106 protein-coding genes, 1 tRNA gene and 1 riboswitch (1 of these 108 cut by a window edge) are annotated in these 115,343 nt (G+C 37.2%); of the genes, 98 read left to right on the top strand and 9 right to left on the bottom strand.

Features of this window, described 5'->3' with window-relative positions:
- The 7 genes from rsmD to holA all read left to right on the top strand — a co-directional run.
- Positions 1 to 501, top strand: the 3' portion of a protein-coding gene (gene rsmD, locus ACSYTE_RS03755; RefSeq protein WP_491716132.1) for a 16S rRNA (guanine(966)-N(2))-methyltransferase RsmD. It extends 60 nt beyond the left edge of the window; only the last 501 of its 561 coding nucleotides appear in the window; its start codon lies off the left edge, out of view; the stop codon is at positions 499 to 501.
- Between the two features lie 2 nt (positions 502 to 503).
- Positions 504 to 992 (top strand): pantetheine-phosphate adenylyltransferase, encoded by a 489-nt coding sequence (gene coaD, locus ACSYTE_RS03760; protein WP_491716133.1) that lies wholly within the window; start codon positions 504 to 506, stop codon positions 990 to 992.
- On the top strand, positions 982 to 2,019 hold the full coding sequence (locus ACSYTE_RS03765; protein WP_491716134.1) for a SepM family pheromone-processing serine protease: 1,038 nt from the start codon (positions 982 to 984) through the stop codon (positions 2,017 to 2,019). Before coaD ends, ACSYTE_RS03765 begins: the two co-directional genes overlap by 11 nt.
- A 71-nt stretch (positions 2,020 to 2,090) precedes the next feature.
- Entirely contained in the window at positions 2,091 to 2,795 is a 705-nt protein-coding gene (locus tag ACSYTE_RS03770) for a helix-hairpin-helix domain-containing protein (RefSeq protein ID WP_491716135.1), read from the top strand.
- Positions 2,796 to 2,822: 27 nt separating this feature from the next.
- Positions 2,823 to 3,305 (top strand): ComE operon protein 2, encoded by a 483-nt coding sequence (locus tag ACSYTE_RS03775; RefSeq protein WP_491716136.1) that lies wholly within the window; start codon positions 2,823 to 2,825, stop codon positions 3,303 to 3,305.
- 381 nt (positions 3,306 to 3,686) lie between these two features.
- Positions 3,687 to 5,537 (top strand): DNA internalization-related competence protein ComEC/Rec2, encoded by a 1,851-nt coding sequence (locus tag ACSYTE_RS03780; protein WP_491716137.1) that lies wholly within the window; start codon positions 3,687 to 3,689, stop codon positions 5,535 to 5,537.
- A 4-nt stretch (positions 5,538 to 5,541) separates the two neighbouring features.
- The gene (gene holA / locus ACSYTE_RS03785; RefSeq protein ID WP_491716138.1) at positions 5,542 to 6,555 is read left to right on the top strand and encodes a DNA polymerase III subunit delta; all 1,014 of its coding nucleotides are present in this window, start codon (positions 5,542 to 5,544) and stop codon (positions 6,553 to 6,555) included.
- A 77-nt stretch (positions 6,556 to 6,632) separates the two neighbouring features.
- On the opposite strand, the gene rpsT is transcribed toward holA, so the two are convergent.
- The gene (rpsT, locus tag ACSYTE_RS03790) at positions 6,633 to 6,887 is read right to left on the bottom strand and encodes a 30S ribosomal protein S20 (protein WP_491716139.1); all 255 of its coding nucleotides are present in this window, start codon (positions 6,885 to 6,887) and stop codon (positions 6,633 to 6,635) included.
- A 255-nt stretch (positions 6,888 to 7,142) separates the two neighbouring features.
- Between rpsT and rpsO the strand changes: the two genes are divergently transcribed.
- The 7 genes from rpsO to yihA all read left to right on the top strand — a co-directional run bounded on the left by rpsO (position 7,143) and on the right by yihA (position 15,187).
- A complete protein-coding gene (gene rpsO / locus ACSYTE_RS03795) occupies positions 7,143 to 7,412 on the top strand; it encodes a 30S ribosomal protein S15 (RefSeq protein ID WP_491716140.1) in 270 nt (89 codons plus the stop codon).
- A 139-nt stretch (positions 7,413 to 7,551) separates the two neighbouring features.
- Entirely contained in the window at positions 7,552 to 9,282 is a 1,731-nt protein-coding gene (locus tag ACSYTE_RS03800; RefSeq protein WP_491716141.1) for a ribonuclease J, read from the top strand.
- 15 nt (positions 9,283 to 9,297) lie between these two features.
- Complete coding sequence (locus ACSYTE_RS03805; protein WP_491716142.1) at positions 9,298 to 10,212, top strand: hypothetical protein; 915 nt, start codon at positions 9,298 to 9,300, stop codon at positions 10,210 to 10,212.
- 217 nt (positions 10,213 to 10,429) lie between these two features.
- On the top strand, positions 10,430 to 11,617 hold the full coding sequence (tuf, locus tag ACSYTE_RS03810) for an elongation factor Tu (RefSeq protein ID WP_491716143.1): 1,188 nt from the start codon (positions 10,430 to 10,432) through the stop codon (positions 11,615 to 11,617).
- Between the two features lie 246 nt (positions 11,618 to 11,863).
- Positions 11,864 to 13,180 (top strand): trigger factor, encoded by a 1,317-nt coding sequence (tig, locus tag ACSYTE_RS03815; RefSeq protein ID WP_491716144.1) that lies wholly within the window; start codon positions 11,864 to 11,866, stop codon positions 13,178 to 13,180.
- A gap of 136 nt (positions 13,181 to 13,316) precedes the next feature.
- Positions 13,317 to 14,561: an ATP-dependent Clp protease ATP-binding subunit ClpX gene (gene clpX / locus ACSYTE_RS03820; RefSeq protein ID WP_491716145.1), complete on the top strand. Its 1,245-nt coding sequence runs from the start codon at positions 13,317 to 13,319 to the stop codon at positions 14,559 to 14,561.
- A 44-nt stretch (positions 14,562 to 14,605) separates the two neighbouring features.
- Positions 14,606 to 15,187, top strand: coding sequence for a ribosome biogenesis GTP-binding protein YihA/YsxC (gene yihA / locus ACSYTE_RS03825; protein ID WP_491716146.1), 582 nt, complete (start codon positions 14,606 to 14,608; stop codon positions 15,185 to 15,187).
- Positions 15,188 to 15,222: 35 nt separating this feature from the next.
- Here yihA and ACSYTE_RS03830 read toward each other — a convergent pair whose 3' ends face one another.
- The gene (locus ACSYTE_RS03830) at positions 15,223 to 15,396 is read right to left on the bottom strand and encodes an SPJ_0845 family protein (RefSeq protein WP_491716147.1); all 174 of its coding nucleotides are present in this window, start codon (positions 15,394 to 15,396) and stop codon (positions 15,223 to 15,225) included.
- A gap of 74 nt (positions 15,397 to 15,470) precedes the next feature.
- Between ACSYTE_RS03830 and uvrC the strand changes: the two genes are divergently transcribed.
- The 10 genes from uvrC (at position 15,471) to ACSYTE_RS03880 (ending at position 26,662) form a co-directional block, all read left to right on the top strand.
- Entirely contained in the window at positions 15,471 to 17,273 is a 1,803-nt protein-coding gene (gene uvrC, locus ACSYTE_RS03835) for an excinuclease ABC subunit UvrC (protein ID WP_491716148.1), read from the top strand.
- Between the two features lie 61 nt (positions 17,274 to 17,334).
- Positions 17,335 to 18,618, top strand: coding sequence for a GTPase ObgE (obgE, locus tag ACSYTE_RS03840; protein ID WP_491716149.1), 1,284 nt, complete (start codon positions 17,335 to 17,337; stop codon positions 18,616 to 18,618).
- Between the two features lie 12 nt (positions 18,619 to 18,630).
- On the top strand, positions 18,631 to 20,526 hold the full coding sequence (locus ACSYTE_RS03845; RefSeq protein WP_491716150.1) for an acyltransferase family protein: 1,896 nt from the start codon (positions 18,631 to 18,633) through the stop codon (positions 20,524 to 20,526).
- Between the two features lie 109 nt (positions 20,527 to 20,635).
- A complete protein-coding gene (gene rnz / locus ACSYTE_RS03850; RefSeq protein WP_491716151.1) occupies positions 20,636 to 21,577 on the top strand; it encodes a ribonuclease Z in 942 nt (313 codons plus the stop codon).
- Between the two features lie 14 nt (positions 21,578 to 21,591).
- Positions 21,592 to 21,927, top strand: a complete 336-nt coding sequence (locus ACSYTE_RS03855; RefSeq protein WP_491716152.1) for a LapA family protein — start codon at positions 21,592 to 21,594, stop codon at positions 21,925 to 21,927.
- Positions 21,928 to 21,945: 18 nt separating this feature from the next.
- Positions 21,946 to 24,267, top strand: coding sequence for a single-stranded-DNA-specific exonuclease RecJ (recJ, locus tag ACSYTE_RS03860; protein WP_491716153.1), 2,322 nt, complete (start codon positions 21,946 to 21,948; stop codon positions 24,265 to 24,267).
- Positions 24,268 to 24,291: 24 nt separating this feature from the next.
- On the top strand, positions 24,292 to 24,810 hold the full coding sequence (locus ACSYTE_RS03865) for an adenine phosphoribosyltransferase (protein WP_491716154.1): 519 nt from the start codon (positions 24,292 to 24,294) through the stop codon (positions 24,808 to 24,810).
- 64 nt (positions 24,811 to 24,874) lie between these two features.
- Positions 24,875 to 24,962, top strand: a tRNA-Ser gene (locus ACSYTE_RS03870).
- A gap of 79 nt (positions 24,963 to 25,041) precedes the next feature.
- Positions 25,042 to 26,211: a hydroxymethylglutaryl-CoA synthase gene (locus tag ACSYTE_RS03875; RefSeq protein WP_491716155.1), complete on the top strand. Its 1,170-nt coding sequence runs from the start codon at positions 25,042 to 25,044 to the stop codon at positions 26,209 to 26,211.
- Positions 26,212 to 26,221: 10 nt separating this feature from the next.
- Positions 26,222 to 26,662, top strand: a complete 441-nt coding sequence (locus tag ACSYTE_RS03880) for a nucleoside 2-deoxyribosyltransferase (protein ID WP_491716156.1) — start codon at positions 26,222 to 26,224, stop codon at positions 26,660 to 26,662.
- Here ACSYTE_RS03880 and lexA read toward each other — a convergent pair.
- On the bottom strand, positions 26,659 to 27,285 hold the full coding sequence (gene lexA, locus ACSYTE_RS03885; protein ID WP_491717291.1) for a transcriptional repressor LexA: 627 nt from the start codon (positions 27,283 to 27,285) through the stop codon (positions 26,659 to 26,661). The two genes, ACSYTE_RS03880 and lexA, sit on opposite strands and share 4 nt — an antisense overlap.
- A gap of 146 nt (positions 27,286 to 27,431) precedes the next feature.
- On the opposite strand from lexA, the gene ACSYTE_RS03890 reads away from it, so the two are divergent.
- Positions 27,432 to 27,683: a DUF896 domain-containing protein gene (locus tag ACSYTE_RS03890; RefSeq protein WP_491716157.1), complete on the top strand. Its 252-nt coding sequence runs from the start codon at positions 27,432 to 27,434 to the stop codon at positions 27,681 to 27,683.
- Between the two features lie 75 nt (positions 27,684 to 27,758).
- Positions 27,759 to 27,974 carry a YneF family protein gene (locus ACSYTE_RS03895; RefSeq protein ID WP_491716158.1) on the top strand — a complete coding sequence of 72 codons (216 nt, stop codon included), beginning with the start codon at positions 27,759 to 27,761 and terminating at the stop codon, positions 27,972 to 27,974.
- 42 nt (positions 27,975 to 28,016) lie between these two features.
- Here the strand turns inward: ACSYTE_RS03895 and ACSYTE_RS03900 are convergent, their stop codons facing one another.
- Positions 28,017 to 28,637, bottom strand: coding sequence for a lysophospholipid acyltransferase family protein (locus tag ACSYTE_RS03900; protein ID WP_491716159.1), 621 nt, complete (start codon positions 28,635 to 28,637; stop codon positions 28,017 to 28,019).
- Between the two features lie 91 nt (positions 28,638 to 28,728).
- On the opposite strand from ACSYTE_RS03900, the gene ACSYTE_RS03905 reads away from it, so the two are divergent.
- From ACSYTE_RS03905 to ACSYTE_RS04050, 30 genes are all read left to right on the top strand, one after another.
- Positions 28,729 to 29,481 carry a tRNA1(Val) (adenine(37)-N6)-methyltransferase gene (locus ACSYTE_RS03905; RefSeq protein ID WP_491716160.1) on the top strand — a complete coding sequence of 251 codons (753 nt, stop codon included), beginning with the start codon at positions 28,729 to 28,731 and terminating at the stop codon, positions 29,479 to 29,481.
- Positions 29,471 to 29,746, top strand: coding sequence for a GIY-YIG nuclease family protein (locus ACSYTE_RS03910; protein ID WP_491716161.1), 276 nt, complete (start codon positions 29,471 to 29,473; stop codon positions 29,744 to 29,746). Before ACSYTE_RS03905 ends, ACSYTE_RS03910 begins: the two co-directional genes overlap by 11 nt.
- 64 nt (positions 29,747 to 29,810) lie before the next feature.
- Positions 29,811 to 30,809, top strand: a complete 999-nt coding sequence (locus ACSYTE_RS03915) for a D-2-hydroxyacid dehydrogenase (protein ID WP_491716162.1) — start codon at positions 29,811 to 29,813, stop codon at positions 30,807 to 30,809.
- A gap of 156 nt (positions 30,810 to 30,965) precedes the next feature.
- The gene (rpsB, locus tag ACSYTE_RS03920; protein WP_491716163.1) at positions 30,966 to 31,724 is read left to right on the top strand and encodes a 30S ribosomal protein S2; all 759 of its coding nucleotides are present in this window, start codon (positions 30,966 to 30,968) and stop codon (positions 31,722 to 31,724) included.
- 88 nt (positions 31,725 to 31,812) lie between these two features.
- A complete protein-coding gene (gene tsf, locus ACSYTE_RS03925) occupies positions 31,813 to 32,691 on the top strand; it encodes a translation elongation factor Ts (RefSeq protein WP_491716164.1) in 879 nt (292 codons plus the stop codon).
- Positions 32,692 to 32,849: 158 nt separating this feature from the next.
- Positions 32,850 to 33,572: a UMP kinase gene (pyrH, locus tag ACSYTE_RS03930; protein ID WP_491716165.1), complete on the top strand. Its 723-nt coding sequence runs from the start codon at positions 32,850 to 32,852 to the stop codon at positions 33,570 to 33,572.
- Positions 33,573 to 33,575: 3 nt separating this feature from the next.
- Entirely contained in the window at positions 33,576 to 34,139 is a 564-nt protein-coding gene (gene frr / locus ACSYTE_RS03935) for a ribosome recycling factor (RefSeq protein WP_491716166.1), read from the top strand.
- A 32-nt stretch (positions 34,140 to 34,171) separates the two neighbouring features.
- The gene (locus ACSYTE_RS03940) at positions 34,172 to 34,591 is read left to right on the top strand and encodes a hypothetical protein (RefSeq protein WP_491716167.1); all 420 of its coding nucleotides are present in this window, start codon (positions 34,172 to 34,174) and stop codon (positions 34,589 to 34,591) included.
- 108 nt (positions 34,592 to 34,699) lie between these two features.
- Entirely contained in the window at positions 34,700 to 35,461 is a 762-nt protein-coding gene (uppS, locus tag ACSYTE_RS03945) for an undecaprenyl pyrophosphate synthase (RefSeq protein WP_491716168.1), read from the top strand.
- A 10-nt stretch (positions 35,462 to 35,471) separates the two neighbouring features.
- Complete coding sequence (locus ACSYTE_RS03950; protein ID WP_491716169.1) at positions 35,472 to 36,260, top strand: phosphatidate cytidylyltransferase; 789 nt, start codon at positions 35,472 to 35,474, stop codon at positions 36,258 to 36,260.
- Positions 36,261 to 36,278: 18 nt separating this feature from the next.
- Positions 36,279 to 37,553 carry an RIP metalloprotease RseP gene (gene rseP / locus ACSYTE_RS03955; RefSeq protein WP_491716170.1) on the top strand — a complete coding sequence of 425 codons (1,275 nt, stop codon included), beginning with the start codon at positions 36,279 to 36,281 and terminating at the stop codon, positions 37,551 to 37,553.
- A 22-nt stretch (positions 37,554 to 37,575) separates the two neighbouring features.
- Entirely contained in the window at positions 37,576 to 39,285 is a 1,710-nt protein-coding gene (locus ACSYTE_RS03960; protein ID WP_491716171.1) for a proline--tRNA ligase, read from the top strand.
- Between the two features lie 62 nt (positions 39,286 to 39,347).
- Complete coding sequence (locus ACSYTE_RS03965; RefSeq protein WP_491716172.1) at positions 39,348 to 43,673, top strand: PolC-type DNA polymerase III; 4,326 nt, start codon at positions 39,348 to 39,350, stop codon at positions 43,671 to 43,673.
- A gap of 115 nt (positions 43,674 to 43,788) precedes the next feature.
- Complete coding sequence (gene rimP, locus ACSYTE_RS03970; protein ID WP_491716173.1) at positions 43,789 to 44,265, top strand: ribosome maturation factor RimP; 477 nt, start codon at positions 43,789 to 43,791, stop codon at positions 44,263 to 44,265.
- A gap of 17 nt (positions 44,266 to 44,282) precedes the next feature.
- On the top strand, positions 44,283 to 45,380 hold the full coding sequence (nusA, locus tag ACSYTE_RS03975) for a transcription termination factor NusA (RefSeq protein ID WP_491716174.1): 1,098 nt from the start codon (positions 44,283 to 44,285) through the stop codon (positions 45,378 to 45,380).
- A 20-nt stretch (positions 45,381 to 45,400) separates the two neighbouring features.
- Positions 45,401 to 45,697, top strand: a complete 297-nt coding sequence (gene rnpM / locus ACSYTE_RS03980) for an RNase P modulator RnpM (RefSeq protein WP_491716175.1) — start codon at positions 45,401 to 45,403, stop codon at positions 45,695 to 45,697.
- Complete coding sequence (locus ACSYTE_RS03985) at positions 45,690 to 45,992, top strand: L7Ae/L30e/S12e/Gadd45 family ribosomal protein (RefSeq protein WP_491716176.1); 303 nt, start codon at positions 45,690 to 45,692, stop codon at positions 45,990 to 45,992. The genes rnpM and ACSYTE_RS03985 overlap by 8 nt, the downstream gene beginning before the upstream one ends.
- Positions 45,993 to 46,006: 14 nt before the next feature.
- Positions 46,007 to 48,313, top strand: coding sequence for a translation initiation factor IF-2 (gene infB, locus ACSYTE_RS03990; RefSeq protein ID WP_491716177.1), 2,307 nt, complete (start codon positions 46,007 to 46,009; stop codon positions 48,311 to 48,313).
- A gap of 19 nt (positions 48,314 to 48,332) precedes the next feature.
- Complete coding sequence (gene rbfA, locus ACSYTE_RS03995; protein WP_491716178.1) at positions 48,333 to 48,689, top strand: 30S ribosome-binding factor RbfA; 357 nt, start codon at positions 48,333 to 48,335, stop codon at positions 48,687 to 48,689.
- Between the two features lie 90 nt (positions 48,690 to 48,779).
- On the top strand, positions 48,780 to 49,691 hold the full coding sequence (gene truB, locus ACSYTE_RS04000; RefSeq protein WP_491716179.1) for a tRNA pseudouridine(55) synthase TruB: 912 nt from the start codon (positions 48,780 to 48,782) through the stop codon (positions 49,689 to 49,691).
- 9 nt (positions 49,692 to 49,700) lie between these two features.
- Entirely contained in the window at positions 49,701 to 50,636 is a 936-nt protein-coding gene (ribF, locus tag ACSYTE_RS04005) for a riboflavin biosynthesis protein RibF (RefSeq protein WP_491716180.1), read from the top strand.
- Between the two features lie 93 nt (positions 50,637 to 50,729).
- Complete coding sequence (gene hrcA, locus ACSYTE_RS04010) at positions 50,730 to 51,767, top strand: heat-inducible transcriptional repressor HrcA (protein WP_491716181.1); 1,038 nt, start codon at positions 50,730 to 50,732, stop codon at positions 51,765 to 51,767.
- Positions 51,768 to 51,786: 19 nt separating this feature from the next.
- Positions 51,787 to 52,350 carry a nucleotide exchange factor GrpE gene (gene grpE / locus ACSYTE_RS04015; RefSeq protein ID WP_491716182.1) on the top strand — a complete coding sequence of 188 codons (564 nt, stop codon included), beginning with the start codon at positions 51,787 to 51,789 and terminating at the stop codon, positions 52,348 to 52,350.
- 46 nt (positions 52,351 to 52,396) lie between these two features.
- Positions 52,397 to 54,262 carry a molecular chaperone DnaK gene (dnaK, locus tag ACSYTE_RS04020; protein ID WP_491716183.1) on the top strand — a complete coding sequence of 622 codons (1,866 nt, stop codon included), beginning with the start codon at positions 52,397 to 52,399 and terminating at the stop codon, positions 54,260 to 54,262.
- A 121-nt stretch (positions 54,263 to 54,383) separates the two neighbouring features.
- Positions 54,384 to 55,571 carry a molecular chaperone DnaJ gene (gene dnaJ, locus ACSYTE_RS04025; protein ID WP_491716184.1) on the top strand — a complete coding sequence of 396 codons (1,188 nt, stop codon included), beginning with the start codon at positions 54,384 to 54,386 and terminating at the stop codon, positions 55,569 to 55,571.
- Positions 55,572 to 55,689: 118 nt separating this feature from the next.
- Entirely contained in the window at positions 55,690 to 57,531 is a 1,842-nt protein-coding gene (gene lepA, locus ACSYTE_RS04030; protein ID WP_491716185.1) for a translation elongation factor 4, read from the top strand.
- 153 nt (positions 57,532 to 57,684) lie between these two features.
- Positions 57,685 to 58,947 carry a uracil-xanthine permease family protein gene (locus ACSYTE_RS04035; protein WP_491716186.1) on the top strand — a complete coding sequence of 421 codons (1,263 nt, stop codon included), beginning with the start codon at positions 57,685 to 57,687 and terminating at the stop codon, positions 58,945 to 58,947.
- A gap of 122 nt (positions 58,948 to 59,069) precedes the next feature.
- The gene (locus tag ACSYTE_RS04040) at positions 59,070 to 60,038 is read left to right on the top strand and encodes a hypothetical protein (protein ID WP_491716187.1); all 969 of its coding nucleotides are present in this window, start codon (positions 59,070 to 59,072) and stop codon (positions 60,036 to 60,038) included.
- Positions 60,039 to 60,053: 15 nt separating this feature from the next.
- Positions 60,054 to 62,342 (top strand): bifunctional glycosyltransferase/CDP-glycerol:glycerophosphate glycerophosphotransferase, encoded by a 2,289-nt coding sequence (locus tag ACSYTE_RS04045; RefSeq protein ID WP_491716188.1) that lies wholly within the window; start codon positions 60,054 to 60,056, stop codon positions 62,340 to 62,342.
- A gap of 192 nt (positions 62,343 to 62,534) precedes the next feature.
- A complete protein-coding gene (locus ACSYTE_RS04050) occupies positions 62,535 to 63,293 on the top strand; it encodes a DUF6198 family protein (protein WP_491716189.1) in 759 nt (252 codons plus the stop codon).
- Positions 63,294 to 63,349: 56 nt separating this feature from the next.
- On the opposite strand, the gene ACSYTE_RS04055 is transcribed toward ACSYTE_RS04050, so the two are convergent.
- Complete coding sequence (locus tag ACSYTE_RS04055) at positions 63,350 to 64,675, bottom strand: IS3 family transposase (protein WP_491716077.1); 1,326 nt, start codon at positions 64,673 to 64,675, stop codon at positions 63,350 to 63,352.
- Between the two features lie 78 nt (positions 64,676 to 64,753).
- Positions 64,754 to 65,737, bottom strand: a complete 984-nt coding sequence (locus tag ACSYTE_RS04060) for a LacI family DNA-binding transcriptional regulator (RefSeq protein ID WP_491716190.1) — start codon at positions 65,735 to 65,737, stop codon at positions 64,754 to 64,756.
- Positions 65,738 to 65,949: 212 nt separating this feature from the next.
- On the opposite strand from ACSYTE_RS04060, the gene prmA reads away from it, so the two are divergent.
- Genes prmA through ACSYTE_RS04085 form a run of 5 tightly spaced genes read left to right on the top strand, consistent with a single transcriptional unit; the run spans position 65,950 to position 70,940 of the window.
- Positions 65,950 to 66,831 carry a 50S ribosomal protein L11 methyltransferase gene (gene prmA, locus ACSYTE_RS04065; protein ID WP_491716191.1) on the top strand — a complete coding sequence of 294 codons (882 nt, stop codon included), beginning with the start codon at positions 65,950 to 65,952 and terminating at the stop codon, positions 66,829 to 66,831.
- Between the two features lie 4 nt (positions 66,832 to 66,835).
- A complete protein-coding gene (locus tag ACSYTE_RS04070) occupies positions 66,836 to 67,576 on the top strand; it encodes an RsmE family RNA methyltransferase (RefSeq protein WP_491716192.1) in 741 nt (246 codons plus the stop codon).
- 14 nt (positions 67,577 to 67,590) lie between these two features.
- Entirely contained in the window at positions 67,591 to 69,819 is a 2,229-nt protein-coding gene (locus ACSYTE_RS04075; protein WP_491716193.1) for a RelA/SpoT family protein, read from the top strand.
- A 23-nt stretch (positions 69,820 to 69,842) separates the two neighbouring features.
- Complete coding sequence (dtd, locus tag ACSYTE_RS04080; protein ID WP_491716194.1) at positions 69,843 to 70,289, top strand: D-aminoacyl-tRNA deacylase; 447 nt, start codon at positions 69,843 to 69,845, stop codon at positions 70,287 to 70,289.
- A gap of 12 nt (positions 70,290 to 70,301) precedes the next feature.
- Entirely contained in the window at positions 70,302 to 70,940 is a 639-nt protein-coding gene (locus ACSYTE_RS04085; RefSeq protein WP_491716195.1) for an HAD-IA family hydrolase, read from the top strand.
- On the opposite strand, the gene ACSYTE_RS04090 is transcribed toward ACSYTE_RS04085, so the two are convergent.
- Complete coding sequence (locus tag ACSYTE_RS04090) at positions 70,926 to 71,768, bottom strand: fructosamine kinase family protein (RefSeq protein ID WP_491716196.1); 843 nt, start codon at positions 71,766 to 71,768, stop codon at positions 70,926 to 70,928. The two genes, ACSYTE_RS04085 and ACSYTE_RS04090, sit on opposite strands and share 15 nt — an antisense overlap.
- Before the next feature lie 347 nt (positions 71,769 to 72,115).
- Between ACSYTE_RS04090 and hisS the strand changes: the two genes are divergently transcribed.
- From hisS to ACSYTE_RS04125, 7 genes are all read left to right on the top strand, one after another.
- Positions 72,116 to 73,417 carry a histidine--tRNA ligase gene (hisS, locus tag ACSYTE_RS04095; protein WP_491716197.1) on the top strand — a complete coding sequence of 434 codons (1,302 nt, stop codon included), beginning with the start codon at positions 72,116 to 72,118 and terminating at the stop codon, positions 73,415 to 73,417.
- 13 nt (positions 73,418 to 73,430) lie between these two features.
- On the top strand, positions 73,431 to 75,227 hold the full coding sequence (gene aspS / locus ACSYTE_RS04100; RefSeq protein ID WP_491716198.1) for an aspartate--tRNA ligase: 1,797 nt from the start codon (positions 73,431 to 73,433) through the stop codon (positions 75,225 to 75,227).
- A gap of 110 nt (positions 75,228 to 75,337) precedes the next feature.
- The gene (locus ACSYTE_RS04105; protein ID WP_491716199.1) at positions 75,338 to 76,225 is read left to right on the top strand and encodes a YitT family protein; all 888 of its coding nucleotides are present in this window, start codon (positions 75,338 to 75,340) and stop codon (positions 76,223 to 76,225) included.
- Between the two features lie 127 nt (positions 76,226 to 76,352).
- Positions 76,353 to 77,507 (top strand): CDP-glycerol glycerophosphotransferase family protein, encoded by a 1,155-nt coding sequence (locus tag ACSYTE_RS04110; RefSeq protein WP_491716200.1) that lies wholly within the window; start codon positions 76,353 to 76,355, stop codon positions 77,505 to 77,507.
- Between the two features lie 15 nt (positions 77,508 to 77,522).
- Complete coding sequence (locus ACSYTE_RS04115) at positions 77,523 to 78,332, top strand: ABC transporter permease (RefSeq protein ID WP_491716201.1); 810 nt, start codon at positions 77,523 to 77,525, stop codon at positions 78,330 to 78,332.
- A gap of 16 nt (positions 78,333 to 78,348) precedes the next feature.
- A complete protein-coding gene (locus tag ACSYTE_RS04120; RefSeq protein WP_491716202.1) occupies positions 78,349 to 79,572 on the top strand; it encodes a CDP-glycerol glycerophosphotransferase family protein in 1,224 nt (407 codons plus the stop codon).
- Positions 79,565 to 80,479 carry a deoxyribonuclease IV gene (locus ACSYTE_RS04125; protein WP_491716203.1) on the top strand — a complete coding sequence of 305 codons (915 nt, stop codon included), beginning with the start codon at positions 79,565 to 79,567 and terminating at the stop codon, positions 80,477 to 80,479. Before ACSYTE_RS04120 ends, ACSYTE_RS04125 begins: the two co-directional genes overlap by 8 nt.
- 55 nt (positions 80,480 to 80,534) lie before the next feature.
- On the opposite strand, the gene ACSYTE_RS04130 is transcribed toward ACSYTE_RS04125, so the two are convergent.
- Positions 80,535 to 81,353, bottom strand: coding sequence for a pyruvate, water dikinase regulatory protein (locus ACSYTE_RS04130; protein WP_491716204.1), 819 nt, complete (start codon positions 81,351 to 81,353; stop codon positions 80,535 to 80,537).
- Positions 81,354 to 81,520: 167 nt separating this feature from the next.
- Here ACSYTE_RS04130 and rpsU point away from each other — a divergent pair, with 167 nt between their 5' ends.
- The 15 genes from rpsU to clpB all read left to right on the top strand — a co-directional run bounded on the left by rpsU (position 81,521) and on the right by clpB (position 97,861).
- The gene (rpsU, locus tag ACSYTE_RS04135) at positions 81,521 to 81,712 is read left to right on the top strand and encodes a 30S ribosomal protein S21 (protein WP_219054387.1); all 192 of its coding nucleotides are present in this window, start codon (positions 81,521 to 81,523) and stop codon (positions 81,710 to 81,712) included.
- A gap of 73 nt (positions 81,713 to 81,785) precedes the next feature.
- Entirely contained in the window at positions 81,786 to 82,229 is a 444-nt protein-coding gene (locus tag ACSYTE_RS04140; RefSeq protein WP_491716205.1) for a GatB/YqeY domain-containing protein, read from the top strand.
- A gap of 126 nt (positions 82,230 to 82,355) precedes the next feature.
- Positions 82,356 to 83,333 (top strand): PhoH family protein, encoded by a 978-nt coding sequence (locus ACSYTE_RS04145; RefSeq protein ID WP_491716206.1) that lies wholly within the window; start codon positions 82,356 to 82,358, stop codon positions 83,331 to 83,333.
- Between the two features lie 12 nt (positions 83,334 to 83,345).
- Complete coding sequence (ybeY, locus tag ACSYTE_RS04150) at positions 83,346 to 83,819, top strand: rRNA maturation RNase YbeY (RefSeq protein ID WP_491716207.1); 474 nt, start codon at positions 83,346 to 83,348, stop codon at positions 83,817 to 83,819.
- Entirely contained in the window at positions 83,803 to 84,204 is a 402-nt protein-coding gene (locus ACSYTE_RS04155; RefSeq protein WP_491716208.1) for a diacylglycerol kinase family protein, read from the top strand. Before ybeY ends, ACSYTE_RS04155 begins: the two co-directional genes overlap by 17 nt.
- A 6-nt stretch (positions 84,205 to 84,210) precedes the next feature.
- On the top strand, positions 84,211 to 85,116 hold the full coding sequence (gene era / locus ACSYTE_RS04160; protein ID WP_491716209.1) for a GTPase Era: 906 nt from the start codon (positions 84,211 to 84,213) through the stop codon (positions 85,114 to 85,116).
- Positions 85,117 to 85,134: 18 nt separating this feature from the next.
- Positions 85,135 to 85,896 carry a DNA repair protein RecO gene (gene recO, locus ACSYTE_RS04165; RefSeq protein ID WP_491716210.1) on the top strand — a complete coding sequence of 254 codons (762 nt, stop codon included), beginning with the start codon at positions 85,135 to 85,137 and terminating at the stop codon, positions 85,894 to 85,896.
- A gap of 288 nt (positions 85,897 to 86,184) precedes the next feature.
- On the top strand, positions 86,185 to 87,111 hold the full coding sequence (glyQ, locus tag ACSYTE_RS04170) for a glycine--tRNA ligase subunit alpha (RefSeq protein ID WP_491716211.1): 927 nt from the start codon (positions 86,185 to 86,187) through the stop codon (positions 87,109 to 87,111).
- Between the two features lies 1 nt (position 87,112).
- Positions 87,113 to 89,191, top strand: coding sequence for a glycine--tRNA ligase subunit beta (gene glyS, locus ACSYTE_RS04175; RefSeq protein ID WP_491716212.1), 2,079 nt, complete (start codon positions 87,113 to 87,115; stop codon positions 89,189 to 89,191).
- 139 nt (positions 89,192 to 89,330) lie between these two features.
- Entirely contained in the window at positions 89,331 to 91,184 is a 1,854-nt protein-coding gene (dnaG, locus tag ACSYTE_RS04180) for a DNA primase (RefSeq protein ID WP_491716213.1), read from the top strand.
- A 17-nt stretch (positions 91,185 to 91,201) separates the two neighbouring features.
- Complete coding sequence (gene rpoD, locus ACSYTE_RS04185; protein ID WP_491716214.1) at positions 91,202 to 92,308, top strand: RNA polymerase sigma factor RpoD; 1,107 nt, start codon at positions 91,202 to 91,204, stop codon at positions 92,306 to 92,308.
- A gap of 99 nt (positions 92,309 to 92,407) precedes the next feature.
- Positions 92,408 to 93,115, top strand: coding sequence for a tRNA (adenine(22)-N(1))-methyltransferase (locus ACSYTE_RS04190; RefSeq protein ID WP_491716215.1), 708 nt, complete (start codon positions 92,408 to 92,410; stop codon positions 93,113 to 93,115).
- A complete protein-coding gene (locus ACSYTE_RS04195; protein ID WP_491716216.1) occupies positions 93,102 to 93,902 on the top strand; it encodes a Nif3-like dinuclear metal center hexameric protein in 801 nt (266 codons plus the stop codon). The genes ACSYTE_RS04190 and ACSYTE_RS04195 overlap by 14 nt, the downstream gene beginning before the upstream one ends.
- 15 nt (positions 93,903 to 93,917) lie before the next feature.
- Positions 93,918 to 95,162, top strand: a complete 1,245-nt coding sequence (gene pepT / locus ACSYTE_RS04200) for a peptidase T (protein WP_491716217.1) — start codon at positions 93,918 to 93,920, stop codon at positions 95,160 to 95,162.
- 107 nt (positions 95,163 to 95,269) lie between these two features.
- Positions 95,270 to 97,861 carry an ATP-dependent chaperone ClpB gene (gene clpB, locus ACSYTE_RS04205; RefSeq protein WP_491717292.1) on the top strand — a complete coding sequence of 864 codons (2,592 nt, stop codon included), beginning with the start codon at positions 95,270 to 95,272 and terminating at the stop codon, positions 97,859 to 97,861.
- Between the two features lie 41 nt (positions 97,862 to 97,902).
- Here the strand turns inward: clpB and ACSYTE_RS04210 are convergent, their stop codons facing one another.
- Positions 97,903 to 98,088 carry a DUF2929 family protein gene (locus tag ACSYTE_RS04210; protein WP_491716218.1) on the bottom strand — a complete coding sequence of 62 codons (186 nt, stop codon included), beginning with the start codon at positions 98,086 to 98,088 and terminating at the stop codon, positions 97,903 to 97,905.
- Positions 98,089 to 98,213: 125 nt separating this feature from the next.
- Between ACSYTE_RS04210 and dnaE the strand changes: the two genes are divergently transcribed.
- The 15 genes from dnaE (at position 98,214) to der (ending at position 115,213) form a co-directional block, all read left to right on the top strand.
- Entirely contained in the window at positions 98,214 to 101,594 is a 3,381-nt protein-coding gene (gene dnaE / locus ACSYTE_RS04215) for a DNA polymerase III subunit alpha (protein ID WP_491716219.1), read from the top strand.
- A gap of 153 nt (positions 101,595 to 101,747) precedes the next feature.
- Entirely contained in the window at positions 101,748 to 103,505 is a 1,758-nt protein-coding gene (gene pyk, locus ACSYTE_RS04220) for a pyruvate kinase (RefSeq protein WP_491716220.1), read from the top strand.
- A gap of 163 nt (positions 103,506 to 103,668) precedes the next feature.
- Positions 103,669 to 104,553 (top strand): CvfB family protein, encoded by an 885-nt coding sequence (locus ACSYTE_RS04225; protein WP_491716221.1) that lies wholly within the window; start codon positions 103,669 to 103,671, stop codon positions 104,551 to 104,553.
- Positions 104,554 to 104,557: 4 nt separating this feature from the next.
- Positions 104,558 to 105,445 (top strand): site-specific tyrosine recombinase XerD, encoded by an 888-nt coding sequence (xerD, locus tag ACSYTE_RS04230; RefSeq protein ID WP_491716222.1) that lies wholly within the window; start codon positions 104,558 to 104,560, stop codon positions 105,443 to 105,445.
- Between the two features lie 24 nt (positions 105,446 to 105,469).
- Positions 105,470 to 105,832, top strand: coding sequence for a hypothetical protein (locus ACSYTE_RS04235; RefSeq protein ID WP_491716223.1), 363 nt, complete (start codon positions 105,470 to 105,472; stop codon positions 105,830 to 105,832).
- Complete coding sequence (locus tag ACSYTE_RS04240) at positions 105,822 to 106,538, top strand: segregation and condensation protein A (RefSeq protein WP_491716224.1); 717 nt, start codon at positions 105,822 to 105,824, stop codon at positions 106,536 to 106,538. The genes ACSYTE_RS04235 and ACSYTE_RS04240 overlap by 11 nt, the downstream gene beginning before the upstream one ends.
- Positions 106,539 to 106,548: 10 nt before the next feature.
- On the top strand, positions 106,549 to 107,079 hold the full coding sequence (gene scpB, locus ACSYTE_RS04245; protein WP_491716225.1) for an SMC-Scp complex subunit ScpB: 531 nt from the start codon (positions 106,549 to 106,551) through the stop codon (positions 107,077 to 107,079).
- A gap of 2 nt (positions 107,080 to 107,081) precedes the next feature.
- Positions 107,082 to 107,810 carry a pseudouridine synthase gene (locus ACSYTE_RS04250; protein WP_491716226.1) on the top strand — a complete coding sequence of 243 codons (729 nt, stop codon included), beginning with the start codon at positions 107,082 to 107,084 and terminating at the stop codon, positions 107,808 to 107,810.
- A gap of 56 nt (positions 107,811 to 107,866) precedes the next feature.
- Positions 107,867 to 107,986, top strand: a riboswitch (FMN riboswitch).
- A 77-nt stretch (positions 107,987 to 108,063) separates the two neighbouring features.
- The gene (locus tag ACSYTE_RS04255) at positions 108,064 to 108,639 is read left to right on the top strand and encodes an ECF transporter S component (protein WP_491716227.1); all 576 of its coding nucleotides are present in this window, start codon (positions 108,064 to 108,066) and stop codon (positions 108,637 to 108,639) included.
- Positions 108,640 to 108,660: 21 nt separating this feature from the next.
- The gene (locus ACSYTE_RS04260) at positions 108,661 to 109,704 is read left to right on the top strand and encodes a helix-turn-helix domain-containing protein (RefSeq protein WP_491716228.1); all 1,044 of its coding nucleotides are present in this window, start codon (positions 108,661 to 108,663) and stop codon (positions 109,702 to 109,704) included.
- Entirely contained in the window at positions 109,697 to 111,148 is a 1,452-nt protein-coding gene (locus ACSYTE_RS04265; protein WP_491716229.1) for a RecQ family ATP-dependent DNA helicase, read from the top strand. The genes ACSYTE_RS04260 and ACSYTE_RS04265 overlap by 8 nt, the downstream gene beginning before the upstream one ends.
- 52 nt (positions 111,149 to 111,200) lie before the next feature.
- Positions 111,201 to 111,779 carry a LysM peptidoglycan-binding domain-containing protein gene (locus tag ACSYTE_RS04270; RefSeq protein WP_491716230.1) on the top strand — a complete coding sequence of 193 codons (579 nt, stop codon included), beginning with the start codon at positions 111,201 to 111,203 and terminating at the stop codon, positions 111,777 to 111,779.
- A gap of 24 nt (positions 111,780 to 111,803) precedes the next feature.
- Entirely contained in the window at positions 111,804 to 112,487 is a 684-nt protein-coding gene (gene cmk, locus ACSYTE_RS04275; protein ID WP_491716231.1) for a (d)CMP kinase, read from the top strand.
- A gap of 68 nt (positions 112,488 to 112,555) precedes the next feature.
- Positions 112,556 to 113,797: a 30S ribosomal protein S1 gene (rpsA, locus tag ACSYTE_RS04280; RefSeq protein ID WP_491716232.1), complete on the top strand. Its 1,242-nt coding sequence runs from the start codon at positions 112,556 to 112,558 to the stop codon at positions 113,795 to 113,797.
- A 105-nt stretch (positions 113,798 to 113,902) separates the two neighbouring features.
- A complete protein-coding gene (gene der / locus ACSYTE_RS04285; RefSeq protein WP_491716233.1) occupies positions 113,903 to 115,213 on the top strand; it encodes a ribosome biogenesis GTPase Der in 1,311 nt (436 codons plus the stop codon).
- The last annotated feature ends 130 nt before the right edge of the window (positions 115,214 to 115,343 follow it).

Here is a 115,343-nt window from a genome sequence, read left to right on the forward strand (position 1 = left end):
ACTCGTCCAACAACTGATAAGGTCAAAGAATCGTTATTTAACATAATCGGTCCATATTTTAATGGTGGTAGTTTTTTAGACTTATTTGCTGGTTCTGGTGGTGTTGCAATTGAGGCGGTATCACGTGGTTTTGATAATGCGACATTAGTTGATAAACAATATGCTGCAATTAAAACGATTAATGAAAACATTAAGATGACTAAGGAACCCAATCGTTTTACGGTGATAAAAAGTAGCGCTGAAAATGCTTTGAACCGTCTGGCATCGAGTGGTCAACAGTTTGACATTGTCTTTTTAGATCCGCCTTACAAAGAAGAACAGATGTTAAGTGATTTATCAACGCTTAATGAGCTAAAAATATTAGCTAAGGATGCATTTGTAATTTGTGAAACTGATAATCACACAAATTTAGTTGATGATGTTCAAAATTATCGTTTAGTTCGACAAAAAGAATACGGCTTGACCGTTATTTCAATCTATAAATATGAAATGGGTGATTAAATTTGACTAAGGCAGTTTTTCCTGGAAGCTTTGATCCGCTTACCAATGGACATTTAGATATTATTAGAAGGGCCAGTGCGCTCTTTGACGAATTAGTAGTTGTGATTGGCATTAATAGTAAGAAGCAACCCTGGTTATCAAATAATGATCGTCTTCATTTGATAGAACTATCCACAGCGGATTTAAGTAATGTTTCAGTATTGATTACCGATGGGTTGATTGTCGATTTAATGGATGAGATCAACGCGAATGTGATTATTAGGGGAGTTCGGAATTCAATTGATTTTGACGCAGAGAAATCATTGGCTGACTTTAATCATCGCTTAAATAATAAGGTTCAGACATTATTAATTCCCACTAATCCTGAGTTTGAAGCGTTATCTTCTTCAAGGGTAAGGGAATTATGTCATTTTAAAAAATCAGTTAATCGTTATGTTCCAAAACCAGTTGCAGATTTAATTAATGAAAAGTGGGAATTAAATGAAAAATAAACATCGTTATTTGAAATTCGGCTTACCGATATTAGGATTAATTATAGTCGCAATTTTCTTTTTACTACCATTGCCAAAATATATTGAAGGGCCAGGTGGTGCTGATAATTTAAAATCAATCGTGAATATAAAAAACCACCCAGATCATTATAGTGGAAAATTTATGTTGACCTCAGTTGGAATTGCGCAAGCTACTCCAGCTTCCTATGTTTATGCGAAGTTAAATCCTTACTATTCGATTGAGAGCGTCGAAGATGTAACTGGTGGTCAGGATAATGCTACATACGATCGATTACAAGATTTTTACATGAAAAGTGCTATTAATGAGGCCATTTATACTGCTTATCGTGCTGCCCACAAGAATGTAACTAAGGATTATCGAGGCATTTATATCATTGATGTCTTAAATACTTCTAAATTTAAGAACGTTATTCATGTTGGTGATACTATCGTTAGGGTCAACGGGCATCATTTTAATTCTGCACTAGGTTATCAAAATTATATTCGGAAGCAAAAAGTTGGTTCTAAATTAAAGATTGGCTTTTATCATAACTCTAAGTATAAAGAAGCAACGGCACCATTAACTAAGTTGCCAAACAGTAATCAACCAGGGATTGGGATTACATTAACTGATGACTTAAGGGTTAAAACCAAAATTCCGATTAAAGTTGATCCGGGACAAATTGGCGGACCTTCAGGGGGCTTAATGTTCTCACTGCAAATTTATAGTCAATTAACTGGTGAAAACATTAGAAAAGGACGTAAAATTGCTGGTACTGGAACAATCAATTCTGATGGGACCGTTGGTGAAATTGGGGGCATTGATAAAAAAATCATTGCTGCTAAAAGGGAAGGTGCAACTATTTTCTTGGCACCGTATGTAAAGCCAACCAAGGCAATTAGAGCGTTAGAACCTGATCATTTAACTAATTATGAACTGGCAGTTAAGACTGCTAAACGCTACGCACCAGATATGAAAGTTTTGCCAGTTACTTCATTTCAGAATGCACTGGATAAGCTTAAATAATAAAAAGATCCAATAAATCACGTATTTATTGGATCTTTTTACGTATTTATAGCTAGATAGGAGGGTAGCAGATGGATAGGATTAAGGAATTAATCGATACTTATCGTTATCAAATTATTTTATCTGGTTTAGTAATTTTGCTTATTTTAGCTTTTATGCTTTTAAGTGGTAATTATTTCAAAAATAGCAACGATAATATTAATCAAATCGGGCAATCAGAAATGATTAGTGGAAGTGCAATGAATAGTAGTTCTCAATTTAGTGGCAATTCAGTTACTAGTGAGTCTTCAATATCTCCAGGCGGTAAAATTATTGTTGATATAAAGGGAGCAATAAAACATCCAGGTATTTATAAGGTGGAGTCTGAGACCAGGGTATCTGAATTAGTTGATTTAGCAGGTGGTTTTAGTAAGTCGGCTGACCATCAAAACGTTAATTTGGCACAGCGCTTAAATGATCAACAGGTAGTTTATATTCCGTTAAAGGGTGAAATTAAGGGCAATGTCCATCTTGAAAAATCAAAATCATTAGCTAATGATCAGGTGAGTTCTACAGATTCAATTAGTAATTCGGGTAATAGTAATGGTAAAATTAATATTAATACTGCTGATAAGGTGCAACTACAAACAATAAGTGGTATTGGCGATAAAAAAGCCGAAAATATTATTAATTATCGTCAACAAAACGGTGGTTTTAAATCGATTGAAGATATTAAGAACGCCGATGGAATTGGTGATAAAATGTTTGAAAATATAAAAGAAAACATTACTGTTTAACTTCAACTAACAGGGGGATTAACTCGAATGACTGAAAATAGGATTCCATGGGACCAGTACTTTATGCTACAAGCCGTGTTAATGTCAACACGAAGTACTTGTAATCGTTTGTCTGTAGGGGCTAGCTTAGTTCGTGATAAACGCATTATTGCAGGTGGCTATAATGGCTCCGTTGCAGGTGATGCTCATTGTACTGATGAGGGATGTTACATGGTTGATGGGCACTGTCTTAGAACTATTCATGCTGAAATGAACGCCATTTTGCAGTGTGCTAAATTTGGTGAATCAACAGATGGTGCAGAAATTTATGTTACGGATTTTCCATGCCTTCAATGTACTAAAATGTTATTACAAGCGGGAATCGTAAAAATTAATTATTTAAGAAATTACAATAATGATCCATATGCAATGCATCTATTGAAACTAAAGCAGATTGGATTGCAGCAAGTGAAGATACCTAAGCAAACTTTAGAACAATTACCTTTTGATACCTATTTATCTGATAATTAAATTTTAAGAAATAACATTGTGTTTATTGCCATTCTATGGGTTGCGATTAGTGTTATTTTTTTTGGCAATCTATTTTTAGGACTGGCAATTTTAATCTTTATTTTAATCCGCATCTTTTTTTTAAAGAAGCCATTTTTCTTTGCCTTTGCTATAGTTACGGGGATTATTTTTACCTTACTCTGCGTTATTAACATCAAACAACTTGATAAAAATAGGCTTTTACCTGTCAATGAACAACAACTTATTTTGAAAGTGCAACCTGACGATTTCAATATATTACCAGATTATTATCATGGAAAAGCAGTCATTGTTGGTAGTAATCAATCGGTTTTATTTTCAGGAACATTAAGTTCAAATTCACCTATCCCGAGTTCAATCGAGATGGATAAACCATTATTGATGAATGTTAAAGCGGAGATCAAGGATCTCGATTCGGCAACGAATCAAAATCAATTTGATGCTAAACGCTATTATTCAGTTCAAGGAATCAGTAATTCAATTAAAATTAAGTCAATCATTGATATTCGTAAGTCTGATGGGTTTAGCTTAGTTGATACAGTTCATAGTTTTAGAGTAGGATTAATTAATTACGCTAATCAACTCCCCAAACCATTGAATCTATATGTATTAAGTTTGATTATTGGTGAAATGAATTCTGAGGTTTATGACGAGATAACTGGAATTAAGCAGCTAGGTTTGATACATTTATTTAGTATTTCAGGTTTACACGTCTATTATTTTATTAGCATGATTGAACGGATTTTGATTTATTTAAGGTTTCGTAGGGATCACTATCAACTACTGATTATGTTAGTGTTGCCGCTTTATTTTATATTTTCTGGTTCATCTGTGGGTTTATTAAGGGCAATTTTAATGGTAGAAGCAGGGCTGATCACTAAATTCTTTAGTTTTAAGATGGGCGGATTAGATATTTGGAGCATTGCTCTTATCATTAACTTAATTTTAGCTCCTAGAATGCTAATCCAATTCGGTAGTCAATTGAGCTATGCATTGTCATTTGGATTGATTTTTACTAATAAATTTGGCTTTTTTAAACAAACTATTTTAATGAACATGCTGAGCATTCCATTTGTAATCTTTCATGTGTACGAGTGGCATTTTTTAACTTTCTTTGCTAACTTATTTATTTTGCCATTATTTTCAATAATCATTTTTCCAATCGTGATTATCGGGATGCTATGTTTTACGGTTGTCCCCATGGTTGCTTTTTGGATTGCTAATTTTTTGGCGCTGTTTGATGGCATTATTAATTGGATTGGTAATTTGCCTGGTAATATTTTATTCGGGAAGCCGCCAATTTTATTAGCAGCTTTATTATTTTTGTTTACAGTAGTATTATTGGGGAATGCTTCTCGTAAATGGTGGTCGATATTAATTGTTACTTATGGGGTATCTTTTTTATTAATTCATTTCCCAATTAATGGGGAAGTGGTTTATTTTGATGTGGGGCAGGGAGATAGTTTTTTGATTCGTAAACCATTTAATCGTTCTGTAGACTTAATTGATACTGGGGGACGATTGATGTTTGGTAAGCAAGCTGTACAAACTAAGTTTAATGCCGAAAAAACATCCATTAACTATCTAAAAAGTATTGGAATTGATAGGATTAATAACTTATTTATCACCCATCAAGATGCTGATCATAGTGGAGATTTACCCGCATTTTTAAGTAAAATGAAAATTGACAATCTAATTATTCCAATTGGGATGCAAAATAATAAAAATTTTATGGATAAACTGAATGGTAAAATGAATAACACTAACCTAATGCTGGCAAAGGATGGGGACACTTTTGATAATCATTCATTGCAGATCTACCATCCATTCACAAGCGGGATGGGTGCAAATGAGGATTCATTAGTTATTGGCAGCAGAATTAATAACTTAAACTGGTTATTTACTGGTGATTTAGACCAAGACGGTGAAAAAAAGATAATTAACAAGTATCCAAATCTAAGAGCAGATATCTTAAAGGCGGGCCATCATGGAAGTAAGACATCTACTGCAATTGAATTTTTAAATCAAATTCAGCCGAAATTGGTCATTATATCTGCAGGGAGAAAAAATCGCTATGGCCACCCCCATTCAGAGGTAGTTAATCAATTACAGCAAAGAAAAATTAAAATCTATAACACACAAACGGATGGGATGATTGCCTACCGCTTTGGTGGGTTTGGTTATGGACATTTTGAAACGTACATGAAAAGGTGATTTGATGAATTTTTATGAAGCAAGTAATCAAATAAAGCAAGGAAATTTAGCCCCCATTTATTTAATTACTGGAAAACAAGAATATCTAATGGAGCAATTAAAAAAACAATTTATCAATTTGATTCCAAAGGATGATCGGACGATGAATCTCGCTATTTATGATATGGAGACGACACCGCTTGCTGATGCAATGAATGATGCAATGTCTGCGCCATTCTTTGGTGAGAATAGAATGGTCATAATTAATAACCCTATTTTTTTAACGGGTGAGAAAAATAAAAATAAAATAGATCATGACACAGACGAATTGTTAAAATACATCAATGATCCACTTTCTTCAACCATTTTGGTATTTATTGCTCCTTATGAAAAACTAGATTCGCGAAAAAAAGTTGTCAAACAGTTGAAAAAACAGGCTGTTTGTGTTGACCTTCAAGCGATTAATGAATTTGAGACCAAAAGGTATGTTGGTAATTTTTTGCAACAACATGGATATCGAATCGATTCGCATGTAATGTATCAACTAATGCAAAGAACTGATGGTCAGTTATCTGCTATTATGATCGATATTTCAAAACTAATGATCTATTGTCAAAAAGATAAGTTGATTACTAGTCAAGCTGTTAAAAATTTGGTTACCAAGACTTTAAATCAAAACATATTTACATTGGTTGACATGGTTTTGAAGCGGCAGACTACTAATGCAGTTTCACTGTATCAAGAGTTATTAGTCGAAGGACAGTCTGCAATTCAAATTAATGCAGTCCTATTGAGTCAATTTCGATTATTACTTCAGATAATGATTCTTAAAAATTATGGTTATAGTCAAGGTAAATTAGCTAGTGAGTTAAAGGTTCATCCATATCGGGTTAAACTGGCTTTACAGATCATTAGGAACTATCAATTTAAAGATCTAAAACGGGCTTTTTTAGGATTAACTGATATTGAGAGACAATTAAAGAGTACCAGTGAGTCTCCAGAATTACTATTTGAAATGTTCATGCTTAAATTTGCATAAAAAAAGATTCCATTAGCAATTTACTAATGGAATCTTTTTGGTAATAAAAAAACCCAGTCATGAGCTGAGCTTTTTTATTACTTATTGAAAAGTCTAGTAAGACGTGACTTGTCACGGCTAGCTTTATTAGCTTTGATTAAACCTTTTGATTTAACGTGGTCAATCTTGCTAATGGCAGCCTTGAAAGTTTCTTCAAGATTATCAGAACCAGCTGCTTGAGCTTTTTCGAATTTCTTGATAGCATTTCTCATTGCACTTTTTTGTACAATGTTTTGTTTTTCTGCTTTTTCATTAGTCTTAACACGCTTGATAGCGGATTTGATTACTGGCATGATTTCACCTCCAAATACGAAGTAATGTCCATAATTCAACACTTTTTTATTATACAGACTCATTATCTTAATTGCAATAGTATTTGCTTAAATCAGTGTTACCATAAAAAAATGACTAAAATGGGGTTGTTTAATATTCAATTATCTAGTATGATTAATTAGTAAAAAGTTTTTAACCTAGACTTAGTTTTCCACTTTCTCACTAGTGATTACTCAGTTATAGGTGTTTATATACAATGAAAGGTGGGATTTTTTATGGCTCTTACACAAGCACATAAAAATGAAATTATCAAGAAGTACGCTCGTCACGAAGGTGACACTGGTTCAGCAGAAGTACAAATCGCTGTTTTAACTGCTGATATTAATGAAATTAACAACCACATGAAGGAACACAAGAAGGATTTTCATTCACAACGTGGATTAATGAAGAAAATTGGTCACCGTCGTAATCTTATTGCTTACTTACGTAACAAGGATGTACAACGTTATCGTGAACTAATTAACAGTCTTGGCCTACGTCGTTAATACTGTTAAAAAGGGTGGGCTGCTATTTGCAGCACACCCTTTTTTTGTACATAATAATACGTTCGGTTTTAAAGTATGATAAAATAATTCATAGATATTATGAACGTAAATAAAAGAAAATATTTTTGAGGTGAACTCTATGAAGGAAAAGGTTAAAATTATTCCACTTGGTGGAGTAAGGGAAGATGGCGAAAATTTATATGCCGTTGACATTAATGACGGTATTTATATTTTAGACTGTGGGCTTAAGTACCCAGAAAACGAAATGTTAGGGATCGACTTTGTGATTCCAGATATAACTTATTTAAGAGAAAACAAAGATCGAATCGTAGGGGTATTTTTAACCCACGGACATGCGGATGCAATTGGTGCACTTCCTTACTTTTTATCCGAATTTAATGTTCCTGTTTTTGGATCAGAACTAACAATTGAACTTGCTAAGTTATTAGTTAGTGATAATAAAGAAAGTAAGAAATTCAATAATTTTAACGTAGTTAATGAAGATAGTGAAATTCTATTTGATGACGTTACAGTTACATTTTTCAAGACTACCCATTCAATCCCTGAGTCAATGGGAATCGTATTAGATACGAAATATGGAAAAATTGTCTATACTGGTGATTTTAAGTTTGATCAAACCGCATCCAATGGTTACCAAACTGATTATGCAGCACTTGGTGATATTGGTAGAAGTGGTGTTTTAGCTTTATTGAGTGATTCTTCTAATGCTGAAAATCCTAATCCAGGAACGAATGAACGTAAGATCGCTAATTACATTGATGATGCCTTTGAATATCATGATAACCGTATCATCGTTGCTTGTGCAGCTTATAATATTTTACGAATTCAACAAGTATTTAACGCAGCGGCTAAAAGTGAACGCAAGGTATTTCTTACTAATCAAAATTTAGAAAAGATTGTTAATACTGCAATTAAATTAGATAAGTTAACACTCCCCAAAGATGATTTATTGATCTCTAAAGTTGCTGATTTAGAAAAATTAGATCCATCTGAAGTCGTTATTTTACAAACTGGAAAGATGGGCGAACCAATTAAGGCCCTTCAAAGAATGACTAGTAAGAATTCAGTTGATAATCCAATTAGTGTTAGGGAGGGCGATTTAGTATTAATCGCGACGACTCCAGCTCCAGCAATGGAAACAAATGTAGCTAGAACTCGTGACATGATCTATAGAGCAAACGCAGAGGTTAAAATGATTTCAGATGACATCAAATCGTCTGGGGATGCTAGTCAAGAGGATCTTCAATTCATGCTCAATATTTTGAAACCTAAATATCTAATTCCTGTTCAAGGAGAGTATCGGATGCTAGAAGCACATTCAATGGTTGCTGAAGAAGTTGGTTTTCCAAGTGATCATATTTTCATTCCTGCAAAGGGGGATGTTTTAGAATATGATGGCAATAAAATGCTACGTGCAAGCAGTGTTGATGCTGGTGATATCATGATTGATGGAATTGGTGTTGGAGACATTGGAAATATTGTTTTGCGAGATCGAAAAGTCCTATCTGAAGATGGAATTTTTGTGGTCGTAGTTACTATTAATCGGAAAAAGAAAACGGTGATTGCTCAACCTAAGATAACTTCTCGTGGATTTATCTATGTTAAAGCTAATAAGACCCTTATGAACGAGGCTTCTAAGATTGTTTATGATGCTGTTCAATATAATTTAGATAATAAGGAATTTGATTGGGGTCATCTAAAACAAGATGTTCGTGATAAATTAAGTTCGTTTTTATTTGATAAAACGAAGCGGCGTCCGGTTATTTTACCAGTGATCATGGAAGTTCATCAACACCATAAGGGACATAAGGGTGGTAAGAAGCCTAATAATTCAAAAGAGAAAAATTAGGAAGTGAATTAGACTTTGAACTACGATGAATTATGGCAAACAATCTATCAAAATTTAGATGCTCATCATTATTCGATTGCGGTTTCTGATTTAAAAAAAATTTATGAAAATGATCCATCTAAAAAGGCCAACCAATTGTTAGTGAATGCCTTAGTCGATGCTGGTGATTATTTACAAGCAAAAGAATATTTGTTAGAAAAAATTAATGATTATCAGGACTCACAAGCTGATTTTAAATTAATGATAAAGATTTTTGGCTTGAACCATAATTTTATTCAGGGACAGATATTAATTAATTCAGTAAAAGACTTTAATTTTAAGAAAGAATTACAAAATGACTTTGATAAGCTAGTAAACGATGCCTTAGTTAGTAATTCTGATGAAATTAATCAATTAGTAAGTGATTTATATCATATTGGTGCAAAAAAGATAGTTGATCAACAAAGAATAATTACTAATGCCATGAATTTACCCGTTAAAAAGTATATTGATGGGGGAATTGGGGCATTATCTGATCCGTTTTTATATCCAGCAATTCGTTTTGATTTGTTAGACGTGTTCCGTGAATTAGGCGTTTCAAGGCAGATTGAAATTAAATGGATTGATGGCCAAACTCACTTAGTAGACTGTCGAAATTTATTACCATTGATCAAGACTAAAAGTGCCATTGGCATTTTTAAAGTACTGGAAGACCGTTTTGGACAAACTGCGCCAACGGTTTATGAAAACATGATAAAGACCTTTAATTTATTCTTAGCTTATCTATACCCATTTAATGACGTTGTTATTAAAAATTATGCACTTTGGGTTGATGTTGCTTATCAACTTCAGTGTGGGAAGTTAATTGATCTTAATCAATGTGGCGAAGACACAAAAATAGCTTATAATTGGCAAATTAAGTTACTTAAAATAATTGATTCAATAAAATGACTTGACAATTAAATCAAAAGTTGATTTAATCTAAACTGTCGAAAATATTTATATTTAGGTGTTTACAAATAATAGAGCAATAGATATAATATTAGAGGATATTCTTCTTGAGAGCGATACAACTTTGTATTTTTGAGAAGATGTAGTATAATAATACTAAAAGATGTATCGCAATCTCGCGATACTAGTCTTTCGAAAATAACAGGAGGTTTCATTAATGGCAAAAGAACATTATGAAAGAACAAAACCCCATGTAAATATTGGTACTATTGGCCATATTGATCATGGTAAGACTACTTTAACTGCAGCTATCACTAAGGTTTTAGCTGATAGAGGTTTAGCAAAGGCTGAAGATTACGCTGATATCGATGCAGCCCCAGAAGAACGTGAACGTGGTATCACGATCAACACTGCCCACGTTGAATACGAAACTGAAAAGCGTCACTATGCTCACGTTGATGCTCCAGGACATGCTGATTACATCAAGAACATGATCACTGGTGCTGCTCAAATGGATGGTGCGATCTTAGTTGTTGCTGCAACTGATGGTCCTATGCCACAAACTCGTGAACACATCCTTCTTGCTCGCCAAGTTGGTGTTGAATACATCGTTGTATTCTTAAACAAGACTGATTTAGTTGATGATGACGAATTAGTTGACTTGGTTGAAATGGAAGTTCGTGAATTACTTTCAGAATACGATTACCCTGGTGACGATATTCCTGTTGTTCGTGGTTCAGCTCTTAAGGCTTTACAAGGTGACGAAGAACAAGAAAAAGTTATCTTGAAGTTAATGGACATCGTTGATGAATATGTTCCAACTCCAGAACGTGATGACAGCAAGCCATTCTTAATGCCTGTTGAAGACGTATTCTCAATCACTGGTCGTGGTACTGTTGCTTCTGGTCGTATCGACCGTGGTAAGATCGGTGTTGGTGACCCAGTTGAAATCGTTGGTCTTACTGACGAAGCATTGAAGTCTACTGTTACTGGACTTGAAATGTTCCGTAAGACTCTTGACGAAGGGGAAGCCGGAGATAACGTTGGGGTATTACTTCGTGGTGTTGACCGTGACCAAGTTGTTCGTGGACAAGTTCTTGCTGCTCCAGGTTCAATCAAGACTCACAAGAAGTTTACTGGTCAAGTTTACATCTTGAGTAAAGAAGAAGGTGGACGTCATACTCCATTCTTCTCAAACTACCGTCCACAATTCTACTTCCACACCACTGATGTTACTGGTGTTATCGAACTAGAAGACGGTGTTGAAATGGTTATGCCTGGTGATAACGTTACTTTCCACGTGGACTTAACTAAGCCAGTTGCCATTGAACAAGGTACTAAGTTTACCATCCGTGAAGGTGGTCACACTGTTGGTGCCGGTGTTGTTTCTGAAATTGATGACTAATTTTTAGATAATAACATTTAAAAGGTTTGAAGCTTTATGCTTCAAACCTTTTTTTTATTTAATAGAAAATCTTAATAATATCAATATCATTTAGATGCTTTGATTGCTTGATTTTGGCTAAGATGGTATAATTTCATATGTAGTTATTAAGGACTAGTTAATCTAATTGATTAGTAGTTTAACGAAGTTATTTGATTATGATCAAATAAATTAATAATAAATATTTTTCATGTCGGAGGGAAAAGAATGTCTGCAAAATGGGAAAAAAAAGGTACTAATGATGGTGAATTAACTTTCGAAATTGGTGCTGATAAAATCAAGGAAGGTTTGGATAAAGCTTTCCAAAAGAATAAAAAGAATATTAATATTCCTGGATTCCGTAAGGGAAAGGTTTCACGTCAAATCTTTAACGAAATGTACGGTGAAGAATCACTATATCAAGATGCTTTAAACATTTTACTTCCAGAAGCTTATAGTAATGCTGTTGAAGAAGCTGGCATTGAACCAGTTGCTCAACCAGAAGTGAACGTAGAATCACTTGAAAAGGGTAAGCCATGGGTCTTAAAGGCTGTTGTTACTGTAAAACCTGAAGTTAAGCTTGGTGAATACAAGGGCATTTCTGTTGAAAAACAAAATACTCGGGTATACAAAAAGGATATTGATGCAGCAATCGAAAAGAAGCGTCAATCACAAGCTGAATTGGTTCTTAAAGATGATAAGCCAGCTGCAGAAGGCGACACTGTAATTATTGATTTTGATGGTTACGTTGATGGTAAGCCATTTGATGGTGGTCAAGCTAACAACTACTCATTAGAATTAGGTTCACACTCATTTATTGATAACTTTGAAGATCAATTAGTTGGTCACAAAGCTGGTGATGAAATCGATGTTGATGTTACCTTCCCTGAAAATTACCAAGCAAAGGAACTAGAAGGCAAGAAGGCTACTTTCAAGGTTAAGATTCATGAAGTAAAGGAAAAGCAATTACCAAAACTTGATGATGAATTCGCCAAGGATGTTGATGAAGATGTTGATAGTCTTGATGAATTAAAGGATAAGGTAAAGGATCAACTTAAGGAAGAAAAGGAAACTGAAGCAAAGAACAACATTGAAGATGAAGCAATCAGTGGTGCTGTTGATAATGCTGAAGTTAAGGAAATTCCTCAAGCAATGATCGATGAAGACACTGAACGCCAAATGGATCAATACCTTGCAAATATGCAACAACAAGGAATTAATGCACAAATGTACTTCCAACTTACTGGGACAAGCAAGGAAGATCTTAAGAAGCAATTTGCTGATGGCGCTAGTCGTCGTGTAAAGACTAACCTTGTTCTTGAAGCAATTGTTGAATCTGAAAACATCAAACCAACAGATGACGAAGTTAAAGAAGAAATTGCTACTTTAGCTAAACAATACGGCATGAAGGAAGACGCAATTAAGAGTGCTTTATCAGAAGATATGCTCAAGCATGATATTGCAATTCAAAGTGCTGTTAAGTTAATTACTGATAGTGCAAAGCAAGATAAGCCTGCTAGCAAGAAAAGCGATAGCGAAGAATAATATTTCTTGATAAAAAACCAGTTGGCATCTAGGCTAGCTGGTTTTTTATTATAAGCTAATCGTTTTAACTACGATGTAATTTATGCTATAGTGTTGGAACTGAAGTTTATAAAACGAAAATGTGAGGTGCATACATTTGTTTGAAGATGATGATAAAGGACCAGTAATCTGTTCCTTCTGCGGGAAATCACAGGATCAAGTTCAAAAGATTGTTGCTGGACCTGGTGTTTATATTTGTAATGAATGTATTGATCTGTGTAAACAAATTGTTGATGAAGAATTAGCTCAAGAATCACGTGGCGGTGAAATTAAGTCACTGACCCCAGCTGAAATTGTTGATAAGCTTAACCAATATGTAATTGGCCAAAATGAAGCTAAAAAGACGCTGTCAGTGGCTGTTTACAACCATTATAAGCGGATTAAGAGCATGGCTACTAATAAGCCTGGCGATACTGAATTACAAAAGAGTAATATTGCAATGATTGGACCAACTGGTTCAGGGAAAACTTACTTAGCCCAAACCCTAGCTCGAATTTTGAACGTTCCATTTGCGATTGCAGATGCAACGACGTTAACTCAAGCTGGGTATGTAGGTGAAGACGTTGAAAATATCTTACTCAAGCTATTACAAAATGCTGATTTTGATGTGGAAAGAGCCCAAAAGGGAATTATCTACATTGATGAAATTGATAAGATTGCTAAGAAGTCTGAAAACGTTTCAATTACTCGTGATGTTTCAGGTGAAGGGGTTCAACAATCGCTATTGAAGATCCTAGAAGGAACCGTTGCTAACGTTCCACCTGAAGGCGGCCGCAAGAATCCACAACAAAAATTCATTCAAGTGGATACTACTAACATTTTGTTCATTGTTGGTGGGGCGTTTGATGGAATTGAAAATATCGTTAAAGATCGGTTAGGAAAGAAAACCATTGGGTTTGGAACTGATGATAATGAGTTAGCTGATATGGATGATAATGATATTATGCAACACGTTATTACAGAAGACCTACTTAAGTTTGGGTTAATTCCTGAATTTATTGGTCGTTTGCCAATTCTCACTGCCTTGAATAAATTGACTGAAGCTGATTTAGTTCGGGTACTTACTGAACCTAAGAACGCGCTTGTTAAGCAATATCAAAAATTGCTTGAATTAGATGGTGTGCAATTAGATTTCGAAGATGGTGCCTTGAAGGCAATGGCTAAGCTAGCAATTGATCGTGATACTGGTGCTCGTGGGTTACGCTCAATTATTGAAAGTGTAATGGAAAATATTATGTATGAAGTACCTAGTCGCGATGATGTTGATAAGGTCGTTGTTACAAAGGACTCAGTTACAGAACATGCTGATCCAAAGCTAGTTTTAAAAGCAGAATCTAAATAAATTAAAAAGCAGGTGCTTACCTGCTTTTTTTAAGGAGAAAAAACATGGATGTTCATAACGTTAATTTATTGATCAGTGCAGTTAGTCCAAGCCAATACCCAAAGACAGGGTATCCAGAAATTGCCTTGGTTGGCCGCTCAAACGTTGGTAAATCTTCACTAACGAATACCTTGATTAATCGCAAGAATTATGCACATACTTCTAATCAACCCGGTAAGACCCAAACTTTAAATTTTTATGAGGTTGAAGATGCGCTTTACTTTGTTGATGTCCCAGGATACGGCTATGCGCGAGTATCAAAATCTGAACGTGAAAAATGGGGAACGATGATTGAAACGTATTTAACTAAGCGCCCCCAACTAAAAGGAGTTATTTTACTAATTGATGGTCGGCATGATTTAACTCAAGATGATCGTCAAATGGCCGAATGGTTAGATTATTTTGATGTTCCAAGGCTAGTTGTTGCTACTAAAATGGATAAAATTGCTGGTGGTAAATGGAATAAGCAATCCAGTATGATTCATAAGGCGATTAACGTTGATGATCAGGAATTGATTATGTTTTCAGCCAAAACCAAACAAGGTAAGGATCAAATTTGGGACTGGATTGAAAAACAAGTTAACTAAAAAATAGCTCTCACTTGTGAGGGCTATTAATATACTTATTTATCAGTTTTATCTTGTGAAAGAATTTTGGTCTTATTATTACCCTTGTCTTGACTCTTCTTCTCAGCCTTTTTCATGAATTTATCTCTTTCATTGTCCTTAGGGTCAATTTGAGCAAATTTACCAAGCATTTTATCTAAGTCATTTTGTAAATTAATTTTTAATCCCATAATTACATCTCCTGCCTTTATTTTATTTCATAATAGCAGAAAATGATTTATTTGTCATCAAAGGAAGTGATAAGTTGGCAACTGAACATATTGAAAACAAATTAAAACTATTGCCTGATTTACCTGGATGTTATCTAATGAAGGATAAAAATGGTCATATTATTTATGTAGGAAAGGCTAAAAATTTAAAAAATCGAGTGCGTTCTTATTTTAAAAGTAGTCATACTGGAAAAACAGCCAAGTTAGTATCTACAATTCGTGATTTTGAGACGATTATTACTGCAACCGATAAAGAGGCTTTTCTTCTCGAAATTACCTTGATTCAAAAGCATCGGCCTTACTTTAATATTCAATTAAAGCAGGGAAATAACGGCTATCCATACATTAAGATTACGAATGAACGGGATCCACGATTAATGATCGTAAATGCAGTTAAAAACGACGGTGGATATTATTTTGGCCCTTATCCGAATGTCTATGCTGCTGATGAAACGTTGAACTTTTTGCAAAAAATGTATCCGTTAAGACGTTGTAATGGTTTTCAACATCGTCCCTGTCTTTACTATCATATGGGACAGTGCCTAGGTGCTTGCTTTAAGACGGTTCCTAAAGAAGAGTATGAAAAACAAATTAAAAAAATTAAATCATTTTTGAATGGCAACGTTACCGTTGCTAAGAAAGTATTAACTCAAAAAATGCATGAAGCGGCCGATAATCTAGAATTTGAGCGAGCAGCAGATTTAAGAGATCAACTTAAGTACATTGAAGTGACGGTTGAAAAGCAAAAGATTATTTCACAAGATACAACGCCACGGGATGTATTTAATTTTTACTTTAATAAGGGTTGGATTTCAATCCAAATCTTTTTTATTCGGCAAGCACGGTTAATGAAACGAGTAAAGCGGGTTTTTCCAGTGGTAAGTTCAGCCACTGAAGAAATGACCAGCTTTATTGTTCAATTTTATCAAAAGCGTGATCAGCCGCTACCAAAAGAAATCTTAGTCCCTACAGACTTACCAAAATCTGTTTTGAGTAAGGTGTTAGGGGTTCCCGTTAGAACTCCCCAACGCGGGCAAAAAAGAGCCCTGTTAGAAATGGCTGGTAAAAATTCTAAATTAGTACTAGATGAAAAATTTAGACTAATTGAATTAGATCAGTTGAAAACCACTGGTGCGATGAATGAGCTAACTGATGCGTTAGGCATTCCTAGGGGGCATAGAATTGAAGCTTTCGATCATTCTCACATTCAGGGGACCGATCTAGTTTCTGCAATGGTAGTATTTGAAGATGGGCAACCCAATCGTAAATTATATCGTAAATATAAATTAACAACTGTGGACCATGCTGATGAAACCGCAAGTACCAAGGAAGTAATTAGAAGACGTTATTCTAGATTATTAAAAGAGCATGCATCCCTTCCTGATTTAATATTGATGGATGGTGGTGAAATTCAGATGAACGCAGTTAAGGACGTGTTGGTAAATGAGTTGAATTTAAACATCCCGGTTGCAGGAATGGTAAAAAACACCAAGCATAAAACTGCCGATATTTTATTTGGGAATGCTGATCAACCATTAAATTTGAATCCCAAGAGTCAAGCTTTTTATTTAGTTCAAAGGGTGCAAGATGAGGTGCATCGGTTTGCAATTAGTTTCCACCGTCAGGTCCATACTAAGCACTCGTTAAGCTCACGCCTTGATGGAATCAAGGGGGTTGGCCCTAAGACCAGAAATAAATTGCTGCGTCATTTTGGATCAATGAAAAATATCGAAACCGCTAGTGCTGATGAAATTGCAGCGTTAGGAATTTCGAGTACCGTTGCTCAAACAATTAAATTTAGTTTAAATAAGGCCCCATCAGAATCCAATAAAAATTAGCTATCATTAGGAACTTATAATATAATTAATAATATAATTAATAAGGATTAGGAGAATAAAATTGTTTGTAGATCAAGTTAAAATTAATGTCCAAGCCGGAAAGGGTGGCGACGGCGTTGTCGGGTGGCGACGTGAAAAATATGTACCCAATGGAGGACCTGCTGGAGGAGATGGTGGACATGGCGGTAACGTTGTGTTTAAAGTTGACAGTGGGATGAGCACACTCATGGATTTTCATTATAGCCAAAAGTTTAAGGCTGCTAATGGAAATAACGGTGGTAGCAAAAAAATGACTGGAAGAAGCGGAGATGACCTAGTAATCAATGTTCCTGAGGGAACTAGTATTTATAATGATGATACTAACCGCTTAATTTGCGATTTAGTTAATCCTGGGGATCAATTTATCGTTGCTAACGGTGGCCGTGGTGGTCGCGGAAACGTGCACTTTGCCTCTGCTAGAAATTCTGCTCCAGAAATTGCTGAAAACGGTGAACCAGGTGAGGGTTTTAGCGTTCGTTTAGAATTAAAATTACTTGCCGATGTTGGTTTGGTTGGTTTTCCATCCGTTGGAAAGTCGACTCTACTCTCTGCAATAACTAGTTCTAAACCCAAAGTAGCGGATTATCACTTTACGACGCTGGTTCCTAACTTAGGAATGGTAAGGTTAAATGATGGTCGGGACTTTGTAATTGCCGATTTACCTGGTTTGATTGAAGGGGCTTCTGCTGGTACGGGGCTCGGGTTTCAATTCTTACGGCACGTCGAACGGACGCGAGTTATCTTACACTTAGTTGATATGAGTGGTGTTGAAGGCCGTGACCCGTTTGTTGATTATCAAAAAATCAACCAAGAACTTGCCAAATACGATGAAAACTTACTTTTACGGCCTCAGATTATCGTTGCCACTAAGATGGATATGCCAGATGCAGAAGCAAACCTAAAGCAATTTACCAATCAAATTGATAGCGAAGGCAATCAAAGACGCATTATTGCAATTTCTTCTATTACGCATAGCGGTTTGAAGGAATTAATTGGTGCCACTGCTGACCTATTGGATGAGACCCCTAAGTTTCCAATTACAGATGTTGAAGAGGAAGTTTCAATCCAATCTGATCTTGATGATGCTCCGTTTACCATTACCCATGAAGAAGATGGTAGTTGGACGTTATCTGGAAATCGCTTAGAAAAACTATTCCAAATGACTGATACGACCCATGAACAATCAATGCTTAGATTTGCACGTCAACTACGCGGAATGGGCGTTGACGATGCATTAAGGGATAGTGGTGCCAAGAATGGCGATACTGTTAATATTTTAGATTTCTCATTTATTTATGAAGTTTAGGGGCACTCTAAAATGCAAAATAATAATCATTTAAAGCATAACCGACGTTATATTACAGGATTAGACGGAATTCGTGCGATAGCTGTATTTGCTGTCATTATATTTCATTTATTACCCTTTAGCATTAAGGGTGGATATCTAGGGGTTTCAATCTTCTTTACGGTTTCTGGTTATCTAATTACCGATCTATTAATGCAGGAATGGGAGCAAAATGGTCAAATTAATCTATTTAATTTTTATTACAGAAGGTTAAGGCGACTATATCCAGCGCTATTTACAATGGTAATTGGAACTGGAGCTTACATTACTCTCTTTCAAAGAACGTTATTAAAGGACTTGGGAGTGACGATTTGGACCAATTTATTGTATCTATATAATTGGTGGGAAATTGGTCATGGACAGAGCTACTTTGATCGTTTTCAAGGTGAATCACCTTTTACACACCTGTGGTCTTTATCGATTGAGGCACAGTATTATTTAGTATGGCCAATTGCATTGGTAATTTTATTAATGTTGATTAGATCAAGAACAAAGATTGCCTTATTACTATTTTCGTTTTCATTCGGATCGGCAGTTTGGATGACCTACGTTTACCATAGCGTTAATAATATTAATCGGGTCTATTACGGGACTGACACTAGAATGTTTTCAATCTTATTCGGGGTTTCTTTGGCCATTATTTGGCCTTCTGCAAAGCTATCTAAGCAGCTCTCGCCGTTTTTAAAATTTTTACTGAACTTAATTGGTATTGGATCATTAATTGGTATCGTTTGGCTGTTGTTTACATTATCAGGGCAAAGTAGCGCTACTTATAATTGGGGGATGCTAGTCATTTCTATTCTAACGATGTTATTAGTTGCTACTTGTGTTCACCCGAGTGGAAATATCAATCAATTGCTAACTAACCGACTTTTTAGCTGGATTGGGACTAGAAGTTATGGAATTTATTTATATCAATTTCCAGTAATGATTTTTTATGAATCTCGCGTAATGAGTATTGGAGCGCATCCCGTTTTAAACGCTTTGATAGAGATCATAATCATATTTATTATCAGTGAGTTATCATATCGATTTATAGAAAGACCAATTCGGCATTTTGATTTTAAAATGTTGAAATCACACTTAGTTGAATTATTTAAAATTAAATCACGATTTGGATTTAAGCGTTTTATTGCATTTCCAGTATTGATATTAATGTTTATTTGTGGATATGGAGCATTTCACCCCAATTATAGTCAGGCGGATTCTGATAATTTAAAAAGGGATATTGTTGCTAATCAAAAAGCGTTTCAAAAGAAAAATCAAAAAATCATTAAGCAACAGGAAAAGAAAAAGGCATCAATGGCCTCAGAAACGATTAAAGTGGTTAAACTCAGCACTGCTGATAAAAACTTGGCAAAACAATTTAGCCTTACGCCTGAGCAGTTATTAAAGGCAAAACAATTTCCGATTACTGCAGTTGGTGATTCGATTATGGCTGATACTGCTAGTGATTTACAAAAGGTGTTCCCCAATGCTTATATTTCAGCTCAAGTGGGGCGTCAAATTTGGCAAACTCCAGATGTAATCAACCAATTGAAGAATAGTAATGCATTGTCACCCAATGTGTTGTTAAACCTGGGTACGAATAGTCCGATGACTCCTGCTCAACTGGATCAAGTTATTAATGACATTGGTCCCAATCATCAAATCTATTGGATTAACGTGCATGTTCCTACTCGTTATTGGGAAGGACAGGTTAATGATGTAATCGCGAAAGCGGCCACAAAATATAATAATTTCCATGTTATTGATTGGCATCAAGCAAGTGAAAATCAAAATCAATGGTTCTGGGATGATCATGTTCATCCTAATCCAGACGGAAATGTTAAATACGTTAGTTTAATCGCGAAAACAATTCTTAAATAAAAATGCTTAGGAGATTCCTAAGCATTTTTTGCCTTGATTATGAGATTCAACTCATAATGATATGCTACAATGTTAATATTGTAATTTTTAACAGATAAGAGGAAATAATATGCAAATTGAATTTTTGGGCACAGGTTCAGGTGTCCCTGGTAAGTTTCGCAATGTCTCTTGTACAGCATTACGTTTACTTGATGAATGTAATTCGGTATGGCTTTTCGATGTTGGGGAAGGAACTCAGCAACAAATTTTACGCTCTAATTTGAAGCCTAGAAAAATTAATAAGATATTTATTACACACCTCCATGGTGATCATATCTTTGGACTGCCTGGCCTACTTAGCAGTCGTTCTTTTCAAGGTGGAGATACGCCATTAACCATTTATGGTCCGAGGGGCATTAAAGAGTTTGTGCAAGTTAGCTTAAGGGTTTCCAAAACTAAATTGTCTTATAAGATTATTTATCAAGAACTTACAACGCCTGGTAAAATATTTGAAGATGATAAATTTACTGTTTACATGAATACATTGGATCATCAAATTGAATCCTTTGGATATCGCATTGAAGAACATGATCATCCTGGTGAGCTATTAGTTGATAAGTTAAAGGCTGCTAATATTCCTTCAGGCCCAATTTATGGTAATATTAAAGCGGGAAAAGATGTCAAATTGGATGACGGCAGAATCATTCATGGCAAGGACTACATTGGCAAAGCGCAAAAGGGACGGATTGTAACTATTTTAGGGGATACTAGAAAAAATCAAAATTCGTTACCATTAGCTAAAAATGCAGATGTCCTAGTTCATGAAAGCACTTTCTCTAAGGATGAAGCTGGATTAGCCCGTAATTATTACCATTCAACTAATGTTCAAGCTGCTATTTTAGCGAAGAATGCAAATGTACAAAAATTGTTACTGACCCATATTTCTTCACGCTATACGGGTAAAATGGCTAACATTTTGCAAAAACAGGCTAGAGCAATCTTTAAAAATACGGATGTTGTTAAAGATTTTGATGTTGTTGATGTTCCATTTGATAAAAACCAAACTATTTAAGGAAGATGATTATAATGAAAAAACAAGTGAAAATGATTTCAATAATCGTTCTAGCTTTAATAATTGTGATATTTGCTCTTTTAAACGTTCAATCGGTTGCAATCAACTTCGGTTTTGGAACACTAAAATTGCCTATGATCGTGATGTTAATCCTTTGGATTTTAATTGGAGCACTAGTTAGCTTCTTACTTACAACGACCTCTTCTGTTACCAAAAGTCGTGATATTAAAAAATTGAATCAAGAAAATGATGCAAAAGTTAATCAATTGAACAAACAATTAACTGAATTAAAAGCCAAATTGAAAAATGAGAATAAGCAAGAAAATTTAAATCGTAATAAGCCCGAATAATTAATAATGAGGTATTAAATGATTAATTCAAAATATAATTGGAAAGTTGCTAAATTTGATGCTACTAATATCGGTGATGTTGATAAAATTGCCAAGGAATTAAAATTAAGCCCCATCGTTGCTAAAATTCTTTTTGAACGGGGTTATAAGAACGTTGATGATGTTAAGCATTTTTTAAATCCAAGTGCTGAGGAACTTGGCGATCCATTTTTATTCCATGATATGGAAAAAGCGGTCGAACGGATTACTAAGGCCATTGAAGATGGTGAAAAAATTACCATCTATGGAGATTATGATGCTGATGGATTAACTAGTACCGCAATTATGTATGAAACATTATCTGAAATTGGAGCGGATGTTAACTACTATGTTCCCAATCGATTTAGCGATGGATATGGTCCTAATTTAGATGCATTCACTAAAATTATTGATGATGGGACCAAATTGATCATTACGGTTGATAATGGTGTAACTGGATTTGAACCCGTTGATTTTGCTAACCAACATGGCTGTGACGTTATTATTACAGATCATCATGAAATTCCGAAGCAAGGGGTTCCTGATGCCTATGCAGTTGTTCATGCTAGATATCCTGGTGCGCAGTACCCATTTGGTTATTTTTCTGGGGCAGGGGTTGCATTTAAGGTAGCTTCGGCTTTATTAGATGAAATTCCACAAGAGTTTTTAGATTTAGTAACCATTGGAACAATTGCCGATTTAGTTTCCTTAACCGGTGAAAATCGCGTTCTAACTAAGTTTGGCGTTAAAGCAATTCAAGATACACAACGCCCAGGACTGCTAAAAATACTTGAAAACGCAAAATTACTTGATAAACCGATTAATGAACATAGTATTGGATTTGGAATTGCTCCGCGACTAAATGCATTGGGCAGAATGGATGATGCTAACGTTGGGGTGGAATTATTGACAACGTTAGATGATGATGTAGCCAATAAGCTAGCCGAACAAACAGAGCATCTGAACATTGAACGTCGTAAATTGGTGACTGACATTTTTAAAGCTGCTTGCGATCAACTTGATCAATCCGACAATCAGGATCGTAATACAATTGTTGTTGCCGGAGATGGTTGGCATGAGGGTGTTGTTGGAATCGTAGCCAGCAAATTAGTTGATAAGTATCATAAACCAACCTTGGTTCTAGGAATTGATTCTAAAACTGGGATTGCCAAGGGATCTGGAAGAAGCATTGAGGACTTTAATTTATTCGCGGCACTTGAGCCAGCAAAGGATTTGATGCTTAAATTTGGTGGGCATGATATGGCAGTGGGGCTATCTATAAAAAAAGATAATTTGTCCGAGCTTGCTGATGAATTTGAAAAAAACTTCAAACTGTCAGGGAATGAAAAAAATGAGAAACCAGTTTTGAAAGTCGATGCTAAAATTAGTGTTGACCAAGTGGATGATTTGCTTTATGAATCATTAAGTCAGCTTGCTCCATATGGAACCGATAATCCTCAACCCTTATTTGAAATTAGACCTAAACTGGTTAATAATTTGCAAACGATGGGAAACCAGAACGCTCATCTTAGGTTTTCAGCTAACGGGAATCAAAATCGGATCAAGGCAGTTGCATTTGGAATGGGCAGTAAAATGAACTCGATTCAATCTAACTCTAGTTCGATTGATGTCGTTGCAACTATCGAAATGAATACCTGGAACAACGTTAGTTCATTGCGATTAATGGTCAAGGATTTAAAGTCTAGCGGAGTCGAAATTATCGATCAACGTTCTAGAAACTTAAATCCAAAAATGTTAAAACTAAACGGAACCTATGTTTTGTTTAATAAGCGGTTTGTGAAGGAACTGGAACCATACATTAATGAAAAAAGTAATATCATTTGGTATAATGACTTGTCTAAAGAAAAGCTTGCTGATTTGATTATAATTGTTGATTTTCCTGATACGATTGATGAATTAAAACATGTTATTAAATACTTTGATAACAATCAAGTGGTATTATACTTATTTAAACAACATTTTGTTTATGAAAGTGGATTCCCAACTCGTGAATATTTTGGGGCATTATTTAAAATGTTAAGTGGTAGTCCTGCTTTTAATATTAACCAATCTTTAAATCAGATTGCTGCTCAACTGGGAATTGATCGAAACCTAGTTATTTTTATGATTAAAGTGTTCCAAGAACTTCAGTTTGTTTCCATTAACAATGGAATCTTATCAATGAATTCGAATTTACAAAAACAGGATTTAAAATCTACTGAAGCTTATCGTAATCGTGAGTTACAATTAGCACTAGAAAAACAATTATTATTACCTAATTCTGCAAACTTAATTGCAATGTTTAATGATTTAATGGGTTAGTAGTAGCAAGGAGGAGATTTTTGCATGGCGTTAAATTTAAATGACTATATCGCGTCTTATAACGATTTTCCAGAAAAGGGCATTGTATTTCGGGATATTTCACCACTGTTAGAAGATGGTCAGGCCTACAAGCAAGCCACCGATGAAATCGTTCAATATGCTCGCGATAAGAAGGTAGATATGGTTGTTGGACCTGAGGCGCGGGGCTTTATTGTTGGTTGTCCTGTTGCATATGATTTGGGAATTGGGTTTGCACCAGCTAGAAAGAAGGGCAAACTACCCGGTAAGACAGTTAAAGCTTCGTATGGCCTTGAATATGGTGAATCGTCACTATATCTTCATGAAGGGGCTATTAAGAAGGGTCAACGAGTCTTAGTCACTGATGATTTATTGGCAACTGGTGGCACCATTAGCGCAACGATTGAATTAGTTGAAGATCTAGGTGGAATTGTTGTTGGAACTGCCTTTTTAATTGAATTAGCTGATTTGCACGGTCGTGATAAAATCAAGGGCTATGACATGTTGAGTCTTATGAAGTATTAAAATTAAAGCAATAATGGTATTTACAATTTTTTTCGAAATTGATATAATATCATTATGCGCTTTTGGAGAGTTGGCAGAGCGGTAATGCATCGGACTCGAAATCCGACGAACCGATTAATCTCGGCGGGCAGGTTCGACTCCTGTACTCTCCTTATCAAAAAACATGTCTATTACAGGCATGTTTTTTTATTTGAAAAATATTAGTTTAGAAATATGGAATGAGGTTTTAAAGTGAAAGTCGGAATTGATGCGATTAATTTTTACACCCCTGGGATGTATTTATCGATGAGCAAACTAGCATTAGCACGCAAAGAAGATCCTAATAAGTACCTAATTGGAATTGGACAACAGGAACAATCCGTGATTCCCAATACTCAAGACGTGGTTACGATGGCTGCGAACGCAGCTTTTGATATTATTAATGACGATGTTCGTTCTCAAATCGATTTAATTATTTTTGGGACTGAAACGGGGGTTGATAACTCTAAGTCAGCAGCAATCTACCTTCAAAATTTACTGAAATTAAACCCCAATGCGCGCGCTTTTGAGATTAAACAAGCTTGTTATGGAGCTACCGCTGGTCTTCAGATGGCACGTGATTATGTCGAATTGCATCCAGATAAAAAAGCATTAGTAATTGGTGCTGATATTGCTAGGTATGGATTAAATACCCCAGGAGAAGTTACCCAAGGTGGTGGAGCAGTTGCAATGATTATTGCAGCTAATCCACAAATTATTTCTTTTGATGGAGTAAGTACATTTTATTCCCAGGATATTATGGACTTTTGGCGGCCCCTTTACACTACCGAGGCGATCGTAGATGGTCATTATTCCAATGATGTTTATGTTGATTTTTTTAAGGAAACATGGCGACAGTATAAAAACAAGACTGGGCTTAAAATTGATGATTTAACAGCGATGATTTTTCATTTGCCATATCCTAAAATGGGAATTAAGGGGCTTCGGGCAGTATTACCAGAAGCTACTAGCGCAAAGCAGGTCGCATTAAAATCAGCATTTGATTTTGGAAGCATGTATAATAAGCGTGTAGGGAATCTTTATACCGGCTCATTATACTTAAGTTTGTTATCTTTAATTGATAACGATAGTGATTTACAATCTGGTGATTTAATTGGATTGTTTAGCTATGGTTCGGGTGCTCAAGGTGAATTCTTTACTGGAAGATTAGAAGACGGTTTTTTTGATGCTAATCGGAAAGCTAAGATGGACCGTCTTATTGATGGTCGCAGTGAACTATCAGTTCCTGAATATGAAGCTATTTTTGAATCCTGGCCAAAAATTAAGGCAGGAAACTTAAAATTAAATGGTAATGAAGATAGTGCTAAGTATGTATTTTTAGGGGTTAAGGATGACCAAAGACAGTATCAAATTAGAAGGTAGGTAGTTAGAAATGAAAAAAGTATATTTAGCTGGACCATTTTTTGATGATGAACAAATTGCTAGAATTGAACGGGTTGAAGAGGCGCTTACGAATAATCCAACCATTAGCAATTTTTTTAGTCCCCGCACAGCCAACTTTCCAGATGAAAAGGTGGGGAGTCTAAGTTGGGCGAAAAAAGTGTACCAAAAAGATATTGATGAATTGGAAGCTAGTGATGTTATCGTAGCAGTTTTAGATTTTAAAGATGGCTTCGTTGATAGCGGAACTGCATTTGAAATCGGTTATGCCACTAATATTGGTAAGGATATTATCGTTTTGCATGAAGGAAATGGAATTGTTAACTTGATGATTTCTAATAGTGTAATTGCATATGTCAAAAGTGCTGATGACATTTTACAATATGATTTTGACAAATTAAAAACGATCCCATATGAGGGACCGCTTACTTAGTTAATATTAGCACGATACAGACCAATTACCCTTCCAAGAATTGTAACTTGATCTAAAATAATTGGGCGCATGGTTTCGTTTTCTGGTTGGAGTCGATAATGACCTTTTTCCTTATAGAAGCGTTTGCAAGTAGCCTCATTATCTTCGGTCATTGCAATTACGATTTCACCATTTTCAGCAGTTGATTGTTTTTTAACAATGACTTGATCATGATTTAAAATCCCCGCGTTAATCATGCTAGTACCTTTGATCGTTAGCATGAATAAAGAATCTGAGATTGATTCAAATTCAGGTGGAATTGGGAAATATTCGGTTGCATTTTCAAATGCTAAAATTGGTTCACCAGCAGCAACTTGTCCTAATAAGGGCATTTCATTTGTTCGAACGTTAACATTTAGTTCCCGAAGCCCCAGATCGGTAATTTCCAATGCTCTGGTTTTGGTGGGATTCTTTTTTAGGAATCCCTTTTTTTGTAATCTAGTGATATGACCATATACTGTTGATGTGGAAGAAAGATTGACTCCTTCACAGATTTCACGAACAGTAGGAGGATACCCTTGGTTTCGAATTGATTTCCAAATAAACCTTAGAATTGTAATTTGTTTTGATTCTATTTTTGCGATTACCCATCACCTCCTAATTTAGCTAATTATAACGATATATTAGCATAAAAAATATCGAGTGTAAAACAAATGTTCGGTTGCTTTTGTTTGAATATCGTGTTAAAAACGAGTAACCTATAATAAATGATTTACGGGAGGAATATAAAATGGCTGAAGATAAAGAATTAATGAAAATTATTCCCAGAATTAATGAATTAGCTCACAAAGCGAAAGCAAAGGGTTTAACCGAGTTAGAAAAGGTTGAACAGGGAAAATTAAGAAAACAATATTTAAAACGATTCAAGGAAAACTTTAGATCACAAGTTGAAATGATGAAAGTTTATAATAAAGAGGGCAAAGAAGTAACGCCTAAAAAAGTGCGTGATATTCAAAGAGGCAAGGGACTTCGTGACGATTAATGATTAACCTCTTTTAAAATGATTATTAATTGTGTAAAATTAATATGATTAGATTTTTATCGGGAGGTGTAATTAATGGGAACTGGAATTTGGATATTAATTGTAATTATTGCCTTAATAGCAGGAGTTGCAATTGGCTTCTTTGGTGCTCGTAAGTATATGGAATCTTATTTAAAAAGTAATCCACCAATTAGTGAAGATCAATTAAGTGCCATGATGCAACAAATGGGTCAAAAACCTTCACAAAAGAAGTTACGACAAATGATGAACACGATGAAAAACCGTGGATAAAAATAAGCAATAACAGTCGAATAGCTGTTATTGCTTATTTTTTTATTTCTTGGAAATATCAACATACTTAAAGTTTGGATCGATTTTACGATCAAGTTGATCAAAACTGGCTTGCATTTGGTTTTCAAACTGGGTTTGTTGTTCATCATTGATCTTTACTTTGCGATCAATTTTAATTGGATCACCGAACGCAATCGTAATCGGTTTACGAGTAAATAAACGTTTGAAAGATAGCGGCCCTTGGTAGACAACTGGGACCAGGGGAACGCTCGCAAGCTTAGCAATTAAAACTGCCCCCGCCTTTAAATCTTCAGAATGACGACTACCGGATGGAAAAATAACGATCGATAAATCAGTATTCTTTAATATTTTAACAGGTTTCTTGATTACTGATGGCCCTGGATTTTCTCGATCAACTGGGACCGCGTTTACTTTATTTAAAATATATCCTAAAATGAAATTATTGAATAATTCTTTCTTAGCTAAAAATGTAAACTTTTTGGGACTAGCTGCTAATGCAAAAATAATCATATCGAACCAAGCTCTGTGGGGGCCGACAAGAATGTAGTTGCCGTCAGGGAGTTTGTCTTTATCGATGATGTTGATGTTTCCATTAACTATTTTAATAATGATTTTGGTTATGAACCTTAAAAATGAATACATGAAGCGTGAACCTCCTAAAACGTTTATCATTTCAATATTATTCTATAATGATATTTAATTGCAAGAAAATTTTAAAGCGGAGTTGAAAAAATTGGAAGTTGAACTAAAAGCTGATGAACGAATTGATTATTTGGACAGTCAGAATATAAAAATAATTCAAAACCCGAATGTATTTGCATTTTCTCTTGATGCAATTTTACTTGCAAATTTTGCAATGATCCCAAAGTCGATTAACACTAAGGTTGTTGATCTGTGCGCTGGAAATGGTGCGGTCGGTCTATTTGCTGCACATAAAACCCGTGGCCAGTTTGTAGAAGTGGAGATTCAGCCTAAGTTAGCTGATATGGCTAAAAGAAGTGTGACCTTAAATAACTTGGACGCTCGTTTCACAGTTTATAATGCGGATTTAAAAGCAATCGATCAGCAAATTGCCAAAGATTCAACTGATGTGGTCTTATGCAACCCACCTTACTTTGCTGATCTTGATACTAGTCATAAAAATCCGAATCAATACTTAGCGATTGCCAGACACGAAATCAAAACGGATTTAAATACGATTTTAAAAGTGACCAGTGGGCTCTTGAAGACCAATGGGCGTTGTTATTTTGTTCATCGTCCAGACCGTATGGTAGAACTAATGGATAAGATGCAGGCAAATCGCATCGTCCCTAAGGAAATCCAATTCGTTTATCCTCGGGTCGGACGTGATTCGAATATGATTTTAGTTTCTGGCATTAAGAATGGTAAACCAGGCGGACTCAAGGTTAAACCGCCAATCATAGTTTATGATGGTACTTCTAATAATTACACTAAAATGATAAACCAGGTGTTATATGGAGAATAGTCCCGAACGATTTTATATGTATGTTTTAAGGTGTGGGGATGGCTCTTTTTATGGTGGCTATACGACCAACTTAAAACATCGATTGGCTCAACATCAAAGTGGCAAGGGAGCTAAATATACCAAGTCACATCAGCCAGTTGAATTGATCTACCATGAATCGTTTCCGACCAAAAGTGAAGCATTAAAAGCAGAGTATGCCTTTAAGCATCAAAGTCGAAAGGCCAAGGAACAATATTTAAAAAAACACAACGTTAGAATGATTTAATATAATGGCGATTGATTGAATGGTATAATAATTAAGATAACAAACTTAGGAGGTTTCTTTGATAATGAAGATTATTGTTTATGGAGTACGTGACGATGAAAAACCGTTTATTAGTGAATGGGAATCCAATCATTCAGACGTTGATGTCCAAATTGAAAGTGGAAATTTGGATGCTGAATCTGTGAAGAAGGCTCAAGGTTTTAATGGTGTGGTTGCATTCCAACAAGCGCCTTATACTGCTGAAGTATTAGATCAATTAGGTTCGTTTGGCATCAAGGCATTATCGCTTCGCAACGTGGGGGTCGATAACGTTGACTTTGAAGCTGCTAACCGCAATCAAATTAAGGTAACCAATGTCCCTGCTTATTCTCCACAAGCAATTGCTGAGTTTACAGTTACGCAGTTAATGCAATTGTTAAGGAACACGAAGGTATTTAATAATAAAATTGCCCGCGGGAATTTAAAATGGGCTCCAAATATTGCAACTGAATTAAACCAATTAACCGTTGGAGTCTTTGCAACTGGTCGAATTGGTCGTGCTGCTATTCAAATCTATAAGGGATTTGGTGCGAAAGTAATTGCTTATGACATCTTCAAAAACCCAGAATTAGATAAAGAGGGAATCTATGTTGACACACCAGAGGAACTCTATCGTCAATCAGACGTTATTTCATTGCATGCACCAGCTGTCAAGGAAAATGAACACATGTTAAATGATAAAACGTTTGCGCAAATGAAGGATGGCGTTATTATTTTAAATCCTGCGCGGGGGACATTGATCGATACTGATGCTTTGATCAGAGCACTTGATAGTGGCAAGGTCGGTGGCGCTGCGTTGGATGTTTATGAAAATGAAGTGGGTGTATTTAACGCTGATTTTGGAAGCTTCGATGCGATTCCAGACGAACGGGTTAAGGAACTTTTAAAACGGGATAATGTTTTAGTTACCCCCCACATTGCTTTTTACACGAAGACGGCTGTTAACAGCATGGTCAACACATCGCTTGATGCGAACTTAGCTTTAATTACCACTGGAAATTCAGACAAAGTCGTAAAAAAATAAAATAGGTGATTGCATTCTATAATTATATTTTGTATAATTATATAGTTAATATTTCACACTTAATGTGATGACTTTGCCAGTGCTCATTTTAAATGGGTTGTAAAGTTAGTTGATCATTGGGGAGGAAAAAACTTATTTATTTATGGAGGAAATATCATGGCTGTTATTTCAATGAAACAATTATTAGAAGCCGGTGTTCATTTTGGACACCAAACTCGTCGCTGGAACCCTAAGATGAAAGAATACATCTTTACTGAAAGAAATGGAATTTACATTATTGACTTACAAAAAACTGTTAAGTTAGTAGATTCTGCTTACAATTTCATGAAGGATGAAGCTGCTAAGGGTGCTACTGTACTTTTTGTTGGTACTAAGAAGCAAGCTCAAAATTCAATCGAAGAAGAAGCTACTCGTGCTGGCCAATACTTCGTTAACCACCGTTGGTTAGGTGGAACTTTAACTAACTGGGATACGATCCAAAAGCGGATTGCTTACCTTAAGAAGTTAAAGAAGATGTCTACTGATGGTACTTTTGACTTACTTCCTAAGAAGGAAGTTTCACTTCTTAACAAGAAGATGGCTAAGTTAGAATACTTTTTAGGCGGAATCGAAGATATGCCTAAGATTCCTGATGTTTTATTTGTTGTTGATCCTCGTAAGGAAGCAATTGCTGTTCACGAAGCTCACATCTTAAACATCCCAATCGTTGCAATGGTTGATACTAACTCAGATCCAGACGTTGTTGACGTTGTAATCCCTTCAAATGATGATGCTATTCGTGCCGTTCGTTTGATTACTTCTAAGATGGCTGATGCTATCATTGAAGGTAACCAAGGTGAAGAAGGCGTTAGCGAAAATGATTTTGAAGCTACTTCCGCTGACAATGCTGAAGAATCAAAAGAAGATAATGAATAATTAATAAGCACTTGGGCTGACTCAATTTTGGACCGCTAAGGCCTAGGTTTGGGTCAGCTTTTATTATGAACTAAAAGGAGAAATAAATATGGCTGCTAAGATTACTGCTGCTCAAGTTAAACAATTACGTGAAAAGACTAGTGTTGGAATGATGGATGCTAAGAAGGCATTAGTTGCTTCAGATGGTGATGAAAAGAAGGCCCTTGATTACTTACGTGAAAAGGGAATTGCTAAGGCTGAAAAGAAGAGTGGCAATGTTGCTGCTAACGGTTTAGCACAAATCGCTGTTGATGGTGATACTGCTGCTATCGTTGAAGTTAATGCTGAAACTGACTTCGTTGCAACTAATGATGATTTCAAGAAATTAGTTGATTTAATTGCAAACACGATTGCTGCTAACAAGCCAGCTAATATGGATGATGCATTAGCATTATCTACTCCAGATGGTAGTATCAAAGAAAGCATTATTCATACTACTCAAATTACTGGTGAAAAAGTTTCTCTTCGTCGTTTCCAAGTATTTGAAAAAGATGCTAACGGACACTTTGGTGCTTACCTTCACAATGGTGGCTTAATTGCTGCTTTAGTTTTACTTGAAGGTAGTGATGATGCTACTGCTAAGCAAGTTGCAATGCACGTTGCTGCTGCTAACCCAGAATTTATGAGTAGAAACGATGTTCCTAAGGATCGTTTGGATCACGAACGTGAAGTCCTTAAGAAGGAAGCCTTAAATGAAGGCAAGCCAGAAAACATTGTTGAAAAAATGGTTGAAGGTCGTTTGAACAAGTTCCTTGCTGGAATTAGTTTAGCTGACCAAGAATTTATCATGGATAGTGATCAAACTGTTGGTAAATTTGTTGAAAGCAAGGGTGCTCAATTAAAGGGCTTTGCTAGATACGAAGTTGGTGAAGGAATCGAAGTTGAAGAAACTAACTTTGCTGACGAAGTAAATGGTCAAATCAAATAATTAGATTATTTAATAAAAATTGCGCTCTTTTGAGCGCTTTTTTTGTGAAAAATGTTATATTCAGTTTAAGAACCACTTTTGATAGGTGATATACGCTATCACAATTTTAAATATTATGATAGAATTATCATGATATAAAAGTTTGGGGAGGAAAAATAATGGCAGACCTAAAATATAAGCGAATAATCTTAAAGCTTAGTGGTGAGGCCCTTGCAGGTGAACAGGGCTTTGGCATCAATTTACCAGTAATGCGGTCAATGGCTAAGGAAATTAAACAAATTTATGATTTGGGAATTCAAATCGCGATTGTTGTCGGTGGCGGTAATATGTGGCGTGGAGAAGCTGGATCAAAAATGGGTATGGAAAGAGCACAGGCTGATTATATCGGGATGCTTGCTACCATTATGAATGGACTATCTTTACAAGATAACCTAGAAGCAGTTGGAGTGCCTACACGCGTCCAAACTGCAATTGAAATGAGACAAATTGCTGAACCGTACATTAGAAGAAAAGCAGTTCGTCACTTAGAAAAAAATCGCGTCGTTATCTTTGCTGGAGGAACTGGAAATCCATACTTCTCAACTGACACAACTTCTGTTTTACGAGCTGCAGAAATTCATGCAGATGCTATCTTAATGGCTAAAAACGGTGTTGATGGAATTTATTCTGACGATCCAAATATTAATCCAGATGCAGTTAAGTATGATACACTTACCTATATGGACATCATCAACGAGGGGCTTAGCGTAATGGATACTACCGCAAGCTCGTTGGCGATGGATAATCAAATTCCATTGGTTGTATTTAATCTAAATAAGCCAGGGAATATTAAAAAAGTTGTACTAGGTCAACAAATTGGTACAACGGTAAAGGAGAATTAATTAATGGCTAATTCGAATGACATTTTAAATAGTGCAAAGGCCAAGATGAAGAAGGCTCAAGAAGTACTTGAACGAGAATTATCAAGTATTAGAGCTGGTCGCGCTAATGCTAGTATTTTAAACCGAGTAAAAGTTAGTTATTATGGAAGTGAAGTGCCAGTGAACCAAGTGGCCTCAATCTCAATTCCAGAACCTCGGGTAATTATGGTCACTCCATATGATAAAAGCGCCCTTGATGACATTGAAAAGGGAATTTTTGAAGCTGATTTAGGACTAAACCCAGCTAATGATGGAAGTGTGATTAGATTAGTAATTCCTCAATTAACAGAGGAAAGAAGACAGGAACTGGCTAAACAAGTTAAGGCTGTTGGTGAAGAAAGTAAGGTTGCCGTTCGAAACGTTCGTCGTGAAGCGATGGATGCGGTGAAGAAGGGGAACAAGAATGATGACTTCACTGATGATGAAGCTCACAGCTTGGAAGATAAAGTTCAAAAAATTACCGATGACTCAATCAGTGGTGTTGAAAAGATTGTTAGTGATAAGGAAAAAGAAATCACTAATAATTAATACTAAATTAATTAATAAGGGAGAAATGCTTTATGGCTGAAGATAGCGTAGAAATTACACCAGGAACAAAAGAATTTAATAACATGGTTTTTAGATTGAACCAACCAATCGTAAATGGAAACACTGAATTTTTGAACTATGCTGGAAATCCATTGGAACCATTACAAGATGATATTTATGTAATGCCTGCATACGTTGAAGATGGTTTTAACTTATTCATCGTTGTTTCAAAATTAATTGCAGACGATTGGATCATTGCATTTTCAAAGGCAACCATTGAAAATGGAAATGAAATCACTGATTTATCAGAACCAATTCCTACTGGTGAAGGACTTAATATGCTTGGTGAACGCAAAGCAGAAGAAGCTAATAAGTTACTTCAATACTTCAATACTTTAATTGAAAGTAACCGTGGTGAATGGAGATTAATTCAACGGCCAGACGAAAACTAATTAAATTAGCTGAATTTAATTCGGTGGTTAATTTTAATTAAATAATGTATTATATAAAGGATGGGTATCTACTCATCCTTTATTTTGATTTTAGATGGAGTAATAATTATGTTCAGAAAAAAAGAAAGTATTACTAATGATGAACTTGATATGAATCGTATTCCTAATCATATTGCGATTATAATGGATGGGAACGGCCGTTGGGCTCAAAAGCGGCACCTGCCTAGAATTGCAGGTCATAAAAGGGGAATGGAAACTGTTAAAACAATTACTAAGACTGCTAGTCGATTAGGGGTAAAAGTGCTGAGTCTATACGCCTTTTCTACTGAAAATTGGAAACGGCCCGATGAAGAGGTCAGTTATTTAATGAGTCTTCCTGGTAAATTTTTTAGTAGTTTTGTTCCTGAATTAATCGATAATAATGTTCGAGTTCAAGTGATGGGGGAATTAGATCAATTGCCACAATCGACCCAAGAAGTTGTCCAAAAGGCAATTGCTGATACCGCTGATTGTAATGGAATGATTTTGAACTTTGCACTTAATTATGGATCAAGGGACGAAATCCTTTTAGCTACTCGTAAAATTGCAAAAGCAGTGCAAAGTGGTAAAGTAGAAATTGATGAAATTGATTCTGAATTCTTTTCTCAGAAATTAATGACTAGCTCGTTAGGTGAATATGCTGATCCTGATTTATTGATTCGTACCAGTGGTGAACAAAGAATTTCAAATTTCTTGCTTTGGCAAATTGCTTATAGCGAACTAATTTTTACGAATGATTTATGGCCAGATTATAATGCTGATTCATTAAAAAATGCTATTTTAAATTTCCAGGGTCGTGATCGACGATTTGGAGGAATTAAAAATAAATAAGGAGTTAGTGATGAAACAAAGAGTTATTACTGCAGTGGTTGCGTTATGCATTTTTATTCCACTACTATTAATTGGTGGAATTCCATTTGATATCTTAGTTTTTGCGATGGGATTAGTTGCAATTAGTGAGATATTATTAATGAAAAAGATGATTTTGGTTTCACCTGAATCAACGATTGCCTTTTTAGGGGGACTATTCATATTAGCCCCTAGTAAAATGATGGATATAATGCCAAGCTACTTAACACCTACATTTATTATTTACATATTTGTAATGTTGTTATTATTAAGAATGGTATTTACTAAAAATCGGTTCAATTTTGATGATGTAGGAATTGCTGCTTTGTCATTTATATATGTTGGAATTGGTTTCCATTACTTAATCGTTGCAAGGGCTACGGGATTAAACGTAGTCTTGTATGCATTACTAATTGTATGGACTACTGATAGTGGGGCTTATATTTTTGGAAAACAATTTGGTAAGCATAAGCTTGCTCCGCACATTAGTCCGAATAAAACCTGGGAAGGTTCAATTGGGGGTTCGTTGCTTGCAACGATCGTATGTACGTTGATCGTATTTTTCTTCCCCCAAAATTTTTACTCGCTATTGCCAATGATTGCAATTACGATCATTGCTTCTATTGGCGGTCAATTTGGTGATTTAGTGGAATCTGCACTTAAACGTCATTATGGGGTTAAGGATTCAGGTAAAATTCTTCCGGGACATGGTGGAATCTTAGACCGTTTTGATAGCTTGTTGTTTGTTCTACCAATCCTGCATTTGTTTAATATTTTTTAGAAGAAAAGGAGAACAACGATGTTTACAACTATAATTGCATTCATTATTGTTTTTGGGATCTTAGTTTCTGTTCATGAATTTGGCCACTTTATTGTTGCAAAAAAGTGTGGAATTATGGTTCGTGAATTTTCAATTGGAATGGGTCCTAAAATATTTGCTCACCGTTACAACGGGACTACCTACACGCTTAGAATTTTGCCGTTAGGTGGTTACGTTCGAATGGCTGGGGGATACGATGATGAAGAAAGTCTACGCCCTGGGATGACGGTTACTTTGCAACTAAATGATCAGGGAATTGTAGAAAAAATTAATACTAGTAATAAAAATTCATTGTTCAATGGAATTCCATTGGTAGTTACCGAAGCCGATTTAGAAAAGGAATTGTGGATTCAAGGTTATGAAAATGGAAATGAATCAGAGGTAAAACGTTATTCTGTTGATCACGATGCTGTTGTTATCGAAGAAGACGGGACGGAGTTACAGATTGCACCACTTGACGTTCAAGTCCAATCCGCAACCGTTTGGCGTCGCATGGCAACTAACTTCGCAGGGGTTATTTGTAATATCTTATTAGCAATCGTTGCTTATACGATTTTTTCTTTTGTACAAGGTGGCGTTTTAAATAATTCCAATCAAATTAAATTAGCTGATAACGTTAATGTTGCTCGTGATGCTGGAATTAAGAATGGCGATGAAATCACAAAGGTTAACGGTGTCAGCACTAATAACTGGCAATCGTTAGCATCGACAATTGCTAGTAAGGCAAATGGAGATGATTTAAACTTAACCATTGAACGGGGCGATCAAACCAAGAATATCACTTTAAAGCCTAAGGTGGTTTCACAAAATGGCAAGAAAACTGCTGAAATTGGGATTCAAAGAAGTTCAAATTCTAATTTTTCTGCAATGCTGTTATCAGGATTTACCCAAACTTACGATACTGCTAAATCGTTATTATCTTCAATTTGGACAATGATCACAGGCCACTTTTCGTTAAATGACTTGGGTGGTCCGGTCGCAATTTTTGCTAATACCTCTCAGGCTGCTCAACTAGGAATTGGGGGAATCATTTATTTTATTGCTTTTCTATCAATTAATTTAGCAATTATGAATTTATTGCCAATTCCTGCCTTAGATGGTGGTAAAATTGTTATGAATATTGTTGAGGTAATTCGTCGAAAACCACTTTCAGAAAAAGTTGAAACAACGATTACACTTATTGGTTTTGCGTTTATGATTATTTTAATGATTCTAGTTACATGGAATGATATTGAAAGATTCTTTATCCATTAAATCTTATTTAGAGGTGTTTTAAATGAAACAATCTGCGATGCTGATTCCAACCCTGAAGGAAGTTCCCAATGGTGCGGAAGCACTTAGTCATCAAATGATGCTTAGAGCAGGGTACATTAGACAGGTATCTGCTGGAATGTATGCGTATTTACCACTTGCTTATCGAGTAATCACTAAAATTGAAGCAATCATTCGTAAGCATATGGATGCTACTAATGCTAATGAAATGTTAATGCCGGATGTTTTACCAGCTAAACTATGGAAGGATTCCGGTCGTTATGATACCTACGGGCCAGAATTATTTAAGTTTAAGAATCGTCATGATACTGACTTTATCTTGGGCCCTACTCACGAGGAAACGTTCACCGAGCTATTAAAGAACTCGGTCGATTCTTATAAAAAATTACCACTGGTCCTTTATCAAATTCAGTCTAAATATCGGGATGAAGATCGTCCTAGATATGGATTGCTTCGTGGTCGTGAATTCATTATGAAGGATGCTTATTCCTTTACTGTTGACGATGAAGGATTAGATAAGGTTTATCATGATATGGAAAAAGCTTACTGCCAAATTTTCGACGAAATTGGTCTTGATTATCGAATGATCATTGGTGATGGTGGTGCAATGGGTGGCTCAGATTCAATTGAATTTTCTGCCCCAGCTGCCGTTGGTGAAGATACGATCGTATATTCAGATAATGGTGACTATGCTGCTAATATTGAAATGGCAAAGTGTGCATATATCCCTAGTAAGTCTGATGAACAACCACTTGAATTAGAAAAAAAGGCGACTCCAGACACTAAGACGATTGAAAAGTTAGCCACTTTCTTATCCGTAAAGCCAAGTCAAATCATTAAGAGCGTATTATTCATCGCTGATGAAAGTCCCGTATTAGTAATGGTTAGAGGCGATCATGAAGTAAATGATGTTAAGCTCAAGAACTATCTAGGTGCTGATTTCTTAGACGTTGCTAATGAGGAACAAGTTCTGAAATTTATGGGAGCGCCTGCTGGTTATGTAGGGCCAATTGGGGTTTCTGACGATGTGAAAGTGTTAGCTGATCAATATGTTAAGGACATGGTTAATACCGTTGTCGGTGCGAATGAAGATGGCTATGATTACGTTAACGTTAATCCTGATCGTGATTTTAAGGTCAGTGCTTATGATGACTTTAGGGTCGTTCAAAAGGGTGATTTATCCCCTGATGGTTCAGAAAAATTACAATTTACAAAGGGAATTGAAATTGGACATGTTTTCAAGTTAGGGACGCGATATTCTAAAATTTTAGGAGCAGATGTTTTAGATGCAAATGGCCGTAAAAAACCAATTATTATGGGTTCTTACGGAATTGGGGTCAGCCGTTTATTATCAGCTGTTTCTGAACAACAAGCCGATGAAGATGGACTAGTGTGGCCAACTTCAATTGCACCATTTGATATTCATGTTATTCCAGTTAACGCCAAAAAAGCTGATCAAATGGACCTTGCTAATGAAATTGAAACTGATTTAACCACTGCTGGTTATGATGTATTAAACGACGATCGTAAGGAACGCGCTGGTGTTAAGTTTGCTGATTCAGATTTGATTGGGATCCCAATTAGAGTAACCGTCGGTAAGAAAGCTAGTGATGGAATCGTTGAAATTAAGATTAGAAAAACTGGTGAAACCCTAGAGGTTAAAAAAGCCGAACTTATTAGTACAATTGGAATTTTACAAAAAGAATTGAATTAAATTATTAAGAGAGGGCTGTTTTGCAGTCCTTTTTTAATCTTAATAGAAGGGAGTTCAATCAATTGAATAATCATGAATTATTTAATCAATTACTAAGTCAGCTAGAAATGAATGCCCATAGAGATGATGAATGTTTTAAAAATGCTGAAATTACCCAATTAGTGGTTCATAAAAAGAGTAGGGAATGGCATTTTAAATTTCATTTCTTAGAACAATTACCATTTCAAGTTTTTAATGACTTTATCCATCGCCTTTTTACGACCTTTGAATCATTAGTGAACATTAGTTTTGAGATTCAAGTTGATCGACCAAAATTAGATAACCATTTAGTTAAGGAATACTGGAATTGGGTCGTTAATAATAGCAACTTGAATTCCATGATGGCAAAACAAATTTGTGATGCTAGTGTGCCAAGCGTTAATGATGATCGTGTCAATTTGGTTGTAGAAAATGAAGAACTCAAAACCTTTTTGATTGACCATGCATTGGGTAAAATTGAAGAATGTTATACGATGTGTGGATTTCCTAAGTTTATGATCAATACTTTCGTTAATCAAAGTGAGACGCAATCTAAAATTAGAGAAATCAAAAATATAAGGGAAAAACGGGATGCCGAGATTACTAAAAAGGCTATTGCTGCCATAAAAAAAGCGAATGCAAATCGTGAAAGCAAAGCTAAAAATGCTCCCATTACAAACGGCCCCGTTATTTTTGGTAAATTAATTAGTGATGATGCTGATGTCACTAAGTTAATTGATATTGTTCAAGAGGAACGATCGGTTGTCTTGAATGGTTTTGTTTTTGATAAAGAAGTTCGTTCACTACGTTCTGGTCGGCAGTTATTGATTTTTAAGGTGACCGACTTCAGTTCATCAATCGTAGTCAAGAAATTCTCCCGTAACGAACAGGATGAAGCTCAATTTGAAGCAATTCAAAAGGGTGGCTGGCTAAAACTCCGTGGTAGCGTTCAAGAGGATAATTATACGCATGAATTAACCATGAATCCGTACGATATTAATACGACGACCCATCAAGAAAGACAAGATACTGCTAAGGATAAGCGGGTTGAATTGCATCTACACACCAATATGAGTCAAATGGATGCCATCGATGGGATCGATGCATTTGCCAAACGGGCTAAACAATGGGGTCACAAGGCATTGGCAATTACGGACCATTCTGCATTACAAGGCTTTCCATCAGCATATAGTGCTGGTGAAAATAACGATTTGAAAATGATTTACGGTGTAGAAGCTAACGTTGTTGATGATGGAATGGAAATCGGGTTTAATAACGACCATCGCGATTTAAAGACCGCAACTTATGTTGTGTTTGATATTGAAACGACAGGATTATCAGCAATTTATGATAAGATTATTGAAGTTTCTGCTGTTAAAATGGTTCATAATAACGTTACTGCTCAATTTGAAGAGTTTATTGATCCAGGGTTCCATTTAAGTGAATTTACAACTAATTTAACATCCATTACTGATGACATGGTAAAGGGTTCCAAAAGTGAAGAAACGGTTTTAAAGATGTTTCGGGAATTCTGCGGAGATGCAATTGTAGTTGGGCATAACGTAACCTTTGATGTGGGCTTTATGAATGCTGGATACGAACGCTATGGAATGAGTAAAATTACTAATCCAATTATTGATACGTTGCCATTAGCACGTTTTTTGTATCCTAACTTAAAGAGTTACCGTTTAAATACCCTTGCGAAAAAATTTGATGTTAGCTTGGAACATCATCATCGTGCGGTATACGATGCGGAAAGTACAGGCCATTTAAATTATATTTTCTTAAAGACGGCTGAAGATCGATATGGAATTAAATATCAAGATCAATTAAATGATCATATGACAGAGCATAGTGCTTATAAACACGCTCGACCGTTTCATGTCACCCTGCTGGCTAAAACCCAATCCGGATTGAAAAACCTCTTCAAACTAGTTTCGTTATCTAACGTAGAATATTTTTATCGGGTTCCACGGATTCCGCGTAGCGTATTAGTTAAATATCGGGAGGGTATTTTAGTTGGTTCAGCATGTGCTTCTGGTGAAGTTTTTACCGCCATGGTCCAAAAGGGAATGGAAGAAGCACGTCAAAAGGCTCAATTTTATGATTACTTGGAGGTTCAACCACAAGCTAATTATCAACCATTGATTGATTCTCAATTTATTCATGATCAAGCGCATTTACATGAAATCATCAACAATATGGTTACCTTAGGACAAGAATTGGATAAACCAGTGGTTGCAACTGGTGATGCCCATTACGTAGACCCTCACGAATACATCTATCGTAAAATTTTGATTCATTCTCAAGGTGGAGCCAACCCACTTAGTAGGCAAAAGCTTCCTGAAGTCCATTTCTTATCAACTGATGAAATGTTGAATGACTTTAGCTATCTTGGCGATGAAGTAGCCAATCAAATTGTGGTTAAAAATTCCAATTTAATTGCTGATATGATCGATGATGATATCAAGCCTGTTAAGGATAAGTTATATACCCCACATATTGATGGGGCGGAAGATGAGATAAAAAAACTTACCTACAACAGAGCCTTTGATTATTATGGCGACCCGCTTCCTGATTTAGTTAAAAAGCGGGTTGATCGAGAATTAGATAGTATCATTAGCCATGGATTTTCAGTCATTTATTTAATTGCTCAAAAACTAGTGTTCAAAAGTAATAAGGATGGTTATTTAGTTGGTTCTCGTGGGTCCGTTGGATCTAGTTTGGTTGCTACAATGGCTGGGATTACTGAAGTGAACCCACTGCCACCACATTACCGTTGCCCTAAATGTAGATATTCTCATTTCTATACGAAGGGTGAATATGCTTCTGGATACGATTTACCACGTAAAAATTGTCCGAAGTGTGGAACTGAAATGATCGGTGATGGGCAAAACATTCCATTTGAAACGTTCCTAGGGTTTAAGGGAAACAAGGTTCCAGATATTGATTTGAACTTCTCAGGTGATTATCAACCAATCGCTCATAACTACATGAAGGTGTTGTTCGGTGAAGACAATGTTTACCGTGCTGGAACGATTGGAACGGTTGCTGATAAGACAGCCTATGGTTACGTAAAGGCTTATGAACGCGATACTGAACAAAATATTCGTTCTGCTGAAATCGATCGACTGGCCCAAGGCGATGTCGGTGTGAAAAGGACTACTGGTCAACATCCAGCTGGAATCATTATTGTGCCAAGCGATATGGATATTTATGACTTTACTCCCATCCAATATCCCGCCAATGATCAAAAAGCTGAATGGGAAACGACGCACTTTGATTTCCATTCCATTCATGATAACATCCTCAAAATGGATATTTTGGGACATGATGATCCGACCATGATCAGAGCACTTCAAGACCTTTCTGGAATTGATCCACAAACGATCCCAATGGATGATCAAGGAGTTATGTCAATTTTTTCAGGAACGGACGTATTAGGTGTGACCCCAGAACAAATTCAATCCAAAACGGGGACATTAGGGGTGCCTGAATTTGGGACGAAGTTCGTACGGGGGATGTTAGAACAGACCCACCCGCAAAACTATTCGCAACTTCTGCAAATTTCTGGTTTATCCCATGGGACCGATGTTTGGCTAGGAAATGCTGATGAGATTATTAAGGACGGGACTGCAACGATCGCTAACGTAATTGGTTGTCGTGATAATATCATGACTGATTTAATTAACTGGGGTCTTGATTCTGAAACGGCTTTCCAAATCATGGAATCAGTTCGGAAGGGTCGTGGAATTAAGGATGAATGGCGTAAAGAGATGAACGCAGCCAAAATTCCAGAATGGTACATTCAATCTTGTTTAAAAATTAAGTATATGTTCCCACGTGCCCATGCCGCAGCTTACGTTCTAATGGCCCTGCGGGTAGCATACTTTAAGGTGTACTTCCCAATCGTTTACTATGCTGCTTATTTCTCGATTCGAGCTGATGATTTTGATGTAGTTGCCATGGCAAGCGGAAAAGAGTCTGTCAAAGAAGCGATGAAAACGATTCAAAATCAAGGCAACGAAGCATCTGCTAAGGATAAGAACTTGTTAACGGTCTTAGAATTAGCCAACGAAATGTTAGAACGTGGGTTTGAGTTTGAAATGATCGATTTAAAGCGTTCTGATGCTGAAAAATGGATTATTGAAGGAAATAAGCTATTAGCACCATTTCGGGCGATTCCAGGGCTTGGGTTGAACGTTGCAAAACAAATCGTGGCTGCTAGAGAAGACAAATCGTTCTTATCCAAGGAAGACCTGGCTAAACGTGGCAAGGTTTCTAAAAAGATCATTGAATTTATGGATGAAAATGGAGTGTTGAAAGGCTTGCCAGATGAAAACCAGTTGAGCCTATTCGACATGCTATGATTTGAGTTTAATCCTAACTTATGGTATATTACTACTAGTAATTAATACTCGTTTAAAGGAGTGAGCAGGGATGCTCACTCTTTTTATTGGATTTAATAGGAGGTATGCATACAAATTGAGTAACGTTCCTGAGATTGTGAAAGATATCTTAACACCGATTTTAAATGAACATCATTTTGAATTGTTCGATATTGAATACGTTAAAGAAAGCCAAAAGTGGTATTTACGGGTTTATATTGATAAACCTAACGGTATTACGATTGAAGATTGTGCAATCATTAGCGATCAATTAGGTGAAGAATTAGATGCAATGGATCCTGATCCAATCCCACAAGCTTATTATTTAGAAGTATCATCTCCCGGCGCAGAACGCCCCTTGAGAAATGCAAAAGAGATTGAAGAAGCAATTGGTAGCTATATTAACGTTTCATTGTATTATCCAATTAAGCAAAATAAGGTATACGAAGGGACTTTAAAGGGAGTTACAGAAGAAAACGATTTAGTAATTGAATATAACGACATGAGTGTCTTTAGGGAGTTAACAATTCCTGCAAAAGCAATTGCTAAAGTTAGACTCGCAATTAAGTTTTAATTTAAAGGAGAATCGGAATGAGTAAAGAATTATTGGGTGCTTTTGATGCTTTAGAAAAAGAAAAGGGCATTAAGAAGGAAACCATTATCGACGCTTTAGAGGCAGCTTTGACTTCTGCTTATAAGCGTAATTATGGTCAATCACAAAATGTAGATGTAGAATTTGATAATAAGAAGGGTGATATTCACGTCTATGCTGTTAAAAAGATTGTTGACGTGGTTGAAGATGCCCAGACTGAATATAGTATTAAAGATGCCCTTTTAATTAGCCATGGTTATGAAGTTGGTGATGACATCAAGATCGAAGTTACTCCTAAGAATTTTGGTCGCATCGCTGCCCAAACTGCAAAGCAGGTAATTATGCAACGGGTTCGAGAAGCTGAACGGGAAATGGTTTATAATCAATTTAGTCAATACCAAGATGAGTTAATTACTGGAGAAGTAGAACGTTCAGATAGTCGTTTTGTGTACATTAATCTTGGCAAGGTCGAAGCTGTAATGCCTGTTAGTAACCAGATGCCAAATGAAGAATATCGACCACAAGATAAAATCAAGGTATATGTTACTAAGGTTGAAAACGCTTCTAAGGGCCCTCAAGTATTTGTTAGCAGAACGGCACCTGGACTATTAAAGCGTTTATTTGAACAAGAAGTTCCTGAAATCTACGATGGAACTGTTGAAATTGTCTCAATTGCTAGGGAAGCTGGTGACCGCTCAAAAGTAGCGGTTCGCTCTAATAACCCTGATATAGATCCTGTTGGAACCACTGTTGGTCCTAAGGGACAACGGGTTCAAACAATCGTAAATGAACTTGGTGGCGAAAATATGGATATTGTTGAATGGACTGACGATAAGGCGAAGTTCATTGCCAACGCCTTGAATCCGTCTGAAGTAGTCGATGTTATTTTCGACCCTGAAAACGATCAAGCTTGTACGGTGATTGTACCTGATTATCAATTATCATTAGCAATTGGGAAGCGTGGACAAAACGCTCGATTAGCTGCTAAGTTAACTGGATTTAAAATTGATATTAAGTCAGAATCAGAAGCAGATGAAAATATTTATGAAAATCACACTGCTGCTGAAGATCCTGATAATGATGAAAACGCTGATTAGTTATCAGTAGGGAGGTTCAAATGCGACGTCGAAAGGTTCCAATGCGTAAAGATATTGTCACGGGTGAAATGGCTCCTAAAAAAGAGTTGATTAGAATCGTCCGTGATAAAGAAGGCAACGTAAGCATTGATAAAACTGGTAAAAAAGCCGGGCGCGGTGCTTATATCTCAATGGATGTAGAAATTGCAAAGCAAGCTAAGGCTAAAAAAACATTTAACAAGGTTTTTGACACTAATGTTGATGATCAATTTTACGATGATTTAATTGCTTATACTGATCATGAACAAGCAAGAAAAAAATTATTTGAAAATGAATAATCAAAAATATTTAAATTTAATCGGAATCGCCAAAAGAGCTGGTAAGGTAGTTACTGGCGAGGCAATTATTTTAAATGCAATTAAAAAGCATCAAGTTGCTCTTTTGATTATTGCAAGCGATACCGGACAATCATCTACCAAGAAGTTTATTGACAAAGCGGGTTCGTATCAGGTTGAATACCATCACTTTATTTCTAAACAGGAATTAAGCGATGCAATCGGTGCTCCCCGAACAATGATTGGAATTACTGATCGTGGCTTTGCCAGAAAGCTTTCTGAAATAAAAAATAGTTAAAGGATAGTGATTATATGGGTAAAAAGCGTATTTATGAATTAGCTAAAGAGCTCAATGTTACCAGCAAGCAACTAATTAACAGTGCTAATAGTAAGGGTATCTCGGTTCATAACCATATGTCTACGATTGATGATAACCAAGAAAAGCAAATTAGAGCTGCATTAAAGAGTAATTCAGCTAAACCAACGACACGAACTAATTCTAAACCACAAAATAATCAACAACATGGTGGCAATCAAAACCGAAACCAAAATAGCCATGCTGACAAAAGACAGGGGGGCCACCAAATTAATAATAAACCTAGTCATAGTAATGCTAGTCAGTCAAATAATAACCATCGGTCTAATAATTCGAATGGGCAAAGAAATAACGTTCAATCTGGTTCTGGTCGAAATACTAATAATGCTAGTAATAATTCGAACGGTTTTAACAAAAATAATCGGAAGAACAAGAAGAAGTTTAACAAGCGGAATAACAATTTCAATAGTAAATACACTAAGAATCAACGAATTCGCCAAATTCATAAGCATAACGATGCTCCTAAACGGAAGGATCATCCACTTCCAAAGGTATTAGAATATACTGATGGGATGAATGCACAAGAAATTGGGAAGGTCCTTCACAGAGAACCTGCTGAAATTGTTAAAAAGTTATTCATGCTTGGGGTTATGGTTAACCAAAACAAATCATTGGATAATGAAACCATTGAATTGCTAGCCACTGACTACGGAATTGAAGCCAAGGAAAAAGAAGAAGTTAACGTTTCTGATCTTGATAAGTTATTTGATGAAGAAGAACACAACACGGCTTATCAAGAAAACAGACCACCAGTGGTTACGATCATGGGACACGTTGATCATGGTAAAACCACCCTATTGGATTACTTGAGACATTCTCACATTACTTCTGGTGAAGCTGGTGGGATTACCCAAGGAATTGGTGCTTATCAAGTTAAGCATGATAAAAAGACAATTACTTTCTTGGATACTCCTGGTCATGCTGCTTTTACTGCCATGCGGGCACGTGGAGCTGATATTACTGATATTACGATTTTAGTGGTTGCTGCTGATGATGGAGTAATGCCACAAACCATCGAAGCCATTAACCATGCTAAGGCTGCAAAGACCCCAATTATCGTTGCAATCAATAAGATTGATAAGCCAGGGGCCAACCCAGACCACGTTACTGAACAACTTAGTAACTACGGATTAATTCCTGAAGACTGGGGTGGTGATACCATCTTTGTAAAAATTTCAGCTAAATTCGGGACCAACGTTGATGAATTATTGGACATGATCCTATTGCAAGCTGAAGTGATGGAATTAAAGGCTAATCCACGGCAAAATGCTGCTGGTTCAGTAATCGAAGCTCGTCTTGATCGTGGAAAGGGAACCGTTGCAACGCTGTTAGTTCAACAAGGGACCATGCACGTTGGGGATCCGATTGTAGTTGGTGATACCTTTGGTCGAGTGCGGACTATGGTTAATGAACACAACCAAGAAATGAAGGAAGCCACCCCATCAACTCCTGTTGGAATTACTGGATTGAACGACGTTCCAGAAGCAGGGGATCGGTTTATTGTCTTTGATGATGAAAAGACCGCCCGTGCTGCTGGAGAAAAACGGGCTCAAGCAGCTCAAGAAAATGATCGTCGTCAAACGAACCATGTTACATTGGATAACTTGTTCGATTCACTTAAAGAAGGTGAAATGAAGCAAGTTGATATTATTATTAAAGCTGATGTTCAAGGTTCAGTCGAAGCACTTTCTTCTAGTCTTCAAAAGATTGAAGTAGAAGGAGTGCGTGTTAATATCATTCATACCGGAGTTGGAGCCATTAATGAAAGTGATGTTGCCTTAGCAGAGGCAAGTAACGCAATCATTATTGGATTTAGTGTTCGTCCTACCCCACAAGCTAAGGCCCAAGCTGAAAGCGATAACGTTGATATTCGTTTACATCAAGTGATTTACGATGCAATTGATGAAGTGGAATCCGCTATGAAGGGAATGCTAGAACCCACATATAAGGAAGAAGTTACTGGTCAAGTTGAAGTGAGAGAAATTTATAAAGCTTCTAAGATCGGAACAATTGCTGGTGGGATGGTAATCTCAGGTTATATTAACCGTGATAGTAAGGTACGGCTAATTAGGGACAATGTTGTGATTTTTGATGGCGAACTTGGCAGTTTAAAACGCTTTAAAGATGACGCTAAGAGCGTTAAACAAGGTTTTGAATGTGGGCTTACAATTGAAAATTATAATGATATTAAGGTCAATGATGTTATTGAAGCCTATATTATGAAAGAAGTTCCAATCGAATAATTCGATCAAGGAGGATACTATGGCACAATATCGTGTAGGGCGACTACAACAAGAAATTCAAAGAGAAGTTAATGATTTGTTATTGAAGGAAGTACGTGACCCCAGAGTTAAGGGCGTTACAATTACCGGAGTGGAAGTCACTGGTGATCTTCAACAAGCAACGATTTTTTACAGCATTCTCTCTGATAAAAAGAGTGATGAAGAAAATACCCAAAAGGGATTGGATAAGGCAACCGGAATGATTAGAAGTGCGTTAGGCGCTCGGTTAAGAAACGTCTATAAGACACCAGAAATTCATTTTGAATTAGATGATTCAATTCAATACGGGAGTAAGATTGATCAATTGATCAATAAACTACAACGCGAAGATAAATAATTTTAAAAGAGTAGGTAATAATCATTTGTTATCTACTCTTTTTATGTTTCAATTAATATTAATTAGAGAAAAGATAGGGAGTCGTTAATTATGGATGGAATCATCCCATTGAACAAACAACGTGGAATGACTAGTTTCGATTGCGTCAGAAAACTACGTGGAATTTTGCAAACTAAAAAAATTGGACATAGTGGAACGCTCGATCCAAACGTTGACGGTGTTTTACCAATTTGTATCGGTAGTGCAACTAAGGTGGTTGATTTTTTGATGAATTCTGGAAAAGTTTATCGAGGAGAGATCACCCTTGGGATGTCAACGACTACCGAGGATTTAGATGGTGATGTTGTTGAAAGGAAGGCAATTACGGATCCGTTTTCAGAAGCATCAATTAATCAGGCGATGCAACGGTTGGTTCAACCTGAACTGTTACAAATTCCACCAATGTATTCAGCTGTAAAAGTCAATGGTCGCCGTTTATACGAATATGCACGGGCGGGTGAAACTGTAACACGGCCCCAGCGGCACGTTCGCATTGACTACTTTAAAATTATTGCTCCCATTGAATATGATAAAGAAGAACAAGTTCAGCGAATCAAGTTCGAAGTAGGTTGTGGAAAGGGAACCTATGTCCGCACTTTATCGTTTATGGTTGGCCAAATCTTAGGGGTACCAGCTGTAATGTCTGATCTTACTAGGATTAAGAGTGGCGGCTTTACGATTGATGAATCGGTTACGCTAAGTCAAGTGAAAGCAGCGATGGAAGATGGCAACATTAGTAATGTTTTGTATCCAATTGATCATGCACTGGGTGGATATCAAAGTATTGAATTGAGCCCGAACCAGTGGAAAACGGTGCAAAATGGTGGATTTTTAAGTCCCCAAGATATTAATATGGATAATGATGAAATTGCTGTAAGGTTTAATCAGCAAATTAAGGCGTTGTACTATTACAATCATGAACAGGGATTTTATAAACCATTAAAAATGTTTAGTGTCAATTAGGAGTTTACAATGAAAATTTTAAAGATTCACCATCCAATGAAAGATTTAAATTTGAATGAACCAGTTGTGCTTGCAATGGGTTTTTTTGATGGGCTCCATTTGGGTCATCAGCAAATAATCAATCGAGCAAAATCAATTGCTGAAAAACGCGGAGTTAAATTAGCAGTTTTAACTTATGATCATCATCCATCAATCGTATATCAACAATTAAACGCGCATGATAAGCGTTACTTAACGCTGATGGATTATAAAATGGAACTCTTTGAGCGCTTAGGCGTTGACATCGTATTCCAGATTAGTTATACAAATGCATTCCAAGCGCAAAGTCCACAGGAATTCGTCGATAATTATCTTTGTCGCTTTAATGCAGTGGCGGTAGTTGCTGGTTTTGATCATACTTATGGAAAAAAGAATGCTGATATGAATTTATTACCTCAATATGTAAAGAATCGTTTTGAAGTGGTTGATGTTGCATCCTTTGATATTGACAATAAAAAAGTGAGTTCTACTCGGATTCGCCAAAACCTAGATGATGGTCATATTGATACCGTTAATCGGTTGTTAGGCAGGCCCTTTGTTACTACGGGAACTGTTGTGCATGGATTTGCTCGCGGGCGTGAGTTGGGATTTCCAACAGCTAACGTTGAGCATAGCGAATATCAATGGTTGCCAGCAATTGGAATCTACATTGTAAGGATGCAAATTGGTGATCAATGGTACGATGGGATGGCTTCGATTGGCCGTAACGTGACGTTTGGTGATTCACATCCCATTACCGTTGAAATTAATTTATTTAACTTTGATCAAAATATTTATGGTGAAGTAGTAAATATCGAATGGCTCCATTGGACGCGCGGTGAGGTTAAGTTTAACGGGGTAGAAGCCTTGATCGATCAGCTGCATCAAGATCAAAAAACGGCTCAAAAGTTTTTAAGTGATTTGTGAGTGTCTTTCTTGACTTATAATCGCTCCTTTGGTAAATTATATATGTAGCTTAGCACTTGAAGGATATGAGTGCTAAAAAAGGAGTGATTATTAATGCTAACAGAACGTCAAGAATTGATTCTTTCTGGAATCGTTCAGGATTATACTCAATCGGGAACGCCTGTTGGTTCTAAAGCATTAGTTAATCAACTTCCGTTTCACGTTAGTTCTGCTACGATCAGAAATGAAATGGTGGTTTTGGAAAATATGGGGTTAATTGAAAAAACCCACTTATCTTCCGGACGGATTCCATCGATTAATGGTTATCGTTATTACGTCGATCATTTGACATTGTCAAAGGTCAATACGATGAGTGATCTGGAAATCATTCATAAGGCGTTAGATTCAAATTACCATAAGATCGATGAGCTAGTTCAAAAATCTGCTAATATCCTATCTGATTTAACTAACTATACTGCTTTGACTTTGCAGCCAGAGCAGGCTCAAAGTAGGCATCTAAAAGGATTTAGATTGGTTGCATTAGGTGATCAACGTGTTATGGCGATTCTGGTAACTGATAATGGGGATGCGGAAACTGAATTGTTCCGCATTTCCGATGGTGTTACCGGTGAACAACTAGAGTCAGTCGTTAATTTGATTAATGATCGACTTGTTGGTCAGCCATTATCGGTGGTATTAGAGCAACTAAAATCTGTAATTCCAATGGAAGTTAATAAGTACTTGCATTCTCCGAATGGCTTTATTGACATCTTGGATGAGGTCCTTATGAGAGCAACTAGAGATCGCCTTTACGTTGGTGGTGAAATGAACCTATTGAGTTTTACCAATCAAAGCGATGTTAGTTATCTCAAACCGCTGTATTCGATGTTAAATCAATCTGGTGAAATTTCTAAGTTTTTAGGAAATTCAGAAGATGGTGTTTCGGTTCAGATCGGTTCTGAAATGAGTAATGAATTATTGAAAAATTATAGTGTCATTACAGGGACCTATGATGTTGGCCAATACGGTAAGGGAATGATTGCTGTGTTGGGGCCTACTCGAATGCCTTATTCGAAGGTAATTACCTTGGTCAGTGCATTTAGAGAAGAGCTTACCAAGCGTTTGTTAGGTTACTATGGAGGAAGCAAATAAATCTAGAGGAGGGTTTTGTTTGGCATCTAAGAAAAAGCAAGATGAAGAAAAGCAAAATTCTGCGGAAGCGACTGAAACAGAGAAGTTAAAGGCTGCAGATGAGCAAGCTAATGCTGAAGACAAACAAGCTGATAAAGCAATTATTGATTTAAAACGGCAGTTGGATGATATGGAGAATAAGTATCTACGGACTGCAGCTGAGTTGCAAAACGTTCAAAATCGGGCTAAAAAAGACCAAGCAACCATCTTGAAGTATGATGGCCAAAAGCTTGCAACTAATATTTTACCGATCGTTGATAATTTAAACCGAGCCCTTGAAGTTAAGGTGGATGATAAAGCCGGTCAACAACTTAAACAAGGGGTTGAAATGGTTTCGAACCACCTAACTAAGGCTTTGAGTGATAGCAACATTAAAAAAATTGATGCGGAAGGCAAGAAGTTTGATCCGAATTTCTGTCAAGCCGTTCAAACGGTCCCAGCAGATGATGCTCATCCAACTGATCACGTTGTGAAAGTATTACAAGATGGCTATCAATTAGCTGATCGTGTGATTCGTCCAGCGATGGTCGTTGTTGCAAAATAAACAAACAATTAATAAATAAAAAATAAAAAGTGAGGTAAATTAAATTATGGCTAGTAACAAAATTATTGGAATTGATTTAGGAACTACTAATTCAGCAGTTGCCGTTCTTGAAGGTAACGAACCAAAGATTATTCCTAATCCAGAAGGTTCAAGAACGACTCCTTCAGTCGTTGCATTTAAAGATGGTGAAATTCAAGTTGGGGAAGTTGCAAAGCGTCAAATGATCACTAACCCGAACACGATTTCATCAATCAAGAGCCACATGGGTGACAGCAATTACAAAGTCGATGTTGATGGTAAGAGCTACACTCCACAACAAATTTCTGCAATGATCTTACAATACATCAAAAAGTTTGCTGAAGACTACATTGGTGATACTGTAGACAAGGCTGTTATCACTGTTCCTGCATACTTTGATGATGCCCAAAGACAAGCAACTAAGGATGCTGGTAAGATCGCTGGATTAGACGTTAAGCGGATTATCAACGAACCTACTGCTGCTGCTTTAGCTTATGGTTTGAACAAGAAGGATAACGACCAAAAGGTATTGGTATATGACCTTGGTGGTGGGACCTTTGATGTTTCCGTTCTTGAATTAGGTGACGGTGTGTTCCAAGTCCTTTCTACTAATGGTGATACTCACTTAGGTGGGGATGATTTCGATAAGAAGATCATGGACTGGTTGATCGAAGGCTTCAAGAGCGAACACGGAGTTGACTTATCCAATGATAAGATGGCATTACAACGGTTAAAGGATGCTGCTGAAAAGGCTAAAAAGGACCTTTCAGGAGTTTCTGAAACTGAAATCAGCCTTCCATTTATCGCTTCTGGTGATGAAGGGCCACTTCACTTGACTGCTAAGTTAAGTCGTTCTAAGTTCAATGAATTAACTGCTGACTTAGTTGAAAAGACGAAGGCTCCATTCGATAATGCATTGAAGGATGCTGGTTTATCAACTTCTGACATTGATAACGTTATCTTAAATGGTGGTTCTACTAGAATTCCAGCCGTTCAAGAAGCTGTTAAGCAATGGACTGGCAAGGAACCAAACCACTCTATTAACCCTGATGAAGCCGTTGCCGATGGTGCTGCTGTTCAAGGTGGGGTGCTAACTGGTGATGTTAAGGATGTTGTGCTACTTGATGTTACACCACTTTCCCTTGGTATTGAAACCATGGGTGGGGTCTTCACTAAGTTGATCGACAGAAACACGACCATTCCAACTTCAAAGAGCCAAGTCTTCTCAACTGCCGCTGATAACCAACCAGCTGTTGATATCCACGTCTTACAAGGTGAACGGCCAATGGCTGCTGACGATAAGACGCTTGGTCAATTCCAATTAACTGATATTCCTGCTGCTCCTCGTGGAATTCCTCAAATCGAAGTTACTTTCGATATCGATAAAAACGGAATCGTTAACGTTTCCGCTAAGGATAAGGGAACAGGTAAGTCCCAAAAGATTACCATCAAGGATTCCAATGGCCTTTCCGATGACGAAATCAACAAGATGATGGATGAAGCAAAGGCTAATGCCGATGCTGATGAAAAGCGCAAGGAAGAAGTCGACTTAAAGAATGAAGTTGACCAATTGATCTTCCAAACTGATAAGACTTTGAAGGATGTTGAAGGTAAGGTATCCGAAGACGAAATTAAGGCTACTAAGGATGCTGAAGCTGCTTTGAAGAAGGCCAAGGAAGAAAACAACCTTGATGACATGAAGGCTAAGAAGGATGAACTACAAAAGCAAGTTCAAGAATTAGCTACTAAGTTATATCAACAAAATCAACAAGCTCAAGGTGGCGCTGATGCTGGTGCAAATGCTGGTTCAGATTCTGCTAAGGGTGATGACAACACAGTTAACGGTGACTTCCATGAAGTTAACGATGATGATAAGAAGGACAATAACAAATAATAATTGTTATTAATTCGTTGTCATAAAAAGTCAAAGTCGCTGAATTAGACTTTGGCTTTTTATTGTCTTAGGGGTTTGAATCCTTTAAAATAAAAATAGATATGAACTTAGGAGGAAAATAATGGCTGGAGAAGATTATTACAAGGTGTTAGGCCTGGATCATGATGCCAGTGAAAGCGATATTAAACGTGCATATCGGAAGCTAGCAGCAAAGTATCATCCAGATGTTAACAAGGCACCCGATGCGGAAGCTAAATTCAAGCAAATCACTGAAGCATATGAAGTATTGAGTGATAAGAATAAAAAGGCGAACTACGATCAATACGGATCAGCAGATGGGCCTCAAGGCTTCGGCGGCGGTGGAGCCGGCGGTGCTGGTGGTTTCGGCGGCTTCGGTGGCGGCGCTGGTGGCTTCGGTGGCGGTGGCTTCGAAGACATCTTTAGCCAATTCTTTGGTGGGGGTGGCCAACAAGCGCATAACCCGAATGCACCAACGCAGGGACGTGATCTTCAATACCAAATGGGGCTTAATTTTGATGAAGCCGTGTTCGGTAAGAAGACAACGATCAAGTATAATCGTGAAGCGACCTGTCAGACCTGTGGTGGAAATGGTGCGAAACCAGGGACCAAGCCACAAACCTGTCAACACTGTCATGGAAATGGCTATGTGACCGTTGAACAAAATACGCCGCTCGGTCGGATTAGAAGTCAACAGGAATGTCCAGTTTGTCACGGGACTGGGAAGGAAATCAAGGAAAAGTGTCCTACTTGTCATGGTGCTGGTAAGACTGAGCAAGCCCATGAAATTGCTGTTACGGTGCCAGCTGGTGTAGATGACGGCCAACAGATGCGTTTACAACAACAAGGGGATGCAGGAAGTAATGGAGGTCCTTACGGGGACTTATACATCCTATTCTCAGTAAAACCAAGCAAGCACTTTCAACGTGAAGGAACTCGGATCACCTATAAGCAAACGATTTCATTTGCCCAAGCCGCACTGGGGTGTGAAATTAAAGTGCGGGCTTTAAATGATGATCAAAAGACCGAAGATGGCGAAGTCAGCCTAAAGATTCCGGCAGGGACCCAAACAGGCACGAACTTCCGTCTGAGGGGCAAGGGAATTCCAAACGTCAACGGGGCCGGTCGTGGTGACGAAGTGGTTAACGTTAATATCGTTACGCCACGGAACTTGAATAAACGGCAACGAGAAACGTTGAAAGAATTCGCCGATGCTAGTGGTGAAGACATCAATGTAACGCAAAATCAATCATTTTTCGATAAAATGCGCGACAAGTTTGATAAGAAATAGTTAATAATGGCCAGCCAATCGCTGGCTTTTATTGTATCTAATTTGTTATCAGTGTCAGTGGTTGTTATAATTAAGAGAAATAATTACCGTAACGAAAAAGAAAAAGGCAGGACAAAAAATGGATCTTAATGAAATGAAGGAACACCAAAAATACATTCGGAACTTTTCCATTGTCGCACATATTGATCACGGAAAATCAACGCTGGCTGATCGAATTCTAGAATTGACCGATACGGTCGCTAAGCGGGATATGCGGAATCAACTATTGGACAATATGGAATTGGAACGGGAACGTGGAATCACGATTAAATTGAATGCTGTTAAATTGACCTATCATGCTAAGGACGGTCATGACTATGAGTTTCATTTAATTGATACACCTGGGCACGTCGATTTTTCTTACGAGGTTTCAAGAAGTCTAGCAGCTTGTGAGGGGGCATTGTTAGTTGTTGATGCTACCCAAGGGGTAGAAGCTCAAACCCTAGCGAATGTTTATTTAGCCCTTGATGATGACTTAGAAATTATCCCAGTCATCAATAAGGTCGATTTGCCATCTGCACAAGTAGACGAAGTGAAGGCTGAAATCGAAAACATGATTGGCCTAGATACTTCTGATGCAGCGTTGACCAGTGCCAAAACAGGGTTGGGCGTTCCAGATTTACTTGAAAAAATTGTGAATGATATTCCTGCACCAAGCGGTGATATCGATGCCCCACTAAAAGCGTTAGTATTCGATTCCGTTTATGATGATTATCGCGGAGTCGTATTGAGTGTTCGTTTGGAAGATGGGGTTGTAAAGACCGGCGATAAAATCCTATTAATGAATAGTGGGACTCAATATGAAGTCACTGAAGTAGGGGTCAACTCTCCGCATCCAGTTAAGCGCGATTATTTAATGGCAGGAGACGTGGGCTACATTACCGCTAGTATTAAGGATATTAATCAAACCCGAGTTGGTGATACCGTTACATTGGTCAATAATCCAGCTGATAAGGCCCTTCCTGGTTATCGAGAAATGAATCCGATGGTGTATGCAGGGCTATATCCTACTGATAACGCAAAGTTTGGCGATCTGCGTGAAGCCCTTGAAAAGCTAAAGTTAAACGATGCTTCACTAGAATTTGAACCAGAAAATTCGCAAGCGTTAGGATTTGGATTCCGTTGTGGATTTTTAGGGTTATTGCATATGGATGTAGTTCAAGAACGGCTAGAACGTGAATTTAACCTTGATTTGATCACGACTGCGCCTTCCGTTACCTACCACGCATTTACAAATGATGGCAATGAAGTAGATGTTCACAATCCCTTCGAAATGCCAGATGCTTCTGCCATTAAGAAGATTGAAGAACCGTTTGTGAAAGCAACGATTATGGTTCCCAACGACTACGTGGGGGCGGTAATGGAGCTTTGTCAAAAACGACGGGGGCAATTTGAAACGATGGATTATCTTGATGACACGCGGGTCAATGTGATTTACCATATGCCCCTTTCGGAAATTATTTTTGATTTCTTTGACAAATTAAAATCAGGAACCCATGGATATGCATCATTGGATTACGAAGTTGATGATTACCAACCAAGTGATTTAGTTAAAATTGATATTTTGCTGAATGGTGATCAAGTCGACGCCTTAAGCTTTATTTCACATCGATCATTTGCTGCTAGTCGGGCGCGTGAAATCGTTGGGAAACTTAAGACAATCATTCCACGCCAAAACTTTGAAATTCCAATTCAAGCCGCGATTGGTGCGAAGGTGATTGCTAGAACGAACGTTAAGGCATACCGTAAAGACGTGACCGCTAAACTATATGGTGGTGATCGGACTAGACGGATGAAATTACTGGAAAAGCAAAAGGCCGGTAAGAAGCGGATGAAAGCGGTTGGAAAGGTCGACATCCCACAAGAAGCCTTCATGGCGGTGTTAAAGACCGATGAAGATGAATCCGATGGTTCGAACTAGATTGACATTTATGGTTAACTACAGTAATCTATTATTAATATAATATCTTTAATTAGTCCAGAGAGACTAGAAGATGGTACGAATATCAAGCACTGATTTAAAGCCCCCATTAACTAGTCTGTTAGTGGGGGCTTTTTTGAAAGGAATTTTAGAATGAAGAATAATTTTCATGATGATGATGCAGTATTAGATGTAAATGATAAGCCAAAGTTAATCCCATGGGTTGGGCTATCCTTACAACACATGTTTTCAATGTTTGGAAGTACGGTAATCGTACCGTTACTAGTGGGGTTAAGTCCGAGCATTGCACTATTTTCATCCGGGGTGGGGACCCTGCTTCACATCTTAATCACCAAACGCCAGATTCCCGCATATATGGGATCGAGTTTTGCATTTATCGTTCCTATGGCTTCATTGATGAAAACGACAGGCTATCCTGGAATTGCGCAAGGGGTGGTAACGGTTGGAATCGTGTATCTGATTGTTGCAGCTATGATTGCAATGATTGGTAAAGATTGGGTCGATCATTTATTGCCGCCGATTGTAGTCGGTCCGATCATTATGGTGATTGGGCTTTCTTTGGCGGGTAGTGCAGCTAATGATGCGATGATGAATAATAATCATTATGATATTAAATTCTTCGGGATTGCTCTTCTTACCCTTGCACTAGCAGTGTTCTTTAACATGTATTTAAAGGGATTCTTAGGCCTGATTCCCGTATTACTAGCCATTGTTTGTGGTTATATAGTTTCGATCTTTTTGGGACTAGTTAATATTAGTGTAATTGCCGATGCCCCGTGGTTCAAAATGCCACCGTTTGAATTGCCATTTATTAACTATTCTTTTCATCTAAACGTTGGAGCCATTATTGCAATTGCACCGATTGCATTCGTGACAATGACAGAACATATTGGACATCTGATGGTATTAGATGAATTGACCCACCGCGATTATTTCAGATCACCTGGATTGAACCGCACCTTAGCCGGTGATGGAGCGGCATCGATTGCAGCTGGGCTTTTAGGAGGACCTGCTGTAACTAGCTATGGTGAAAACATTGGGGTAATGGCCATCACTAAGGTTCATAGTGTGTATGTTTTGATGGGGGCCGCCGTCTTTGCTATTTTATTTGCGTTCGTTAACAAGCTGAACGTGTTAATTATGCAGATGCCAAAACCAGTTATTGGGGGAATTAGTTTCTTATTATTCGGGACCATTGCAGCTAGTGGGATTAAGCTCATGGTTGAAAAACAAGTCGATTTAAATCTCAAGCGTAACCTTATGATCGCATCGATCATTTTGGTAATTGGGGTGGGGAATGCTTATTTACAAATCGGTAATCAATTTCAATTTACTGGATTAGGGTTAGCAACTGTAATCGGAATTATCTTAAATTTAATCCTTCCTAAAGAATAATAGTTAATATAGCTAGGGCTGCTAAGGTAAGCCCTTTTTATTTTCTTGAATTGCGGTTGGATTTATATTCCTTTATAATTAATGTTAATCAACTAAATTTCATAGTACTTAGGAGGGTTTTTATGAAATTTATCATTAACCTGTTGCCTAATGACCAATTAGACGAACAGAATTTAATTAGTTTTGTGAATAATATAACTAATCAATACCATAGAAGTGAATTAGCAATTGTAATTAAAAATGATGGCCAGTTAAATACTGGCTTATTTGAATTTATTAATAATCTGCCAGTCATCGTTTATGATGATCCAGCTGATATCGAATTAGCGACTCAGGGGGAAACCTATTGGCTTAATTTGCATGTTGATGATGCATTATTACCAGATGCAATAATGCAATGGGAGAACACGTTAGACCAACACCCAATTAACCTATTATTTTTAAGCACTGTTGATAACGAAAGCTCGATTGGTGAACAATTGGACCCGTTTTTGGAATCGACTAGTGATGTTAAGATTAATACGATTAGGCATATCTTTGATGTGGACGTAAATACTGAATTAGTGAGCCTTCCGCTGCGAAAGAAATTGAACCTTTTATTGGGACTACAAAGTTATTACATTAATGACCGCAATTATCGATATCGGACATTTTTTAATAATGTTGACCTTAGTGGTCGAAACGTTCTATATCGGATTGATAGTGATAAGTTAGCAAGCAAAAAACCACTTTTGGCTAAACTATTATACGATTTGATCGAAGATGATGAATACCTTAAGTTAAACATGCCAACTTTAGTTCTTAGTGCTAATTCAGTTAATACGGAATTGAATGCCGTTTTACAAATGATCGATAATCTAGCGCTTATTTTTGATGAAAAAATTAAAAATTACTATTCCAAAGCATTGGTTAATCGATTAAGTGCGCTTTATAGTTCAATTGTTTTAAATCATGCTAATTTAGGTGATAGTAAAACGCTAATGGCAAAGCTAAAGTCAGCAGTTAACGAGCTGCCTTATGATTTAAAAAAACAGATTAAATTAAAAGTATCGCATAACGGGCTCTTAGGTTCGATTCAAAAATTATTTTAGAAGGGAAATGACACTATGAAATTTAGCATCATCACACCGTGTAAACCCGAAGATTTAGATAAATTAGATGAATTAAGGTTAAACTTGGAATCCCAGACTTTCAGTCAATTTGAATGGATTATTGCATGTAATGATTTTGATAATCGTTTTCAAGAGAGCCATTTCCCGATTCAGGTGGTGTCTTTCAAACCCGAAACAATTGGGGCAGCCCGCAATGCTGCTCTAGATGTTGCGATTGGTGATTACGTTGTTTTTGTTGATGCCGATGACTTTTTAATGCCCAATGCATTTAAGAACTTGAATCATATGACACCACGAAATAGCGACACTTTGATTGATTTGAATCATTATAAAACTTATGAAACGCAGGCAGCGTTTTTTAAGGACTTAAAAATCAACCATCGTCCAAATGATTTCCTTCCTGATTGGGGTGGCAAAAACAATCGTAAGCCCAGAACGCGCAGCCTTAATTTAAACTCAGCTAATCTAAAGCACTTAGAATTATCTAAAAAGGCTGATCATTGGTTAACTAATAAGTATAAAATTTTTGCACATGACAATCGTTATGATAAATTAGGGTCTCAGCTCGTATTAGTTGGAAAGGTGATCAGTCGTCAATTTATAATTGACCATCATTTACAATTTAATGATAATAATGAATTATATTCTGATGTTCAATTTATGATGAACGTTTTGAATTATACTAAGCGTACGGTTGAAATTTCGGAACCACAATACGTGATGGTCTATCATAACGATCCGATTAATGACCCATCAAACGCCCAATTAGTTAGTAATAATCGTTGGCAGTCGTTATTTAAAACATGGCGAGATGGTTATCAACAACTCACTAGTAAACGTTTTCAATTAGCTTTTTCTGTTTATACGATTGGCAGGATAAATAGTCGCTTTTATAAGGCTTTGTTAACTGAAAATGATTCAATCGGGGATGTTTTAGGGACATTAAATTCAGCTAGCGATTACTTAAAATTAATTGATCGGCGTGCCATAAATACTGTTAACGTCCTTAGCAGAAGGATTATTTTGGCAATTATTAATGAAAATTATAAATTGGCACGAAGCCTAATGATTTCGATTGTCTTTGGTAGAAACGCACACCGTCTTTTGAAAAAACGGGGACGTGGGATTACTAAGTTGTTATATCAAAATGTTTTTACACGGATGCCAATTAAAACGAATGTCATTTTTTATGAATCGTTTTTAGGACGAAACTACTCAGATAATCCGAAGTATATCTATGAATATATTCAAAAACATTATCCTGGTAAGTATCAACATGTTTGGAGTGCATCAACACCACAGGTTAAAGCTGCAATTGCAAATCAGCCAGATACGTTGGTCGTAAAGCGATTCGGATTTAAGTATATGTATTATTTAGCAACTTCTAAATTTCAGGTCTTCAATTTAAGACAACCCCGTTGGTTCGTAAAAAGAAGTGGCACGAAATTATTATCGACTTGGCATGGTACACCACTAAAAAGGTTGGTTTTCGATATTGATAACGTGGTGAACGCCACACCAATGTATAAACGAAATTTCTATGAACAATCGCGTCAGTGGGATTATTTAATTGCACCGAACCAATTTTCTGCCGATGTATTTAGTCATGCCTTCATGTACCCACAAAGTCAGATGATTAAATCAGGGTATCCCCGCAATGATATTTTAAATGCTCCAGATCGTGATCAAAAAGCACTAGCAATTAAGCAGCGCCTTGGGATTCCACTTGATAAAAAGGTTATTTTATACGCACCAACATGGCGGGATGACGAACGAGCCAGTGGAAATGAATATAAGTTCCAGCTTAAGCTGAACGTTGCTAAATTACGCGAGAACTTTGGTGATGACTATGTAATGATTCTAAGGACCCATTACTTCATCACAGATCGCATCGATACGACTACGTTTGGTGATTTTGTCTACAATGAGTCTAATTATCAAGATGTCTCAGAATTGTATTTAGTATCTGATGTTTTAATCACTGATTATTCAAGTGTATTCTTTGATTATTCGATTTTGAAGCGACCAATTTTATATTTTGTGTATGATTATGATAACTATGCGAAGGTTCTTCATGGTTTTTACCTTAATATGCAAAAAGATTTACCAGGTCCATTGCTTAAGACTAATGATGAAGTAATTGATGCAATTCAAAATATTGATCAAATTCAGCAACGATATGCACAAAGGTATCAATCATTTGTGCAACGCTTTGATGCTTGGGAAACTGGGCATGCTGCTGAAAAAGTCGTAGAAGTCCTATTGAATGATTCTAAACAATAAATAATGAAAACGGTTACTTAATTCAAAAAAGTCATGAAAAAGGCTTGCTTTTTTGAGCAAATGTTATATAATTTATTTTGTTATGAATTTCACAATGATTGTTGTAATTCCATATTTACATTTAATTAATTAAGTAAATATGTATTTAATAGTTAGATTAAATATTCACAAATTAGGATGGGTGATTAAATTATGGCTTCTGGACGTTCGACTAGAACGATTTCAATGACTAGCGCAATTATTTATTTCGTTATCTCATTGATCATTAACTCAGCTGGAAATGTTCTAACCCTGGTTTCAAGTGCAAAGGTTAGTCCATCATTCTTAGGTTCAGCTTATTGGACCGCTGCTGAAAGTAACTTAGGAAAGGCTCTTTTGGGACCTGATAACCCAACTGCTTTATTTTGGGCATTCTTTGGATTAGGTTTGATTATTACTTTCTTGAACATGATATTAGTTGGAAAGTGGAGTTGGAACCGTCTAATTGGAAATATTTGTTTCTTAGGACCATTCTCGCTTTTGATTCAATTATTCTCAAACATCTTTACTAAGATTTTCCCCGTTGCGCATGGAATCGGAATGACGATTTTCTACATTTTCCTTAACTTCCTAGGGGTTGCATTTATTGGATTAGCAATTTCAATCTATCAACGAGTTAATATTGCTTTACATCCGGCTGATGATTTAATGCAAATCTTACGTTTTAAATATTGTAATGGTAGCGCTACTAAGGCGATGTGGGTATCTTACATCCCACCTACTATCATGGCAATTATCGCTGCATTGATTACCCCAGGGCCACTTTTGGTTAAGTTTGCTAACTTTGGATTGGGAACTGTCTTTGCATTCTTGTTCCAAGGTAGTATTACTGGAATTTCAGATAAGAAGGTCTTTCCATCTCTTAAGCACCAAGCCATTGATGTTGGTACTGTTGGTGAATCAGAAAAATAATTGATTAAATAAAAAGAACATGATCTGACCCCTATAGGTTGGACTAATACTTTTTGCTAGGATATCAATCCCAAATATTGATTTGGTGATTGGTATCCTAGTTTTTCTTTTAATCTATTGTTATTGTAATCCTTAATCCATGTTTTCATCGCATTGATTAAGGATTTTTTGGTATCATAATGCGTATTCATCATTTCAATTTTCATGATATGGAAAAATGATTCCATTTGAGCATTATCTAAACATGTCCCCTTACGGGACATGGACTGAATAGCTTCATATTTGTTTAGTGTTTGAACCCAACTATGACTCTGGTATTGAATTCCTTGATCACTATGCACAATTGAATGCTTAACAGTGTTCTGGATTCTTTTTAGTGCCTGGTTCAACGGCTTTAATGTTAGTTCAACTGTTGGATGGCTGCTAATTCCATATGAAATGATTTTATCAGAATATAAATCCATCACTGGAGAAAGATAAACCCGATGGTTTATATCTTCATTTCCATATCTAAATTCACTTACATCTGTTGTTATCTTCTCTCCAAAACTATTAGATGAAAAATCACCATTTAAAACATTATCAGCAACATGGCCTACTTGGCCATGGTAAGAGTTATATTTACGTTTTCTTTTTCCAAATAGTTGGCACTGTAAACTGTATTTTTGCATAATTCTCTGGACTCTTTTGTGATTAACATGGTATCCATTATTGTTAAATAATGCTGTTATTCTTCTATAACCATAAGCAGGATGATCCTTAACAGCCTTTTTCACCTCAGTATCAAACTCATCATTTATTTTCGAAAGCGAAGCTTTTCTATGATGATAATAACTACTTTTAGGGAATGAAATTGATGATAATATTCTAGAAATTGCAACATCACTAAATTTTTTCACTAATAAATCAATACTTTCGTATTGATTATTAGTGCTTAGTAATTTTTCATAGGATAGTTTAATCGATAAAGCTAAATTTTGCTTTTTTAACAGTTTAATTTGCTTTACAGCGCTATTTGTGAGAACATTCTTTTGATGGGACTTACGTTTATTCATTAAATATAGGCTTCCATTCTCTAATCTCCGTTGCCATGTAAAGATGCTCGACGGAGATGCAATATTAAAATGAAGTGCTGTTTCTGGATACGACTTGTGGTAGAGGTGCATCCATTTCAGCACTTTTAATTTATACATATAAGAATATTCTTGATTATAATGTTTTGCAATAAGCGCTTTTTTACCAAATTTTTTATACGTCTTTACCCACGAGTAGATTGTTGCAACACCCTTAATGCCATATTTATGGTTCAACGTAGTTGATCCAACTCCAGAAAGATATTCTAAAACAACTTTCAATCTAAATTCATAACTATATTTTGCCAAAATAAAGACCCCCGTATGCTGAACATTTTCTGTCCAACATACGGGGGTCTCTTCAACATCCAATTTGGATGTTCTTTTTTAAATATAATTTTTAATGCTAGTTTTGAGTTTAATATGGTGAACTTGATGTTGATCTTGATGGTTGATTTGGTCCATTAGCATTTGATATGCAGTGAATCCCATTTTAGAAGCTGGTTGTTGGTTTGCCACAATTGGAATATTAAGCAATGACAAGTACGGATTGTCATCAAATGTACCGACTTGAATATTTGTAACGTTATGGACTGCAATTTGTTTTAAAACCGCCCTTAAGATGGTGTTATCCGTTGCAAAAATGCCATCACATGCTTGGTTGACCAATAATTGACTTGCTAGTTGGGCAATGTCATTCCCATCTTGTTGGCCATATTTAATAATATCGGCATCCAATTTGATTTGATGATCTAAAAGCGCTCTTTGATAGCCAATAATGCGATTTGATTTGTTTTTGAATAGGGCATTCCCAATGATACCAATTCGTTCTGCACCATTTTGCAGCATTTGTTGAACAATGTTATAACTACCGTTAATATTGTCCACTAATACATTATCAAAATACTGATTTTCGGATTGATTTGCAATGCGATCGACAAATACAATTGGGGTATCGCCGATTAACTTTCGATAGTTATTAACCATTCCGGTACTAGCGACTATAATTCCATCAACCATCTGATCAAGCATTCCCTTAACGGCATTGATTTCATTTTCTGGTTGTTCGTTTGTGGTATTGATCATTAAATGATATTGATCAGCTTCAGCAGATAATTGAATGGTATTTAAAATCCTAGAAAAGAATTGATTGTCAAAGGTTGGAACAATAATCCCAATTATTTTGGTATGGTGAGTTTTAATACTTTTGGCTACTAGGTTGGGATGGTAATTATTGCGCTTGGCAATTTTTTGGATGAGCCTGCTAGTTTGTTGTGAAATTTTGGGATCATGGTTGAGTGCTCTTGAGACAGTCGACTTGGAAAATCCTGTTAAATCAGCAATGTTTTGAAGTGTAGTACGCTTTGGCATGCTCGGAAATTCCCCCTTTAATTAATATTATAATCTTATCATATTCGATTATCCGTTTGCCTTTTATTTAAAATTTGATTATTATTAATAACAAATATAAACGGTTATTAAAATGATTATACTTAGACTTTAAATTGTTATTGATTAAACAAGGGATTGCTTTATAAGGGTGTGATTTAAGGAATTGACCGTAATGGAAATGAGGAGTTTCAATGGAATGGCAAGAATTAACGGTAAAGACTAATAATGAAGCTGTTGAAGCGATTAACAATATGTTAATGGAATCTGGGGCAAGCGGAATTCAAGTTGATGATAATAATAAAGTCGTTATCATTAATGCTTATTTTAATGAACGCATTAAAATTAATGAGTTGATTCCAGAACTACAGTTACGTATCAATCAGCTAACTGATTTTGGATTAGATCCAAAACCAGCAGAAATTGGTCTAAAGCCAGTTAATGATGATTCATGGGCATTGACTTGGGAAAAATATTACCATCCCACTAGGCTAACTCGTTTTTTAACCGTCGTTCCAGATTGGGAGGACTATCAACCGCAAAGCGCCAATGAATTGATCATTAGGCTAAACCCAGGGCGCGCATTTGGAACCGGTACGCATCCTACCACGATTTTAACTTTACAGGGATTAGAGACTGTCATTCGTGGTGGAGAATCCATGCTAGACGTTGGAACTGGTTCTGGGGTCTTAAGCATTGCCGCTAAGTTAATGGGGGTCGGTAGCGTTAAGGCGTTCGATCTTGATGATATTGCAGTTCAGTCTGCATTAGAAAACATTCGCTTGAATCCGATTGCAAGGGATGTATCCGTTAGTGCTAACGATATGTTGAACGGTGTTAATGATGTTGTCGACATTATCGCTGCAAACATGCTTAGCGATGTTATTGTTCCCTTGATTCCCCAGGCAATCAATTGCTTAAAACCAGGTGGTAAAATGGTGATATCTGGAATCATTAACGATAAGCTATCATTAATCTTAACTACTCTGACTAATAATGGATTTGTGATTAGTGAGACGATGTCAATTGATGATTGGCGTGGAATCATTGCTATGAAACCATTAGAAGAGGAGTAATTTAATGCAACATTATTTTTTAGAGCAACCAATCACAGTTGGTCAAACGATCGAACTGCCAGCAACAATCAAAAAGCACTGGTTAAAGGTAATGCGGGCGGTGTATGGAACGCAAGCAGAATTTGTGGATAATTCTCAAAAAGTATTTATTGGGGAATTATTTCAATCTGCAGATCAACCAATGATTAAGGTGATTAGTCAAAAGAATTTTAATGCGGAATTACCGTTTTCCGTTACGATCGCTTGTGGAGTTGCCAAAAATGACAAAGCCGATTGGATGGTGCGCAAAGCCACTGAACTAGGGGTTGATCGGGTAATATTTTTTGCTGGCGATTGGTCGATCGCTAAGTGGCAGGGAAATCGAATCGATAAAAAATTAGCACGCTTGAACACGATTGCGCTTAGTGCTGCTGAACAATCACATCGTAATAAAGTCCCAATCGTTGAATATCAGGATAGCTTAAGCGATATCATTGCTGGTCAATATGATCAAAAAATCGTTGCTTATGAAGAATCTGCCAAATCTGGTGAGGGCTCAATGCTTCGTCGTACGATTGATCAAATGGAAAGTGGGAATTCCATTATTGCTGTATTTGGCCCTGAAGGTGGGATTTCACCACAAGAGATCGAATTATTAAAAACTGCTAATGTAAAACAAGTTGGGTTAGGCCCTAGAATATTAAGAACTGAAACTGCACCGTTATATTTGCTATCAGCAATTTCAGCATTTTCTGAATTAAGTTAAAGGGGGGAACTTAGATGTCGCAATTTAAAGTTCTAGAAGCAAATGATGTAATCAATAAAGTTAATACTTATATGCAACCAAAAGACGTTGAAATGGTAAAAAAGGCACTTAAATTTGCTACGATTGCTCATGCGGGGCAAAAGCGGCAATCAGGAGAGGCATACATTGTGCACCCCGTTCAAGTAGCTGGCATCCTGGCTGATTTGAACATGGATGCTGAAACGGTCAGCGCTGGATTCTTGCATGATGTCGTAGAGGATACAGGTGTCGAACTAAGTGATATTCAAGAACTATTTGGTAAAGATGTGGCTTTAATTGTTGATGGCGTAACCAAGCTCAGTAAAATCAAGTACAAGTCACATCGGGAACAACTAGCCGAAAACCATCGGAAACTATTACTTGCGATGTGTAAGGATATTCGGGTAATGATCGTGAAGCTGGCTGATCGGTTGCATAATATGCGGACCTTGAACCACTTAAAACCAGAAAAACAGCGTCGGATTGCAGACGAAACGATTGAAATCTATGCGCCACTGGCTGATCGGTTGGGGATTGGGACGATTAAGTGGGAACTAGAAGATCTTTCGTTGCGCTACATTAATCCTGGTCAATACTATCAGATTGTGAACTCGATGAATTCTAAACGCAAAGAACGAGTTGACTATATCAATAAGGCGTTACAAGAGGTTAAAGACTCATTGAAGGGGATGGATATTAAGGTTGATGCAATTTATGGTCGCCCTAAACATCTCTATTCAATTTATAAAAAGATGCATAATAAGCATAAAAAGTTTGAAGAGATTTATGATCTTTTTGCGATTCGGGTAATTGTTGAATCAGTTAAGGATTGTTATGCGGTTTTAGGGGCGGTCCATACGAAGTGGAAACCAATGCCAGGGCGTTTTAAAGACTACATTGCAATGCCAAAGGCCAATATGTATCAATCTTTGCATACGACTTTGATTGGTCCCGAGGGGAAGTTGCTTGAAATTCAAATCCGTACTGCTGAAATGCATCGGGTTGCTGAATATGGGGTTGCTGCTCACTGGGCTTACAAGGAAGGAATTAAAAGCGAAGTTAAAAGTAGTGCCGATAATACTAAGTTAAATTGGTTCAAAAAGATTATTGAGCTTCAAGAAGATACTGACGATGCATCTGACTTTATGCAAAGCGTTAAGGGAGAATTGTTTGGTGATCATGTCTATGCATTTACCCCGAATGGTGATGTTTTAGAGCTGCCTAAGGGTGCTGGGCCACTTGATATGGCGTATACGATCCATACCGATATTGGTAACCACACGACTGGTGCGCGGGTCAATGGTAAAATCGTTCCCCTTGATTATCGAATCAAAAATAGTGACCTGGTTGAAATTATGACCTCGCCAACTTCTGCGGGACCTAGTCGGGACTGGATTAAATTAGTATCGACTAGTAAGGCGCGGCATAAAATCAAACAGTACTTTAGAAAGCGTGACCATGATAAGATGGTGGAAGCCGGTCGCGAAATGCTAGCTAATAATATTAAAGAAGCTGGATTTAATGTAAATCAGGTCTTGGAAGCTAGTAATGTTATCAAGGCGGCTAAACGACTTGATTACAAAAACGCTGATGATTTGTACGCTGCAGTTGGGTTTGGTGATCTGCAGGTCAATACCATTTCACATCGTTTGACCAGTCACATCAGAGAAGCCCAGGAATTAGAACGCCAAGAAGCAGAACAACGTGGCATCTTAGAAGATCATCAGACGATTCAAAATGAGGATAAGAAACCAAAGAAAAAGACCACTTCAATTGATGGAATTGTCGTAGAGGGGGTTTCTAACCTACTGGTGCGGCTCAGCCATTGTTGTTCGCCGGTTCCGGGGGATGATATTGTTGGTTATATTACTCAGGGAAATGGGATTTCTGTTCATCGCTCTGATTGCCCAAATGTTAAAGATTATCTATCAACTGGTGAACGTTTAATTAGTGTTCACTGGGCTGATGAATTGAATCAACGTGAGGAATACACCGCTAATATCAGTATTGAGGGTTATAATCGAAACGGATTATTGAATGATATCATCAGAATGATTAACAGCATCTCAAAGCGGTTAACTTCTGTTCAAGGTAAAATTCACAATGAAAAAAACGTCACGGTTTCAGTTAGTATTGGGGTCAAAAACCTTAATCAACTTAATTTGATAATTGATCACATTAAAAACATTCGTGACGTGTATGTAGTGAAAAGACCATTTAAGTAGGATTGAAATAAGGGGGGCTGAACATGAAAGTGGTTTTACAACGGGTCACTAAGGGAAGTGTATCCATTGATGGTAAAGTGAAGGGGGCCATTGAAACGGGCTTCGTTCTTTTAGTAGGGGTTTCTGATACTGATTCAGAAGCTGAAGTTGAATACTTAGCAAATAAAATTGCTAAGATCCGTCTCTTTACAGATGCTGATGGCAAAATGAATTTAAACTTAGCTGCGGTTAACGGATCGATTTTGTCCATTTCACAATTTACCCTCTATGCCAATACTGCTAAGGGCAATCGACCATCTTTTTTTGATGCTGGTAAACCTGAACATGCTAATCAAGTTTATCAACAATTCAATGCTAAATTGGCTAGTTTAGGGTTTAATGTTCAAACGGGTGTATTTGGTGCCGACATGCAGGTTGAAATTGAAAATGATGGCCCAGTAACGATTTTATTTGATACTGATCATAAATAGGAGGCGTGCAAATTGCGAAGTTTATTTTGGGATTTTGATGGCACCCTTTTTAACACTTATCCAATGATGGTTAAGGCATTTGATGAAGCGTTACAATCGCTTGGTATTGATGAGGTTGAAATGGATGACTATGCTTATTATGAAGAAATGCGTCGTCGCTCTGCCGGTAGTGCGATTAGTCGGTTTGCAGCAGAGTTCAATCTTTCGCAAACAGCAATTATTCCTCCATTTAAAAAGTTACAAGATGAGTTAGTAATGGGTAGTAAACCCTTTGATGGGGCGGTTGCGATTTTGAAGTGGAACGTTGAAACGGGGGGCCAAAATTTTTTGTTAACCCATCGTGATGGAATCGCGCTTTCGATTCTAGATCATTTTAAAATCAAAAAATTGTTCACCGATTTTGTTACCAGTGAACAATCTTTTCCAAGGAAACCTGATCCAACCTCTTTAAATTATTTAATTGATAAACATGCTGTTGATCGCAGCCATGCGGCAATGATTGGAGATCGAAAACTAGATATTGAGGCTGCGCATAATGCCAATATTGATGGCTTTTTATTTGATCCCGATGGAATTATTACCGCTACAGGAAATCCAGAACAACGGGTTGCACAACTGACGGAATTAAAGCCGACATTAGAACGACTCTAATACTTTGTCTACTGCGGGTCCGTAGGTTTCTCCAAATAATACTAAGTGAACCATTAAATAATAACAGCGATACCAAGGAAGGCGTTTTTCAACGCCTTTTTTTAGTGGATAAATAGAATTATAGCCATCATAAAAATCCTGATTGAACCCACCAAAGACGGTACTAACGCCAATGTCGAACTCGCGATCGCCAAAGAAAACATCTGGGTCGATCAAGTATGGTTTGTTATTTACGAACGTAAAGTTACCAGCCCAAAAGTCACCGTGTAATAGACTGGGTGTTGTTTTATTTGTAGAGAAGTAGTCGTTAATCTGTTCGATCATTTTAGCTAAGTGTTGTTCCCTACTGCGATCCCAGCGGCCCTTTTGTTTAGCAAGCGTTTCTAATGGTTTTAATCGTTGTTCAACGTAAAAGGTTTGCCAATTTTGTTGCCATTTATTATTTTTGGGGATTTTACCAGCCGTAAAATTATGATCTAAGCCGAATTGTTCAGCGTGAATCTGGTGAACATTGGCGACCATTTGACCGAGTTCGTATTGACTACCACTACTTTCATTGATCCAGTTCAGAATTAAAAAACCATCCCCGTTGATTTCACCATAGTTAACAACGGTGGGCACGTTTGCAGCTTGGCTTAGTAGCTTTAATCCCTCAACTTCGTGGGTGAAAAAATTTTTACCACGGTTAGGTTGGACCTTCATGAAGTATTGGTCATGGCCATTTGAAATTTGATATGATTCATTGATATCACCACCACTGACTGGTCGATAATCAGTAATGTTTTTAATTGGTAATTGAGCGAGCCAATCTGGAGTTAATTTATACATATAATGACCTCCCTAAAAGTTTAATTTTATTATAGATGATTTGAATTTGAAGGTGAATTACCTTGACTTTTTAGTTTAATTCGATTAATCTTAACTTGAATTAAAAATTAGACCGCAGAAAAAGAAGAGTATGTTTCAATAATGCTTAGAGAGTATCAATTTGGTGTAATGGTACGTTTATTGAAATTGAAGGACACTTTTGAGGTTAATAGCTTATGGCTATTCGTTGCATAGACGTTATCTATTAGCAATAAAAAAGGTGGTACCGCGCTCTTTGCGCCCTTGTCAATTTATTTTTGACAGGGGCTTTTTTATTGGCCTAATTTATTTATGTAGGAGGACTCCGTATGAGATACCAAAAACCAAAAGGAACTGCGGACATTTTACCTGGGGAATCATATAAATGGCAGTTTATTGAAGATACAGCACGCTCGTTATTTAATGATTATCGCTATCGTGAAATCAGAACGCCAATGTTTGAAAATTACGAAGTATTTTCTAGAACTTCAGGAGATACTTCAGATATTGTTACTAAGGAAATGTATGATTTTGATGATAAGGGTGATCGTCACATTGCTTTGCGTCCAGAAGGAACCGCTGGAGTAGTCAGAGCGTTTATCGAGAACAAGCTATATGGTCCTGAATATCAAAAGCCAGTCAAAGTATTTTACATGGGACCAATGTTTCGTTATGAAAGACCTCAATCGGGTCGACAACGTGAATTTCATCAAATCGGAGTCGAAGCATTTGGGAGTGATTCTCCCAGTTTAGATGCAGAAGTGATCGCAATGGCAGTTAATCTATTACAAAACTATGGCATTGAAGATGTAAGGGTAGCGATTAATACGTTAGGTGATAAGGAGAGTCGTGATGCTTATCGGAAAGCGTTGATCGACTATTTGGAACCACACTTCGATGAACTTAGTAGCGATTCGCAAACACGTCTTCACAAAAATCCATTGCGGGTCTTAGATAGTAAGGATGCTAATGATCAAAAAATCGTAGCGAATGCCCCACGGATCACAGATTACCTAACTGCTGATGCTAATGAACATTTCGAACACGTTAAGAGATTATTAGACGGGTTACACATTGACTATGTCGTTGATACGGATATTGTTCGGGGACTAGATTATTATAACCACACCATTTTTGAAATTATGGTTAATTCTAAAGCGTTGGGAAGTGGTTATACGACGATCTGTGCTGGTGGTCGCTACAATGGATTGGTCGAAGAACTAGGGGGCCCAGAAGTTTCTGGAATTGGGTTCGGTTTAGGAGTTGAAAGACTATTGCTACTGATGGAATCAAGGGGCGTTCAATTCCCTGAATTAAGTCCATTGGATGCATACGTAGTTGGTATCGGGGCCGAATCTGATTTAGTTACGCTCCAATTAGTTCAATCCCTGCGGAAAAATGGTTATACGGCTGAAAGAGACTACTTGGATCGTAAACCAAAGGGCCAATTCAAGACTGCTGATAAGTTAGGGGCTAAGTTTACAATCACGATTGGTGAACAAGAAATCCTTAATCATACGGTTAAAGTTAAACAGATGGCGACTGGTCATGAACTGAATTTACCAGTTCAAGATGTGCAAAATAGTTTCGGTTCGGTAGTTGATGATAACTTCGGGCCACAATATTTATAGGATGGTGGATAAAATGAAAGATAGAACAACTTATGCTGGGCTAGTGAATGAAGATTTATTAGGCCAAAAAGTAGTATTAGACGGTTGGGTACAAAAACGACGGGACCTTGGTAAATTAATCTTTATCGATTTAAGGGATCGCGAAGGAATCGTTCAACTAGTGTTTAGTGAAGACAACAGCAAAGAAGCGCTTGCAGTTGCCGAAGACTTAAGAAGTGAATACGTAATTCAAGTTGAAGGAACTGTTGTTGCCCGTTCTGAAAACGAAATTAACCCAGATATGAAGACTGGAAAGGTTGAAGTCGAAGTTCAATCAGTGACCCTCTTTAACAAGGCTAAGACCCCACCATTTTACATTCAAGATGACATTAACGTTTCAGAAGAATTGAAATTGAAGTACCGTTATCTTGATTTGAGAAGACCCGAGATGTTAAAGGGGATGTTAGTGCGGAATCGGATTTTACAATCCGTACACAGCTATTTTGATAGTCAAGGATTCTTGAATATTGAAACGCCAGATCTTACGATTTCAACGCCTGAAGGAGCTCGTGATTACTTGGTTCCTTCACGGGTCCACAAGGGCGCATTCTATGCGCTTCCTCAATCACCACAATTGTTCAAACAATTATTGATGGGTGCTGGGATGGACAAGTATTACCAAATCGCTCGTTGTTTCCGTGATGAAGACTTACGTGGTGATCGCCAACCAGAATTTACCCAAATCGATATGGAAACTTCATTTCAATCAGCAGAAGAAATTCAAGCTACCACTGAAGGTTTGATCAAAAAGGTAATGAAGGATACTTTAGACATCGATGTGAAGACACCGTTCAAGCGGATCACTTGGCAAGAATCAATGGATCGTTTTGGGACTGACCAACCAGACGTTCGTTTTGGAATGGAACTAAAGGATCTTTCTGATGTTATGAAGGATTCAGAATTTAAGGTCTTTGCAAACGTTGTTAAAAATGGTGATCAAGTGAAGGCGATTGCCGTTCCAGGCGGTGCTGATGCCTACTCTAGAAAAGACATCGACAAATACACTGACTATGTTAAACGTTTTGGCGCTCAAGGTTTAGCTTGGTTAAAGGTAACTGATGATGGCTTTAGTGGTCCAATTGCTAAATTCTTTAAGGATGAAGCGATTTATAAGCAAATCCTAGCTGCTACTGATGCCAAGGCTGGTGATCTATTATTGTTCGCTGCTGATCGCAGCAAGGTGGTTGCTGATACATTAGGCTACTTGAGAACTGCAATTGCCGAAGAACAAAACATGATTCCAAAGGATGTCTTTGACTACTTATGGGTCGTTGATTGGCCATTGTTCGAATACGATGAAGGAATTAGTCGCTGGGTCCCTGCTCACCACCCATTCACGATGCCAAATGAAGGTGATGAACACTACTTAAACGAGGGTGAAGATCCTCATAAGGCCCATGCCCAAAGTTATGATATCATCTTAAACGGACTTGAATTAGGTGGGGGTTCGATTCGGATTCATAACCGTGATTTACAAGAAAAAATGTTGGCTGCATTAGGCTTTAGTAAGGAACGAGCTCAAGCACGGTTCGGCTACTTCTTAGATGCCCTTGAATACGGTTTTCCACCTCATGGTGGGTTAGCAATTGGGCTAGATCGTTTCACTAGATTACTAGCTCAACGTGGTAATATTCGTGACGTGATTGCATTCCCTAAGAATTCTAAAGCAGTGGAACCATTGACTGGTGCTCCTGCAGAAGTTGCTCCTAAACAACTATTAGACTTAGGAATCGAAGTTACCGAACATGAAGACGGTGGCAATCGAGAATAACTAAATATTAAAAAGGAAGAATCGATTGATTCTTCCTTTTTTGTTGCTTTAAAATAAATTTTTGGTGTTATACTTATTGCATGTTTTTTATTAAGGGGGAACATTTAAAAATGTTAGGAACTGATGATGTAAGACTAATGTTTGAAAGGCATCAATTTTTAGCGAAGGCATCCATGGCCTTTTTTTATGCAATAACAGTCTCTGTAGCCATGAATTTCTTCTGGACACCAGGACATATTTATTCATCCGGATATACGGGGATTTCACAATTGATCGACACGCTTTCTAGTCGCTACCTGCCAATTACGATTCCTACTGCAGTTGGTTTATTTTTACTTAATATTCCAACATTTATTTTAGCTTGGAAACAAATTGGCCATCAATTTACGATTTTTACCGTGATTGCCGTTTTTTTAGCCAGTTTTATGATTAAAACCTTGCATCCAGTATATTTGACCAACGATCCAATTATTTGTGCGATTTTCGGGGGGATCGTAAATGGTTTTGGAACGGGACTATCCCTTAAAAACGGGATTTCGACCGGTGGACTTGATATCTTAGGGATCGTAATTCGCAGAAAAACGGGAAGAACGATTGGGAATGTTAATATCCTTTTTAATGTTTTCATTGTGATTGCAGCAGGATTAGCATATGGATGGCCATATGCTTTTTACTCCGCAATTGGTTTAGTGATCAATGCGAAAATGATTGATTTAACCTATACTAGACAGCAACTACTGCAGGTTATGATCGTAACGGAACGGCCCAAGAGCGTTACAGATAGTGTGCAAAATCATTTACGCCGTGGAATTACGATTGTTCATGGAGCTGAAGGAGCATATAACCATGACCAAAAGACAGTTTTATTTACCGTTATTTCGCGTTATGAAATGAATGAATTTGAAGAGGCGGTCGATGAGTCTGATTCCGATGCATTTACAACCATTTCGCCAATTGTAAAGATTATTGGTCGTTTCTGGGAACCTAAAATAAAATAAATTCAGTCAATTTGATTAAGCCCATAATTTCCGTAAATTTTAATGTTTGTTAAATTTAATTATGTTATAATATCCAATTGTATTGTCTTGCGCTTTTTATTTTTAAGGGAATGACGGTGACCTTGTGTTGAAAGTATTGTATTTATGGTTAATTCGATTAGTTTCATTATGTTTTTATTTTAAAAAGAAGAACAATGTTATTTACATAATGAGCTTTGATAATAACCTGCGATTAATTAAGCGAATGGCATCGGAGTTGCCTAGTGATCAGACGTTGATCGTTTTTTATGCACCTGATAATGAAGCTGGTGCAACCGACTTGGAGGCTTTTGGAATCGATACCTATCCATTTCGGAATGGTTTATCTTTTGTTTTTCGCTTACTTCCTATAATTATGGGTGCTAAGTTGATCTTTTGTGATAATTACTATCCGTTCTTAGGTGGATTGATTCATTCACCTAAGATGAAAATCATTCAATTGTGGCATGCGAATGGAGCAATTAAACAATTTGGTTGGGAAGATCCTAAAACAAGTCGTCGTAGTAAGTCTGATAAGAAAAGGTTTCAAGAGGTTTATAATCAATTTGATGAATACGTTGTTGCCTCTCAGACGATGGGGAGGGTATTCGAAGCCAGTTATCGAGTCCCATTTGAACGGATGAAAATGCTTGGCTACCCTCGATCAGATCGGTTGTTTAAATCAGATTGGCAAGAACAAGCACAAAGCCGCGTTTATTCTGTAGCACCAGAGTTAAGGGGTAAGCGAGTCATTTTATATGCACCCACCTATCGAGACGGAGTTGCATTTAATCCACCACAAGATTTAGCAGAGGCAATCACTGCTGACCCCCAAGCAGAGGTCGTAGTTAGGCTGCATCCACTCTTGAGGGCTACGGAAAAATTGTTTGCAGATACCAATAATCGCTCGGGAAATAATAGGATTCATTTTTATAATCAACTTTCGACGACCGATTTATTATCGGTCACTGATACTTTAGTTACCGATTATTCATCGGTGGCATTTGATTATAGTTTATTACCGAATGCCCATTCGATGTTATTCTTTATGTTTGACTTAGAAGAATATAAACAAAACCCGGGCCTCCAACCAGATCTTTTGAACTGGTTACCGAATGAACCAATTTTAACATCAGCTGACTTAGCAATTGCCATTAAACAAAATCGTAAGACCGATTTTACTAAGTTTAATCAACACTGGAATACTTATAATGATGGATTTGCAACTAAGCGTGTTTTAGAAAGATATATTGAAAATAGATAAGGAAGTGTCAACGTTTTGAAAGAAGTTGGAACGTTAATTAAGGAACAGCTTGGTAATATTGGAATTATGTTTAGAATTTCACGTTATCAAGATAAGTCTGACTACCAAAGTCATTATTTGGGACTAGTATGGGAATATCTCTATCCATTGATTCAAATTGCTATTTATTGGATGGTTTTTGGAATTGGTCTTAAGAAGGGAGCTTCTGAGGGCGTGGATTACCTTTCTTGGATGGTAATTGGAATCACCCCCTGGTTCTTTATGAACAGTGTGACCTTAGATGCCTCTAAAAGCATTTACCAACAAGTAGGAATGGTTTCTAAAATGAAGTTTCCCGTTAGTATCCTGCCATCAATTAAGATCATTAGTAATTTAAGTTCATTTTGGACGATGTTAGTTTTTTCTATCGTAATCGGTTTCTTTAAGGGTGGAATTACCCCTAATATCTATTGGTTCCAATGGATTTACTATTTCTTTGCAATGATTATGTGGTTAGTTGCTTTTGGAATCTTTAATTCGACCGTTTCGATTTTGGTTCGTGATTATCGAATTTTACTTCAATCCGTAATGAGAATGTTATTTTACATGTCTGGAGTGTTATTTAATTTCCAAACTAACGCTTTCCCACCAGCCTTCGTAAGGGTATTACAATTGAACCCATTCTTTTACATTGTTAATGGCTTTAGGGAATCAATGTTTTCAGAAGCATGGTTTTGGCAACACTCTACTTTAACGATTATTTTTTGGTTGTTCGTGGCCTTCTTCTTATTAGTTGGTTCCCATCTCCACTACAAGTTTAGATCCCACTTCGTTGACTTAATTTAATTATAGGAGGAATCAGATGCTTAATTCATTCATCAACAAAATGATTAAAATGGTTAAGGTCGTGATTCGTTATGGACTCATCGTTATTAACGATGGGTTTATTTGTTTGCCGATCAAAAAAGGCGTTGTTATTTTTGATAGCTTTAATGGTCGCGATATTAATGATAATCCAGCTGCGATTTATCAACAGTTGATTAGAGACGACCCTAGCTTAATTCAGACGGCCTTTTTTGCCGTAAAACCAGCCAAATATGATGAATTGCATGCTCAATATCCAGAGATAAAACTACTGAAACGCTTTATGCCAAAGTGGATCTGGTATATGGCACGGGCTGAGTTTTGGGTTTTTAACTCCAGAATGCCTGCCTGGTGGCGCAAAAATAAACACACGATCTACATCCAAACTTGGCACGGGACGCCACTTAAAAAGTTGGGGGTGGATATTGATAATGTTGAGATGCCTGGAACAAACACTAAAAAGTATCACCAGCGTTTTGTTGCAGAAACGAAGCGTTGGGATTATCTGATTGCACCGAATCAATATTCTAAAGATATTTTTAAGCGGGCATTTCAATTTAAGAACCACTTTTTAGATATCGGTTATCCCCGTAATGACGTTTTATACTATGATAATAAGCAAACCGTAATCAACGAATTGAAAAAGACTTTGATTGGTGATGCTAATGCTCATGTAATCACCTATGCCCCAACTTGGCGTGATGATCAATACATCGCTCGGGGGCAGTATAAATTTGAGTTACCGTTTGATCTAAAACGCTTTTTTGCAACCGTTGATCAAAATACTATTTTGGTTATTCGCCCCCATTATTTAGTTAAGGACCATATTAATATTAAGGGGTTTGAGGATCGCGTTAGGATTTTAGCAGATTCGGATATTAGTTCAATCTACTTAATGACTGATTTATTGATTACGGATTATTCTTCGGTAATGTTTGATTTTGCGAACTTAAATAGACCAATGTTATTTTATAGTTATGATTTAAAACACTATCGAGATCAACTGCGCGGTTTTTATTTTGATTACCAAAGTGAATTGCCAGGGCCGTTAGTTACTGATCAAGATCAATTTTTTACTCGGTTGCAACAGTATGCAGAATGCGGTACGTTTAAAAATGAGTATGATAAAATGAAATCGTTTAGGAAAAAATTTTGTAGCTGGGAATCAGCAGATTCTGCTGAAAAAGTTGTAAAAATAATAAGGGGCGAAATTTATGAATGATCAATTTTTAATTGGTTCACACGTTAGTATGAAGAGTCCAAAAATGTTTTTGGGTTCCGCTGAGGAAGCATTTGGTTATGGGGAAAATACGTTCATGGTATATACCGGGGCTCCCCAAAACACTAAAAGAAAACCAATCAGTGATTTAAAGGCTGATGAGGGGAAGCAATATATGCAATCACATGGGATTGTTTCGGATGTGGTTCATGCACCATATATTATTAACCTAGCTAACACCGCTAAGATGCATAATTTTGAATTTGCGATTCAATTTTTGAAGCAAGAAATTAAGCGTTCAGAAGCAATTGGTGCTGAACAAATTGTTTTACATCCGGGCTCACATGTTGGTGCGGGAGCAGAAGTTGGAATTCAAAATATCATTAAGGGATTAAATGAAGTAATCGAACCCGATCAAAAGGCTCAAATTGCCCTTGAAACAATGGCCGGTAAGGGAACCGAAGTTGGTCGGACATTTGAAGAACTTGCCCAAATTATTGACGGGGTTCAATTAAATGAAAAATTATCAGTCACATTTGATACTTGTCATACTAACGATGCTGGATATGATGTTAAAAATGATTTTGATGGAGTTTTAAACCAGTTTGATAAGGTGATTGGAATAGACCGACTAAAAGTGGTTCATTTGAATGACTCTAAGAATGAAATGGGTAGTCACAAGGATCGTCATGAGGTGATTGGTCTTGGTACGATTGGCTTTGATGCCCTTGATTATATTGCTCACCATCCACAATTAACTAACGTTCCTAAAATTATGGAAACGCCAATGGTTAAGTCAGAAGATGGGACCCAAAAGTTCTCCCCCCATGGATATGAAGTTAAAATGCTTACTGAACATAAGTTTGATTCCAATTTAGTGGATGATATTTTAAATCAGAAGCCATTTTAAATTAAAAGTCGCAAATCAATGTTGATTTGCGACTTTTATTGATAACTAAGAAGCATTAATGTCGATTATTAGTATCTAGGTTGAGGCTCTCCATGATAATAGTAGCGGTCTCTTCAATCGATTTATTAAAAACGTTAATAATTAAACAGCCCAGCTTTTGGTATAAATCCTTAGCATATTGAAGTTCTGCCTTGATATTTTCAGGATCAGAATATGGAGTGTCAGGATTCAGTCCGTATGCAATCATTCTTGCTCGCCGAATTTTTTTAAGGGCCTTCGGGGTATTGGTCAGTCCAAAAATGCGATTGGGATCCACTTCCCAAATTTCTTTAGGCAGTTGTGTGTTCGGTGCGATGGGGACGTTAGCGACCTTTAAATTTTTATTTGCTAAGTAAAGGGAGAGCGGGGTCTTAGAAGTTCTTGATACTCCTAAAATTACTATGTCGGCCTTGGTTAGGTCACTAGGGTTTTTACCATCATCGTTAGCAACCGCAAATTCCATAGCGGCAATTCGATCGAAATATTTATCATTTAAATCGTGGACTAGTCCAGGCACTCGTACGGGAGTATCACCTGTTTTAGCACTAATGACGTTTAAAGAATTTTGTAAGCAATCGGAATTAAACAGGTCATTTTCAGCTGAAAAAGTTCTAATCATTCCACTAAGTTCATTGTTAACTAGTGTATGAAAAATAACGGCATTGTTTTCTAAAGCCATTTTAAGAATTCCTGCTAAAATAGATTTAGTCTGGATAAATGGGAATCTTTGGTAGTTAACCTCTACATCTGGAAATTGCGAAACGGTGATTCTAGCAACTGAAAAAGCAGTTTCACCGCTTGAATCTGAGATGATAAAAACGTTTATTTTTTTCATTGGAAACCTCCTATTAATATAAATTTATTCTAGCATATTTATCTTTTTTTTCAGAGTTATTGACTGTAAATTAATAGTTAGGTATAATTATTAAGAACTGCTACATTAGGAAATGATTTCATGATAGTAAGTAGTTGTATTTTGAGCTCGGAGGGAGGGATTTTCATATGTCAAAAACAGTCGTTCGTAAAAACGAATCTCTTGATGATGCTCTTCGTCGTTTCAAGCGTACCGTTTCAAAGAGTGGTACATTGCGTGAATACCGTAAGCGTGAATTCTACGAAAAACCTAGCGTAAAACGTAAATTAAAATCCGAAGCAGCAAGAAAACGCAATAGCAAAAAGCGTCGTAGCTTCTAATCTATAAAAACGTTCCTGTTGTTTCAGGAACGTTTTTTATTGCTTAAATATATTAATCAAAGGGATGAAAAATATGAGTTTGAATGATGAATTAACTACTGACTTAAAGAATGCAATGAAGGCTCACGATAAGGAAAGCCTCGGTGTAATTAGATTATTAAAGTCTGCTTTAACTAATGAAAAGGTTAAGTTAGGTCATGATCTAAATTCAGATGAAGAAACTGCCGTTGTAATGAAAGAATATAAACAACGGAAGGAATCAATCGAAGAATTTAAAAAGGGTAATCGTGATGACCTCGTTGCTGAACAAGAATCACAACTAAAGGTTTTGGATAAGTACGTTCCAGAACAAATGTCAGAAGACGAAATCAACCAAGTTGTTAAGGACACTATCGCAGCTGTTGGTGCGACTGGCAAGGGTGATTTTGGTAAGGTAATGGGCGCTGTAATGCCAAAGGTAAAGGGTAAGGCCGATGGTTCATTAGTTAACAAAGCCGTAAAAGAATTACTACAATAATTAATTAAAATTAATAGAGTGATAAATATTGCTCTATTGTACATACTTCAGGGGTATCTTCTTTTTTAATTGCATTTTTTATGCTAATATTTGGTTATTAAATCGTAACATAAGGGAGTTTATAATTTGATTGACAATAATGTTATAACTGATAGTTTCGTTTTAAGTAATTTAGACGATGAACCTGCATTATTAGGATCACAAAATAAATTTGTCACTTTATTAGAAGAGGGAATGGATGTCTCCATTAATGCTTTTGGGACTAAAATTAAAGTTTCTGGAGATTCCGAAAAAGTAAGAAATACATTAGCAATTTTAAAAAACATGGTTGATTTAATTCATGGTGGGATTGGATTAAATGATAGCGACTTTGTTAGTGCAATGAAAATGGCTAATAATGGCACGTTAGAGTACTTTAAGGATCTTTATAATCAAGTGTTGATTAAGGATATTAAAGGCAATCCAGTTCGCATTAAGAATTTTGGCCAAAGACAATATGTCCAATCGGTTCAGAGAAATGACGTTACGTTTGGGATTGGTCCAGCTGGAACGGGGAAGACATACTTAGCAGTTGTGATGGCTGTGGCTGCCCTAAAGAAGGGGACCGTTGAAAAAATTGTTTTGACGCGTCCAGCTGTTGAAGCTGGGGAGAGTTTAGGATTCTTACCTGGGGACTTAAAAGAAAAAGTGGACCCATACTTAAGGCCTATTTACGATGCTCTGTATTCAATTTTAGGGGCTGAGCATACTAATCGAATGCTTGAAAAGGGAATCATTGAAGTAGCTCCCCTTGCATACATGCGTGGTCGGACCCTCGATAATTCATTTGTTATTTTAGATGAAGCTCAAAATACGACCAGTGCACAAATGAAGATGTTTTTGACGCGGCTCGGCTTCGAATCTAAAATGATTGTTAATGGTGATATTTCACAAATTGATTTACCTAGACACACCACTAGTGGATTAGTGGAAGCCCAAAAAATATTACAGAACGTAAAGAGCATTAGATTCGTTGCTTTTTCTGCTGATGATGTTGTTAGACACCCTGTAGTTGCAAGAATTATTAACGCATATGAAAGTTTTGACAATACCAATAATAAATAGAGGACTGGATAGATGGATTTAGAAATTTATGATGATACCAAAGATGGTGCTAAGGATAAAGACATTCAATTAATTAAAGATGTTTTAGAATATGCGGGCAAATATTTAAAGCTTCGTGAAGATACTGAAATGTCAGTTACCTTGGTTAACAACGATCGGATTAGGGAAATTAATCGTGACTATCGGGGTGTAGATCGGGCGACTGATGTAATTAGTTTTGCGATTGAAGATGGTGATGAGACAATCAAGATGAGTCCCGAGATGGCTGCTGAAATTCCCGAAAATCTTGGCGATATCTTTGTTTCAGTCGATAAAGTAGCGGAACAAGCCGAATTTTTGGAACATTCCTATGATCGTGAACTAGGCTTTTTAGTGGTGCATGGATTTTTACACTTGAATGGATACGATCATATGCAGCCAGAAGACGAAGCGGTAATGTTTCCACTACAAAGAAAGATTATGGATTCATATGGGCTTAAAAGATAGTAAACAAGTTGGCAAAAACCACCATTTTTATCAATCTTTGTTTCATGCGTTAGCTGGTCTAAAGGTATTGGTAATTGCTGAGCGTAATTTTAGGGTTCATTTAATAAGTGCGGGTTTGGTTCTAATAGTTGCCAGACTTTTAAGGGCTTCTTTAAATGATTACCTATGGCTGTTTTTAGCAATTTTTACAGTATTGATCGCCGAGACAGTCAATTCAATCGTGGAGCGGATTATTGATTTATTAGTGGGTGATCACTACCATCAATTAGCGAAGGAAGCAAAAGATATTGCTGCTGGTGGAGTGTTATTAACTACGATATTAGCAATGATAATTGGAATAATGATTTTAATGCCGTTAGTAATTAAAATAATGCCATGGAGGTAATTATAAATGGATAATCCTAACTTTAAATCAGGATTCGTTGCAATCGTTGGCCGCCCAAATGTTGGTAAGTCAACTTTTTTAAATCGAGTAATTGGGCAAAAAATTGCAATCATGAGTGATAAGGCCCAAACAACTAGAAATAAAATTCAGGGTGTTTACACGACTGCGGATTCACAAATCGTATTTTTGGATACTCCTGGGGTTCAAAAGCCTAAGAGTCAATTAGGAAGCTTTATGGAAGATTCTGCAATGTCCGCCTTAAAGGATATTGATGCTGTTTTATTCATGGTCAGTGCTGTTGAAAAACGCGGTGCAGGTGATAATTTTATTATTAATCGCTTAAAAGATGTTAAAAAACCTATCTATTTAGTGATTAATAAGATTGATAGGGTAAATCCTAATGATTTACTACCGATAATGGATACTTATAAACGGGCTTTAGATTGGGCAGGGGTGTTTCCAATTTCTGCTTTACAGGGGAATAACGTTGATGAATTATTAACAGATTTAACCCAAAAGCTTCCCCAGGGACCACAATATTATCCTGCTGATCAAGTTACTGATCATCCTGAAAGATTTATCGTTGCTGAATTGATTCGTGAGAAAATTTTTCAATTAACACGGCAAGAAATTCCATATTCAGTTGCAATTGATGTTGAAAAAATTAGGGCAAATGAAGATGGCAAGGTTACGATTCAAGCTTCGATCATTTTAGATCATGATAGCCAAAAAGGAATTGTAATTGGTAAAAAGGGCTCAATGCTGAAAAAAATTGGGACCCTTGCCCGTAAAGATATCGAAGATCTATTGGGAAGTAAGGTTTATTTGGAACTTTGGGTTAAGATTCAACCAGGCTGGCGCGATAAAAGTTCTGTTCTAAAGGAATTAGGATATAAAAAGAAGGATTATTAATTATAGGGTGTGAGGCGAGTGCCAACTAAAAAGAATGTCGTGTTTAACGGGATATTACTTTATCGTAAGAATTATCGCGAAAATGATATACTGGTTAAATTTTTTACTTATGAGTATGGCTTAAAAATGTTTCTAATTCGAAGGGGTCGGAAACAGGGGTTTAAAATGAGTGCGGATATTTTACCGTTTACTTATGGTCGTTATCAAGGCACAATTTCAGAGAACGGCTTATCCTACATCAAGGAGCCATTAAAAACACACCACTATAATCAAATTAGTAGCGATATTGTTTTAAATGCTTATGCTACTTACAATATGAATTTAATTGATACCGCATTGCCAGAGGGGGATGTAAATCATTACTGGTTTCACCAGTTGTTTCATGCCTTAAGTTTAATTAACATGAAGATCGATCCCGCAATTGTTACCAATATTATTGAAATCCAATTGCTTGAATTATTTGGAGTACAGCCATGGTTAAAAGACTGCGTACTTTGTCATCGGAATGATTTACCATTGGATTATTCAGCTGCTTATAATGGTTTGCTATGTCAGCAACACTGGCATTTGGATCCTAGACGCTTTTGCTTATCTAGGCAAGCCATTTATTTGTTAAGCCAATTTGCCACCGTTGATTTAAATCAAGTCAAATCAATCGAAATTAAGCAGCCCATTAAGGACGAGTTAAGAAGATTATTAGATAGTATTTATGAAGATACGGTCGGCATTAAATTAAAGAGTAAGAAATTTTTAGATGAAATGATTCGAAGTGGGTTCTAAAAGATTGACTTTTTAATAGTTGTAAATTATTATAAAGTTAAATATATATCGGTGATGAAAAAAGAGGGTTATGGTTAATTCCGTTACAGTGAGGCTAGGGTTAGTGAGAGCTAGTCATGGATGATCATAATTTGGCGCTTTTGGAACTGAGCGAATATCAAGCAGCTAATCGACATTGATTAGAAGTAGGGTGGAACCGCGAACAAATCGTCCCTATGTAAATAACGAACTGTTATTTACATAGGCTTTTTTTATGCCATTTTTATTTTTATATAGGAGGAGTATTCAATGACTAAGAAATTGTCAATGCAAGAAATTATTTTAAAGCTTCAGCAATATTGGTCCAACCAAGGTTGTTTATTAATGCAGGCATATGATACCGAAAAAGGTGCTGGGACCATGAGTCCATACACTTTCTTACGGGCAATTGGACCAGAACCATGGAATGCTGCATACGTTGAACCATCTAGAAGACCAGCTGATGGACGGTATGGTGAAAATCCAAACCGATTATACCAACACCACCAATTTCAAGTATTAATGAAGCCATCTCCTGAAAATATTCAAGAATTATACTTAGATAGTTTAAAGGAACTCGGTATCAACCCCGTCGAACATGATATTCGATTCGTTGAAGATAACTGGGAAAACCCATCCATGGGATGTGCCGGTGTTGGTTGGGAAATCTGGCTCGACGGAATGGAAGTAACCCAATTTACTTACTTCCAAGTGGTTGGGGGTCAAGAAATGGATCCAGTTGCCGCTGAAATTACCTACGGGCTTGAAAGATTAGCTTCATACATCCAAGATGTGAACAACGTCTTTGAATTGGAATGGGGTTATGGCGTTAAGTATGGTGATATTTTCAAGGAACCAGAATTTGAACACTCCAAATATAGCTTTGAAGAAAGCAACCAAGAAATGTTATTGAACTTATTTAATACCTACGAAGAAGAAGCCCATAAACAAATTGCCAATGGCTTGGTGCATCCTGCCTATGATTACATTTTGAAGTGTAGCCATACCTTCAACCTTTTGGATGCTCGCGGGGCGGTTTCCGTTACTGAACGGGCTGGGTATCTCTCTAGAATTAGAAAAATGGCGCGTTCCGTTGCCAAAGCATTCATTGAAGAACGCCGTAAACTTGGTTTCCCATTGATCAAGGACGAAAAGAAACGACAAGAACTATTAAAAGATGACAAGGAGGACAAATAAGATGGCACACACTTATTTATTAGAAATTGGACTAGAAGAAATGCCTGCCCATGTCGTTACGCCTAGCATTAAACAATTGATAAAACGGACTAGCGACTTTTTAGCAGAACAACGATTAAGTTATGATCAAATCAAACCATTTTCTACTCCCCGTCGCTTAACGCTCGAAATTACGGGCTTAGCAGATAAGCAAACTGATATTGATGAATCCGTAAAGGGCCCTGCTAAAAAAATTGCCCAAGATGCTGATGGTAATTGGACGAAGGCTGCGATCGGTTTTTCTAAGGGGCAAGGGGCTAATCCTGATGATATTGAATTCAAGGAAATCAAGGGTACTGAATATGTATTCATTGAAAAGCACATTGCTGGAAAGCCAGTTGCTGAAATTTTGCCCGCAATCAAATCCGTTATCACGAGCATGACTTTTCCAACGCGGATGAAGTGGAACGTTTATAATTTAGAATACATTCGTCCAATTCGGTGGTTAGTTTCCATTCTGGACAGCGAAATCGTCCCATTCTCAATCTTAGACGTTGCAGCTGGACGGACTAGTCGTGGGCATCGGTTCTTAGGCCATGATGTTGAATTAGCAAATGCTACTGATTACGAGGCAGCCCTTGAAAAGGAATTTGTGATCGTTGATGCTGCTAAGCGGAAGGCTAAGATTCAAGATCAAATTAAAGACCTTGCTGCCGACAAGGATTGGGACGTTAAGGTCAGCCCATCCCTACTAGAAGAGGTTAATAACTTGGTTGAATGGCCAACGACATTCGCTGGGAACTTTGACCGAAAGTATCTGACCATCCCAGATGAAGTCTTAATTACTTCAATGCGTGATAACCAACGGTTCTTCTACGTTGTCGATAACGCTGGTAAATTACTACCACACTTCGTTGCCGTGCGGAACGGAAACGATGTTGACATTCAAAACGTGATCAGTGGAAATGAAAAGGTATTGACGGCGCGGCTTGAAGATGCGATGTTCTTCTACCAAGAAGATCAAAAACATTCGATTGAATTTTTTGTTGACCGTCTTAAGCGGGTTAGTTTCCATGATAAGATTTCTACGATGTACGAAAAGATGGAAAGAGTGGCAATTATCGTTGCCCAAATTGCTAAATCGGTTGGGTTGAGTGACGAACAAACTGCTGATGCCAAGCGGGCAGCCCAAATCTACAAGTTTGACCTAGTGACCGAAATGGTTGGTGAATTCTCTGAACTACAAGGGGTAATGGGTGAAAAGTACGCATTGCTTAAGGGTGAAAAGCCTGCAGTTGCAACTGCGATTAGAGAACACTACATGCCAATTTCTTCTAACGGGGCCCTTCCACAAACTGCAGTGGGGGCGGCATTAGCGCTAGCTGATAAGTTCGATAGTATTATGACGTTCTTTGCTGCTGGGATGATTCCATCTGGTTCAAATGACCCATATGCATTGCGGAGACAAGCAATCGGGATCGTAAGAATCTTGAACGAATTTGGCTGGTCACTACCACTAGCAGACTCAATGGAATCATTCATTATTGACGAACAAAGAGCTGATAAGGCACCAGACCTCGATCAAAATGCTCAGATCAATGCGGTTGTTGACTTCATTAAGGATCGGACCATTAATTTACTTCAATCACAAGATTACCGTCATGACATCATTGATGCCGTTGTGAATGCCACTAATAATGACGTAATCTACATGCTTGATAGTGCTAAGGTGCTTGCTGAAAAATCCAAGGGTGAACACTTTAAGCAAATTGTAGAAGCACTTGGTCGGGTCGTTAAAATTTCTGCTAAGGCTAGCTTTAGTGATGAGGAAATTTCAATTGATCCGAAGTTATTCAGTAATGATTCTGAAAGCGCCCTTTTTGATGTTGTAAATAAGATTAAGGATCACTTCTTTGAACAAAAGCCATTGGCTGCTTATGAACAATTAGCTAGTTTAGCGGCTCCAATTGATGATTACTTTGAACAAACGATGGTCATGGATAAGGATGAAGCAGTTAAGAACAATCATTTGAAGCAAATGGTATTGATTTCTAATTTAATTAATTGGTTCAGCGCCGTTGATCAACTAATTGTAAAATAAATATCAATATGCTTTGGTTTTAAAATTAAATATGATAGTATAAACATAAGTGTTTATTGTATCGGATTAAAAGTCGCATCTTTATTTACGGAGGGTGCGACTTTTAAAACTTATATTGATTTTAAATGGGGTGATTAATATGGTAAAGATCCCAAAAGAAGTGATTGATAACGTAAAAAATAGCGTTAATATTGCTGACGTGGTAAGTCAATATGTTCAATTAAAAAAATCTGGGCAAAATCTTTGGGCACGTTGCCCATTTCATGATGAACGGACGCCATCTTTTTCAGTTTCTGAAGATAGGCAAAGCTTCAAATGTTTTAGTTGCGGGCGTGGCGGAAATGTTTTTACATTTTTAATGGAAATAAAAAATATTTCCTTTCCAGAGGCTGTAATTGAAGTAGCTAATATGCAGAATATTGAAATTCCTGATTATTATAAAAATAATGCGGGCGGGGCAAATCAAGTAGATGATTTCCAAAAGCAGTTGATTGATGTTTATGATCAAGTCGCTGATCTTTATCATTACATCTTAATCAGTACTAAAGCAGGCCAACATGCTTTACGTTATCTTCATGAGCGTGGATTAACTGATGAAACGATTAATGAGTTTAATTTGGGCTTTGCCCCGCAAAAAAACGTTTTGTCTGCTTTTTTGAAGCAAAAAAAGGTTGATCAAAAATTAATCTTGCATTCAGGGTTATTTATCGAGCGTGATGATGGAACGCTTAATGATCGTTTCTTTAGCCGAGTAATGTATCCAATTCGGAATCAATCTGGTAAGACGATCGCCTTTTCTGGGCGGGTGTTAGATAAGGAAGCTAGTCAAGCTAAATACTTGAACAGTCCTGAAACTAAAATCTTTAGTAAGCGTGATGTTTTATTTAACTTAGATAAAGCTAGATCAACTGTTAGGATTGCAAAGGATGTAATTTTGTTCGAAGGGTTCATGGATGTTATCTCTGCCTTTCAAGCGGGAGTTAAAAATGGAATTGCATCTATGGGGACTAGTTTTACGGAACAGCAAATTCATCAAATTGAGCGGATCACTGATCATTTATACGTTTGTTACGATGGGGATGCTCCTGGGCAAAAGGCAATTAACAGAGCGATTGATGCTTTATCTAACTCCCGTTTGAAATTGGGAGTTATTCAAATGCCTGATGGCGTTGATCCCGATGAGTATCGGAAACAAAATGGTGATGAGCAATTTAGAAATGCGATCAAGGCTGCTCGGGAAAGCCCAGTGACCTTTAAATTGCGTTTTTTGAGAATGCATCGTGATTTAAGTCGTGATGAAAACCGAGTGGCGTATTTAAATGATGCGCTATCGGTAATTGCTACTGTCGATACGCCAGTTGGTCGCGATGTTTATATTAATCAACTAGTGAGTGAATTTAATGTGGATAAACAGGCATTGGTCGATCAATTAGATGGTGTTATTAAAAATCAACAACACCAAAAGCGGTACAATCGTCAACATCATCAACAAATTGATGATAATCAATTATCAATGATTCCAGAGCAGCCTCCCCAACCAAAGCTATCCAAAATCGAAAGTGCTGAACAATTTTTGCTTTTTCGCATGCTTCATGATCATGATATTTGGTTGCGGATATCAGGGATCAAGGGATTTTGCTTTGCTACGGAGTCGTATCAAACTTTATATATGTTAGCTGAAGATTACTTTAATAAGCATATTAGTTATAACTATGTTGAGTTTGTTAATATGATCAAAGAAGCTGACTTAAAACGAATTGTAATGCACTTAGAATCTTTGCCTATTTCTGAGCAAAGTTTTGATGGTGAAATTGAGGATTATGTTAATATAATCATGCATGAAGCACCACTTAAAAATCAGATTAAAGCCAAGCAAGAACAACTACTTGAATCGACAAGAACAGGGAATGTTCAAGAACAAATCAAACTTGGTGTTGAACTAATTGAACTTGAACAACAACGCCAAAAACAATTTGGTAATGATCAATCTTAATTTAGGGGGCTTTTTAAATGGCTGATAGTAAAAAGACAGAAGAATACAAAGAATCATTAAAATCATTAGTTAGAAAGTATAAGAAAGTAGGACATATTACCTACGATGAATTAAATGATACGATTATCGTTCCATTTAAATTAACCGAGGCATCTTCAAATAAGCTACTAGAAAAAATTGAAGATGTAGGAATTAGTGTTGTTGATAAAAATGGGGATCCAGATCCTAGAGCGTTAAAAGCAGCAAAGGATGTTACTAAAAAAGAACTAAGCAATAGTGCATCTGCACCCACTGGTGTTAAGATTAATGATCCCGTTAGGATGTACTTGAAGGAAATTGGTCGAGTACCCCTCTTAAAGGGTGAACAAGAAATTCAACTAGCAAAGCGGATCGAAGACGGTGACGAAGAAGCTAAGCAAGAATTAGCTGAAGCTAACCTTCGATTGGTGGTCTCGATTGCTAAGCGTTACGTTGGTCGTGGCATGCAATTTCTTGATTTGATTCAAGAAGGAAACATGGGGCTAATGAAGGCGGTTGAAAAATTTGATTACCGTAAGGGATTTAAGTTTTCCACCTATGCAACATGGTGGATTAGACAAGCAATTACCCGTGCGATTGCTGATCAAGCTCGGACAATTAGAATTCCAGTCCACATGGTGGAAACGATTAATAAGTTAATTCGAATTCAAAGACAATTACTCCAAGACCTTGGCAGAGAACCAACCCCTGAAGAGATTGGTGCTGAAATGGATATGCCAACTTCCAAGGTTCGTGGAATCTTGAAAATTTCGCAAGAACCAGTTTCGCTTGAAACGCCAATCGGTGAAGAAGATGACTCTCATTTAGGGGACTTCATTAAGGATCAAGATGCCACTAGTCCCGCTGATCATGCAGCCTATGAACTACTAAAGGAACAACTAGAGGGCGTTTTGGACACCCTTACTGATCGGGAAGAAAACGTTTTAAGATTACGGTTTGGATTAGATGATGGCCGAACTAGAACCCTAGAAGAAGTCGGTAAAGTCTTTGGTGTTACTAGGGAAAGAATTCGTCAAATCGAAGCTAAAGCCCTTCGAAAGCTAAGACATCCATCTAGAAGTAAGCAACTAAAAGATTTCTTATAATATAAATACGAAAAGAAGGCCATTTTGGTTCTTCTTTTTTATTTTATTGTTTATTTTGCTATAATTTAAATATTAAATAATTGTAACGGGGTAATCATTTTGGACGGAAATAATTTATCGCAACGGTTAATGAACGTTGCACAGTATGTAAAAAACGGGAGTCGATTAGCTGATATTGGCTCCGATCATGGGTATTTACCAATTTACCTAGCAAAGGCGGGAAAAATATCATTTGGAATTGCTGGTGAAGTTGCAATGGGGCCATTAAGTAATGCTGAACATGAAATTAAAATTGCGGGGTTAAGTAATGTGATTATGCCCCGATTGGCGGATGGGCTCGCAGCAATTAAAGATTCTGATCAAATTGATACGATTACGATTGCTGGGATGGGCGGTTCGTTGATTGCTAAAATTTTAGAACAAGGGAAGGCTAAATTAGTTAATTTTCCTGAATTAATTTTACAGCCTAATGTTGATGCAATTGATGTGCGCAAGTGGTTGGCCGATAATCAATACCAAATCGTTCATGAGAACATATTAAAGGAAGATCATCACATCTATGAAATTATTAATGCGGTCAAGGCAGTAAAAAAAATTGATTACACACCGAGGGAGTTAATGTTTGGCCCCTTTTTGATCAACATGCAAAATGAAGCATTTACTGAAAAATGGCGGGATAAAATCATGCGCTTACAACGGGCACTTCAACAAATGCAATTAGCAAAGGTGCCGCCATTGGATCGGATTGAACGATTAAAAGTTGAAATTAATGAAATCCAGGAGGTTTTAAAAGATGCGCGGAATTGATTTAGTAAGACGATTTGAACAGTTTGCTCCTCAGAGCATTGCGGTTGCTCATGATCCAATTGGATTACAGATTGGTGATTTAAATCGGCCGGTGAAAAGGGTAATGACAACGCTAGATGTAAGGCCTGAAGTAGTGGCAGAAGCCATCGCCCAAGATGTTAATTTTATATTTGCACACCATCCCGTAATGTTTCGGCCTGCTAAGAACTTAGACCTTACAAATCCCCAAAATGAAATGTATGCACAAATTATTAAGCATGATATCACAGTTTATGCAGCTCACACTAATTTAGATGATGCCAAAGGCGGGATGAACGATTGGCTAGCAACGGCGATCGGTTTAAATGAAACGATTGGATTAGTTGAACTCGGCACCCCTTCGAATCAGTTTAGCATGGGCCGCATTGGTAATTTGTCCAATCCAATGCGGGTGATTGATTTTGCGAAACGTTGTAAACAAATTTTTGATATTAGCGGACTGCGATTAGTATCTAACCACCCAGATAAAATGATTCAAAGGGTTGCAATCCTTGGTGGTGACGGTGGTAAATTTTATTTAAATGCGTTGGATAAGGGCGCAGATGTTTATGTTACTGGGGATGTTTACTATCATACAGGCCATGACATGCTATCTTCTGGACTGAGCGTAGTTGATCCAGGACATAATATTGAAAAAATCTGCATTCCGAAATTAGCAGCACTGTTTGAAGATTGGGCTGCTCAAAATAACTGGGAAGTTGATGTAATTCAATCGCAAGTGAATACAGATCCATATACTTTTATTTAATTTAAGGAGAATATAATGACAGAAAATCAGTACCATTCATTAATCCCTCGTTTTTTAAGATACGTTCAGATTAACACTCGTTCCGATGAAAATTCGACTACTTCACCTTCAACCCAACGGCAAGTCGACTTTTTGAACCAAATCAAGCAAGAATTAGTCACAATTGGGTTGAGCAACGTCAGAACGAATTCAAAAAGTAGCTATGTTTTTGCAACATTGCCATCCAATCTTGATTACCCAACGACTAAGGTCGGCTTTATCTCACATGTTGATACTGCTGATTTTAATTCGGAAAATGTTAAGCCTCAAATTGTAGCGAACTATGATGGCCATTCAGTAATCAAGCTTGATCCAGAAGGAAAATACACTTTAGACCCAGCTGTTTTTTCCAGTTTAAAAAAGTATGCAGGCCAAACACTAATTACTACTGATGGTAATACATTGTTAGGGGCAGATGATAAATCAGGGGTTAGTGAAATTATGACTGCCATGGAATACTTGATTGCCCATCCAGAAATTAAACACGGTGAGATCGAGGTGGCATTTGGTCCAGATGAAGAAATTGGGACTGGAGCTGATCACTTTGATGTTGATGACTTTGGAGCTGAAATTGCGTATACAGTTGATGGTGGTCAATTAGGCGACTTGCAATATGAAACATTTAATGCTGCGACTGGTTCCGTATCAATTTCTGGAACCGATGTACACCCAGGTGAAGCTAAGGGGGTAATGGTGAATGCATTATTATTAGGAATCGAGTTTCAAGATGCCCTCCCAAAACATGATCGACCAGAATTAACTGATGGTCGTGAAGGATTTTTCTTCCTTCTTAAAATGAGTGGGACGCCTGATTCTGCAAGGTTAGATTACATTATTCGTGATCATGATCATGATCGTTTTGAACAACGCAAGCATTTATTTGAACAGATTGCTGCTAATATTAATGAACGATTTGACACGCCACGAGTAAAAGCGGTTGTTAAGGATCAATATTATAATATGGCTGATGTTTTAAAGAACGACATGACAGCAGTTGATATTGCTAAAAAAGCAATGGAAAATCAAGATATTAAACCATTGATCTTTCCTGTCCGTGGGGGGACTGATGGTTCTAAGATTTCTTTTATGGGATTGCCGACGCCGAACCTTTTTGCGGGTGGCGAAAATATGCATGGTAGATTTGAGTATATTTCTGAGCAAACAATGGAACGCGCTGTCGATGTGATCTTGGAAATTGCATCATTAGTTGCTAAACAATAATTGGTCAAAATTGGTCAAATTATTTCAAATTTAAAATTAATTCTGATATGATAATTATGAACTCTAGATGAGTTCATAATTATTTTAGTATGGAAATGAGTGATATTTTGAATCCAGATAATTTAACTGAAGCAGTTTCACAAGCTTTGGCACAAGCACAAAAAATTACAATTACTAGAAAACAACAACAGATTGGGATTCCCCAATTATTTAAATTTTTAATTCAACCTGGTGAATTAGGACGGCAAATTTATGCCGATTTAGGGTTGGATGTTAAGCAACTGGAACAAGAAATCGATTCAGAAATTGATCAAATTGCGACCGTTGAGGGTGACGTTAAATATGGTCAAGGACTAAGTAGTGAGTTATATGATTTATTGCAAAAAGCCGACCAAGTTAAAACTGAACTAGGTGATGAATACGTTGCAATTGATACTTTAACGATTGCTTTGATGCAGCTAAATGGAGAAAAGCTATCTGATTATTTAAAGCAACATTCCATTACCGAACAAAAGGTTAGAAATGAAGTTGAAAAAATTCGGGGAGGCGAAAAAGTGACGTCTAAGGATCAAGAAGATAATTTTCAAGCGTTAAAGAAATACGGAGTAGATTTAGTTGCCGAAGCGAGAGCTGGTAAATTAGGTCCTGTTATTGGTCGGGATGGAGAAATTCTAGATGTTATCAGAATCCTTTCCAGAATGACTAAGAACAATCCGATCCTAATTGGAGATCCTGGGGTAGGTAAAACAGCAATCGTAGAAGGATTAGCTAAACGAATCGCAGTGAACGATGTTCCCGAAAACCTTAAAAATAAGACGGTTTTTGAGCTTGATATGAGTTCTTTAATTGCTGGGGCTAAATATAGGGGACAATTTGAAGAACGGCTCAAAGCAGTCTTAAAAGAGGTCAAAAAATCAGAAGGTCAAATCATCATGTTCATTGATGAAATTCATAACATCGTGGGGGCTGGAAAGTCCGAGGGAAGTATGGATGCTGGAAACATCTTAAAGCCAATGCTCGCACGTGGTGAATTACATTTAATTGGTGCTACCACCCTAGATGAATACCGTCAATACATGGAGAAGGATAAGGCGCTTGAACGGCGTTTTCAACGCGTATTAGTTAAAGAGCCTAGCGTGGATGATACCATCACCATTCTTCGTGGAATTAAGGAACGTCTTGAAATTCACCATGGTGTTCGCATCCATGATAATGCACTAGTTGCTGCTGCTAAACTCTCAGATCGCTACATTACGGATCGCTTTTTACCTGATAAGGCGATCGATCTAGTTGATGAAGCTTCATCAAAAATTGAGGTCGAAATGAATTCGAGCCCAACTGAATTAGATCAATCTAATCGTCAGTTAATGCGAGAAGAAGTCGAATTAGCTGCCCTTAAAAATGAAACTGATGAGGCCTCTAAAAAGCGACTTGCTGAATTAAAGCCCCAGCTTGAAAATACTCGTGAACGAGTGAATGGATTGAACGCACGTTGGCAACGTGAAAAAGACTCGATTAATAAGCTGGGTGAAAAGAAACGGCAATTAGATCAAGCTCGAAATGAGTTAAAACAAGCTGAAAGCAATTATGATTATAGTAAAAGTGCCGAATTAAAGAATGGTAAAATCCCGCAATTGGAATCGGAACTTAATCAAATGGAATCCGAAGATCATTCTAAGGACTGGTTGGTCGAAGAGTCAGTTACTAGTAATGAAATTGCGGATGTCGTTAGTCGCCAAACTGGCATTCCAGTTAATAAATTGGTGCAGGGTGAACGTGAAAAGCTGTTACACTTAGCTGATAATTTACACAAGCGGGTGATTGGCCAAGATGCAGCTGTAAACGCGGTCGCAGATGCGGTCATTCGTTCAAGAGCGGGGTTACAAGACCCAAGCAAGCCATTGGGTTCATTTCTATTTTTAGGACCAACTGGGGTCGGTAAAACTGAATTAGCTAAGGCGCTTGCTGAAGACCTCTTTGATTCCGAAGACCATATGGTCAGAATTGATATGTCTGAATACATGGAAAAGGAATCAGTTTCTAGACTGGTCGGTGCTGCTCCTGGATATGTAGGGTATGAAGAAGGAGGCCAACTAACCGAAGCGGTTAGGAGAAATCCATATACGATCGTATTGTTTGATGAGATTGAAAAAGCTCATCCAGATGTATTTAATATCTTATTACAGGTCTTAGATGATGGTCGGTTAACTGATAGTCAAGGGCGGACCGTTGACTTTAAAAACACCATCTTGATCATGACTTCTAATCTTGGATCCGATATTTTATTAAGTGGAACTGATAAGGATGGTCATATTAATGCTGATGCTAAACAACAAGTTCAATCACTATTGAAGAGTCGGTTTAGACCTGAATTCTTGAATCGTATTGATGCTGAAATCATGTTTACGCCACTTTCTTTAAACGATGTCGAACAAATTGTTGTGAAAATCGTTAACGGATTATCTAAACGATTAGCTGAACAATCGATTCAACTATCGATTACCCAAAATGCAAAGCGATGGATTGCAAAGCAAGGCTATGAACCACAGTATGGTGCACGCCCATTACAAAGATTTATTACAAATAATGTTGAAACTCCCCTTGCTAAACAAATTATTGGAAACCAAATTAAGCCGAATAGCAAGGTGCAAATTGACTTAGCTGATAACCAACTTAGTTTTAAGTCAACTGCAGAATAAAATAAAAGCTGCTGACCATTTAGTCAGCAGCTTTTATTTTATTAAATTTTTTTATCTGATAGTAAATTAATTCCATTAACGGCAATTATAGCTACTACGGCAGCAACGATTCCAACACCAACGTAGTTAACAGTAACGCCTGATAATGCTGAATTAATGTATCCTAGGACATCCCCAAAAATGAATGCCCAGAAAATAACAGTAAGATTTGCAATTAAAGAACGCATATTATCCACCTCGCATTAACTAGCATTCTATCACAATTTAAGAAAAAAACAATTTAAAACCAATGCTATTTGTTGAAAACTTGCCCGTTCCCAATTAAGATAATTGAAGAGAAAGGATGTTTGCCATGGGATTTGTACCACTTCAAGTAGTCAGTAGCTATAGTTTATTAAAAAGTACGATTTCAATTGATCGTTTGGTTAACGTTGCTAAACAACGGGGTTATCGAACGTTAGCACTTACCGATAATAATGTGATGTATGGGGCGGTTGAATTTTATAATGCATGTCGCAATGCCGAGATGAAGGCGATCATCGGAATGAACGTTTCGCTTGCGGGAATTGTGCAACCGCTAAATTCATTTCCGGTGACGCTGTTAGCTCAAAATCAAAACGGTTATCAAAACCTAATGCGGATATCAACGTTGATTCAAACGGCAAAGACCAATAACTTGATTTCAGTTAATCAAATTGGGGCTTTTTTGAAAGATTTGTTTGTTATTTTACCCAATAATGGTGAGTTAATTAATTTACTGGGGAATAATGATGCGGTGGCAAATGAAATTAATATCTGGTGTCAATACGTTGATTTGAACAATTTAAAATTAGCAATCACCTCCACTTTACCATCAGAAATAGTTAGCCAAATTAGATCCGTTGGTGCTCAATATCACCTTAATTTAGTTGGAATCGACCCAGTTGAATATATTGACTCTGAGGATTACTTTGCAAAACAAGTACTCGGTGCGATTGGGGATAGCAACAGCGTTAACTTTTCACCTGCCAAGCAGAATCAAACCGGTAAAAATTGGTTAAAACCACTTGAAATGGTTGAACGGGAGTATCATCTAAGGGGCTTAGAATCTGAAATGGAGCAGACCCAATTAATTGCTGATCACTGTGAAGTTAAAATTGAAAAAAAGCCCACCCAATTACCAACCTTTCCGACCCCAGAGGGGCAATCATCTAAACAATATCTTGAACTTCTTTGTCAATCAGGGCTCAAGAGTCGATTTGATGCAGGGCATATTGATAAAGAGCGCTTTAAAGACTATCAACAAAGACTAGACCATGAGTTATCAGTCATTATTAGAATGGGGTTTGCTGATTATTTTTTGATCGTTTGGGATGTAATTAATTATGCCCATTCAGTTGGCATTACTACTGGACCAGGTCGAGGATCTGCAGCGGGTTCGTTGGTATCTTATGTACTTTCAATTACCGATGTAGATCCAATTCAGTATGATTTATTATTTGAACGGTTTTTAAATGAAGAACGGGCCCAAATGCCTGATATCGATTTGGACATTCCGGATGACCGTCGAGATGAGATCCTTAACTATGTTCATGATAAGTATGGTAACGATCGAGTCGCTCAGATCATTACGTTCGATACTTTTGGTGCGAAGCAAGTTTTAAAAGACATCAATCGGACTTTTGGTGTTAGCAACGACCATGCGAGCCAATGGAGTAAGGCAATTCCAAGTGAAGTTCATATTAGCTTACGAAGTGCCTATGAGAAATCACAAGGATTAAGAAATATTGTGAATACGAGTTCTTTGAACCGCTTGATTTATGAAACAGCTTTAAAATTAGAGGGATTGCCTCGTCATTTTTCAACCCATGCGGCTGGGGTCATCTTAAGTAATCAACCTTTGGTGAACACTACGCCCCTGCAGAACGGAAAAAATAATATTTTAATGACTCAATATTCAAAGAACTATGCTGAAGAAGTCGGGTTATTGAAAATTGATTTTCTTGGATTGCGGAATTTATCGTTTTTGGCATCGATCATCGACTTGATCCATCGAACGACAGATCCTAATTTTGATATTCATCAAATTAATATTAACGATGCTAAAACACTGCAACTGTTTCAAAACGGTGATACAAATGGTATTTTTCAATTTGAATCCAGTGGGATTAAAAATGTTTTGAGGCAGGTTAAACCAACTGATTTTAACCTAGTTGCCGTCGTCAATGCATTATATCGGCCTGGACCAATGCAAAATATTAATGAATTTGTGGCACGTAAAAATGGCAAAAAAACAGTTGCTTACCCTGATCGTGCATTGGCGCCGATTTTAGGGCCGACGTATGGAATTATTGTTTATCAAGAGCAAGTAATGCAGGTCGCTTCCGTGATGGGGGGCTTTACCCTTGGTCAATCAGATGTTTTAAGGCGTGCGATGAGTAAAAAGAAACAGTCCGTAATGGATTCGATGCGGGTCAAATTTATATCTGGTGCTAAGCAACGGGGTTTTACACCAGAAGTTGCAAACATTACGTTCGACTATATTGATCGTTTCGCTAGTTATGGTTTTAATAAATCGCATGCGGTCGCCTATAGTAAGATGGCGTTTCAGTTAGCTTACCTTAAGGTGCATTATCCATTACAGTTTTTTACGACGATTTTTAATGCTGAAATGGGAAACAAAGCAAAGACCAGGACGTTTTTACTTGAGGCCAAAAGTCATCAAATTGAAATCCTAGCACCAAATATCAACCTTAGTAATCGGGAGTTCAGTTTACAAGATGGCAAGATTGTTTTTGGGTTGGCAGCGGTGAGAACCGTACGTAGTGATTTAATTACTAATATTGTTTCAAATCGCGAACAGGGTGGCATCTTTACGAACCTTCATAATTTCTTATCCCGTTTAGACAGCAAGTTTTTGAAACCAGCTCTAATTGAACCGCTGATTTATGCAGGGGCATTAGACTGTTTTAACTTGAATCGTTCTGAATTAATTGCTTCTTTAAATGAATTTATTCAGTACTTAAAACTAAGTGGAGGTAGTACTAACCTGTTGGACACGCTTGCACCGATCATGAAACATCGCGATGAGTTTTCAATGGGAGAGCTCTTGGAGAATGAACAAAAATATTTGGGTGTCTATTTATCAAGTTTTCCAACTGAACAGTTCGCAGCGGTTAGTAATCAATTCCAAACCAAGCATGTAAATGACCTGCCCCAATATATTAATCAATCGGTCAATATATTGGTGTTCGTTAACCAAGTGAGGACGATTCGGACGAAAAAAGGCGATCCAATGGCCTTTGTTAACGGTAGTGATCCAATTGGTGAAGTGGATATCGTGGTGTTCCCTAAGGTCTATAGGCAGGTTAAAGCACATCTCGTGGCACAACGGGTCCTATTGATTAATGGACGAGTTGACTTGCGCAATGGTGAGCAACTACAGTTGATCGCAAATCAAATTCAATCAGCTGCAAATGTGCAAAGCGACTTAAACCATCGACCTAATAATAATAAACCAGCTGGAATTTGTTTTTTAAGAATTAATTCTGAGAATAATCAAATGAACACTTTGAATCAGTTGAATCAACTGATTAAATCAAATCCTGGTCCATATCGAGTGGTGCTATATTGGGCAGAACAAAATAAACGGCAGTTATTAAATCCACAGTTTTCACTTAGTGATGACGGTGTAATTCAGTCGCATCTTCGAAATTTATTGGGAAACCAAAACGTAGTCTACCAAAAACGTTAAAAATAATGTAAAGCCAATAAAAAACAAAGTTAAAAGCAGACATAAATCATTAAAAGTGATACAATACTTGTGTAATCCAATATGTGGAAATTAGTTCACTAGTTTTTGATTAGTTAGTTAATTTGCGCAAAATCAAAGGAGAGAGTTTAACTTATGAAGAAGACTAAAATCGTAAGTACATTAGGTCCAGCTAGTACTGATCTTGATACTATTATTAAGTTGATGAAGGCCGGAGCTAACGTTTTCCGTTTTAACTTTTCACATGGTGACCACGAAGAACATTTAGGTCGGATGAACATCGTGCACGAAGCTGAAAAGCAAACTGGAAAGACAATGGGAATCATGCTTGATACTAAGGGTGCTGAAATCCGTACCACTGTTCAACAAGGTGGCAAGCTTGACTTCCATACAGGTGATCAATTTAGAATCTCAATGGATGCTTCTATTGAAGGGACTAAGGATAAGATCGCTGTTACTTACCCTGGTTTATTTGATGATGTTCACGAAGGTGGACACGTTTTATTTGATGATGGTATCTTAGATGCTGTTGTTGATGAAAAGGATGCAGCTAATAAAGAATTAGTTGTTACTGCACAAAACAATGCTGTGTTAGGTTCACGTAAGACCGTTGATGCACCTGGTGTATCAATCAACTTACCTGGTATTACTGACAAGGATACTAGTGACATTCGTTTTGGTTGTCAACACGGAATTAACTTCATTGCTGCTTCATTTGTTCGTAAGCCTGAAGATGTTCTTGACATCCGTAAGTTACTCGAAGAAGAAAACATGGAAGATGTTCAAATCTTCCCTAAGATTGAATCACAAGAAGGTATCGACAACTTTGAAGATATCATGAAGGTTTCAGATGGTTTAATGATCGCTCGTGGTGACATGGCCGTTGAAATTCCATTTGAAAACGTTCCTTTGGTTCAAAAGCACTTAATTGACAGATGTAACGAAATGGGTAAGCCAGTTATCACTGCTACTCAAATGTTAGACTCCATGCAAGAAAACCCACGTCCATCACGGGCTGAAGTTTCTGATGTTGCTAACGCTGTTTGGGATGGTACTGATGCTACTATGCTTTCAGGTGAAAGTGCTAATGGTGACTACCCAGTTAAGTCTGTTCAAGCAATGAGCAAGATCAACGTTAAGGCTGAAAACGTATTTAACCTATACGGTCGTAAGCGCCCAGACTTTAAGAACGGTGACGTTACTGAAGCCTTAGGTCACACCGTTGCTCAAATGGTTAAGGATCTTGGTATCAAGACTGTTGTTGCCACTACTTCTACTGGTTACACTGCTCGCATGATTTCCAAGTACCACCCAGATGCTAACATTCTTGCATTAACTTTCGATGACCGTACTCGTCGTGGTTTAACTGTTAACTGGGGTGTTCACCCAATCGTAGTTGAACAACCATCAAGTACTGATGCAATGTTCGACTTAGCAGCTAACAAGGCTGTTGAAACTGGTTTAGCTAAGGAAGGCGACTTGATCTTAATCACTGCTGGAGTTCCAGTTGGTGATCGTGGTACTACTAACTTAATGAAGGTTCAATTAATCGGATCTAAGTTAACCCAAGGTCAAGGTGTTGGTGACAAGACTGTTATCGGTAAGGCTTTTGTTGCTAACAATGCTGATGAAGCAAATAGCAAGGCTACTGATGGTGGTGTCTTAGTTGCTAAGAACACTAACAAAGATTACATGCCAGCTATTAACAAGGCTAGTGCAATCATCGTTGAAAATGGTGGATTAACTTCACACGCTGCGGTTGTAGGAATCTCAATGGGAATTCCTGTTATCGTTGGTGCTGGAAATGCTACTGAAAAGATTTCCGATGGTGAATTAATTACTGTTGATGCTCGTCGTGGTATCGTTTACCATGGTGCTTCAAGCTCAATTTAATAATTAATTAATCTGAATTTAAAAAGTCCGTTCCGAATGGAGCGGACTTTTTTGTTTCTTTTGACCATTTAGGGTTCAAAAAGCTATAATTAAATTAGAGTGAAATGATTATTTAAAGAGTGTATAATCTGTTAGATAACGTAAAAAAGAAGTGAGGTTCACTATGAATCAAATTATTGGAAGGGTTGCTTCTGGGAAAGTAACTGATGAAAACGACAAATTTTATTTTGTTCAAATTGAAGGAGCCACTTTTCAATTAGATAAACAAGAAATTAACAAACCACTTAAACTGGGGAGTAATTTTAAGGGGTTTACCTATGAAAATGAATCCCATAAAATGCAAATTACCAGAACGGTCCCGAAGACGCAAATTGATCATTATGCGTTTGGAGAAGTGGTCGGTTTTAAGCATGACTTAGGGATTTTCGTTAATATTGGATTATCCAATAAGGATGTTGCCGTTTCGTTAGATGATTTACCGACGATTCGTTCTATCTGGCCCAGCGTTGGTGATCATTTGATGATTGCCTTAAAAGTGGATAAAAAGGGTCGAATTTGGGGGCAATTAGCTGATGAAGAGATATTTAACGCAATCGCTAAGCCAGCAAGTAATAAGATGATGAATAAAAACGTAAAGGCAACGGTTTACCGTGATAAGCTAGCTGGGACTAAAGTAATCACTGATGACTATCATCTTGGTTTTGTTCATCCGAATGAACGAGAAGTCGAACCCAGATTGGGCCAACACGTATCAGGACGCGTAATTGGTGTTCATCCTGACGGCTCTTTGAACTTATCATTGAAGCCGCGTGCCTATGAAGCCATCAGTGGTGACGCTGCAATGATCTTTGCTGTTTTAAAGCGTAATGAGGATGGGCAGTTGCCTTATACTGATAAGAGTGATCCTAAAGCAATCAAGCAATTTTTTGGCATTAGTAAGGGACAGTTCAAACGTGCGATTGGGTCGCTATTAAAGCAACGGCTAGTAACTGAAGATGAACAATACTTGAAGTTAACAGAATTAGGTATCAATAAAGACGTGGAGTGATCTAATGGATCAGCTAGTGAGTGAGTATGTAAGATACATGTTAGTTGAACGTGGGTTGGCGAACAACACTATTAATAGTTATAAACAAGATATTGTAGAATTGGTTGCTTTTTTAAGACAACACAATATTTTGGATTGGCGTTCTGTAGACCAAAATGTGATTTTGGAATACATTGCTCATTTACAAAAATTGGGGAAAGCTAAAAGTTCTGTGACCCGCTTTATTTCCGCAATGCGTGAGTTTTATCAATTTTTAATGCAGTTTCACTACGTCGATGTTAATCCAATGTTAAAAATAGATATGCCTAAGCCTGATTATCACCTTCCCGATGTTTTAACCGAGATGGAAATCAATCAATTGTTACAACAGCCTGATACCACGAATAAATATGGAATTCGTGATCGGACGATCTTAGAAGTAATGTATGCTACTGGTTTGCGGGTCAGTGAATTGGTGGGGCTAAAGTTAGCGGATCTTCATTTGGATATGCAATTGATTCAAACCCTGGGGAAGGGAGATAAAGAACGCATTATTCCGATTGGAACCGTTGCGATCGAGTGGATTCAACGATATTTACAGACTAGTCGGCCCCAACTATTGGGCAAGCAAGCTTCGAATTACTTGTTTTTGAACGCACGCGGTGGCGGGCTCAGTCGGCAAAGCATCTGGCAAAAAATTAAACAATACGTTGCCCAAACAGATATTAAAAAGAATGTGACCCCGCATACCCTTCGCCATTCTTTTGCAACTCATATTTTAGAAAACGGGGCTGATTTACGAATCATCCAAGAGTTGCTGGGGCATTCAGATATTTCAACGACGCAGTTCTATACCCATATTTCTCATAGTCACCTTAGTGAAGTTTATGAAAAATATCACCCCAGAAAGTAATTTAATAAAGAGGATTTATTTAAAATGTTATTGAAGTACAAAGATGATTATCAAAAAATTGTTTATGATCTACTATCACTCGCTCCAAATATGAATAAAATGGAACGGATTTCTGAAGAAATCGAATGGTATGATGATTCAGATGATCGTAATTTTTATTTATGGAAGGACCAAAATGATAATTGGTCGGGCCTGTTAGGGGTCGAAGATAAAAAACAAAATGTGTTAGTGAGAAGAATCGTATTGGTTCCAGAGTTATTTACAATGGATAATTGCTTTAAGATGTTAAATGAACTTGAAAAAATTTATTTAGATAAAAAAATCGTTGGATCATTGGATACTGCAAAAATTTGTGAAGCTTGGGAGCAGGCTAGAGATGAACAATGATCAAGAGCAATTTGCAATCCATGTGAATGAGTTTGATGGACCATTAGAACTATTATTGCACCTTATTAAGCAATCTAAGATGAGTATTTACGATATTCAAATTGAATCTATTACGGCCCAATACGTTGAATATTTAAATCAAATGAAGGGATTTAATATTGATTTAGTTAGTGAGTATTTTGTAATGGCTTCAAATTTGATGGCGATTAAGTCTAAAATGTTACTGCCGATAAATAGTGATTTACAAGCAGAAGATGATCCCAGGGATGATTTGGTCAATCAATTGATCGTCTATCAAGCTTATAAGCAACGTGCTGGTGACTTAAAGCATCGCTACAATGATCGTGCCAAGCTGCATTCTCGCGCAGAGGTCGTCCCTAATTACGTTAATGGGTTAATTGAAACGCATGATCCACTTGATCTGCAAATTTTGAAAAATGCATTTCAAAGGGTCATCAGTAATCACTTCGATGCTGAAGATGCAATCGTTGAAGTTAGTGAATGGCAATACTCAGTTGAAGAACAAATTCAATGGGTTAACGATAGTCTAAATAATCACGAGGCTTTGGATTTAGACTGGGTTTTTAAACACCAGTCGAATTTAGAGGCTTTAATTACAACGTTTTTAGCAATTTTGGAACTGATTAAACAACACCAGGTGAAGGTCTTTCAATTGAACCATCAATCTAAAATTTCCAAACGGTGAGGTGATGTGAATGAGCAGTAAATTAGCACGCGTGGAGGCTTTGATTTATGTAACGGGTGATACAGGAATTTCAGTAGCTCAACTTAGTAAGTACCTGTCGATCGATCGCACGGAAGTTCAGCAGTTGATCGAACAATTGACCTTTAAGTATCAAAGTGACTCTGATTGTGGGTTACAAGTAATTCATTTTGATCAAAAATACCAAATTACGACTAAAGCGGCTCTCAATGATGATTTAAAACGATTTTATGGTGATAGTGACCGAACGGGGCTGACCCAAGCTAGCTTAGAGGGATTAACGATTATTGCCTATAATCAACCGATCACTAGGGTTGAAGTTGATGATATTAGAGGGGTTAACAGTTCAGCAATTATCCAAAAATTATTAAAACAGGGATTAGTTGAGGTGGCTGGCAAAAAAGATGTTCCTGGAGGACCGCCACTATATAGAACTACTGGTTTATTTTTAAATTTATTTGGGTTGGACAGTCTAGATAAACTCCCCCCGATGGATTTGGATACTGATTTAAAAGGAGATTAAAAATGGCAGAACGATTGCAAAAAGTAATGGCTAAGGCAGGGATTGCTTCAAGACGTAAATCTGAAGAAATCATTAAAGCTGGTCGGGTCAAAGTAAATGGTAAGGTTGTAACTGAATTAGGAACTAAGGTTAAAAATAGTGATGAAGTTCAAGTAGATGAAGTTCCAATTAGTCGTGAACAACCAGTTTATTATTTGCTATATAAGCCACGCCAAGTTGTTTCAACGGTTAGTGATGAAAAAAATCGCAAAACGGTTATGGATTATTTCCCTGAAGTTAGTGAACGAATCTATCCAGTTGGACGGCTCGATTATGATACTGCTGGGTTATTGTTGATGACCAATGATGGTGATTTAGATAATCGTTTGACCCACCCCAAATATGAAATTAATAAAGTTTATGTTGCAAAGGTAACTGGGATGCCCACTAATGAAGGGTTAAAGAAGCTTCGTTTAGGGGTCATGATTGATGGTAAAAAGACTGCTCCAGCTAAGACTAAGGTCTTAGAAGCAGTAAATGGATACCAGGTTAAGAATGCGGTCATTCAATTGACGATTCATGAGGGACGCAACCACGAAGTTAAAAAAATGTTTGCAGCAATTGGGAATCCAGTCAAGAAGTTGAGTCGGGTTCAATACGGCTTTTTGACCCTTGGCAACTTAAAGCCAGGTGAATATCGAGCCCTTAAGAAGGTCGAAGTGGATCGACTTTTTGAAATGACCGAAAAGTAATATATTTGACTTTTGGGTTTTAAATTATGTAAAATAGTCTCGTAAATAAAATTTTGGTTTATCTTCAGGGCAGGGTGTGATTCCCAACCGGCGGTATAGCCCGCTACCTATCTTTTGATAGTTGATTTGGTTAAATTCCAAAGCCGACAGTATAGTCTGGTATAAAGAAGATTGCTTTTTAAGTGCCGTTTTGAAACGGTTCTTTTTGGATTTTAAATCCTGTGAAGATGGCCTATTAAAGGGGCTTTTTTTTATGGAAACAAGTAGTAAGCGTTTTAGTGTTGTTCAGTTAGTGCAGATGTCATTATTGGCGGCGTTATCGTATATTTTGATGATTTTTCCGACCATTCCAATGTTTGCATTCTTCAAGCTTGATTTTGGTGATATTCCGATTTTGATTGGGACGATGTTATTTGGACCAGCTGGGGGCATCATTATTGCGGTAATTAAGTCGCTCTTGTATTGGATAACTGGTGGGGCATCGATTGCCAGTTTGATTGGGATCATTGCGTCACTGACCGCTTCGATCGTTATTTTATTATCGATCGTAGGGGCCCAGAAGTTATTTAAGAACCGCGATCGCTTAGTTAACAAACTGGCAACGGTTGGAATTGAAACGATTAGTCTAGTGGTAGTACTATCAGTATTGAATTGGTTGGTAATTACCCCACTTTACGCTAGTCTAGTTGGTTTTAAGATTCCTGACATGGCTAAGTACATTTTAGTTCAAGTGATTCCATTTAATTTGATCAAGGGGATCGTGATTGGTGGATTATTCATGTTAGTAAAAGATCGGCTTGCTAAGTGGATCGATTCACATAAACAATAATAAAATGAAGGGATGTTCTGTATGAATCGTGATTTAATAATGTTTTTCCTATCTGCTGATCAGCCGCGGCGAATTAAAGTGATTGAAAATACTTTGATTCAAAGGAGAACGGTTTCGATTTTGTTTTGGGGGATGCGTTATGGAATTAATGATTTTATGGGATGTCTGCCAAAGGTTGATTCACAATACACACTTAGTGAATTACAAAAATTAATTAATGCTGGGCTAGTCAAGCAACCGAATGATAAGCATTACTTATTAACGGAAGCTGGGGTAGCCTGGGTACATAATCATTTTGCAAATTATAATTCCCAAGCGGGCTTAAAAATGAATTTGCGGTTTGATTTAAATCGATTTCGGCGACGTTTTTTGTTAGCGACCCAAGTTGTTTCAGAATATAGCTATCATAATAATCAGTATTATCCAATGTTGATTGGGCACTATGATGATCAGTTTATCAAACGTTGGTTTAACTATTTCAAAGATCGTGATTTAGTGAAAAATTTTTCAAAGGCGCTTATTAATTTTTTATCACAACTATCAGATCAGCGTGCATGGCAATTTACTAAAATTTTAAATGGTCATTCCATAATTGGGATGACCATTTTTCAACAAGCAAATGAGCTGAATTTAAATCCAGGGGTCGTTTGGATTAATGAACTTCAATTATTTAACGAACTAATTGAATTTTTGATTAAAAATAGTGACCGCTACCAAGCTCCGTATCTTTTATTAGGTGAGGATAAGCGTTCCTTAGTAAGTAATAGTGCTAAAAGTACTTACCAAATGTTGCTATCAGGAAATAGTTTTGATCAAATTGCTCAAATAAGACACATTAAGGCTTCGACAGTTAAGGAGCACTTATTGGAAGTCGCAATTTTGGAACCGCAGACAAGTGAGCTGTTCAAAAAACTTTTTAATGAATTGACATGGCAAAGATTAGAAGCTACTTATCATGGCAACATAGATCAATGGCAGTTTAATGATATAAAAAAACAGGATCCGACCCTTGATTATTTTTATTTTCGACTATATCAAATATTAAGGGGGCATTTGAATGGATAAAACGCAGTTGAAACAAATCCTAAAGGATCACTTCGGCTTTGATGATTTTAGACCGGGGCAATCGGAAGTCTTAATGGCATTGCTCGACCATCAAAACACATTAGCCGTTTTACCAACGGGGGCGGGTAAGACACTGATCTATCAAATGTTTGGATTATTGAATCCCCAGCCGATCATAATTATTTCTCCTTTATTATCATTGATGCAAGATCAAGCTGATCGTCTAAAATATTTAGGCATCAAAAAAGTAGTGGCACTAAATTCCACGCTTGATTGGCAACAAAAACAGTTCGCATTGCATCATTTAAATCAATACCAATATATCTATGTTTCACCAGAAACAATCTCGCAACTAGAAGTAATGCGCTTTATGAAAAACATTCATCCTGGATTGGTTGTGATCGATGAAGCCCATTGTTTATCACAGTGGGGACCTGATTTTCGTCCTGAATATTTGAACTTAAAGACGATTTTAAATGGCTGGGGGCATCCCCTTACGTTAATGCTCACTGCAACTGCTTCTAAGGAAATTCAAGCTGATATTATAAATAAATTAGGGTTGATGGATTCGGTCCATCGGGTTATTGAATCGGTTGACCGTCCTAATATTTACCTATCAGTTCGGAGGGTTTTAAATGCGGATGATAAAATTGCGGCTTTAGTATCAATGGTTAATCAAATTCAACCACCTGGGATAATCTATTTCTTAAGCCGCAAGTTAGCTAATCAAGTTGCATTAACGTTAAATCATGAGTGTAATTTAAGGGTGGCTGCTTATCATTCTGGGCTGTTAGACGAAGAGCGATTTAAAATTCAGCATCAGTTTATGAATGATCAATTAGATGTAATCTGTGCGACTAGTGCGTTTGGGATGGGAGTTGACAAAAATAACGTTCGGTTTGTGATTCATTATCACTTACCCGTCGATTTGGAGTCCTATATGCAAGAAATTGGGCGAGCTGGTCGTGATAACAAACAAAGCATTGCAATCTTATTGTATCAAAATGGGGATGAGTCACTTCCAGCAAGTTTTATAGATAATAATATTCCGAACCAACAAACGATCAATTCATTTTTTAACGATCCGCAACGCATTATCAATCTGGCACCAAATGATGAACAGGTGCGAATACTTAGTTTTTATTGGCAGCATGGGTATTCACGGGATTTGGTGAATAACATCTTTAGCGCTAGGTATAAACAACAAAAAAATAATTTGAATGCATTGATGCGTTATGTTACTTTCGATGGTTGTCGACGTCAATTTTTACTAAATTATTTTAATCAGATCGCGCCCCCTCACAGTCGAAAATGTTGTGACTACTTAGCACCACAAAATCCGATTGCTGAATTAGGGCTTAAAAGAACTTCATCAAACGGGGAGAAAGCTAATGATTTGGATTGGCGATTGATTATCGAAAAATTATTTAAAAATGATGATTAAAATCAATAAGTAAATGTTACAATAATAAATGATTATTTTAGAGGAGGTCGCTATGAAGGATAAAAACCAAAATGATAAGGAACCCTGGAACCAAACGTTCGATGATGCAACGGATGATGAAGGGAACCTATCAAGAACGAAATTGCGCAAGCAAAACAAAAGTAATAGTTTAATCTCAATTATTTTAATTAGTGCAATTGTTTTAATTATGGCATTTGCATTGCTTTTTGGGGTCATGAAGAGTACAGGTGGAACTGACAGTAGCAGTTCCAGTATTGCAAGCACTAAGGTTCAATCAGTAAGTACTAGCAAGGAAAAAAGCGCTACAAAGGAAAATAGCTCTAAAAAAGCTAGTACAAGGACTGAAAAAGCAAGTTCTGAAAGTGCTAAATCTAGTAGTATTGAAAAGGCAAAACAATCTTCTGAGTCTAAATCTAAACAAAGTAGCAAAACGGATAGTAGTAGTTCATCAAATAGTAGCGCTAGTGGTGATTATGTAACTGTTCAAGCAGGTCAAGGGTTGTATCGGGTTGCTACCAATGCTGGAATTTCTGAACAGCAACTTTTGGAGCTGAACGGATTGAGTAGTGCTTCGCAAATTCATCCTGGCCAAAAGCTACGGGTTAAATAATATTGATTGGGGAATTGATTTACTTTGAGTATAAAAAAGTTACAAGTTGCAATTGATGGACCAGCTTCTGCTGGTAAAAGCACCGTTGCTAAGTTGATTGCTAAACAATTTGGATATGTTTACTGCGATACCGGGGCGATGTATCGATCGATTACATTGAAGGTCATTCAAGAGGGGATTGCATTAGATGATGAACCTAAGATCGTAGCGGTTTTAAACGATACAACAATTGATTTTAAACCAGGGCATCCGCAGCAAATTGTTTTTTTAGATCATCAAGATGTGACTAATGAAATTCGTTCTGAAAAGGTTACTAATTCTGTTTCCACAGTAGCTGCTTTACCTGGCGTTCGTAAAAACTTAGTCGATCAGCAACGTAATATCGCTAGTAACGGTGGCGTTGTGATGGATGGCCGTGATATTGGAACTACGGTCTTGCCAAACGCAGATTTAAAAATATTTTTAGTTGCGAGTGTAGCCGAACGTGCTGAACGAAGGTTTAAGGACAATGCTGAAAAGGGAATTCACACCCCTTTAAAAGAGCTAGAGGCTGAAATTGAGACCCGTGACTATAAGGATTCACATCGGAAAGTATCGCCCTTAGTAAAGGCTGCCGATGCAATTGAAATTAATACCACTAGCATGTCGATTCAAGATGTGGTAGCTGAAATTAGTAAATTAATGAAAAATATGTTGAATAATAACTAATTACTAGCAATTATTTATAAATTAGGTTAAACTACAGTTAGTTGTTGTCGCAAGGAGGAAGTATTTTTATGAGTGAAACTAACGAAAATACAAATAAGGATTTATTAAACGCTTTGAATAGCGTACAAGAAGTAAAAGTTGGAGACGTTGTTAATGGTGAAGTTTTAGATATTGACGAAAGCGGTCAAGTTTTTGTCGGAATCGAAAACTCTGGTGTTGAAGGGGTTATCCCACGTCGCGAACTTTCTGCAAAACCAATCGAAAATGTTAAAGATGAATTTAAAGTTGGAGACAAGGTTAAGGTAGTTGTAATTTCTAAAATTGGTGATGATAAGGAAGGCGGAAGTTACTTATTATCAATCAAGAAATTGGAAAGTCTCAAGGTTTGGGATGAAATCAAGGAAAAAGCTGACAAGGGCGAAACTGTTAACGTTACCGTTAGCCGAGTTGTCCGTGGTGGTTTAGTTGTTGACGCTGATGGCGTTCGTGGCTTTATTCCTGCTTCAATGATTACTGATCACTTTGTTGAAAAATTGAACCAATTTAAGGGTCAAGAATTCGAATGTAAAGTAGTTGAAGTTATTCCAGCTGAAAACCGTTTAATTCTTTCTCACCGTGAAATTGTTGAAGCGGAAAGAAAAGAAGCCCGTGAAAAAGTTATGGATAAGCTTACCGTCGGTGAAGTTGTTGAAGGTAAAGTTGCTCGTTTAACTGATTTTGGTGCCTTTGTTGACTTAGGTGGCATTGATGGACTTGTTCACGTTTCTGAAATTTCATACGAACGGGTTGCAAAGCCAAGCGATGTTCTTAAAGTCGGTGAAGAAGTTAAGGTGAAGGTTCTTTCTGTTGATGAAGATCGGAACAGAATTGCACTTTCAATCAAGCAAACTCAACCACAACCATGGGATGATATCGAAAGCAAGGCTCCAAAGGGCAGTGTACTTGAAGGAACTGTTAAGCGCTTAGTTGAATTCGGTGCATTTGTTGAAGTATTCCCAGGTGTTGAAGGGTTAGTTCACATTTCACAAATTTCACACAAGCACGTTGCTACTCCAGGTGATGTTTTGAAGGTTGGCCAAAAGGTTGAAGTTAAGGTCTTAGACGTTCAACCAGAAAACCACCGTCTTGCATTGTCAATGCGTGCTCTTGAACCAGAACCTGAACATGCTGAAGGTGAAGGTAACAAGCGTCGTCCAAGCAGAAAGCCAGTTAATGATAATTCTATCAAGGATGCACCAGAAGAAGAAAGTGGTTTCACTTTAGGTGATATCGTTGGTAAGGCTTTAAACAAAGATGAAGACGATAAATAATTAGTACCAGATAATATTTCATGACAATATTATTAAAATTATCCTTCAATTTATTTGAAGGATAATTTTTTGTTTATAATGATTAGCTCAAAGGAGGCTTAAAATATGGCACAACAACCAACAGTAGCAATTGTGGGTCGGCCGAACGTCGGGAAATCAACCATTTTTAATCGAATTGCTGGGGATCGGATCTCAATCGTTGAAGATACCCCTGGTGTTACTAGGGATCGAATTTATGCCCATGCAGAATGGTTAAATCAATACTTTAATATTATTGATACCGGTGGAATCGACATTGGTGATGAACCATTCCTAAAGCAAATTACCGCACAAGCTGAAGTGGCGATCGACGAAGCTGACGTAATTATATTTATGGTCAATGGTAAAGAAGGGGTCACTAGTGCTGATGAACGGGTTGCAAAAATTTTATACCGTTCTAAAAAACCAGTCGTATTAGCAGTCAACAAGGTCGATAATCAAGAACTACGGATGAATATCTATGATTTTTATTCACTAGGGTTTGGTGAACCATACGCTATTTCTGGCGCCCATGGAATTGGCTTAGGTGATTTATTAGATGAAGTGGCTAAACACTTCCCATCAGAAAGCGATACGGAGGATATCGATTCAATTCGCTTTAGTTTGATTGGTCGGCCTAACGTTGGGAAATCATCGCTAGTCAACTCTATTTTAGGAGAAAATCGGGTGATTGTTTCAGACGTTGCAGGGACTACTCGTGATGCGATCAACACCACTTTTGAATATCAAGATCAGCTATTTACGATGGTTGATACAGCTGGATTGCGCAAACGTGGTAAGGTGTATGAAAATACTGAACGCTATAGTGTAATGCGGGCAATGAAAGCAATTGATGATAGCGATGTTGTTTTAATGGTGATCAATGCAGAAGAGGGGATTCGGGAGCAAGACAAACGGATTGCTGGATATGCCCATGATGCTGGTCGAGCAATCATAGTAGTTGTTAATAAGTGGGATACGATCAAGAAGAACACCCATAGTCAACACGATTTTGAAATTGCATTCAGAACTGAATTTCGATACCTTAGCTATGCACCCATTATTTTTGTGTCAGCATTGACCCATCAGCGATTGAACCAAATCCCTGCTTTGATTGAAAAGGTTAATACTAATCATAAACAGCGAATTAGTTCTTCTGCTTTGAACCAGGTTATTTCTGATGCAATTGCAATGACTCCAACACCGACGGTCAAATCGCGGCGTTTACGGATTTATTATGCTACTCAAGTAGCAGTTGCACCACCGACCATTGTTGTTTTTGTCAATGATCCAGAGTTGATGCATTTTTCATACCAAAGATATTTAGAGAACCAAATTCGGGCTCATTTTGATTTTACGGGGACTCCGATCAAGATTTTGAGTCGCCATCGAAAGTAAAACTGAATAATGGGCGCAAAGCCAGTATTTATATGTATAAAATGATTGCACTTAAGATTGGTTTGTGATATTTTGGATAAAGTAAAGGTGCCCCTTGGTGTGCCTAGAACTTTGGGTCGTTTTCATGGTA

This window comes from Nicoliella sp. ESL1120 (assembly GCF_058508515.1).

Excerpts from the sequence above, each read along its gene's own strand:
- ACSYTE_RS03765 (WP_491716134.1), top strand. The coding sequence starts at position 982 with ATGAAAAATAAACATCGTTATTTGAAATTCGGCTTACCGATATTAGGA.
- ACSYTE_RS03770 (WP_491716135.1), top strand. The coding sequence starts at position 2,091 with ATGGATAGGATTAAGGAATTAATCGATACTTATCGTTATCAAATTATT.
- ACSYTE_RS03775 (WP_491716136.1), top strand. The coding sequence starts at position 2,823 with ATGACTGAAAATAGGATTCCATGGGACCAGTACTTTATGCTACAAGCC.
- ACSYTE_RS03780 (WP_491716137.1), top strand. The coding sequence starts at position 3,687 with ATGGATAAACCATTATTGATGAATGTTAAAGCGGAGATCAAGGATCTC.
- holA (WP_491716138.1), top strand. The coding sequence starts at position 5,542 with ATGAATTTTTATGAAGCAAGTAATCAAATAAAGCAAGGAAATTTAGCC.
- rpsT (WP_491716139.1), bottom strand. The coding sequence starts at position 6,887 with ATGCCAGTAATCAAATCCGCTATCAAGCGTGTTAAGACTAATGAAAAA.
- rpsO (WP_491716140.1), top strand. The coding sequence starts at position 7,143 with ATGGCTCTTACACAAGCACATAAAAATGAAATTATCAAGAAGTACGCT.
- ACSYTE_RS03800 (WP_491716141.1), top strand. The coding sequence starts at position 7,552 with ATGAAGGAAAAGGTTAAAATTATTCCACTTGGTGGAGTAAGGGAAGAT.
- tuf (WP_491716143.1), top strand. The coding sequence starts at position 10,430 with ATGGCAAAAGAACATTATGAAAGAACAAAACCCCATGTAAATATTGGT.
- tig (WP_491716144.1), top strand. The coding sequence starts at position 11,864 with ATGTCTGCAAAATGGGAAAAAAAAGGTACTAATGATGGTGAATTAACT.
- yihA (WP_491716146.1), top strand. The coding sequence starts at position 14,606 with ATGGATGTTCATAACGTTAATTTATTGATCAGTGCAGTTAGTCCAAGC.
- ACSYTE_RS03830 (WP_491716147.1), bottom strand. The coding sequence starts at position 15,396 with ATGGGATTAAAAATTAATTTACAAAATGACTTAGATAAAATGCTTGGT.
- ACSYTE_RS03845 (WP_491716150.1), top strand. The coding sequence starts at position 18,631 with ATGCAAAATAATAATCATTTAAAGCATAACCGACGTTATATTACAGGA.
- rnz (WP_491716151.1), top strand. The coding sequence starts at position 20,636 with ATGCAAATTGAATTTTTGGGCACAGGTTCAGGTGTCCCTGGTAAGTTT.
- ACSYTE_RS03855 (WP_491716152.1), top strand. The coding sequence starts at position 21,592 with ATGAAAAAACAAGTGAAAATGATTTCAATAATCGTTCTAGCTTTAATA.
- recJ (WP_491716153.1), top strand. The coding sequence starts at position 21,946 with ATGATTAATTCAAAATATAATTGGAAAGTTGCTAAATTTGATGCTACT.
- ACSYTE_RS03865 (WP_491716154.1), top strand. The coding sequence starts at position 24,292 with ATGGCGTTAAATTTAAATGACTATATCGCGTCTTATAACGATTTTCCA.
- ACSYTE_RS03880 (WP_491716156.1), top strand. The coding sequence starts at position 26,222 with ATGAAAAAAGTATATTTAGCTGGACCATTTTTTGATGATGAACAAATT.
- ACSYTE_RS03890 (WP_491716157.1), top strand. The coding sequence starts at position 27,432 with ATGGCTGAAGATAAAGAATTAATGAAAATTATTCCCAGAATTAATGAA.
- ACSYTE_RS03895 (WP_491716158.1), top strand. The coding sequence starts at position 27,759 with ATGGGAACTGGAATTTGGATATTAATTGTAATTATTGCCTTAATAGCA.
- ACSYTE_RS03900 (WP_491716159.1), bottom strand. The coding sequence starts at position 28,637 with ATGTATTCATTTTTAAGGTTCATAACCAAAATCATTATTAAAATAGTT.
- ACSYTE_RS03910 (WP_491716161.1), top strand. The coding sequence starts at position 29,471 with ATGGAGAATAGTCCCGAACGATTTTATATGTATGTTTTAAGGTGTGGG.
- ACSYTE_RS03915 (WP_491716162.1), top strand. The coding sequence starts at position 29,811 with ATGAAGATTATTGTTTATGGAGTACGTGACGATGAAAAACCGTTTATT.
- rpsB (WP_491716163.1), top strand. The coding sequence starts at position 30,966 with ATGGCTGTTATTTCAATGAAACAATTATTAGAAGCCGGTGTTCATTTT.
- tsf (WP_491716164.1), top strand. The coding sequence starts at position 31,813 with ATGGCTGCTAAGATTACTGCTGCTCAAGTTAAACAATTACGTGAAAAG.
- pyrH (WP_491716165.1), top strand. The coding sequence starts at position 32,850 with ATGGCAGACCTAAAATATAAGCGAATAATCTTAAAGCTTAGTGGTGAG.
- frr (WP_491716166.1), top strand. The coding sequence starts at position 33,576 with ATGGCTAATTCGAATGACATTTTAAATAGTGCAAAGGCCAAGATGAAG.
- ACSYTE_RS03940 (WP_491716167.1), top strand. The coding sequence starts at position 34,172 with ATGGCTGAAGATAGCGTAGAAATTACACCAGGAACAAAAGAATTTAAT.
- uppS (WP_491716168.1), top strand. The coding sequence starts at position 34,700 with ATGTTCAGAAAAAAAGAAAGTATTACTAATGATGAACTTGATATGAAT.
- ACSYTE_RS03950 (WP_491716169.1), top strand. The coding sequence starts at position 35,472 with ATGAAACAAAGAGTTATTACTGCAGTGGTTGCGTTATGCATTTTTATT.
- rseP (WP_491716170.1), top strand. The coding sequence starts at position 36,279 with ATGTTTACAACTATAATTGCATTCATTATTGTTTTTGGGATCTTAGTT.
- ACSYTE_RS03960 (WP_491716171.1), top strand. The coding sequence starts at position 37,576 with ATGAAACAATCTGCGATGCTGATTCCAACCCTGAAGGAAGTTCCCAAT.
- nusA (WP_491716174.1), top strand. The coding sequence starts at position 44,283 with ATGAGTAAAGAATTATTGGGTGCTTTTGATGCTTTAGAAAAAGAAAAG.
- rnpM (WP_491716175.1), top strand. The coding sequence starts at position 45,401 with ATGCGACGTCGAAAGGTTCCAATGCGTAAAGATATTGTCACGGGTGAA.
- ACSYTE_RS03985 (WP_491716176.1), top strand. The coding sequence starts at position 45,690 with ATGAATAATCAAAAATATTTAAATTTAATCGGAATCGCCAAAAGAGCT.
- infB (WP_491716177.1), top strand. The coding sequence starts at position 46,007 with ATGGGTAAAAAGCGTATTTATGAATTAGCTAAAGAGCTCAATGTTACC.
- rbfA (WP_491716178.1), top strand. The coding sequence starts at position 48,333 with ATGGCACAATATCGTGTAGGGCGACTACAACAAGAAATTCAAAGAGAA.
- truB (WP_491716179.1), top strand. The coding sequence starts at position 48,780 with ATGGATGGAATCATCCCATTGAACAAACAACGTGGAATGACTAGTTTC.
- ribF (WP_491716180.1), top strand. The coding sequence starts at position 49,701 with ATGAAAATTTTAAAGATTCACCATCCAATGAAAGATTTAAATTTGAAT.
- hrcA (WP_491716181.1), top strand. The coding sequence starts at position 50,730 with ATGCTAACAGAACGTCAAGAATTGATTCTTTCTGGAATCGTTCAGGAT.
- dnaK (WP_491716183.1), top strand. The coding sequence starts at position 52,397 with ATGGCTAGTAACAAAATTATTGGAATTGATTTAGGAACTACTAATTCA.
- dnaJ (WP_491716184.1), top strand. The coding sequence starts at position 54,384 with ATGGCTGGAGAAGATTATTACAAGGTGTTAGGCCTGGATCATGATGCC.
- lepA (WP_491716185.1), top strand. The coding sequence starts at position 55,690 with ATGGATCTTAATGAAATGAAGGAACACCAAAAATACATTCGGAACTTT.
- ACSYTE_RS04035 (WP_491716186.1), top strand. The coding sequence starts at position 57,685 with ATGAAGAATAATTTTCATGATGATGATGCAGTATTAGATGTAAATGAT.
- ACSYTE_RS04040 (WP_491716187.1), top strand. The coding sequence starts at position 59,070 with ATGAAATTTATCATTAACCTGTTGCCTAATGACCAATTAGACGAACAG.
- ACSYTE_RS04045 (WP_491716188.1), top strand. The coding sequence starts at position 60,054 with ATGAAATTTAGCATCATCACACCGTGTAAACCCGAAGATTTAGATAAA.
- ACSYTE_RS04050 (WP_491716189.1), top strand. The coding sequence starts at position 62,535 with ATGGCTTCTGGACGTTCGACTAGAACGATTTCAATGACTAGCGCAATT.
- ACSYTE_RS04060 (WP_491716190.1), bottom strand. The coding sequence starts at position 65,737 with ATGCCAAAGCGTACTACACTTCAAAACATTGCTGATTTAACAGGATTT.
- prmA (WP_491716191.1), top strand. The coding sequence starts at position 65,950 with ATGGAATGGCAAGAATTAACGGTAAAGACTAATAATGAAGCTGTTGAA.
- ACSYTE_RS04070 (WP_491716192.1), top strand. The coding sequence starts at position 66,836 with ATGCAACATTATTTTTTAGAGCAACCAATCACAGTTGGTCAAACGATC.
- ACSYTE_RS04075 (WP_491716193.1), top strand. The coding sequence starts at position 67,591 with ATGTCGCAATTTAAAGTTCTAGAAGCAAATGATGTAATCAATAAAGTT.
- dtd (WP_491716194.1), top strand. The coding sequence starts at position 69,843 with ATGAAAGTGGTTTTACAACGGGTCACTAAGGGAAGTGTATCCATTGAT.
- ACSYTE_RS04090 (WP_491716196.1), bottom strand. The coding sequence starts at position 71,768 with ATGTATAAATTAACTCCAGATTGGCTCGCTCAATTACCAATTAAAAAC.
- hisS (WP_491716197.1), top strand. The coding sequence starts at position 72,116 with ATGAGATACCAAAAACCAAAAGGAACTGCGGACATTTTACCTGGGGAA.
- aspS (WP_491716198.1), top strand. The coding sequence starts at position 73,431 with ATGAAAGATAGAACAACTTATGCTGGGCTAGTGAATGAAGATTTATTA.
- ACSYTE_RS04105 (WP_491716199.1), top strand. The coding sequence starts at position 75,338 with ATGTTAGGAACTGATGATGTAAGACTAATGTTTGAAAGGCATCAATTT.
- ACSYTE_RS04120 (WP_491716202.1), top strand. The coding sequence starts at position 78,349 with ATGCTTAATTCATTCATCAACAAAATGATTAAAATGGTTAAGGTCGTG.
- ACSYTE_RS04125 (WP_491716203.1), top strand. The coding sequence starts at position 79,565 with ATGAATGATCAATTTTTAATTGGTTCACACGTTAGTATGAAGAGTCCA.
- ACSYTE_RS04130 (WP_491716204.1), bottom strand. The coding sequence starts at position 81,353 with ATGAAAAAAATAAACGTTTTTATCATCTCAGATTCAAGCGGTGAAACT.
- rpsU (WP_219054387.1), top strand. The coding sequence starts at position 81,521 with ATGTCAAAAACAGTCGTTCGTAAAAACGAATCTCTTGATGATGCTCTT.
- ACSYTE_RS04140 (WP_491716205.1), top strand. The coding sequence starts at position 81,786 with ATGAGTTTGAATGATGAATTAACTACTGACTTAAAGAATGCAATGAAG.
- ybeY (WP_491716207.1), top strand. The coding sequence starts at position 83,346 with ATGGATTTAGAAATTTATGATGATACCAAAGATGGTGCTAAGGATAAA.
- ACSYTE_RS04155 (WP_491716208.1), top strand. The coding sequence starts at position 83,803 with ATGGGCTTAAAAGATAGTAAACAAGTTGGCAAAAACCACCATTTTTAT.
- era (WP_491716209.1), top strand. The coding sequence starts at position 84,211 with ATGGATAATCCTAACTTTAAATCAGGATTCGTTGCAATCGTTGGCCGC.
- glyQ (WP_491716211.1), top strand. The coding sequence starts at position 86,185 with ATGACTAAGAAATTGTCAATGCAAGAAATTATTTTAAAGCTTCAGCAA.
- glyS (WP_491716212.1), top strand. The coding sequence starts at position 87,113 with ATGGCACACACTTATTTATTAGAAATTGGACTAGAAGAAATGCCTGCC.
- dnaG (WP_491716213.1), top strand. The coding sequence starts at position 89,331 with ATGGTAAAGATCCCAAAAGAAGTGATTGATAACGTAAAAAATAGCGTT.
- rpoD (WP_491716214.1), top strand. The coding sequence starts at position 91,202 with ATGGCTGATAGTAAAAAGACAGAAGAATACAAAGAATCATTAAAATCA.
- ACSYTE_RS04195 (WP_491716216.1), top strand. The coding sequence starts at position 93,102 with ATGCGCGGAATTGATTTAGTAAGACGATTTGAACAGTTTGCTCCTCAG.
- pepT (WP_491716217.1), top strand. The coding sequence starts at position 93,918 with ATGACAGAAAATCAGTACCATTCATTAATCCCTCGTTTTTTAAGATAC.
- ACSYTE_RS04210 (WP_491716218.1), bottom strand. The coding sequence starts at position 98,088 with ATGCGTTCTTTAATTGCAAATCTTACTGTTATTTTCTGGGCATTCATT.
- dnaE (WP_491716219.1), top strand. The coding sequence starts at position 98,214 with ATGGGATTTGTACCACTTCAAGTAGTCAGTAGCTATAGTTTATTAAAA.
- pyk (WP_491716220.1), top strand. The coding sequence starts at position 101,748 with ATGAAGAAGACTAAAATCGTAAGTACATTAGGTCCAGCTAGTACTGAT.
- ACSYTE_RS04225 (WP_491716221.1), top strand. The coding sequence starts at position 103,669 with ATGAATCAAATTATTGGAAGGGTTGCTTCTGGGAAAGTAACTGATGAA.
- xerD (WP_491716222.1), top strand. The coding sequence starts at position 104,558 with ATGGATCAGCTAGTGAGTGAGTATGTAAGATACATGTTAGTTGAACGT.
- ACSYTE_RS04235 (WP_491716223.1), top strand. The coding sequence starts at position 105,470 with ATGTTATTGAAGTACAAAGATGATTATCAAAAAATTGTTTATGATCTA.
- ACSYTE_RS04240 (WP_491716224.1), top strand. The coding sequence starts at position 105,822 with ATGAACAATGATCAAGAGCAATTTGCAATCCATGTGAATGAGTTTGAT.
- scpB (WP_491716225.1), top strand. The coding sequence starts at position 106,549 with ATGAGCAGTAAATTAGCACGCGTGGAGGCTTTGATTTATGTAACGGGT.
- ACSYTE_RS04250 (WP_491716226.1), top strand. The coding sequence starts at position 107,082 with ATGGCAGAACGATTGCAAAAAGTAATGGCTAAGGCAGGGATTGCTTCA.
- ACSYTE_RS04255 (WP_491716227.1), top strand. The coding sequence starts at position 108,064 with ATGGAAACAAGTAGTAAGCGTTTTAGTGTTGTTCAGTTAGTGCAGATG.
- ACSYTE_RS04260 (WP_491716228.1), top strand. The coding sequence starts at position 108,661 with ATGAATCGTGATTTAATAATGTTTTTCCTATCTGCTGATCAGCCGCGG.
- ACSYTE_RS04265 (WP_491716229.1), top strand. The coding sequence starts at position 109,697 with ATGGATAAAACGCAGTTGAAACAAATCCTAAAGGATCACTTCGGCTTT.
- ACSYTE_RS04270 (WP_491716230.1), top strand. The coding sequence starts at position 111,201 with ATGAAGGATAAAAACCAAAATGATAAGGAACCCTGGAACCAAACGTTC.
- rpsA (WP_491716232.1), top strand. The coding sequence starts at position 112,556 with ATGAGTGAAACTAACGAAAATACAAATAAGGATTTATTAAACGCTTTG.
- der (WP_491716233.1), top strand. The coding sequence starts at position 113,903 with ATGGCACAACAACCAACAGTAGCAATTGTGGGTCGGCCGAACGTCGGG.